This window comes from Vibrio hannami (assembly GCF_029589055.1).
Classification (GTDB): Bacteria; Pseudomonadota; Gammaproteobacteria; order Enterobacterales; family Vibrionaceae; genus Vibrio; species Vibrio hannami.
The window spans coordinates 1-115,343 of the sequence record NZ_JARQZP010000006.1 but is presented as its reverse complement, the minus strand read 5'-3'; the positions used below and the strand labels follow the sequence as shown (position 1 = coordinate 115,343).

Annotated in this window: 101 protein-coding genes, 5 tRNA genes, 6 rRNA genes, 3 pseudogenes and 3 riboswitches (1 of these 118 running past the window's edge); of the genes and pseudogenes, 72 read left to right on the top strand and 43 right to left on the bottom strand. The window is 44.0% G+C overall.

Annotated features, from left to right (window positions below; translation table 11 throughout):
• A protein-coding gene (gene ilvG / locus P7F88_RS11800; protein ID WP_277824966.1) for an acetolactate synthase 2 catalytic subunit crosses the window boundary here: on the bottom strand, window positions 1–1,430 show its 5' portion. 217 nt of this gene lie to the left of the window's left edge; 1,430 of the gene's 1,647 nt are visible here — the first part of the coding sequence; its start codon is at window positions 1,428–1,430; its stop codon lies beyond the left edge, outside the window.
• A 398-nt stretch (window positions 1,431–1,828) separates the two neighbouring features.
• On the opposite strand from ilvG, the gene P7F88_RS11795 reads away from it, so the two are divergent.
• The 3 genes from P7F88_RS11795 (at window position 1,829) to P7F88_RS11785 (ending at window position 5,236) form a co-directional block, all read left to right on the top strand.
• Window positions 1,829–3,358 carry a YifB family Mg chelatase-like AAA ATPase gene (locus P7F88_RS11795; protein ID WP_277824964.1) on the top strand — a complete coding sequence of 510 codons (1,530 nt, stop codon included), beginning with the start codon at window positions 1,829–1,831 and terminating at the stop codon, window positions 3,356–3,358.
• A 95-nt stretch (window positions 3,359–3,453) separates the two neighbouring features.
• On the top strand, window positions 3,454–4,326 hold the full coding sequence (locus P7F88_RS11790) for an acyltransferase (RefSeq protein ID WP_277824962.1): 873 nt from the start codon (window positions 3,454–3,456) through the stop codon (window positions 4,324–4,326).
• A gap of 7 nt (window positions 4,327–4,333) precedes the next feature.
• A complete protein-coding gene (locus P7F88_RS11785) occupies window positions 4,334–5,236 on the top strand; it encodes a DMT family transporter (RefSeq protein ID WP_277824960.1) in 903 nt (300 codons plus the stop codon).
• Between the two features lie 5 nt (window positions 5,237–5,241).
• Here P7F88_RS11785 and P7F88_RS11780 read toward each other — a convergent pair whose 3' ends face one another.
• The 4 genes from P7F88_RS11780 to P7F88_RS11765 all read right to left on the bottom strand — a co-directional run bounded on the left by P7F88_RS11780 (window position 5,242) and on the right by P7F88_RS11765 (window position 8,469).
• Entirely contained in the window at window positions 5,242–6,228 is a 987-nt protein-coding gene (locus tag P7F88_RS11780) for a serine/threonine protein kinase (protein WP_277824958.1), read from the bottom strand.
• Between the two features lie 70 nt (window positions 6,229–6,298).
• Window positions 6,299–7,717 (bottom strand): cytochrome c oxidase accessory protein CcoG, encoded by a 1,419-nt coding sequence (gene ccoG, locus P7F88_RS11775; protein ID WP_277824956.1) that lies wholly within the window; start codon window positions 7,715–7,717, stop codon window positions 6,299–6,301.
• A gap of 211 nt (window positions 7,718–7,928) precedes the next feature.
• Entirely contained in the window at window positions 7,929–8,195 is a 267-nt protein-coding gene (locus P7F88_RS11770; protein WP_277824954.1) for a YihD family protein, read from the bottom strand.
• Between the two features lie 106 nt (window positions 8,196–8,301).
• Window positions 8,302–8,469 (bottom strand): hypothetical protein, encoded by a 168-nt coding sequence (locus P7F88_RS11765; RefSeq protein WP_277824952.1) that lies wholly within the window; start codon window positions 8,467–8,469, stop codon window positions 8,302–8,304.
• A 305-nt stretch (window positions 8,470–8,774) separates the two neighbouring features.
• On the opposite strand from P7F88_RS11765, the gene P7F88_RS11760 reads away from it, so the two are divergent.
• Window positions 8,775–9,572: a sporulation protein gene (locus tag P7F88_RS11760; RefSeq protein WP_277824950.1), complete on the top strand. Its 798-nt coding sequence runs from the start codon at window positions 8,775–8,777 to the stop codon at window positions 9,570–9,572.
• A 73-nt stretch (window positions 9,573–9,645) separates the two neighbouring features.
• Window positions 9,646–10,302 (top strand): PAQR family membrane homeostasis protein TrhA, encoded by a 657-nt coding sequence (gene trhA / locus P7F88_RS11755; RefSeq protein WP_277824948.1) that lies wholly within the window; start codon window positions 9,646–9,648, stop codon window positions 10,300–10,302.
• Here the strand turns inward: trhA and P7F88_RS11750 are convergent.
• Genes P7F88_RS11750 through def form a run of 6 tightly spaced genes read right to left on the bottom strand, consistent with a single transcriptional unit; the run spans window position 10,299 to window position 16,578 of the window.
• Window positions 10,299–10,850: a DUF3157 family protein gene (locus P7F88_RS11750; protein WP_277824946.1), complete on the bottom strand. Its 552-nt coding sequence runs from the start codon at window positions 10,848–10,850 to the stop codon at window positions 10,299–10,301. The two genes, trhA and P7F88_RS11750, sit on opposite strands and share 4 nt — an antisense overlap.
• A 13-nt stretch (window positions 10,851–10,863) precedes the next feature.
• Complete coding sequence (locus P7F88_RS11745) at window positions 10,864–12,309, bottom strand: TrkH family potassium uptake protein (protein ID WP_277824944.1); 1,446 nt, start codon at window positions 12,307–12,309, stop codon at window positions 10,864–10,866.
• A 22-nt stretch (window positions 12,310–12,331) separates the two neighbouring features.
• On the bottom strand, window positions 12,332–13,708 hold the full coding sequence (trkA, locus tag P7F88_RS11740) for a Trk system potassium transporter TrkA (RefSeq protein ID WP_277824941.1): 1,377 nt from the start codon (window positions 13,706–13,708) through the stop codon (window positions 12,332–12,334).
• Window positions 13,709–13,764: 56 nt separating this feature from the next.
• Window positions 13,765–15,045: a 16S rRNA (cytosine(967)-C(5))-methyltransferase RsmB gene (rsmB, locus tag P7F88_RS11735; protein ID WP_277824939.1), complete on the bottom strand. Its 1,281-nt coding sequence runs from the start codon at window positions 15,043–15,045 to the stop codon at window positions 13,765–13,767.
• A 60-nt stretch (window positions 15,046–15,105) separates the two neighbouring features.
• Window positions 15,106–16,053: a methionyl-tRNA formyltransferase gene (gene fmt, locus P7F88_RS11730; protein WP_277824937.1), complete on the bottom strand. Its 948-nt coding sequence runs from the start codon at window positions 16,051–16,053 to the stop codon at window positions 15,106–15,108.
• A gap of 12 nt (window positions 16,054–16,065) precedes the next feature.
• Window positions 16,066–16,578: a peptide deformylase gene (def, locus tag P7F88_RS11725; RefSeq protein WP_277824935.1), complete on the bottom strand. Its 513-nt coding sequence runs from the start codon at window positions 16,576–16,578 to the stop codon at window positions 16,066–16,068.
• A gap of 258 nt (window positions 16,579–16,836) precedes the next feature.
• Between def and dprA the strand changes: the two genes are divergently transcribed.
• Genes dprA through P7F88_RS11710 form a run of 3 tightly spaced genes read left to right on the top strand, consistent with a single transcriptional unit; the run spans window position 16,837 to window position 19,017 of the window.
• Window positions 16,837–17,952 (top strand): DNA-processing protein DprA, encoded by a 1,116-nt coding sequence (gene dprA, locus P7F88_RS11720; RefSeq protein ID WP_277824933.1) that lies wholly within the window; start codon window positions 16,837–16,839, stop codon window positions 17,950–17,952.
• Window positions 17,953–17,954: 2 nt separating this feature from the next.
• The gene (locus P7F88_RS11715) at window positions 17,955–18,428 is read left to right on the top strand and encodes a DUF494 family protein (RefSeq protein WP_277824931.1); all 474 of its coding nucleotides are present in this window, start codon (window positions 17,955–17,957) and stop codon (window positions 18,426–18,428) included.
• Between the two features lie 25 nt (window positions 18,429–18,453).
• Window positions 18,454–19,017, top strand: a complete 564-nt coding sequence (locus tag P7F88_RS11710) for a DNA topoisomerase family protein (protein ID WP_277824929.1) — start codon at window positions 18,454–18,456, stop codon at window positions 19,015–19,017.
• A 153-nt stretch (window positions 19,018–19,170) separates the two neighbouring features.
• On the opposite strand, the gene P7F88_RS11705 is transcribed toward P7F88_RS11710, so the two are convergent.
• Both P7F88_RS11705 and purE read right to left on the bottom strand, forming a co-directional pair.
• Window positions 19,171–20,298, bottom strand: a complete 1,128-nt coding sequence (locus tag P7F88_RS11705; protein WP_277824927.1) for a 5-(carboxyamino)imidazole ribonucleotide synthase — start codon at window positions 20,296–20,298, stop codon at window positions 19,171–19,173.
• 5 nt (window positions 20,299–20,303) lie between these two features.
• On the bottom strand, window positions 20,304–20,789 hold the full coding sequence (gene purE, locus P7F88_RS11700; RefSeq protein ID WP_277824925.1) for a 5-(carboxyamino)imidazole ribonucleotide mutase: 486 nt from the start codon (window positions 20,787–20,789) through the stop codon (window positions 20,304–20,306).
• 184 nt (window positions 20,790–20,973) lie between these two features.
• Here purE and tsaC point away from each other — a divergent pair, with 184 nt between their 5' ends.
• From tsaC to P7F88_RS11680, 4 genes are all read left to right on the top strand, one after another.
• On the top strand, window positions 20,974–21,531 hold the full coding sequence (tsaC, locus tag P7F88_RS11695) for an L-threonylcarbamoyladenylate synthase type 1 TsaC (RefSeq protein WP_277824923.1): 558 nt from the start codon (window positions 20,974–20,976) through the stop codon (window positions 21,529–21,531).
• Window positions 21,532–21,533: 2 nt separating this feature from the next.
• Entirely contained in the window at window positions 21,534–22,436 is a 903-nt protein-coding gene (gene hemF, locus P7F88_RS11690; protein ID WP_277824921.1) for an oxygen-dependent coproporphyrinogen oxidase, read from the top strand.
• A gap of 76 nt (window positions 22,437–22,512) precedes the next feature.
• The gene (aroE, locus tag P7F88_RS11685) at window positions 22,513–23,346 is read left to right on the top strand and encodes a shikimate dehydrogenase (protein ID WP_277824919.1); all 834 of its coding nucleotides are present in this window, start codon (window positions 22,513–22,515) and stop codon (window positions 23,344–23,346) included.
• A complete protein-coding gene (locus P7F88_RS11680) occupies window positions 23,347–23,610 on the top strand; it encodes a DUF1488 family protein (RefSeq protein WP_277824917.1) in 264 nt (87 codons plus the stop codon). It begins immediately after the preceding gene.
• On the opposite strand, the gene P7F88_RS11675 is transcribed toward P7F88_RS11680, so the two are convergent.
• Window positions 23,603–24,157, bottom strand: a complete 555-nt coding sequence (locus P7F88_RS11675) for a gamma carbonic anhydrase family protein (RefSeq protein ID WP_277824915.1) — start codon at window positions 24,155–24,157, stop codon at window positions 23,603–23,605. The two genes, P7F88_RS11680 and P7F88_RS11675, sit on opposite strands and share 8 nt — an antisense overlap.
• Window positions 24,158–24,691: 534 nt before the next feature.
• On the opposite strand from P7F88_RS11675, the gene P7F88_RS11670 reads away from it, so the two are divergent.
• The 12 genes and pseudogenes from P7F88_RS11670 to thiH all read left to right on the top strand — a co-directional run bounded on the left by P7F88_RS11670 (window position 24,692) and on the right by thiH (window position 38,055).
• Window positions 24,692–26,243: ribosomal RNA gene (locus P7F88_RS11670) — 16S ribosomal RNA — on the top strand.
• A 121-nt stretch (window positions 26,244–26,364) separates the two neighbouring features.
• Window positions 26,365–26,440, top strand: a tRNA-Glu gene (locus tag P7F88_RS11665).
• 336 nt (window positions 26,441–26,776) lie between these two features.
• Window positions 26,777–29,667 (top strand): 23S ribosomal RNA (locus P7F88_RS11660).
• A 97-nt stretch (window positions 29,668–29,764) separates the two neighbouring features.
• Window positions 29,765–29,880 (top strand): 5S ribosomal RNA (gene rrf, locus P7F88_RS11655).
• The 16S, 23S and 5S rRNA genes sit together here with 2 tRNA genes alongside, the layout of an rRNA operon.
• Window positions 29,881–29,913: 33 nt before the next feature.
• A tRNA-Asp gene (locus P7F88_RS11650) sits at window positions 29,914–29,990 on the top strand.
• Between the two features lie 232 nt (window positions 29,991–30,222).
• Window positions 30,223–30,286, top strand: a riboswitch (Fluoride riboswitch).
• 82 nt (window positions 30,287–30,368) lie between these two features.
• The gene (locus tag P7F88_RS11645) at window positions 30,369–31,739 is read left to right on the top strand and encodes a voltage-gated chloride channel family protein (RefSeq protein ID WP_277824913.1); all 1,371 of its coding nucleotides are present in this window, start codon (window positions 30,369–30,371) and stop codon (window positions 31,737–31,739) included.
• Between the two features lie 84 nt (window positions 31,740–31,823).
• Window positions 31,824–31,935: riboswitch (TPP riboswitch) on the top strand.
• Window positions 31,936–32,054: 119 nt separating this feature from the next.
• Window positions 32,055–33,989, top strand: coding sequence for a phosphomethylpyrimidine synthase ThiC (thiC, locus tag P7F88_RS11640; protein WP_277824911.1), 1,935 nt, complete (start codon window positions 32,055–32,057; stop codon window positions 33,987–33,989).
• Window positions 33,989–35,143: pseudogene (gene thiE, locus P7F88_RS25675) on the top strand (thiamine phosphate synthase); the annotation flags it as partial. The gene thiC and the pseudogene thiE, both read left to right, overlap by 1 nt.
• 48 nt (window positions 35,144–35,191) lie before the next feature.
• Window positions 35,192–35,947: a HesA/MoeB/ThiF family protein gene (locus tag P7F88_RS25670; RefSeq protein WP_338405566.1), complete on the top strand. Its 756-nt coding sequence runs from the start codon at window positions 35,192–35,194 to the stop codon at window positions 35,945–35,947.
• A 9-nt stretch (window positions 35,948–35,956) separates the two neighbouring features.
• Window positions 35,957–36,160: a sulfur carrier protein ThiS gene (gene thiS / locus P7F88_RS11630; protein ID WP_277824908.1), complete on the top strand. Its 204-nt coding sequence runs from the start codon at window positions 35,957–35,959 to the stop codon at window positions 36,158–36,160.
• A 1-nt stretch (window position 36,161) separates the two neighbouring features.
• Window positions 36,162–36,926, top strand: coding sequence for a thiazole synthase (locus P7F88_RS11625; protein ID WP_277824906.1), 765 nt, complete (start codon window positions 36,162–36,164; stop codon window positions 36,924–36,926).
• Window position 36,927: 1 nt separating this feature from the next.
• Window positions 36,928–38,055 (top strand): 2-iminoacetate synthase ThiH, encoded by a 1,128-nt coding sequence (thiH, locus tag P7F88_RS11620; RefSeq protein WP_277824905.1) that lies wholly within the window; start codon window positions 36,928–36,930, stop codon window positions 38,053–38,055.
• A gap of 119 nt (window positions 38,056–38,174) precedes the next feature.
• On the opposite strand, the gene P7F88_RS11615 is transcribed toward thiH, so the two are convergent.
• Window positions 38,175–39,962: an aminopeptidase P family protein gene (locus tag P7F88_RS11615; RefSeq protein ID WP_277824902.1), complete on the bottom strand. Its 1,788-nt coding sequence runs from the start codon at window positions 39,960–39,962 to the stop codon at window positions 38,175–38,177.
• Window positions 39,963–40,020: 58 nt separating this feature from the next.
• Window positions 40,021–40,965: a LysR family transcriptional regulator gene (locus P7F88_RS11610; protein WP_277824900.1), complete on the bottom strand. Its 945-nt coding sequence runs from the start codon at window positions 40,963–40,965 to the stop codon at window positions 40,021–40,023.
• A gap of 102 nt (window positions 40,966–41,067) precedes the next feature.
• Between P7F88_RS11610 and P7F88_RS11605 the strand changes: the two genes are divergently transcribed.
• Window positions 41,068–42,246 carry a multidrug effflux MFS transporter gene (locus P7F88_RS11605; protein ID WP_277825763.1) on the top strand — a complete coding sequence of 393 codons (1,179 nt, stop codon included), beginning with the start codon at window positions 41,068–41,070 and terminating at the stop codon, window positions 42,244–42,246.
• A gap of 111 nt (window positions 42,247–42,357) precedes the next feature.
• A complete protein-coding gene (tsrA, locus tag P7F88_RS11600; RefSeq protein ID WP_277824898.1) occupies window positions 42,358–42,639 on the top strand; it encodes an H-NS-like global regulator TsrA in 282 nt (93 codons plus the stop codon).
• Between the two features lie 57 nt (window positions 42,640–42,696).
• On the opposite strand, the gene P7F88_RS11595 is transcribed toward tsrA, so the two are convergent.
• From P7F88_RS11595 to P7F88_RS11580, 4 genes are all read right to left on the bottom strand, one after another.
• Complete coding sequence (locus tag P7F88_RS11595) at window positions 42,697–43,158, bottom strand: DoxX family protein (RefSeq protein WP_277824896.1); 462 nt, start codon at window positions 43,156–43,158, stop codon at window positions 42,697–42,699.
• Between the two features lie 12 nt (window positions 43,159–43,170).
• The gene (locus P7F88_RS11590; RefSeq protein ID WP_277824894.1) at window positions 43,171–43,941 is read right to left on the bottom strand and encodes an HvfC/BufC N-terminal domain-containing protein; all 771 of its coding nucleotides are present in this window, start codon (window positions 43,939–43,941) and stop codon (window positions 43,171–43,173) included.
• The gene (bufB, locus tag P7F88_RS11585; RefSeq protein WP_277824892.1) at window positions 43,938–44,786 is read right to left on the bottom strand and encodes an MNIO family bufferin maturase; all 849 of its coding nucleotides are present in this window, start codon (window positions 44,784–44,786) and stop codon (window positions 43,938–43,940) included. The genes P7F88_RS11590 and bufB overlap by 4 nt, the downstream gene beginning before the upstream one ends.
• 80 nt (window positions 44,787–44,866) lie before the next feature.
• A complete protein-coding gene (locus P7F88_RS11580) occupies window positions 44,867–45,127 on the bottom strand; it encodes a BufA1 family periplasmic bufferin-type metallophore (RefSeq protein WP_277824890.1) in 261 nt (86 codons plus the stop codon).
• Between the two features lie 282 nt (window positions 45,128–45,409).
• Between P7F88_RS11580 and uvrD the strand changes: the two genes are divergently transcribed.
• The gene (gene uvrD / locus P7F88_RS11575) at window positions 45,410–47,584 is read left to right on the top strand and encodes a DNA helicase II (protein ID WP_277825761.1); all 2,175 of its coding nucleotides are present in this window, start codon (window positions 45,410–45,412) and stop codon (window positions 47,582–47,584) included.
• Window positions 47,585–48,411: 827 nt separating this feature from the next.
• Here the strand turns inward: uvrD and rarD are convergent.
• Window positions 48,412–49,326, bottom strand: coding sequence for an EamA family transporter RarD (gene rarD / locus P7F88_RS11570; protein WP_277824888.1), 915 nt, complete (start codon window positions 49,324–49,326; stop codon window positions 48,412–48,414).
• A gap of 154 nt (window positions 49,327–49,480) precedes the next feature.
• Here rarD and recQ point away from each other — a divergent pair, with 154 nt between their 5' ends.
• The 3 genes from recQ to P7F88_RS11555 all read left to right on the top strand — a co-directional run bounded on the left by recQ (window position 49,481) and on the right by P7F88_RS11555 (window position 52,595).
• Window positions 49,481–51,316 carry an ATP-dependent DNA helicase RecQ gene (recQ, locus tag P7F88_RS11565; RefSeq protein ID WP_277824886.1) on the top strand — a complete coding sequence of 612 codons (1,836 nt, stop codon included), beginning with the start codon at window positions 49,481–49,483 and terminating at the stop codon, window positions 51,314–51,316.
• Window positions 51,309–51,611, top strand: a complete 303-nt coding sequence (locus P7F88_RS11560; protein WP_277824884.1) for a DUF3630 family protein — start codon at window positions 51,309–51,311, stop codon at window positions 51,609–51,611. Before recQ ends, P7F88_RS11560 begins: the two co-directional genes overlap by 8 nt.
• A gap of 312 nt (window positions 51,612–51,923) precedes the next feature.
• Complete coding sequence (locus tag P7F88_RS11555; RefSeq protein ID WP_277824882.1) at window positions 51,924–52,595, top strand: 7-cyano-7-deazaguanine/7-aminomethyl-7-deazaguanine transporter; 672 nt, start codon at window positions 51,924–51,926, stop codon at window positions 52,593–52,595.
• 78 nt (window positions 52,596–52,673) lie between these two features.
• Here P7F88_RS11555 and gppA read toward each other — a convergent pair whose 3' ends face one another.
• A complete protein-coding gene (gene gppA, locus P7F88_RS11550; RefSeq protein WP_277824880.1) occupies window positions 52,674–54,167 on the bottom strand; it encodes a guanosine-5'-triphosphate,3'-diphosphate diphosphatase in 1,494 nt (497 codons plus the stop codon).
• 21 nt (window positions 54,168–54,188) lie between these two features.
• The gene (gene rhlB / locus P7F88_RS11545; protein ID WP_277824878.1) at window positions 54,189–55,484 is read right to left on the bottom strand and encodes an ATP-dependent RNA helicase RhlB; all 1,296 of its coding nucleotides are present in this window, start codon (window positions 55,482–55,484) and stop codon (window positions 54,189–54,191) included.
• Window positions 55,485–55,595: 111 nt separating this feature from the next.
• Between rhlB and trxA the strand changes: the two genes are divergently transcribed.
• From trxA to P7F88_RS11490, 12 genes and pseudogenes are all read left to right on the top strand, one after another.
• Window positions 55,596–55,922 (top strand): thioredoxin TrxA, encoded by a 327-nt coding sequence (gene trxA, locus P7F88_RS11540; RefSeq protein WP_277824876.1) that lies wholly within the window; start codon window positions 55,596–55,598, stop codon window positions 55,920–55,922.
• Window positions 55,923–56,135: 213 nt separating this feature from the next.
• Complete coding sequence (rho, locus tag P7F88_RS11535) at window positions 56,136–57,395, top strand: transcription termination factor Rho (RefSeq protein ID WP_277824874.1); 1,260 nt, start codon at window positions 56,136–56,138, stop codon at window positions 57,393–57,395.
• A gap of 150 nt (window positions 57,396–57,545) precedes the next feature.
• Window positions 57,546–59,031, top strand: a pseudogene (gene ubiD / locus P7F88_RS11530) (4-hydroxy-3-polyprenylbenzoate decarboxylase); the annotation flags it as partial.
• A gap of 2 nt (window positions 59,032–59,033) precedes the next feature.
• Entirely contained in the window at window positions 59,034–59,399 is a 366-nt protein-coding gene (locus P7F88_RS26445; RefSeq protein ID WP_422127984.1) for a UbiD family decarboxylase, read from the top strand.
• A 2-nt stretch (window positions 59,400–59,401) separates the two neighbouring features.
• A complete protein-coding gene (locus P7F88_RS11525) occupies window positions 59,402–59,686 on the top strand; it encodes a 2Fe-2S iron-sulfur cluster-binding protein (protein ID WP_277824870.1) in 285 nt (94 codons plus the stop codon).
• A gap of 9 nt (window positions 59,687–59,695) precedes the next feature.
• Window positions 59,696–60,406 carry an NAD(P)H-flavin reductase gene (gene fre, locus P7F88_RS11520; protein WP_277824868.1) on the top strand — a complete coding sequence of 237 codons (711 nt, stop codon included), beginning with the start codon at window positions 59,696–59,698 and terminating at the stop codon, window positions 60,404–60,406.
• Window positions 60,407–60,930: 524 nt separating this feature from the next.
• Window positions 60,931–62,482: ribosomal RNA gene (locus P7F88_RS11515) — 16S ribosomal RNA — on the top strand.
• A 72-nt stretch (window positions 62,483–62,554) separates the two neighbouring features.
• Window positions 62,555–62,634, top strand: a tRNA-Ile gene (locus P7F88_RS11510).
• A 25-nt stretch (window positions 62,635–62,659) separates the two neighbouring features.
• Window positions 62,660–62,735, top strand: a tRNA-Ala gene (locus P7F88_RS11505).
• Between the two features lie 334 nt (window positions 62,736–63,069).
• Window positions 63,070–65,960: ribosomal RNA gene (locus P7F88_RS11500) — 23S ribosomal RNA — on the top strand.
• 97 nt (window positions 65,961–66,057) lie between these two features.
• Window positions 66,058–66,173 (top strand): 5S ribosomal RNA (rrf, locus tag P7F88_RS11495).
• A gap of 12 nt (window positions 66,174–66,185) precedes the next feature.
• Window positions 66,186–66,276: transfer RNA gene (locus tag P7F88_RS11490), tRNA-Ser, on the top strand.
• 63 nt (window positions 66,277–66,339) lie between these two features.
• Here the strand turns inward: P7F88_RS11490 and P7F88_RS11485 are convergent.
• From P7F88_RS11485 to lptM, 7 genes are all read right to left on the bottom strand, one after another.
• On the bottom strand, window positions 66,340–68,820 hold the full coding sequence (locus tag P7F88_RS11485; RefSeq protein ID WP_277825759.1) for a bifunctional diguanylate cyclase/phosphodiesterase: 2,481 nt from the start codon (window positions 68,818–68,820) through the stop codon (window positions 66,340–66,342).
• Window positions 68,821–69,042: 222 nt separating this feature from the next.
• On the bottom strand, window positions 69,043–69,759 hold the full coding sequence (yigB, locus tag P7F88_RS11480) for a 5-amino-6-(5-phospho-D-ribitylamino)uracil phosphatase YigB (RefSeq protein ID WP_277824866.1): 717 nt from the start codon (window positions 69,757–69,759) through the stop codon (window positions 69,043–69,045).
• Window positions 69,760–69,769: 10 nt separating this feature from the next.
• Window positions 69,770–70,690 (bottom strand): tyrosine recombinase XerC, encoded by a 921-nt coding sequence (gene xerC, locus P7F88_RS11475; protein WP_277824864.1) that lies wholly within the window; start codon window positions 70,688–70,690, stop codon window positions 69,770–69,772.
• Entirely contained in the window at window positions 70,665–71,369 is a 705-nt protein-coding gene (locus P7F88_RS11470; protein ID WP_277824862.1) for a DUF484 family protein, read from the bottom strand. Before P7F88_RS11470 ends, xerC begins: the two co-directional genes overlap by 26 nt.
• Window positions 71,370–71,388: 19 nt before the next feature.
• Window positions 71,389–72,219, bottom strand: coding sequence for a diaminopimelate epimerase (dapF, locus tag P7F88_RS11465; RefSeq protein WP_277824860.1), 831 nt, complete (start codon window positions 72,217–72,219; stop codon window positions 71,389–71,391).
• 12 nt (window positions 72,220–72,231) lie between these two features.
• Window positions 72,232–73,485: a diaminopimelate decarboxylase gene (gene lysA, locus P7F88_RS11460; protein ID WP_277824858.1), complete on the bottom strand. Its 1,254-nt coding sequence runs from the start codon at window positions 73,483–73,485 to the stop codon at window positions 72,232–72,234.
• Between the two features lie 39 nt (window positions 73,486–73,524).
• On the bottom strand, window positions 73,525–73,644 hold the full coding sequence (lptM, locus tag P7F88_RS26440; RefSeq protein ID WP_422127836.1) for an LPS translocon maturation chaperone LptM: 120 nt from the start codon (window positions 73,642–73,644) through the stop codon (window positions 73,525–73,527).
• A 76-nt stretch (window positions 73,645–73,720) separates the two neighbouring features.
• Here lptM and cyaY point away from each other — a divergent pair, with 76 nt between their 5' ends.
• Window positions 73,721–74,035: an iron donor protein CyaY gene (gene cyaY / locus P7F88_RS11450; RefSeq protein ID WP_277824856.1), complete on the top strand. Its 315-nt coding sequence runs from the start codon at window positions 73,721–73,723 to the stop codon at window positions 74,033–74,035.
• 60 nt (window positions 74,036–74,095) lie between these two features.
• Here the strand turns inward: cyaY and P7F88_RS11445 are convergent, their stop codons facing one another.
• Window positions 74,096–76,627 carry a class I adenylate cyclase gene (locus P7F88_RS11445; protein ID WP_277824854.1) on the bottom strand — a complete coding sequence of 844 codons (2,532 nt, stop codon included), beginning with the start codon at window positions 76,625–76,627 and terminating at the stop codon, window positions 74,096–74,098.
• Between the two features lie 368 nt (window positions 76,628–76,995).
• Here P7F88_RS11445 and hemC point away from each other — a divergent pair, with 368 nt between their 5' ends.
• The 5 genes from hemC (at window position 76,996) to P7F88_RS11420 (ending at window position 82,427) form a co-directional block, all read left to right on the top strand.
• A complete protein-coding gene (gene hemC / locus P7F88_RS11440) occupies window positions 76,996–77,928 on the top strand; it encodes a hydroxymethylbilane synthase (protein ID WP_422127981.1) in 933 nt (310 codons plus the stop codon).
• 35 nt (window positions 77,929–77,963) lie between these two features.
• Window positions 77,964–78,725 (top strand): uroporphyrinogen-III synthase, encoded by a 762-nt coding sequence (locus tag P7F88_RS11435; RefSeq protein ID WP_277824849.1) that lies wholly within the window; start codon window positions 77,964–77,966, stop codon window positions 78,723–78,725.
• Complete coding sequence (locus P7F88_RS11430) at window positions 78,715–79,944, top strand: uroporphyrinogen-III C-methyltransferase (protein ID WP_277824847.1); 1,230 nt, start codon at window positions 78,715–78,717, stop codon at window positions 79,942–79,944. Before P7F88_RS11435 ends, P7F88_RS11430 begins: the two co-directional genes overlap by 11 nt.
• Complete coding sequence (locus P7F88_RS11425) at window positions 79,941–81,122, top strand: heme biosynthesis protein HemY (protein WP_277824845.1); 1,182 nt, start codon at window positions 79,941–79,943, stop codon at window positions 81,120–81,122. Before P7F88_RS11430 ends, P7F88_RS11425 begins: the two co-directional genes overlap by 4 nt.
• A 318-nt stretch (window positions 81,123–81,440) precedes the next feature.
• On the top strand, window positions 81,441–82,427 hold the full coding sequence (locus tag P7F88_RS11420; RefSeq protein WP_277824843.1) for a porin: 987 nt from the start codon (window positions 81,441–81,443) through the stop codon (window positions 82,425–82,427).
• Window positions 82,428–82,488: 61 nt separating this feature from the next.
• On the opposite strand, the gene P7F88_RS11415 is transcribed toward P7F88_RS11420, so the two are convergent.
• The 4 genes from P7F88_RS11415 to P7F88_RS11400 all read right to left on the bottom strand — a co-directional run bounded on the left by P7F88_RS11415 (window position 82,489) and on the right by P7F88_RS11400 (window position 86,116).
• Window positions 82,489–83,100, bottom strand: a complete 612-nt coding sequence (locus tag P7F88_RS11415) for a tRNA-uridine aminocarboxypropyltransferase (RefSeq protein ID WP_277824841.1) — start codon at window positions 83,098–83,100, stop codon at window positions 82,489–82,491.
• On the bottom strand, window positions 83,100–84,125 hold the full coding sequence (locus P7F88_RS11410; RefSeq protein ID WP_277824839.1) for a COG3650 family protein: 1,026 nt from the start codon (window positions 84,123–84,125) through the stop codon (window positions 83,100–83,102). Before P7F88_RS11410 ends, P7F88_RS11415 begins: the two co-directional genes overlap by 1 nt.
• A gap of 76 nt (window positions 84,126–84,201) precedes the next feature.
• Window positions 84,202–85,011: a Cof-type HAD-IIB family hydrolase gene (locus P7F88_RS11405; RefSeq protein WP_277824837.1), complete on the bottom strand. Its 810-nt coding sequence runs from the start codon at window positions 85,009–85,011 to the stop codon at window positions 84,202–84,204.
• Window positions 85,012–85,135: 124 nt separating this feature from the next.
• Entirely contained in the window at window positions 85,136–86,116 is a 981-nt protein-coding gene (locus P7F88_RS11400) for an alpha/beta fold hydrolase (RefSeq protein ID WP_277824835.1), read from the bottom strand.
• A 206-nt stretch (window positions 86,117–86,322) separates the two neighbouring features.
• Between P7F88_RS11400 and P7F88_RS11395 the strand changes: the two genes are divergently transcribed.
• The 9 genes from P7F88_RS11395 to P7F88_RS11355 all read left to right on the top strand — a co-directional run bounded on the left by P7F88_RS11395 (window position 86,323) and on the right by P7F88_RS11355 (window position 93,521).
• Window positions 86,323–87,549, top strand: coding sequence for an EAL and HDOD domain-containing protein (locus P7F88_RS11395; RefSeq protein ID WP_277824833.1), 1,227 nt, complete (start codon window positions 86,323–86,325; stop codon window positions 87,547–87,549).
• A 115-nt stretch (window positions 87,550–87,664) separates the two neighbouring features.
• On the top strand, window positions 87,665–88,000 hold the full coding sequence (locus tag P7F88_RS11390) for a metalloregulator ArsR/SmtB family transcription factor (RefSeq protein WP_277824831.1): 336 nt from the start codon (window positions 87,665–87,667) through the stop codon (window positions 87,998–88,000).
• Window positions 88,001–88,038: 38 nt separating this feature from the next.
• A complete protein-coding gene (locus tag P7F88_RS11385) occupies window positions 88,039–89,040 on the top strand; it encodes an ArsJ-associated glyceraldehyde-3-phosphate dehydrogenase (protein ID WP_277824829.1) in 1,002 nt (333 codons plus the stop codon).
• 11 nt (window positions 89,041–89,051) lie between these two features.
• Window positions 89,052–89,552: a phosphatase domain-containing putative toxin gene (locus tag P7F88_RS11380; RefSeq protein WP_277824827.1), complete on the top strand. Its 501-nt coding sequence runs from the start codon at window positions 89,052–89,054 to the stop codon at window positions 89,550–89,552.
• A 73-nt stretch (window positions 89,553–89,625) separates the two neighbouring features.
• The gene (arsJ, locus tag P7F88_RS11375; RefSeq protein WP_277824825.1) at window positions 89,626–90,846 is read left to right on the top strand and encodes an organoarsenical effux MFS transporter ArsJ; all 1,221 of its coding nucleotides are present in this window, start codon (window positions 89,626–89,628) and stop codon (window positions 90,844–90,846) included.
• A 135-nt stretch (window positions 90,847–90,981) separates the two neighbouring features.
• Window positions 90,982–91,998: an acyltransferase gene (locus tag P7F88_RS11370; RefSeq protein ID WP_277824823.1), complete on the top strand. Its 1,017-nt coding sequence runs from the start codon at window positions 90,982–90,984 to the stop codon at window positions 91,996–91,998.
• Between the two features lie 155 nt (window positions 91,999–92,153).
• On the top strand, window positions 92,154–92,519 hold the full coding sequence (locus tag P7F88_RS11365) for a DUF4145 domain-containing protein (RefSeq protein WP_277824821.1): 366 nt from the start codon (window positions 92,154–92,156) through the stop codon (window positions 92,517–92,519).
• Between the two features lie 171 nt (window positions 92,520–92,690).
• Window positions 92,691–93,230 carry a lysoplasmalogenase family protein gene (locus P7F88_RS11360; RefSeq protein ID WP_277824819.1) on the top strand — a complete coding sequence of 180 codons (540 nt, stop codon included), beginning with the start codon at window positions 92,691–92,693 and terminating at the stop codon, window positions 93,228–93,230.
• 51 nt (window positions 93,231–93,281) lie between these two features.
• Window positions 93,282–93,521 carry a YecH family metal-binding protein gene (locus P7F88_RS11355; RefSeq protein WP_277824817.1) on the top strand — a complete coding sequence of 80 codons (240 nt, stop codon included), beginning with the start codon at window positions 93,282–93,284 and terminating at the stop codon, window positions 93,519–93,521.
• Between the two features lie 51 nt (window positions 93,522–93,572).
• Here the strand turns inward: P7F88_RS11355 and P7F88_RS11350 are convergent, their stop codons facing one another.
• From P7F88_RS11350 to rsmD, 3 genes are all read right to left on the bottom strand, one after another.
• Entirely contained in the window at window positions 93,573–94,169 is a 597-nt protein-coding gene (locus tag P7F88_RS11350; protein WP_277825757.1) for a YhgN family NAAT transporter, read from the bottom strand.
• 116 nt (window positions 94,170–94,285) lie between these two features.
• Complete coding sequence (locus tag P7F88_RS11345; RefSeq protein WP_277824815.1) at window positions 94,286–94,552, bottom strand: DUF1145 domain-containing protein; 267 nt, start codon at window positions 94,550–94,552, stop codon at window positions 94,286–94,288.
• On the bottom strand, window positions 94,553–95,149 hold the full coding sequence (rsmD, locus tag P7F88_RS11340; protein WP_277824813.1) for a 16S rRNA (guanine(966)-N(2))-methyltransferase RsmD: 597 nt from the start codon (window positions 95,147–95,149) through the stop codon (window positions 94,553–94,555).
• 174 nt (window positions 95,150–95,323) lie between these two features.
• On the opposite strand from rsmD, the pseudogene ftsY reads away from it, so the two are divergent.
• The 6 genes and pseudogenes from ftsY (at window position 95,324) to glpG (ending at window position 100,825) form a co-directional block, all read left to right on the top strand.
• Window positions 95,324–96,599, top strand: a pseudogene (gene ftsY, locus P7F88_RS11335) (signal recognition particle-docking protein FtsY).
• Between the two features lie 44 nt (window positions 96,600–96,643).
• Window positions 96,644–97,318, top strand: coding sequence for a cell division ATP-binding protein FtsE (gene ftsE, locus P7F88_RS11330; RefSeq protein WP_277824811.1), 675 nt, complete (start codon window positions 96,644–96,646; stop codon window positions 97,316–97,318).
• A complete protein-coding gene (gene ftsX / locus P7F88_RS11325; RefSeq protein ID WP_277824808.1) occupies window positions 97,308–98,255 on the top strand; it encodes a permease-like cell division protein FtsX in 948 nt (315 codons plus the stop codon). The genes ftsE and ftsX overlap by 11 nt, the downstream gene beginning before the upstream one ends.
• 185 nt (window positions 98,256–98,440) lie before the next feature.
• The gene (gene rpoH, locus P7F88_RS11320) at window positions 98,441–99,298 is read left to right on the top strand and encodes an RNA polymerase sigma factor RpoH (RefSeq protein WP_277824806.1); all 858 of its coding nucleotides are present in this window, start codon (window positions 98,441–98,443) and stop codon (window positions 99,296–99,298) included.
• 378 nt (window positions 99,299–99,676) lie between these two features.
• Window positions 99,677–100,000 (top strand): thiosulfate sulfurtransferase GlpE, encoded by a 324-nt coding sequence (gene glpE / locus P7F88_RS11315; RefSeq protein ID WP_277824804.1) that lies wholly within the window; start codon window positions 99,677–99,679, stop codon window positions 99,998–100,000.
• A complete protein-coding gene (glpG, locus tag P7F88_RS11310) occupies window positions 100,001–100,825 on the top strand; it encodes a rhomboid family intramembrane serine protease GlpG (RefSeq protein ID WP_277824802.1) in 825 nt (274 codons plus the stop codon).
• A 54-nt stretch (window positions 100,826–100,879) separates the two neighbouring features.
• Here glpG and P7F88_RS11305 read toward each other — a convergent pair whose 3' ends face one another.
• Entirely contained in the window at window positions 100,880–101,290 is a 411-nt protein-coding gene (locus P7F88_RS11305; RefSeq protein ID WP_277824800.1) for a flagellar basal body-associated FliL family protein, read from the bottom strand.
• A gap of 144 nt (window positions 101,291–101,434) precedes the next feature.
• On the opposite strand from P7F88_RS11305, the gene P7F88_RS11300 reads away from it, so the two are divergent.
• Both P7F88_RS11300 and ubiA read left to right on the top strand, forming a co-directional pair.
• Window positions 101,435–101,974: a chorismate lyase gene (locus P7F88_RS11300; RefSeq protein WP_277824798.1), complete on the top strand. Its 540-nt coding sequence runs from the start codon at window positions 101,435–101,437 to the stop codon at window positions 101,972–101,974.
• Window positions 101,975–102,829, top strand: a complete 855-nt coding sequence (gene ubiA, locus P7F88_RS11295; RefSeq protein WP_277824796.1) for a 4-hydroxybenzoate octaprenyltransferase — start codon at window positions 101,975–101,977, stop codon at window positions 102,827–102,829.
• 53 nt (window positions 102,830–102,882) lie between these two features.
• Here ubiA and plsB read toward each other — a convergent pair whose 3' ends face one another.
• On the bottom strand, window positions 102,883–105,342 hold the full coding sequence (gene plsB, locus P7F88_RS11290) for a glycerol-3-phosphate 1-O-acyltransferase PlsB (protein ID WP_277824794.1): 2,460 nt from the start codon (window positions 105,340–105,342) through the stop codon (window positions 102,883–102,885).
• Between the two features lie 211 nt (window positions 105,343–105,553).
• Here plsB and P7F88_RS11285 point away from each other — a divergent pair, with 211 nt between their 5' ends.
• The 3 genes from P7F88_RS11285 (at window position 105,554) to P7F88_RS11275 (ending at window position 107,596) form a co-directional block, all read left to right on the top strand.
• A complete protein-coding gene (locus P7F88_RS11285) occupies window positions 105,554–105,931 on the top strand; it encodes a diacylglycerol kinase (protein WP_277824792.1) in 378 nt (125 codons plus the stop codon).
• A gap of 129 nt (window positions 105,932–106,060) precedes the next feature.
• Window positions 106,061–106,684 carry a transcriptional repressor LexA gene (lexA, locus tag P7F88_RS11280; RefSeq protein WP_277824790.1) on the top strand — a complete coding sequence of 208 codons (624 nt, stop codon included), beginning with the start codon at window positions 106,061–106,063 and terminating at the stop codon, window positions 106,682–106,684.
• Window positions 106,685–106,762: 78 nt separating this feature from the next.
• Window positions 106,763–107,596, top strand: a complete 834-nt coding sequence (locus tag P7F88_RS11275; protein WP_277824788.1) for a class I SAM-dependent methyltransferase — start codon at window positions 106,763–106,765, stop codon at window positions 107,594–107,596.
• Window positions 107,597–107,644: 48 nt separating this feature from the next.
• Here the strand turns inward: P7F88_RS11275 and sthA are convergent, their stop codons facing one another.
• Window positions 107,645–109,045: a Si-specific NAD(P)(+) transhydrogenase gene (gene sthA, locus P7F88_RS11270; RefSeq protein ID WP_277824786.1), complete on the bottom strand. Its 1,401-nt coding sequence runs from the start codon at window positions 109,043–109,045 to the stop codon at window positions 107,645–107,647.
• Between the two features lie 203 nt (window positions 109,046–109,248).
• Between sthA and fabR the strand changes: the two genes are divergently transcribed.
• Both fabR and P7F88_RS11260 read left to right on the top strand, forming a co-directional pair.
• A complete protein-coding gene (gene fabR / locus P7F88_RS11265) occupies window positions 109,249–109,887 on the top strand; it encodes an HTH-type transcriptional repressor FabR (RefSeq protein WP_277824784.1) in 639 nt (212 codons plus the stop codon).
• Window positions 109,888–109,889: 2 nt separating this feature from the next.
• On the top strand, window positions 109,890–110,264 hold the full coding sequence (locus P7F88_RS11260; protein WP_277824782.1) for a YijD family membrane protein: 375 nt from the start codon (window positions 109,890–109,892) through the stop codon (window positions 110,262–110,264).
• On the opposite strand, the gene trmA is transcribed toward P7F88_RS11260, so the two are convergent.
• Window positions 110,261–111,403: a tRNA (uridine(54)-C5)-methyltransferase TrmA gene (gene trmA / locus P7F88_RS11255; RefSeq protein WP_277824780.1), complete on the bottom strand. Its 1,143-nt coding sequence runs from the start codon at window positions 111,401–111,403 to the stop codon at window positions 110,261–110,263. The genes P7F88_RS11260 and trmA overlap by 4 nt on opposite strands.
• Before the next feature lie 170 nt (window positions 111,404–111,573).
• Window positions 111,574–111,789, top strand: a riboswitch (cobalamin riboswitch).
• A 37-nt stretch (window positions 111,790–111,826) separates the two neighbouring features.
• Between trmA and P7F88_RS11250 the strand changes: the two genes are divergently transcribed.
• Both P7F88_RS11250 and murI read left to right on the top strand, forming a co-directional pair.
• Window positions 111,827–113,644, top strand: coding sequence for a TonB-dependent receptor domain-containing protein (locus P7F88_RS11250; RefSeq protein ID WP_277824778.1), 1,818 nt, complete (start codon window positions 111,827–111,829; stop codon window positions 113,642–113,644).
• Between the two features lie 104 nt (window positions 113,645–113,748).
• On the top strand, window positions 113,749–114,555 hold the full coding sequence (gene murI / locus P7F88_RS11245; RefSeq protein WP_277824776.1) for a glutamate racemase: 807 nt from the start codon (window positions 113,749–113,751) through the stop codon (window positions 114,553–114,555).
• Here the strand turns inward: murI and P7F88_RS11240 are convergent.
• Window positions 114,524–114,982, bottom strand: coding sequence for an RNA recognition motif domain-containing protein (locus tag P7F88_RS11240; RefSeq protein WP_277824774.1), 459 nt, complete (start codon window positions 114,980–114,982; stop codon window positions 114,524–114,526). The two genes, murI and P7F88_RS11240, sit on opposite strands and share 32 nt — an antisense overlap.
• Window positions 114,983–115,343: the final 361 nt, after the last annotated feature.

The following is a 115,343-nucleotide window of genomic DNA, read 5'->3' as shown; positions in this document are numbered from 1 at the left end:
GTTTCACTATAACGACCATCGAAGAACAGAGACTGCCATTGACGAACCATACCAAGACGTTGGTTATTCAGAAGCACAATCTTCACAGGAACATTTCTGCGCTTAATGGTACCCAGCTCCTGAACATTCATCATGAATGAACCGTCACCAGTAATCAGGATAGATTCATCTTCAGGACGTGCTACTTTCGCACCTATAGCAGCAGGAAGACCAAAGCCCATGGTACCCAGGCCTGCTGATGTGATGTAGTTTTCCGGACGACGAGGCTGCGTATGCTGAGCTGCCCACATCTGGTGTTGACCAACGTCTGTCGAAATCATAGAGCTGTCAGGCATCATATCGGATAGCTGTTTCAGAAGAAGTGGAGCGTAGATTAACTCGCCCGGATGGTCATAACGCCACTTGAACTTGTTTCTTAGCTCTTCGGTGTGCATTAACCATAGTGCTAAATCCTGAGTTACTTCAAGCTGAGGAAGAATAACGTTGATATCACCTCGAACAGGTGCATGTGCATGTCTTAGTTTGTTAAACTCCGCAGCATCAATATCGATATGAATAACTTTTGCTTTTGGAGCAAAGGAATCCAGTTTGCCAGTCACACGGTCGTCGAAACGAGCGCCGACAACGATAAGAAGGTCAGACTCTTGAACAGTAAGGTTTGCGGCTTTGGTGCCATGCATACCAACCATACCCAGATAGTTTGGGTCATGACGCTCTATTGAACCTAGGCCTTTAAGGGTGCTTACTGAAGGCATTGGGTTATTTTTTAGAAAGCTGCGTACAGTATCGGTTGCTTTCGCAAGCTGAACACCACCACCAACGTATAGAACTGGTCGCTCTGCATCAGCTAAAAGCTCTTGTGCGGCATTTAGACAATCTGGTGTAGCAACTGGAATCGCTGGTGGTTCAAAGTAAGGAAGAGAGTGAACAGGAGCATCAGCAAGCTGAACATCTTTTGCTATGTCTACGATTACCGGACCTGGTCGGCCAGATTTAGCAACTTCAAACGCTTCGGCCAACGTTGGAGCAAGGTCATCGATATCGGTAATCAGGTAGCTGTGCTTAGTACATGCCAGAGACATACCTATTACGTCCATCTCCTGGAAAGCATCAGTACCAATTAATGGGCTTGCAACCTGACCTGTAATGGCAACAAGAGGAATCGAATCAAGGAAAGCATCAGCAAGACCAGTGACCAGGTTTGTTGCGCCTGGACCAGAGGTTGCAAGACAAACGGCAACATCCTGAGTCGCTCTTGCCATACCAATAGCTGCCATTGCGGCACCTTGCTCATGACGGCAGAGGATATGCTCGATACCACCATCGTAAAGGGCGTCATAGATTGGCATGATGGCACCGCCCGGATATCCGAATACGGTCTTTATTCCTTCCTGTTTTAAGGCTGCAACAACTAAATCAGAACCGTTCATTGATTGCCTCCTTGCGACGTTGTGTTTGCTTTATTACTGCACATGTTGTGTTCCTGTACTTCTCGTTTAGCCTTCGGCATGGCTAATTCCTTTAATTTAAATTACAAAAAACCCCCGGACTTTTCAGTGCGGGGGTTTTTGGAAATCTTTATTCAGTTTTTTCCGCTCACAAGCCCCCGCGCGGTTCTAATCAGGACCACGACAAGCACAATAATGAGAGTGTTAATTTTTGCGGAAAAATTCATTTATTCGGTAATTTTGTAACGTTGTATATGTTTGCACCACTAGTGGTAACATATTAAGCACTTTACTGACAAGAAAAAACTCAGTCTTTTTCATATTTATTCTTTTTTGAATCGCGATATATATCTATTTATGCTTTTTGATTAAGGAATTGTATGGGATTAGCAATTATTCATAGCAGGGCAAGCGTTGGTGTTGAAGCGCCACCTGTTCAGGTTGAAGTTCACATCAGTAACGGAATGCCTGGGTTCAGTCTGGTGGGCCTGGCTGAAACGACAGTAAAAGAATCGAAGGATCGAGTCCGGAGTGCCATCATCAATTCCAACTTTGAGTTTCCGGCGAAAAAAATCACGGTCAACTTAGCTCCAGCTGATCTTCCCAAAGAAGGTGGACGTTTTGATTTACCCATCGCTTTAGGGATTTTAGCTGCGTCAGAACAGTTACCTGTGGGGCTAATAGAATCACATGAGTTTGTTGGTGAACTGGCATTGTCCGGAGAGATAAGGACAGTTAAAGGTGTGCTTCCTGCTGCTATTGCGGCTATCAAATCCGAACGTAGTTTGATTGTTCCTGATGAAAATGGATCTCAGGCTGCGTTGGTTGGAAAAGGATTGCACAAGTCGGCTATGAGTTTACTGCAGGTCTGTGCATATTTATGTGGTCAGGAACAACTTACCTTAAGCGATAAGGTAAATAAACCAGCAGAAAACGCTAAAGAGCGAGACCTGCAGGATATTATTGGCCAGCAGCAAGGAAAACGCGCTTTAGAAATCGCTGCCGCTGGTTCTCATAATCTGCTTCTCGCAGGGCCTCCGGGTACAGGAAAAACCATGCTAGCTTCTCGGCTTTGTGACTTGCTGCCTGATATGACGGATGAAGAAGCACTGGAAACGGCATCAGTCGCATCTCTTACCCAGCAAGATATTAATCACGACAACTGGAAACAGAGACCATTCCGGTCACCACATCACTCTAGTTCGATGGCTGCATTGGTTGGTGGAGGATCAGTTCCGCGTCCGGGTGAGATATCTTTGGCCCATAATGGCTTGCTGTTCTTAGACGAACTACCCGAGTTCGAACGGCGGGTGCTTGATTCTCTGCGAGAACCTCTTGAGTCTGGTGAAATTATTATTTCCCGAGCAGCGGGTAAAACAAAGTTTCCCGCCAGATTTCAATTAGTCGGCGCTTTAAACCCAAGCCCTACAGGATATTATGAAGAAAATCAGGCTAGGGTCAGTCCACAAACCATTCTTCGTTATCTTGGACGAATCTCCGGTCCTTTTCTGGATAGGTTCGATATGAGCCTAGAAATTCCGGTATTACCCAAAGGGACGCTAGCAGAAGGCGGTGATAGGGGAGAGCCTACAACCGTTGTTAAGAAACGAGTTTTAAAGGCAAGGGAAAGAATGCTTAAAAGGGCGGGGAAGGTGAATGCCCTTCTAGGTAGCAGAGATATTGAACAGTATTGTCCACTAAAAAGGGAGGACGCTGACTTTCTGGAAAGTGCGCTCCATAAGCTTGGACTTTCGATTCGCGCTTACCACCGGATTATTAAAGTTGCCAGAACCATCGCTGATCTAGAAGGGGAGGATAACATTCAGAAAAGACATTTATCGGAAGCTTTGGTTTATCGTTCTATGGATCGGCTGCTTAGGCAATTGACTGCACAAGTTGTGAAAGTCTGACTTATCTGACCAATAAGGAACACGTTCCAATCAGATAACTTAACTGTATAATTAGGCGCTGATTTTTTACTCATGCTAAAGACAAAATACTGGTCATGCTAGGTTATTTGATTCTATTTATTACAAGTTCGTTAGTGATTATTAACTCTGCAGTATGTTCCTTGATTATCTGCTTTATCGCGTTGTTTAAAGTATTTTTTTCTGCTCAAGCAACAGCCATAGCAAATAAGGTCATGTGGTTATGGGCGACAATAAATGGGCTTATATTGAAGATATTTAATAGAGTCGAGTGGGATGTTAAAGGAATAGAATCACTGAAAAAAGATGGTTGGTATCTAATGATCTCAAATCATCTAAGCTGGACAGATATCGTTGTTCTTTGCTGTGTGTTTAAAGATGTCATTCCAATGCCTAAGTTCTTCCTAAAGCAGCAGCTTCTTTATGTGCCATTTATCGGTATGGCCTGCTGGGCTCTGGATATGCCATTTATGCGACGATATTCCCGTGAATACCTGATTCGTAATCCGGAAAAAAGAGGTGCAGACCTGGAAACAACGCGACGTTCATGTGCCAAATTTAAAAATACACCGACCACGGTTGTTAACTATGTTGAAGGTACTCGTTATACCCAGGACAAACTAGCCCGAAGTAAGTCTGTTTATAAACATCTTTTACAGCCTAAATCTGGCGGTATTGCTTATACCCTTGCTGCTATGGGGGATCAATTTGAGAATATTGTCGATGTAACCCTCGCTTATCCGCAAAACAGAGAAAATCCGTTTAAAGCATTGTTGATGGGTAAAATGAAAAAGATAGTCGTCCATGTAAATACTTACCCTGTTGATGAAAAAGTACTGGGGGACTATTTCAATGACAAGCCTTATAAGCGAGAATTCCAGCTTTGGCTAGGGGATATCTGGAAAGAGAAAGATATCCGCCTGGAACAGATTTACAATCAACACAGCTAATCTTTAAATGAATAATACGTTATCTAACCTGTTTCCTGCTGGCGTCAGGTACATGGTTCTTTCCGCTCTGGGCTTCGCCCTTATGTCTGCTTGTGTAAAATACGTTGGAAACTACGGTATCCCAGTATTTGAAATTGTTGCTGCAAGGGCATTGGTTTCTTTGATTATCAGTTATGCAGATGTGAAGCGTAAGCGTATATCAGTTTGGGGGAACAACAAGCCACTCTTGTTTGCTCGTGGTATGGCTGGTACTGCGGCACTAATGTGTGTTTACTACTCGGTAACGACGCTACCACTTGCTGAAGCGACGATATTTCAGTATATCCATCCAGTGTTTACCGCGGTTCTGGCGGTTATATTTTTGAAAGAACGAATTCAAATATCCACCATTATCTGTATTGCTCTCTGTTTGCTGGGTATATATTTCATGGTTAAGCCGGCTATGGCAGAGCAAGCAGCAAGTAACCTACCTTTGTTTAGTGTTTGTATGGCCATTCTGGGTGCATTTGGGAGCTCTGTTGCGTATGTCATTGTGAGAAAACTAAGCCAGACAGAGGACAGCTCGGTCATCATTCTGTATTTCCCAATGGTCGCTTTGCCAGTATCACTTCTGCTTATTGGCGATGACTTTGTCATGCCCGATCTCTACATTGCCGGGCTCTTGATATTGGTGGGTATTTTTACTCAGGTTGGTCAGCTAGGCTTAACAAAAGCCATGCGTACACAGGCTGCGGGGAAAGCGTCGGCATACTCTTATGTTCAGATTGTATTCTCTATCGTGATCGGCGTTGTTGTGTTTAACGAGATACCTTCTAACTGGACCTACCTTGGTGGTGCATTGATCGTAACAGGTGCATTGATCAATGTATTTGGTTCCAAGTTAAAGCTTGGCAGGCTAAAAGCCCGCTAAGTTGGCTACCACTGAGGCATTAAAGATAACGGCGCTTCCTGAAGTGCTGCTATCTGCTCTTTAAATCCTAGTACCTGGTTCTCCCAATACTTAGGATCGTTAAACCATGGGAATGCGAGTGGAAATGCAGGGTCTTCCCAACGCTTTGCCAACCATGCCATATAGTAAACCATTCTTAGACCACGTAGAGGCTCTATGAGTTTTAACTCGGATTGACTGAAGTCGCAGAACTCTTCATACCCCTCCAGAATGGTATCTAACTGAGTCAGCTTATCTTGTTTCTCGCCATTTAATAGCATCCATAAATCCTGAATTGCAGGGCCTGTTCTGGAGTCATCAAGGTCAACAAACATCGGACCATCTCGCCAAAGGATATTACCGGGATGGCAATCCCCGTGGAGACGAATAGGGGTAAAATCGCTATTCCAATGTTCTTCTATTGAGCCGATCAACATATCAAGATCGCTGAAAAAGGCATTTTCCAGATGCATAGGTATAAAGGAAGAGTTCTGAAGCAGCTTACGAGGTTGATATAGATACTCTTCCAATGAAATAGATGGTCTGTGTTGGAATGATGATTTTTGACCTACGCTATGGATTCTTCCCATAAAGCGTCCCACCCACTCCAATTGTTCAAAGTTATCGACTTCGAACTGGCGACCTCCAACACTTTCAAATAGCGCAAACAGGTAACCCTGGTATTCATGCAGCGTCTTACCGTTTATAAGTACGGGTGGTGCAACAGGAATTTCCTGATCAATTAACTCCAGAGTAAAGCCGTGCTCTTCCTGAATCTGTGCTTCGCTCCAGCGCTGAGGTCGGTAGAATTTAACAACGTAGCGTTTGCGCTCTTCATCGGTAAATTGATAAACCCTGTTTTCATAGCTGTTCAAAGCCAGAAGACCAGACTCAGCACGGATACCGATACTTTCCAGTGCATACCACATAAAGTCAGGAGTTAGAGCATCAAAATTGAAAGCGCTGTTATTCATTCTATTTTCCGTCAAATAAAAAGGGCCCGAAAGCGAGCCCTGATATTTCGAAGTTAACTGATGAAAGAGGTTAAAGTTTTTTTACGAACCTGCTTTCAACTTCGATGGTAAAGTTTTCACTGTCGGTGAGTATAAACCGAATTGTTGCAACAGGAGAGATAAGTTTTTCAGGATCAACTCCCAGACTTATAGGCAGGTTAAGCACTTCTCCCGGATCAACCTGAACGGTCTGCTTTCCGTACCACTTTACATCCGCTAATCCATAAACATCCAGATTATACTCCTGAACCTGTTGAGTTTTGTTTATCACTTTCAGGTTGTAAGTATTCTCCACCAATCCATTGCTATTTATTTTAAAGAGCTGGTTTCTGTCTCTAATGACACTCAAACCGACAGGCTCAACACTAATGGTTTGTAGCACAAAGAGCGCACACATAAGCAACATAACGGCACCATAGCCGATTAATTTTGGTCGCATTACCTTAGTGTGAACACCTGAAAGCTTATGCTCTGTGGTATAGCTGATTAGGTTCGGCTCATAGTTCATGCGGTCCATGGTTTGGTTACAAACGTCAACACAAGCGCCACAGTTAATACATTCGTACTGAAGACCATCTCGAATATCGATACCTGTCGGGCAAACCTGAACACACAGATCACAATCAATACAATCTCCTAATCCCATTTTTGCAGGATCTGCTTTTCTGGAGCGTGGACCTCTGTTTTCACCGCGTTTCGTGTCGTAACCAACAATGTAGGTATCTTTATCGAACATTGCTGATTGGAAGCGGGCATATGGGCACATATGTAGACAAACAATCGATCGCATCCAGCCAGCATTAGCATAGGTACAGGCTGCAAAGAAGATGACCCAGAACCCGGACCAGAAGCCGGTATTAAAGGTGACAAAATCGATAACCAGATCTTTAACTGGAACAAAATAGCCAACAAAGGTAAGACCGGTGACAAGTGCAATAAATATCCAGGCGACGTGTTTGGCGGTTTTTCGCATAAGCAGATTGCTGGTTAGCTTGCCACTATCTTGTTTTCTTCGTTTGTTCGCTGACCCTTCTAGCTTTTCTTCAAACCATATATACATAAAGGTCCAGACAGTTTGAGGGCAGAAGTAACCGCACCAAACCCTCCCTAAGAATGTGGTAATGAAGAACAAGCCAAACGCAGCGATCATAAAGAGTAGAGCTAGAAGGGTAAGATCCTGCGGGTATAGTGTGGTTCCAAAGAAGTTAAATTGCTGGCTGCCTATATCCAGTAGGATAGCTTGCCTGTCTCCATATGGAATCCAGGGTGTCAGGCCGAATAACAACAACAGAAACCATGAGCCATATCGCCTTAGTTTCTGAAATGTACCTTTACTTTCCCTTACATAGATTCGGTTACCTGGATTAAATCTATCTTTTTGACCCTTGTGAGTTTTGGGGTTAAAGGTTTTGGGAGTCACATCTTTAATATCTATTTTATCCTGACTCATGAAATTTCCTTTTTGGGCTTTAGCCTAACCAAACGGCATAAGGCTGATGACATTACTTACTTTGTATTTATTGTGTATTAGCGGCAGATTATATATCTGTTAACATTTCCTTTTCTTTAAGATGGTCAAATTTAACAAATTTTAAAAACAAAAAAAGCGATGCTGTATGAGCATCGCCTTCCTTCAAACTTTTTATTAGGTAAGTAACCCGTTACTTTATAATTCCGCGTGCTTTTAACAGTGCAGTTTTAAAGTCATCTTCCTGATCTTTAGCAAGTCCAGGAATCATTTCATCTTTGTCGCTATTACGCATTTTGAGGTGATAGATCAGTACATCATCAGTAAGATCTTCCAGCTTTCCATCGTATCCGGCTTCTTTTGTTAATTTAACGATAAACTCAAGCAGATTTAGGTCTGAATCTTTCTGCCATTCAGGATGGATAAGTTCAATAAGTTCGTTTACGCGGTGACATTTCATAACTTTACTCCATATATAGATGTTTTTATGGGAGTTAAGTTAACAGATCATAAGGGATGAGAAAACAAGGAAAGAAAAAGCGCAGTGGGTAAGACTGCGCTTTTTATTATGCCGCTTTTGTAACATTTTCATCTGGTCGCTTCTGCATAGCAACTCGTTTAACCAGTGAGTTTGCTGGTGTATTCTGTTTTGCTACCGGAGCTGCCGCTGTGCTACAACGACGACGAGACGCGCTGGTTATGTTGCGCGCAAACCTGACTGCTGTTGGGTGCATTTGTTTACCTAACTGTCAGGCACATCCATTGCCAAATTAATGGCCCGATTATCTATGAGAAAAATCTCTTCTGGCAGCTGCCAATCCAATAAATAATCAGGTGTAACGATACTAAGCCGAATTGAACAAAGTATCACCACAAGCTTATCACTAAGCCTAAGATTGATCGAGGGTCTCTGTAAAAAATGTTTCTTTTTTCATCACTAAAATGGAATGAAATAGAGAGTTATGATTAGGACTTTTGTCCAGATTGTGATTAATATGGATCTAGTTCGTTTTTGGCTGGTGGTAAAGGAGTAACTAGAATGTCTTTTTTGAAAAAAACCTTAGCTAGCTTTGGAATTGGATCAGCGAGGGTCGATTCTATATTACAGCAGGAATATCTTGTGCCTGGTGAAAAAGCCAAGATAAAGATAGAAGTTTATGGCGGATCTACTGCACAGGAAGTTGATAATATCGAACTAAAAATGTGTTGCCGCTATATCGCAGAAGAGCCAGCAAAAAACAATGATGATCGCCATGATGGGAGAATGCGCCGAGTTCCCAGAAACTATGTCTTAAGTGAGTGGAAGCTCCCTTACGCATTTACAGTTGAGCCAGGTGAGCAGCGAGACTTTGATATTGATTTAGATGTACCCTGGAATACACCGATAACGCTTGGAGATGCAAAAGTCTGGTTAGAGACAGGGTTGGATATATCAATGGCTATTGACCCTACCGATAAAGACATTCTGACCATTCGCCCTGATTCATTGATGGATGGTGTGCTTACAGAGCTTGAAGAGCAGGGACTTAGAATTCGTCAGGTTGAGTGTGAAGAAACAAAAGGGTTTGCTTTACCTTTCGTTCAGGAGTTCGAGTTTGTTCCGACTACCGGCCCTTATCACGGACGTTGGAGAGAGCTTGAGATTGTTGCGCACAGAAGTGAAGAGTCTCTGGAGCTCTGGTTTGAGATTGACAGGCATAAATCTGGTATTGGAGGTATGCTGTCTTCCTTGCTTGGTACAGGAAAGCTCAAACGGAGTCTTACTATACCTGCACATACCCCTTCGCAAGAAGCAGGTAAAATGGTTGTTGAGTATTTAGAATCTACTAGCAATTAATACTAAATTTCAGCTTACACGTGTAAACTGAATGTGTCATGCTTCAGGCTCTGTTAGTCGATAGGGCCTGATCATGCCGAAGCTAAAACATAATGGTGAATACAGTGTGTGGGAAGAGGTGGCAAATAGCCTGTCACATGCACTTGGAATTGTACTAGGTATCGTAGGGTTAGTGTTGCTGTTGGTTAAAGCCAACAGTGCGCATGCAGATACACTTACAATTACCAGTATGAGTATCTATGGTGCCAGTGTGATTATTCTCTTTCTGGCTTCAACTCTCTATCATGCCATTCCGCATCAAAAAGCTAAGCGGGCGCTGAAAACTTTTGACCACTGTGCCATTTATCTATTGATAGCAGGTAGTTATACACCATTCCTTCTGGTCAGCCTACGTACACCATTAGCCATTGGTTTGATGATAGTCATCTGGACTATAGCGTTAATTGGAATCCTGTTTAAAGTGGCCTTCGTTTATCGATTCGAGAAGTTATCATTGATTAGCTACCTGACGATGGGATGGCTTTCACTAATAGTTATCTATCAGTTGGCTACTCATCTAAATGTAGGTGGTTTAACGCTATTGGCTGCTGGTGGGATTATCTATTCGCTTGGGGTTATATTCTATGTATCTAAACGCATCCCCTTTAATCATGCAATCTGGCATGGTTTTGTGTTAGCAGGATGTGTCTGTCACTTTTTCGCGATCTATTACTTTGTCGAACCAGTTTAACGTGACTCGACGTCAGTTACTGTTGCTTTAATAACGTATTGCTTATGTTCTGGTAAGGATATCTTAATAGTTCGGCCTTCTTTTGCTGATTGAGGTCGAAGGTAGGTATCCGCCATGCGTTTTATTGATTTCCACACTGCCACCTCATCTCTATATAACTCATTGCTCTGAACATCATAAATTGTCAGCTCTATTTCAACTGAAATAATATCCTGAGCTCCCTGATTGGTAACAGACGTTGGCAAGCTTAAGGTACCAGAGTTATAAGAAGGTTTTCCTATCAGGATATCTACGCCGGAGCTGGCTAACTGCAATGTGTCTTTTTGGCTACCCGGTTCTATTATTACGCCATCCGCAATCTTATTTTGAACTACTGGGATAGAGTTAATTTTTACACTTACTGCAGGATCATTGCTTTTTTCTGTTACATATTGCCAGGTGAAATCATCGTTGATTTGTATCTGTCTGCCATCTTTAAGAAAAACCACTTCGCTGCTGAAAACAGAAAAAGAGCTTAGTAAAAATAGTAACGGAATGATTTTTTTCATGTATAGCCTCTGTTTAACTTTTCCAGAATGGAGGGAAGAAGAGTACCAATATCGTCAGAATTTCCAGCCTTCCCATCAACATACCAAAACTCAGTATCCACTTTGCGGTATCCGGTAGGGTAGCAAAGTTGCCCGTAGGTCCAATAACCTCGCCCATTCCCGGGCCAACATTAGCAACTGCAGTCACTGCTCCCGATATACTGGTCACCGGATCTAGTCCCATGGCAGCCAAACTGGCAGCAATAAGTATGATGGTTACAAAAAAGGTGATAGCAAAAGCTACGACAGAACGGACTATATCATCGTTCACTGGGCGGTTATTATAACGTTGAACGAATACTCCTGACGGATGTATTAAACGCATCATCTGTTTGTCTAATAAGGTCATTGCGATCTGGAATCGAAATATCTTTATCCCGCCCGCAGTTGAACCAGAACAAGCTCCTGTAAGCATCAAGAAAGCAAACAATACCGTTGGTAGCGCGCCCCAGGCGGTGAAGTCATCCAGTCCGTATCCAGTGGTCGTCACTACAGAAACGATATTGAACATTGATACACGTATAGCGTCCGCAAAGCTATATCCGTTGTGGTATTGAAGCCAGGCTGTAACTACTAGGCTACTAGCAAGGAACAGGTAAGTAAATCCACGAACTTGAGCATCGTATATAAGTGCACTTAGAGTCTTCTTCTTCATTGCAGTAACAAACAATAAAAAAGGAAGCCCACCAAGAAACATAAATATGGTACCTACCCAGTGTGCGCCATTTGAAAAATGATTCATTGAGCCATCAGAAGTTGAGTAACCACCCGTGGAAAGGGTTGTAAAGGCGTGGTTAAGGGCATCAAAGGTACTCATACCGGTAATCAGATAGCCAATGAAGCAGACTGCAGTTAAGGATAGATAGACGATTACGATATTTTTAGCGACAGTTTTCGCTCTTGGCGCACTTTTATCTGACCAGTCTGAAGATTCGGTCTGGAATAGCCTCATACCACCTACGTTTAGCATAGGTAAGATTGCAACGGCCATTACTATAAATCCGATACCACCAAGCCATTGTAGGGTTGAGCGCCATAGCAAGATGCTTGGTGCCATATTGTCCAGGCCGCTCAGAACTGTGGAACCAGTAGTGGTAATGCCAGACATGGTTTCAAAGTAGGCGTCTGTAAAGCTGATATGGTTGATAAAAACAAAGGGTAGTGCTGCAAATGCACTAGCAATTGTCCATACCAGGGTGGTGATTAGGAACATATCCCGAACACTTAATCGGAAGCGCCTGGTGCGTCCAACACTCAGACAGATAAATGCCGCTGAATGAGTAATCAATACGGATTTACCGAACTCCAGAAAACCACCAGTTCCGGTGAAAAAAGAAACTAGGGTCGGCACATACATAAAGAGCGCTATCTTGGATAGCACAAGACCGATCACAAACAGTATTGGACGTGAGTTAACCATAACGTAGTTTTACAACCGGTTTTTATAGGAAGAACGGGCTAGGCTGGAATAGCGCTTCTACATCAGGGATAAATTTCTTATCTACCAGGAACATTACAACATGATCATCCTGTTCGATAATTGTATTGTCATGAGCGATAAGTACTTCATCCCCGCGAACAATTGCGCCGATTGTTGTACCTGGTGGAAGTTTGAGATCACCAATAGCGCGACCTACAACTTTGGATGTTGATTCATCACCATGAGCGATAGCTTCAATGGCTTCTGCTGCACCGCGTCTTAAAGAGGATACGTTTACGATATCTGCACGTCTTACGTGTGTAAGCAATGCAGAGATTGTTGCCTGTTGAGGTGAAATAGCGACATCAATTGCACCACCCTGGACCAGATCTACGTAGGCGCTTCTCTGAATAAGCACCATGGTCTTTTTAGCACCAAGACGTTTTGCCAGCATAGCTGACATGATGTTGGTTTCATCCTCGTTGGTCAGAGCGATAAATACATCGACCTGATCAATATTTTCTTCAGTTAACAGCTCCTGATCGGCAGCATCACCACAGAATACGATGGTTTGTTCCAGCTCTTCAGATAGTTTTTCTGCGCGGCTGTAACTACGCTCAATTAGTTTTACGCTGTGTTCGGTTTCAAGACGTTTTGCCAGTGAGGAGCCTATATTACCGCCACCAACAATCATGATTCGTCGATAAGGCTTTTCAAGACGCTGTAGCTCACTCATTACTGAGCGAATGTGGTTACTTGCTGCTACAAAGAAAACCTCGTCATCCGCTTCAATGATGGTTGTACCCTGTGGCCTGATTGGTCTGCCCTGACGGAAGATAGCCGCTACTCGTGTATCGATGTGTGGCATATGCTCACGAAGGGTAGAAAGTGCATTACCTACTAATGGGCCACCATAATAGGCTTTAACCGCTACCAGACTTACTTTTCTGTCAGCAAAGCTAACAACCTGGAGAGCACCAGGGTACTGGATCAGCCTTTCAATGTAGCTGGTAACCAGTTCTTCCGGTGCTATAAGGTGATCAACTGGAACCGCTCCTGAGTGGAAAAGTGACTCTTTCTCTTTGAGGTACTCCGGAGAGCGAATACGAGCAACCCGGTTTGGTGTATTGAATATAGTAAACGCAATCTGACAAGCTGCCATATTGGTCTCGTCCGAGTTGGTTACAGCTACCAGCATATCTGCATCCTGAGCTCCGGCTTCATGCAGAGTATCTGGATGGCTAGCAAAGCCGTTAACAACCCTCAAATCATACTTATCCTGGAGTTCACGCAGGCGGTCTCCGTCTTTATCAACAACAGTGATGTCGTTGTTTTCACCAACCAGGTTTTCTGCCAATGTACCACCGACCTGACCAGCACCAAGGATAATGATTTTCATGACGTTGTTATCTCTTCAATTTACATTCAAACCCATAACGGGTAGATAATCAGTACTTAGATTTCTTTTCTCAAAACGGCGTAGTAGAAGCCATCCATATCTTCATCACCCGGTAAGATCTGTCTTCCCGGATTTTCTGGATCAGAATCCACCAGTTGCGCATTTTCAGTACGTGCCAGAAACGCTTTAACTTGTTCACTGTTTTCCTGTGGAGTAATTGAACAGGTTGCGTAAACCATTGTGCCACCAGCTTTAAGCTGTTGCCACATTGCGTCAATTATTTCACTTTGTAGTTGGGCAAGCGCCGCAATATCGTCAGATCGACGTAGCCACTTAATATCGGGGTGTCTTCTGATTACACCAGTTGCCGAACATGGAGCATCAAGCAGGATTCGATCGAACTGCTCGCCTTTCCACCACTCGTCAGGCGTACGAGCATCGCCACATAGTACTTCGGCCTTAAGGTTTAAACGTTTCAGATTCTCATAAACACGCTTAAGTCGGTTGTTGTCGCTATCAATTGCCACAACTTTGCAATCATTGGTGCGCTCTAGAATATGGACGGTTTTACCACCGGGTGCAGCGCAACAATCCAGAATCAACTCGCCATCTTCAGGTTTAAGGTAGTCAACAGAAAGCTGTGCTGCCGCATCCTGAACGGAAACCCAACCTTTTTCAAAGCCAGGTAAATCTTTTACATCACAAGGGCGATCCAGTTTCAGTGCATCGCTAGCTTCAGAATGCTTAGTTGCACCGATACCTTCTTTTTCCAATAGGGAAAGATATTCGTCACGGGTGTTATGTTGGCTGTTTACTCGCAACCACATTGGAGCCTTAAGGTTATTAGCTTCAACGATAGATTCCCACTTATCAGGGTAGGCTGACTTCAGAATTTTCAGTAACCAACCAGGATGACCGTATTTACCAGCGTCATGGCTAACAGCAAAGGCTTCAAGCTCTTCCTGATTTCTCTGAAAGTTGCGCAGTACACCATTAAGCAGGCCGCTTAGTCTTGGTTCTCTTAGTGCTTTTGTCGCTTCGACGGTTTCACTTAATGCAGCGTGAGCCGGAATTCTCATATAGCTAAGCTGGTAAATACCGACAAGAATTAAATGGTGCAAAACACGCTTTTTACCCTTAAGGGGCTTATCCATCAGTTTACCAGCGATGGACTCTAATCTCGGAAGGTACCTAAGTGCGCCATAACACATCTCCTGTAAAAGAGCGTGGTCGCGAGGTTTGATGGTTTGCTGTGCCGCTGGTAATGCTGAAGAAAGTGACTGGCCCTGATCGACCACCTGAAAAAGAACTTTAGCGGCTGCTGCGCGAACATTCATGCTGGAAACCTGATTTCTGTTTATGTGAAAGTGAAAATCCCCGTCAGACGGGGATACTAATTAAGCCAGAATGCTTCCTACTTCAAACCAGCTACTTTTCGAGTTTAATACATCTTGTACTGGCATCGCCTTTTTACCCGGAATCTGGATACTTTCAAGTACCAGAGTGCCTTTTCCTGTGGCAACATAGATTCCAGTTTTGTCTGCTTTTAGCACAGTACCGGCAGGCTTGTCTGTTGTTGACTCTTCAACACGAGCATTCCATACCTTGATATTGTTTTCTGCAACAGAGAAATAGCTCATTGGCCATGGGTTGAACGCTCTGATGCAGCGTTCGATAAATTCAGCGTTCTCAGACCAGTCAATCTTAGCTTCTTCTTTAGAGAGCTTATTGGCGTAGTTTGCTAACTCATCATCTTGCTTTTCAGGAACTGCTTTTCCTTCGGCAATATCTGCAAGGCAATCTACCAATGCTTCAGGTCCAAGTTCAGCTAGCTTTTCATACATTGAAGCACTGGTGTCTGTTGGTTCGATTGGCAAGGTCGCAATCTTCAGCATATCGCCAGTATCAAGGCCGATATCCATCTGCATGATAGTAACGCCAGTCTCTTTGTCTCCTGCCCAGATAGAACGCTGAATAGGAGCAGCACCGCGCCAGCGTGGCAGAATCGAGCCATGAACGTTAATACAACCTAGTTTAGGTGTATCAAGAACCTGTTGAGGCAAAAGCAACCCGTAAGCCACAACAACCATGATGTCTGCATTCAGGTCAGCAAGTTGCTGCTTTGCTTCATCAGACTTAAAGTTTTCCGGTTGATAAACAGGGATATTGTTTTCAAGAGCAATATTTTTTACAGGGCTGGCAGTAAGTTTTTTACCGCGGCCGGCTGGTCGGTCTGGCTGAGTGTATACAGCGATAACCTCATGTTCCGAAGACAACAACGCCGCCAGATGACGGGCGGCGAAGTCAGGAGTACCAGCGAAGACAATACGTAGTGACTGACTCAAGGTAACCTCTTTTTATTTATTACGTTCGTTAAAGCGTTTGATTTTCTCAAGCTTATCTTTAATGCGCTTGCGCTTTAGTGGAGAAAGGTAGTCTACAAACAGCTTGCCTTCCAGGTGATCCAGTTCGTGCTGAACACAGATAGCAAGCAAGTCTTCAGCATCAAAGCTAAACTCATTGCCATCTCTGTCCAGAGCTTTCACTGTTACTTCATGCGCACGAGGAACAAGAGCTCTTGCACCTGGAACAGATAGGCAGCCTTCTTCGATGCCATCTTCACCACGCTTTTCAAGGATTTCTGGGTTGATAAGCACCATTGGCTCATCACGAGTTTCAGAAATATCAATAACAACGATACGCTGGTGGAAATCAACTTGTGTTGCAGCAAGGCCGATGCCTTCTTCTGCGTACATAGTCTCTATCATGTCATCGACAAATTGTTGAATCTCAGGAGTCACTTCTTCTACAGGTTTTGCAACTGTGCGAAGGCGATCATCTGGAAAGGTTAATACTTGTAATACAGACATATTATCTCGAAAAATGAACCGTTATTTTGCTGCTAACTGTGTACTGAATGGTCTCAGCGCACTCTGATGGCCTAATTCTAGTCATTTTGACGATTAAATGACAGCAGTTAATTGATGGTAACTATTTCAACTTCATTGGAGAGCATGAGAAAAGGACTGAGCAAGTGCAGATAGGCTCTCATTGGGCTGACTGAATATAGATATGAAGTCGGTGAGCTCTGAAAATAGGCAAACCGAAACTTACAGTGGCAGTCCAGTATGAAAAGCAAATATGAAAAAGAGCTGATAGCGTGGTTAACCCTTAGCTTTACGCCGGGGTTAGGCGGTAAGAAACTGACTCGGCTGCTAGGTTTCGATGCACCCCTAAATATAGTGAGCTATTCCTCCGATAGGTTATCTGGGTTAGGACTTAAACCAGAGCAAATCCAGTATATAAAGGGTGGTTCTACTAACGAAATTAAAGAAAGCCTTAGATGGTTAGATAAAGACATTAACCACCATATAGTGACACTTCAAAGTGAAGCCTATCCACCTTTACTGAAAGAGATAAGCGCTTATCCTCCAGTCCTGTTTGTAAAAGGTAATCTGAACTTACTTCAGGAGCCTCAAGTTGCCATTGTCGGAAGCAGAAATGCCAGTATTGATGGACTGAACTGTGCCCGGGCATTTGCAAAAGATTTGGCTAACAAGGGACTGACAATTACCAGCGGTTTAGCGCTTGGTGTCGATGGTTATGCTCATGACGGAGCGCTTAGTTGTGATGGTGACACAATAGCCGTATTGGGCTCGGGGTTAGATAATATCTATCCGGTAAGGCACAGAAAACTGGCAGAGAGAATAATAGAGAAGGGTGGAGCGATAGTATCTGAGTTTAGGCCAAATGCACTAGCAAGGCCGGAGCACTTCCCTCGGAGAAACCGAATTATTAGTGGGTTATCTCTTGGTGTTCTGGTGGTTGAAGCTGCTGAAAGAAGCGGTTCACTGATAACGGCCAGATATGCTTTGGAGCAAGGTAGAGAGGTTTTTGCTCTCCCAGGTTCAATCAATAGCCCGGGAGCCAGAGGCTGTAACCTATTAATTAAGCAGGGTGCCTGCTTAGTCCAGTCGTCGAACGATATTTTTATTGAGTTGGAAAATGCGCTTTCGTGGTCAATAAATCAACAAAAAGATCTGTTTGAGCACGAAGAGGAAAATGAGCAATTGCCATTTCCTGAACTCTTAGCTAACGTAGGAGTAGAAGCAGTACCTATTGATATTCTGGCAGAGAGGACCAATATCCCAGTGCAAGAAGTCATGATGCAGCTTCTGGAGCTCGAGCTTCAAGGGCATGTTGCCGCTGTATCCGGCGGTTATATTCGAACGAGGAGGGGTTAGCTATGATGGACATTCTGATGTATTTGTTCGAAACCTACATTCATAGTGATGTAGAGTTGATGGTAGACCAGGACGAGCTTGAAGAAGAGCTTTTACGAGCAGGTTTTCACCAGGAAGAGATATATAAGGCTCTTGACTGGCTAGAAGATTTGGCTGCACTGCAACAGAGTGATGCGCAGTCTGCAATTACAATGAGTGCAGCGACATCGACTCGTGTTTACACCACTAAAGAGATGCAAAAGCTGGACGTTAAAAGTCGCGGCTTTTTACTGTTCTTAGAACAGGTCAATGTTTTGACAACAGAAACCCGAGAGATGGTTATTGATCGAGTGATGGGGCTGGAAACGTCAGAACTGTTACTTGATGATCTTAAGTGGGTAATTCTAATGGTTCTGTTTAATGTGCCGGGCAATGAGAATGCTTACACATTAATGGAAGAGCTGCTATACACTTCAGAAACAGGGGTGTTGCACTAAACGTAAATCACGTAACTGAGATTTAATGAGCGGAAAAATAGATCATTCGTTGTTTGAAGCGCATGAACACGCGCTGGAACATGAACCTTGCCCTGAATGTGGTGGAGAGCTCACTCTTCGCCACGGAAAACACGGCCCTTTTCTTGGCTGTGCCAATTACCCAACCTGTGAATATATAAAACCACTGCACCAGAATGATGGCCATATCGTCAAAGAGCTGGGAGTTCCTTGTCCCGAGTGTCAGAGTGAGCTGGTACTAAGACAAGGCCGATACGGCATGTTTATCGGTTGTAGTAATTACCCTGAGTGCCATCATATTGAGTCGATGGAACATCAAGTGGAAGAGTCTGAACCAGAGCAGGTTGCATGTCCTGAATGTGGTTCCGGACATCTGGTGGAGAGAAAGTCTCGCTATGGCAAAGTATTCTATGCTTGTGACAACTACCCGAAATGCAAGTTTGCGGTTAATCAGAAACCGGTTGTGGGTAAGTGTGAGAAGTGTGGATTCCCGGTATTAGTAGAAAAAACATTGGCGAGTGGAATTCGATATCAGTGTGCAGATAGAAAGTGCCACCATACCCAAGAATAGTCTTTCGATAAAATTGTAGAGTAGTTGACTGGTTTTGGTGGAGCAAACATACATGGGCATGGACGCCCATGTTTAAGCGCATAGGGATATCTTGACCGGACTGGCGAACCAGCGGTTTGCGTAATCAAATCCAATCAATTGCTCTGAACCAGCTTAGAAATTATCAACACTTTCCTTCAGAGCAGGATAAGCTTCTTCATCCAGAGTGTCAGCCAGTTTGGTCAGCTCAACTTTAAGCTGCTCCATAGAAGCTGCTGTGACATTAATGTGCCCCATTTTTCTTCCCGGACGCTTATCTTTGCCATACCAGTGAATATGACAAGACTTTTGAGCAAGAACCTCGGAAGGAACAGAGTCTTCACCAAGAATATTAACCATTGAGGTAGGGCGAATCATCTCAGTGCCGCCAAGAGGCAAACCACATACTGCTCGCAGATGGTTTTCAAACTGACATACTTCTGCACCTTGTTGAGTCCAGTGGCCTGAGTTATGAACTCGCGGAGCGATCTCATTCACCAGAAGCTTGCTGTTAACATCAAAGAACTCAAGCGCAAGAACGCCAACATAATCCAGCTCTTCAGCAACGGCAGTAAACATAGCCTTTGCTTGTGCCTGAAGTTCATTGTCGATAACAGCGGTTGAAAGCGTTAATACACCATTGGTATGAACGTTTTCTGCCAGAGGATAAACCGCAACTTCACCATTTTTTCCACGGGCACCAACCAATGAAACCTCGCGATTAAACGGCACAAACTCTTCCGCAACAATAGCCTGATTATCGGTTTCAGCGATGCATTCAGCCATCTCAGTCCAGATAGAAGCCATCTGATCTTTATCTTTCAGGCGCCACTGACCTTTGCCGTCGTAGCCACCCAGAGTACTTTTCAGAACCATCGGAATGCCAACGTGTTCAACCGCAGCCTGAAAATCTTCATAACTGTTGATTACGTGGTATTTAGCGTTTGCGACTCCCGCTTTATCAAGAAGAGCCTTTTCAAGACGACGGTCACCGCCAGCTTTGATCGCTTCAGTCGTTGGTAAGAACTTTCCGCTAGCTTCACAAATAGCCAGAATATCAAGTGGGATATGCTCAAACTCAGCGGTAATAACATCCGCTTGTTCTATTGCATTTTCTAAACCCTGACCAAGCACCTCAAGCGTTAGCGGATGTACTGTGTTTTTACTACGGACGTCATAGGCAGAAATTTTGATGTTTAGCGGTGCACCAGCAAGAGACATCATTCTTGCTAACTGACCAGCACCTAAAACCAGAACATGCATTGGTATTAGTCCTCTGCCGGATTTGGATTTGCCAGAACAGTTTCTGTTTGCTCAGTACGGAAGGCTTCAACCTTTGCCATCACTTCTTCATCGTGAGTACCGATGATCTGAGCTGCCAGGATACCAGCATTCGCTGCACCTGCTTCACCAATTGCCAAAGTACCTACCGCGATACCTTTCGGCATCTGAACAATAGAAAGCAAAGAATCCATACCTTTTAATGCTCTAGACTGAACAGGTACACCAAGAACCGGAAGGCTGGTGAATGCTGCTGTCATGCCAGGAAGGTGAGCTGCACCACCTGCTCCCGCGATAATTACCTTGATACCACGCTCTTTTGCGCCGTTAGCATAGTCAGCCAGAAGCTGAGGAGTTCTGTGCGCAGAAACTACTTTGGTTTCGTATGGCACACCAAACTGATCCAGCATATCTGCTGCCAGTTTCATTGTTGGCCAATCTGACTTAGAACCCATGATAATTCCGACTTTCATCCTATACTCCTGATGTAGAGATTAATTGAGTGCAATTTGCGCGCATTATAAGGGGATTTTTGTGTAAGGAAAACGTTTGCGTGATTTTATTTCCTGACAATTTACATATTGTAAAAAAATAGGCTTAGTCAGTTAAAATGAGAATTAGTACACTATTCGCATTAGTTATGGATAGAAACAGATTATGAGCAGTTTAGAACAAGCGGTTTTCGCCCTGAAAAGTGGTGAAGTTATCGCTTATCCCACAGAAGGTGTGTTTGGCGTTGGTTGTGATCCGGATAGCCCCGAGGCGATTCAAAAGCTACTTGATATAAAGCAGCGACCAGTCGAAAAAGGTTTAATTCTTATCGCAGCCAGTTACGAGCAGGTATTGCCGTATATAGATGAAACGCAGTTGAGTCAGGAACAGTTAGAAGAAATTCACTCTAACTGGCCGGGTCCTGTCACCTGGGTTATTCCTGTTAGCAAAAAAGTTACTGCCTATGTTTCTGGTCAGTTTAGCTCTGTGGCGGTGCGTGTCACTGACCACCCGCTGGTTCAGGAGCTGTGTTTAGCGTATGGCAAACCGATTACTTCTACCAGTGCTAACCTTACTGGGCAGCCACCATGTATGACTACAGAAGAGGTTGTTGATCAACTGGGTGATACGGGCGTTGTTGTGCTAGAAGGTAAAACTGGAGGAAGGGACAAGCCTTCAGAGATCAGAGATGCCAAAACAGGAAAAGTATTAAGACAAGGATAAGCATGAGCGTTGATAAGAGTGCGGTTAAAGAGTTTCTTTTAGGTCTTCAGGACAGTATTTGCGAGCAGATTGAAAAAGAAGATGAAAAGGCTAAGTTTGTAGAAGATGCATGGGAGCGTGAAGCCGGCGGTGGTGGTCGTACCCGAGTGCTACGAGGTGGAGAGGTTTTCGAGCAGGGTGGCGTGAACTTTTCACATGTCTTTGGTGATAAGATGCCAGCATCCGCAACGGCGCACAGACCAGAGCTTGCAGGCAGAAAATTCGAAGCTATGGGCGTTTCTCTGGTTATCCATCCTAACAATCCATATGTACCAACCTCTCATGCTAACCTTCGATTCTTTATCGCTGAAAAAGAAGGCGAAGCACCTATTTGGTGGTTTGGTGGCGGCTTTGATCTTACCCCTTTCTATCCATTTGAAGAAGACTGCCAGTACTGGCACGATACCGCTAAATCTATCTGTCAGCCATTTGGTGAAGAAGTTTATTCAGAGCACAAGGCGTGGTGTGATAAGTATTTCTTTTTGCCGCACAGAAATGAAACTCGCGGCGTAGGAGGACTTTTCTTTGATGACCTAAATCAGTGGGAATTTGAAAAGTGCTTCTCTTATATTAAAGCGGTCGGTGAAGGGTATACACAGGCTTATCTTCCTATTGTGTCTAAACGCAAGAATACCGCGTTTGGTGAAAGAGAGCGGGATTTCCAACTCTATCGTCGTGGCCGTTATGTCGAGTTTAACCTCGTTTATGACAGGGGCACTCTGTTTGGTTTACAAAGTGGTGGGAGAACGGAATCTATATTGATGTCTATGCCACCGCTTGTACGCTGGGAATATGATTATCAGCCTGAACCCAATAGTCCGGAAGAAAAACTCTATAAAGAATTTCTAGAGCCAAGAGAGTGGTAACTTGGCTTACAGTGCTGTAAATGATAGGGTCAAGTTAGTTGACCCTTTTTAGTTTATAGAAGTTGCAGGCAAGGAAATGGCTGGTACCCCTGATAAATATCTCGTATTCGGTAACCCGATCTCTCAAAGTAAATCCCCGTTTATTCATACACTGTTTGCCAGACAAACAATGCAAAACCTGGAGTACACCTCCCAACAACCAGATGTTGGAGAGTTTCAGCAGGCAGCAAAAGCTTTCTTTGGAAATGGCGGTAAAGGATGCAATATCACCGCCCCTTTCAAAGAGGACGCTTATCAGTTTGCTGACAGGCTCACAGAGCGAGCTCAGTTGGCCGGCGCAGTAAATACGCTTAAGAAGCTGGATGACGGTGAAATTATCGGGGATAACACTGATGGCGAAGGATTTGTCCAGAATCTTCTTCAATATCAGGTTCCGATAGAAGGTTCTCGTATTTTACTTATTGGTGCTGGTGGCGCGGCGAGAGGAGTTATCAGACAACTTCTTGAGTACAAACCGCAAGAACTTGTAATTGCTAATCGAACCTTTGATAAAGCTAAGACTCTTGAAGAGATCTTTAAGCCATTTGGTAATGTAAAAGCAGCTACTCTGGAAAGCGTAAATGAACCATACGATCTGGTTATTAATTCAACGTCAGCAAGTCTGTATAAGCAGCTACCAGATGTTAACCCAATAATCTTCTCTAAAGATTGTATAGCGTATGACATGGCTTATGGAGCGGGTATGACGACCTTTAACCAGTGGGCTCGGGAGAATGGTGCTCTTCAGGCATATGATGGTCTGGGTATGTTGGTGGGACAAGCAGCGGAAAGCTTTATGTTGTGGCGTGGCTTACGACCTGGAACAAAGCAGATACTTCGTGAGCTAAGAAAGAACCTGGAAGGGCAGTAAATGAACCAGTCTATTTTGTTCCCCGACATTCAGGAATGGAAAGAAGAATCTCAGGTAGTCATCTTTCCTGCTCAACAATCAGGCGCTTTGATTGAGTGTTTAGTCTCAAAGCCCAAACTTGCAGAGTTGTCTGGTAGGGATATTGTCTCAGGAGAAGATGCGCTTTCTGCATTTACTGATCTTAGATTCGATCTAGAAGAGATAGCGGAAGAGTTAATAGAAGATGAAATGTTTAACTCTTCCGGTCAGATAGAAATTATTTAACTTCTACGGCTTCGACATCATTTAAGTAGTCGTTTTTTGTTTCGACATAGTTGTTGGCAGATTTAGTAAGAAACGCCAGTTCTTGCTCTTTTAGAGGACGAGCTTGCTTTACTGGGCTGCCGACATATAGATAACCGCTTTCAAGCACCTTGTTCGGTGGAACTAAGCTTCCGGCGCCAATCATTACATCTTCTTCAATAACTGCACCATCAAGAACAATAGAAGACATCCCGACAAGAACTCTATCTTTAATAGTGCAGCCATGCAGCATGACTTTATGGCCGATAGTCACGTCATTGCCAATAATAAGAGGATAGCCATCTGGATTTTGTTCATTCTTGTGGGTAACGTGAAGAACGCTTCCATCCTGAACATTAGTTCTTTTACCTATGCGGATATGATTAACATCGCCTCTGGCTGAAACAAAAGGCCAGATGCTGACGTCTTTTTCTAAAGTGATGTCTCCAACTAAAACGGAAGTTTCATCTATATAAACGCCTTCTCCTATTACAGGACTAATTCCTTTATAGCTTTTTATTGTACTCATAACATTCCCTCAAATAGTGTCTGACAAGCATAAAACCATATAGGTAGTTATTAAAACTAGCCTTTAGTGGATAAAAATTATACGAACGGTAAAAAAAGTGAAATAAATACAAAAAAGGGCTTGCCAATGTGACACAGGTCTCTATAATGCGCCCTCACTGACACGGCGGACTCCTAACGGAAACGCTGAAATCAGTTGGACGAATCACCCGAAAGAGTGACTAGCAAAAAAGATTTTAAAAAGTGTTTGACACTGACGATTATCTCGCTAGAATGCACGTCCGCTTTGAGAGAAAGCCTTTCAAAGTACTGCTCTTTAACAATATAAACCTATCAATCTGTGTGGGCACTCGTTGATGATAATCACTAAGTTTGTTTTTGTTTTTTAAAAGCAAAGGCAAATAGCGAAACTTCGGTTTCAACTTGATTTCAATGATACAGAGTGACCAAACGAAGTAACGTATAGTTACATCGGCACAGTCAATTCAAACATTACTATGTAATGAACAGTATTCATTGAGTCGAACAAAATCTTAAATTGAAGAGTTTGATCATGGCTCAGATTGAACGCTGGCGGCAGGCCTAACACATGCAAGTCGAGCGGAAACGACAACATTGACTCTTCGGACGATTTGTTGGGCGTCGAGCGGCGGACGGGTGAGTAATGCTTAGGAATTTGCCCAGTCGAGGGGGATAACTATTGGAAACGATAGCTAATACCGCATACGCCCTAAGGGGGAAAGGAGGGGATCTTCGGACCTTTCGCGATTGGATAAGCCTAAGTGAGATTAGCTAGTTGGTGAGGTAAGAGCTCACCAAGGCGACGATCTCTAGCTGGTCTGAGAGGATGATCAGCCACACTGGAACTGAGACACGGTCCAGACTCCTACGGGAGGCAGCAGTGGGGAATATTGCACAATGGGCGCAAGCCTGATGCAGCCATGCCGCGTGTGTGAAGAAGGCCTTCGGGTTGTAAAGCACTTTCAGCAGTGAGGAAGGTGGTGAGCTTAATACGTTCATCATTTGACGTTAGCTGCAGAAGAAGCACCGGCTAACTCCGTGCCAGCAGCCGCGGTAATACGGAGGGTGCGAGCGTTAATCGGAATTACTGGGCGTAAAGCGCATGCAGGTGGTTAATTAAGTCAGATGTGAAAGCCCGGGGCTCAACCTCGGAAGGCCATTTGAAACTGGTTAACTAGAGTACTGTAGAGGGGGGTAGAATTTCAGGTGTAGCGGTGAAATGCGTAGAGATCTGAAGGAATACCGGTGGCGAAGGCGGCCCCCTGGACAGATACTGACACTCAGATGCGAAAGCGTGGGGAGCAAACAGGATTAGATACCCTGGTAGTCCACGCCGTAAACGATGTCTACTTGGAGGTTGTTCCCTTGAGGAGTGGCTTTCGGAGCTAACGCGTTAAGTAGACCGCCTGGGGAGTACGGTCGCAAGATTAAAACTCAAATGAATTGACGGGGGCCCGCACAAGCGGTGGAGCATGTGGTTTAATTCGATGCAACGCGAAGAACCTTACCTACTCTTGACATCCAGAGAAGCCAGCGGAGACGCAGGTGTGCCTTCGGGAGCTCTGAGACAGGTGCTGCATGGCTGTCGTCAGCTCGTGTTGTGAAATGTTGGGTTAAGTCCCGCAACGAGCGCAACCCTTATCCTTAATTGCCAGCACTTCGGGTGGGAACTTTGGGGAGACTGCCGGTGATAAACCGGAGGAAGGTGGGGACGACGTCAAGTCATCATGGCCCTTACGAGTAGGGCTACACACGTGCTACAATGGCGCATACAGAGGGCGGCTAACTTGCGAGAGTAAGCGAATCCCAAAAAGTGCGTCGTAGTCCGGATTGGAGTCTGCAACTCGACTCCATGAAGTCGGAATCGCTAGTAATCGTAGATCAGAATGCTACGGTGAATACGTTCCCGGGCCTTGTACACACCGCCCGTCACACCATGGGAGTGGGCTGCAAAAGAAGTAGGTAGTTTAACCTTCGGGGGGACGCTTACCACTTTGTGGTTCATGACTGGGGTGAAGTCGTAACAAGGTAGCCCTAGGGGAACCTGGGGCTGGATCACCTCCTTAACGATAAGATTGTTGTTGATTAGTGTCCACACAGATTGATGGTTTATGTAGTTTAGAGTATGAAGGTGCCCAACACCTTCGCGATTTGGTTCTGCTTTTTAAAGTGGAAATCAAAAGCAGTGTCCCGTTCGTCTAGAGGCCTAGGACACCGCCCTTTCACGGCGGTAACAGGGGTTCGACTCCCCTACGGGATACCATCTTTAAGTGTTTTCACTGAAAATATTTAAAAATGGTTTCTTTCTTTAGATAGAAAGAAAATCTTTGCTCTTTAACAATTTGGAAAGCTGACGAATAACAACAATCCCCATATCAATTGATATGCGTTGTTATTCAATTAAAAGTTCTCAAATCCTATGTCTTTTAAAGATGTAGGTACCAACACACATTCAAGTGTTCTTGGGAACAACATTTTATGTTGTTCATATTTGAGTCCGGCAAAATCGTGTCTGCATCATGTTTAAATAATTGCAGACAACTTTGGTTGTTTGATTAAACAATCTTAAAGGTTTCTTCGAAACTCTTTGGGGTTGTATGGTTAAGTGACTAAGCGTACACGGTGGATGCCTTGGCAGTCAGAGGCGATGAAAGGCGTATTAACTTGCGATAAGCGCAGATGAGGTAGTAAAAACCACTTGAGTCTGCGATTCCTGAATGGGGAAACCCAATTGCATAAGCAATTATCATTAACTGAATACATAGGTTAATGAGGCGAACCGGGGGAACTGAAACATCTAAGTACCCCGAGGAAAAGAAATCAACCGAGATTCCGAAAGTAGCGGCGAGCGAAATTGGACTAGCCCTTAAGCGTTTAATGGTTCAGGTGAACAAGCTGGAAAGCTTGGCGATACAGGGTGATAGCCCCGTAACCGACAAACCCTTTTACGTGAAATCGAGTAAGGCGGGACACGTGATATCCTGTCTGAATATGGGGGGACCATCCTCCAAGGCTAAATACTACTGACTGACCGATAGTGAACCAGTACCGTGAGGGAAAGGCGAAAAGAACCCCTGTGAGGGGAGTGAAATAGAACCTGAAACCGTGTACGTACAAGCAGTAGGAGCCTCCTTGTGGGGTGACTGCGTACCTTTTGTATAATGGGTCAGCGACTTATATTCAGTGGCAAGGTTAACCGTTTAGGGGAGCCGTAGGGAAACCGAGTCTTAACTGGGCGCTCAGTCTCTGGATATAGACCCGAAACCAGGTGATCTAGCCATGGGCAGGTTGAAGGTTGAGTAACATCAACTGGAGGACCGAACCGACTAATGTTGAAAAATTAGCGGATGACTTGTGGCTAGGGGTGAAAGGCCAATCAAACCTGGAGATAGCTGGTTCTCCCCGAAAGCTATTTAGGTAGCGCCTCGGACGAATACTACTGGGGGTAGAGCACTGTTAAGGCTAGGGGGTCATCCCGACTTACCAACCCTTTGCAAACTCCGAATACCAGTAAGTACTATCCGGGAGACACACGGCGGGTGCTAACGTCCGTCGTGGAGAGGGAAACAACCCAGACCGCCAGCTAAGGTCCCAAATTATTACTAAGTGGGAAACGATGTGGGAAGGCTAAAACAGCTAGGATGTTGGCTTAGAAGCAGCCATCATTTAAAGAAAGCGTAATAGCTCACTAGTCGAGTCGGCCTGCGCGGAAGATGTAACGGGGCTAAGTAATAAACCGAAGCTGCGGCTGCTAGCATTTGCTAGCGGGGTAGGGGAGCGTTCTGTAAGCCGTTGAAGGTGGTCTGTAAGGGCTGCTGGAGGTATCAGAAGTGCGAATGCTGACATGAGTAACGATAAAGGGGGTGAAAAACCTCCTCGCCGGAAGACCAAGGGTTCCTGTCCAACGTTAATCGGGGCAGGGTAAGTCGACCCCTAAGGCGAGGCCGAAAGGCGTAGTCGATGGGAAACGGGTTAATATTCCCGTACTTCTTACAATTGCGATGGGGGGACGGAGAAGGCTAGGTGGGCCTGGCGACGGTTGTCCAGGTTCAAGTGCGTAGGCTTGAGAGTTAGGTAAATCCGGCTCTCTTTAAGGCTGAGACACGATGTCGAGCACCTACGGGTGTGAAGTCATTGATGCCATGCTTCCAGGAAAAGCCTCTAAGCTTCAGATTGTAAGGAATCGTACCCCAAACCGACACAGGTGGTCGGGTAGAGAATACCAAGGCGCTTGAGAGAACTCGGGTGAAGGAACTAGGCAAAATGGTACCGTAACTTCGGGAGAAGGTACGCTCTCGACGGTGAAGAGATTTACTCTTGGAGCTATTGAGAGTCGCAGATACCAGGTGGCTGCAACTGTTTATTAAAAACACAGCACTGTGCAAAATCGTAAGATGACGTATACGGTGTGACGCCTGCCCGGTGCCGGAAGGTTAATTGATGGGGTTAGACCTTGTGTCGAAGCTCTTGATCGAAGCCCCGGTAAACGGCGGCCGTAACTATAACGGTCCTAAGGTAGCGAAATTCCTTGTCGGGTAAGTTCCGACCTGCACGAATGGCGTAATGATGGCCACGCTGTCTCCACCCGAGACTCAGTGAAATTGAAATCGCTGTGAAGATGCAGTGTACCCGCGGCTAGACGGAAAGACCCCGTGAACCTTTACTACAGCTTGGCACTGAACATTGAGCCTACATGTGTAGGATAGGTGGGAGGCTTTGAAACACTGTCGCCAGATAGTGTGGAGCCATCCTTGAAATACCACCCTTGTATGTTTGATGTTCTAACTTAGCCCCGTTATCCGGGGTGAGGACAGTGCCTGGTGGGTAGTTTGACTGGGGCGGTCTCCTCCCAAAGCGTAACGGAGGAGCACGAAGGTGGGCTAATCACGGTTGGACATCGTGAGGTTAGTGCAATGGCATAAGCCCGCTTGACTGCGAGAATGACAATTCGAGCAGGTGCGAAAGCAGGTCATAGTGATCCGGTGGTTCTGAATGGAAGGGCCATCGCTCAACGGATAAAAGGTACTCCGGGGATAACAGGCTGATACCGCCCAAGAGTTCATATCGACGGCGGTGTTTGGCACCTCGATGTCGGCTCATCACATCCTGGGGCTGAAGTCGGTCCCAAGGGTATGGCTGTTCGCCATTTAAAGTGGTACGCGAGCTGGGTTTAGAACGTCGTGAGACAGTTCGGTCCCTATCTGCCGTGGGCGTTGGAGAATTGAAAGGGGCTGCTCCTAGTACGAGAGGACCGGAGTGGACGAACCTCTGGTGTTCGGGTTGTCATGCCAATGGCATTGCCCGGTAGCTAAGTTCGGAATCGATAACCGCTGAAAGCATCTAAGCGGGAAGCGAGCCTTGAGATGAGTTCTCCCTGGCGCTTAAAGCGTCCTAAAGGGTTGTCGTAGACTACGACGTTGATAGGCAGGGTGTGTAAGCGTTGTGAGGCGTTGAGCTAACCTGTACTAATTGCCCGTGAGGCTTAACCATACAACACCCAAAGGGTTTTGTGGGCTCAGAGCCAAGAATATTGAATGTGTAACTACAGAACTAGAATTAACATCAGTTTTCCGAATTAAAGAATTTGCTTGGCGACCATAGCGTTGTGGACCCACCTGATTCCATGCCGAACTCAGAAGTGAAACGCAATAGCGCCGATGGTAGTGTGGGGCTTCCCCATGTGAGAGTAGGACATCGCCAGGCTTTAAATTTAGACTCTTATAGTCTAACCAGTGCGGAGCGGTAGTTCAGTTGGTTAGAATACCGGCCTGTCACGCCGGGGGTCGCGGGTTCGAGTCCCGTCCGCTCCGCCACTTATTTCAACCCGATGCGAAAGCGTCGGGTTTTTTAATGTCTGAAATTTACGCCCTTCGGTCTTACGAGTCCCGCAGGGAGGCCTGTCCGATGTCCGCCATTTCTTTAAAAGTGACACATGTAACGTTTTAAATCTTTACAAAAGAACAGCTGTAATAATCCTGCCAGAAATATCAAACACATATTGAGAATTTTGACTAACAATAGTAGCATTGGCAGCTACTAACCAAATAGTTAGTGGGTGATGGAGTTCCACCTTTAACCGCTCATATGAGATGATGACTCCTACTGTAGTGGATAGATCCATCTATGGTAGGGAGGTAAACGTCTATCATAATGGCTATCCTGATTTATCCATTTAATGAAGATAGTTGAGTATGTCTCATCCACTAAGTTCGAATCCTAGAATCTTTTTTCAAATCATACGCTGGACAGCGTTGATCACTCCTGTTGCTATAATTGTTGGTGCACTTAATGCCTTTTTTCTCTGGTTGCTAAGCTTAGCTACAGACACTCGAAATGAAAACATGTGGCTAATCTACCTATTACCTTTAGCTGGTATAGTAATTGTCTATTTCTACAGAAACTTAGGCAAAAACTCCGAAGGTGGTAACAACCTGATCATGGATGAAATCCATGAACCTGGTGCTGGTATACCTACTCGGATGGGGCCACTCGTTCTGATTACAACGGTCATTACCCATTTATTTGGAGGCTCAGCTGGCCGGGAAGGTACTGCAGTACAGATAGGAGGCGCTGCTACACACGCTCTGGCGCGTTTTTTCAAGCTAAGTGAATCAGATACCCGCCTTATCTTGATAGCTGGTGTTGCTGCTGGATTTGGAGCCGTATTTGGCACCCCGTTGACCGGTGCCATATTTGCACTAGAAGTTATAGCAATTGGTCGACTTCGCTACGATGCAATTGTTCCTGCTCTATTCGCTGCGATCCTTGCAGACTTTGTTTGTTCATCATTAGGTGCGCACCATACTCATTACCGCATAGACTTTTTGGAAAACATCACCGTAATGGAGCACGCAGTAAAGGTGGATTTGTGGTTGTGTGCAAAAATACTTCTAGCATCAGTTGGATTTGGTCTTGCTGGGTATCTCTTTGGTGAGCTTACTCATGCCTTCAAAGACATCTTTAAGGCAACCTTAACGAATCCGTACCTTATTGTTGTGATCGGAGGATTAATCGTTATCGCCGTGGTTAAGATTACCGGAAACTATGACTACATAGGGTTAGGGGTTTACGCTAACCAGGAAGGAGGAGTTAGCATACTGAGTGCGTTTCATGAGGGAGGAGCCGAGTGGTACAGCTGGCTTGCAAAACTGCTTCTTACCGCTATTACCCTTTCTGCGGGTTTCAAGGGTGGTGAAGTTACGCCTTTATTTTTTGTTGGCGCTACTCTTGGAAATACGCTCGCCTGGGTAATGGGAGCTCCGGTCGATTTATTTGCGGCTCTTGGCTTTTTGGCTGTATTCGCCGCAGCAACTAATACGCCTTTGGCTTGCACTATTATGGGCATAGAGTTATTTGGTGCTAATCACATGCTCTATTTTGCGATCGCTTGTTATACAGCTTATTACTTTAGCGGGCATACTGGCATTTATTCTTCTCAACGTATCGCCATGCCAAAGCTATTTGATTTAGAAGGACAGCCTCAGTACAAAGGCAGGCTCGGAGAGTTAAGGGAAACTCACTCGTCACTTCTAAAGGCCTTGGTTAAGAAGCTTTCTAAGTAACAACTGATTAAACCCCACGGGTGGACAAATTCTTTTATATTGTTATGGACTTGTTGTTCATCCTTAACGGTTTTATACTTCTATTCTAACTTGTCGGAGTGCTTAGTTCTTTATAGAGCATAGCTGAGACCGCATTGCGGGATCCGTTGAACCTGATCAGGCTAATACCTGCGAAGGGAACAAGAGAAGATAGTTGTATTGTCCGTTCACACACTTATCTTACATGGTTAGTGGGCACTTACATTTGTGCGTGCTGCCTTTCCTCTTGTAGCACCAATCCGCCAAGCATTTTTTATTCATACAAAGGAAAATGCTATGACGAATCGCAAACAATCAAGACTGGATGCGAAAAACTTCATCGATACGCTATCGGTGCAACCTTATCCTAAATCTACCAAAGTATACGTAGAGGGTGGTCGCCCTGATATTCGTGTGTCTATGCGAGAAATCGCACTTTCTGATAGCTTTATTGGGGGCAGCAAAGATAACCCTATCTTCGCGCCAAACGAACCGATTCGTGTCTATGATACTTCTGGGTTTTATACCGAACCTGAGTACACCATCGATATTTACAATGGCCTGCCTAGGATACGTCAGGCATGGATTGATGAGCGTGCAGATACAGAGCTTCTTAACGATGTTAGCTCGGTATACACCAAACAGCGTCTAGAAGATGAAACCTTAGACGAACTGCGTTACGGCAATTTACCACCTATTCGACGAGCGATCGAAGGCAAGTGTGTGACCCAAATGCACTATGCTCGCCAAGGCATCATTACGCCTGAGATGGAATACATTGCTATTCGCGAGAACATGGGCCGAACTCAATATGCTGATGAGCAACTTAATCGTCAGCATCCTGGCCAAAGCTTTGGTGCTAACCTACCTAAAGAGATAACAGCTGAATTTGTTCGTCAGGAAGTAGCGGAAGGGCGTGCGATTATCCCGCTCAACGTCAATCACCCTGAAGCAGAACCAATGATCATTGGTAGAAATTTCCTAGTAAAAGTAAACGCTAATATCGGTAACTCATCGGTAACTTCATCGATCGAGGAAGAGGTTGAAAAACTGGTTTGGGGTACTCGCTGGGGCAGCGATACCGTGATGGACTTGTCTACTGGTCGTAATATTCACGAAACTCGTGAGTGGATTTTACGCAATAGCCCGGTTCCGATAGGCACAGTTCCAATGTACCAAGCGCTAGAAAAGGTGAATGGTATTGCAGAGAATCTAACCTGGGAAGTGATGCGCGATACCTTGATTGAGCAAGCAGAGCAGGGTGTCGATTACTTTACTATTCACGCAGGCTTGCGCCTTCACCATGTGCCAATGACTGCTAATCGTGTTACTGGCATTGTGTCTCGTGGTGGTTCCATTATTGCAAAATGGTGCTTGGCTCATCACCAGGAAAGCTTTCTCTATGATAACTTCCGAGAGATCTGTCAAATCTGTTCTCAATATGATGTTTCACTATCTCTCGGTGATGGTTTACGCCCGGGCTCAATTGCTGATGCTAATGATGAAGCCCAGTTTGCCGAACTAAGAACCTTAGGTGAGCTAACCAAGATTGCTTGGGAGTATGACGTACAGGTGATCATCGAAGGTCCGGGTCACATTCCAATGCATATGATCAAAGAGAACATGCATGAGCAACTGAAACATTGTCACGAAGCGCCGTTCTACACTCTAGGTCCGTTGACTACTGACATTGCACCAGGTTATGACCATATCACTTCTGGGATCGGCGCTGCACTGATAGGTTGGTATGGCTGTGCCATGCTTTGTTATGTTACGCCAAAAGAGCATCTTGGCTTACCAGATAAAGATGACGTTAAGGTTGGGCTCATTACCTACAAACTTGCTGCTCATGCAGCGGACTTAGCCAAAGGTCACCCGAGCGCTCAGGTTCGGGACAATGCTCTGTCTAAGGCACGCTTCGAGTTCCGCTGGGAAGACCAGTTTAACCTATCGCTTGACCCCGATACTGCTCGCGCCTACCACGATGAAACACTTCCCCAGGAGTCTGGTAAGGTTGCTCACTTTTGTTCGATGTGCGGCCCCAAGTTCTGCTCGATGAAGATCTCTCATGAGGTACGGGATTATGCTAAAGGGTTTGAGCAAAACTCGTCTCACCCCATCAAAGTAAAACTACTCGAAGATCCATTAGAGGGCATGAAGCAAAAGTCCATTGAGTTTACTGCTCAAGGCTCTCAACTATATAAACTTGCTGAAGAGGTTAGTGACTCGTAATGAATCAGCTCTTAATCCCTACTCAATATCAACACCTGACCCAGGTGATACACTCAAACTTAGCGACTGCTGCTGAGGCGGACTTTGATATCACAGCTATCGATTTAGGTATTAGCCCAACTCATCTGTTCCAAATTAAGATAGACGATAAATCTCAAGAGTACGACTATGATCCTGTTAAAGTGGGTCCAGAAGGTGGTGCTATTGCATGTATCTATACAAAAGATAACGCTCAGGCAACGAGGTTAATTGACCAGTACCCAGGTCAGGTTGTAATGCTTGGTTTGGGGCGTGAAGCTCATGGTTTTGACTGCTGGCAACACTTAGGTGAACGTCGAGCAATCCAATACTCTATCGGACAGTGTAGTACATCTTCAGAGCTACACTTTGGCTGGCTTTTAACTGCTTTGGTTCTAGATTTCCCTTTAGAAGACGCTTTGATGGTTGCTCGAGCCATGACGCAAGACGGTGTTTCACGTGAAACATGGCCTGATGCTGACTACCATTTTCCAGTGCCGGTACTTAACGATAAGCCATTGGGTATCTTTACTAACAGGCTTAACCAGGATGATTTTGCGCCAGTTGAGCCCGACAAGCTTGGGTTGTATCCAGTTGTAGATAGTGTTGTGTGGATCGAGCGTCTATTGAAGTTAGGCATTACCACACTGCAACTGCGCATCAAAAACCCGAATCAACCAGACCTAGAACAACAAATTGAGCGAGCAGCTTTTTTGGGACGAGAGCACAAGGCCCAACTGTTTATAAACGATTACTGGCAGTTTGCGATCAAACATCAAGCTTATGGAGTGCACCTAGGGCAAGAAGATCTATCAGTGGCTGACCTTGAACAGATCCAACAGGCAGGTCTGCGTATTGGTCTTTCAACCCATGGTTATTACGAGTTGCTACGTATCAGACGACTAAAGCCAAGCTACATCGCATTGGGCCATATTTTCCCGACTACCACCAAGCAGATGCCATCAAAGCCTCAAGGTTTGGTTCGTCTCGCTCATTACCAAAAAGCGCTGGGTGATACGCCAACGGTCGCAATTGGTGGCATCGATATGTCCAATGCAAAACAAGTTTATGCATGCGGTGTGACTAGCTTGGCCGTGGTTCGAGCCATCACTTTGTCGCGGGATCCGAAAAAAGTGATAGATGACTTTAACCAAACCATCTTTAACCAGGCGGAGAAAAATATCATGTTAAGTGACCATGAATTTATTCGTTATCAGCGCCAAATTGCTTTAGCTGAAGTAGGCGAGTGTGGGCAGTTAACACTTGGAAAAGCCAAAGTGCTAATAGTTGGCGCGGGCGGTTTAGGTAACCCTGTCGCTATGTACCTGGCAGCAGCCGGTGTTGGCAGTTTAGCGATTGCCGATGGCGATGGTATTGAAGTGAGTAACCTACAACGTCAGGTTGCTTTCAAAGATAGCCAAGTTGGTGACAATAAAGCACAGAGCTTAGTCGGTGCCATCAAAGCGACCAACCCACTGATCCAGGCGCGTGCAGTCAAATCGATGCTTAAAGGTGATCAGCTTAAGCTCGAAGTCATGATGGCAGATCTGGTGCTAGATTGTTGTGACAACTTTGCTACCCGTTTTGAAGTCAATCAAGCTTGTGTAGAGAGCTATACACCCTTGGTTTCTGCTTCTGCCATCGGGTGGAAAGGGCAGCTCGCACTGTTTCCAAATTCAGGAAGCAATGCCTGTTATCAATGTCTGGTTCCTGAATCTCCGCCACAACAACTTAGTTGCAGCACTATGGGTGTCGTAGGACCAGTCGTTGCGACACTAGGTGCTTGCCAGGCTCTTGCTGCGATCAAGTTTCTACTCAATATACGCATAGAAAACCAGGCCATCACACTCCACCTGTTCGATGGACTAACGATGAACTGGCAACAGCTCACGTTTGAAAAAAATAACGCTTGCCCGGTGTGCGGTGCAAACAACGATTAAGAGATTCCTATGATAAAAATTACTATTAACGACAAACAACGCAGTGTCGAAGCCAGCACCACATTAGATACCATTATTGCATCTGTGCTAGAGGATACTATGGGCTATGCTGCAGCTATAAACCAGTCGATCATTCCTAAGCAAGAGTGGGCGGCAACCCAGCTCAATGATGGCGATTCAATTACTCTTTTCCAAGCGATAGCAGGAGGCTGATATGTTAACCATAGCTAACCATACTTTTTCTTCTCGTCTATTCACGGGGACTGGCAAGTTTGCTGACAGTGCGCTGATGGCGGATTCACTCGCTGTGTCTGGCTCGGAGCTTGCGACCATGGCGCTAAAGCGTGTCGACCTTGATACCCAGCAAGATGACATCCTATCGCCCCTAATTGAAAACAACATCAAACTGCTACCTAACACCTCCGGTGCAAAAACGGCACGAGAAGCAATATTTGCTGCCGAACTAGCAAGAGAGGCATTAGGCACAAGTTGGCTTAAACTGGAAATCCATCCGGACCCCAAGTACTTAATGCCTGACCCAATTGAGACCCTAAAAGCGGCAGAAGAGCTAGTAGAAAAGGGCTTTATTGTGTTGCCTTATTGTCATGCTGACCCGGTGTTGTGTAAGCGCCTTGAGGAAGTAGGCTGTGCAGGGGTAATGCCACTTGGAGCGCCTATTGGTTCTAACCAGGGGTTGGTGTCTGAAGAGTTTTTAAAGATCATTATTGAGCAAGCGAACGTGCCTGTAGTCGTGGATGCAGGCATCGGTGCACCATCTCATGCCGCATTTGCTATGGAGTTAGGTGCTGATGCTGTGTTGGTCAACACCGCAATTGCCTCTGCTGCGGATCCGGTTGCAATGGCGAAAGCGTTCAAGATGGCTGTCGAGAGTGGCCGCATAGCTTATGAAGCTGGCCTTGCAGGTCGAGTGACTCAGGCTATTGCTTCCAGTCCATTGACTGCATTCTTGGAGAGTTAAGATGGCCTTTAGTGTTCAGTTCGAAAAGCTCAACTGGGATCAGATCAAGCTGGCTATCTACTCGAAAAATTCCGTCGATGTTGAACGTGCCTTGTCAAAAACTAAGCGTAATCTAGATGATTTTATGGCGCTGATATCTCCAGCTGCTGAATCATACTTAGAGCAGATGGCACAGCTATCATATGCAGCGACTAGAAAACGCTTTGGTCATACGGTTTCTATGTATGTGCCACTCTATCTCTCCAACCTTTGTTCTAATCAATGTACCTATTGTGGTTTTTCTATGGAACATCGAATCAAGCGAAAGACTTTAGACTCGCAAGAGATAGAACAAGAGATTAATGCAATCAAAGCGATGCGGTTTGATAGCGTTTTGCTGGTAACAGGAGAGCACGAAACCAAAGTGGGCATGAACTACTTCAGACAAGTGCTGCCACAAGTTCGCAAGCAATTTAACTATTTGGCCATGGAAGTCCAGCCCCTAGAGCAAGATGAGTATGCTGAGTTGAAAAGTTTAGGGCTCGATGCTGTGATGGTATATCAGGAGACCTATCATCCTTCTACTTATGCTAAGCATCATCTTCGCGGTAACAAGATGGATTTTGAATACCGCCTCAATACAGCTGATAGATTGGCGCAAGCGGGTATTGATAAGATTGGGGTCGGTGCTCTGATTGGGCTAGAAGATTGGCGTACCGATAGCTTCTATGTTGCTGCTCACCTGGATTACCTAGAACGTACTTACTGGAAAACTCGTTACTCAATTTCCTTTCCTCGCATCCGTCCTTGCGAAGGTAGCATTGAACCAAAATCGGTGATGTCGGATAAGCAACTGGTTCAGCTTATCTGCGCCTATCGTTTGTTGAATGGCGAGGTTGAGCTATCACTTTCTACCAGAGAGTCTAAATCCTTCCGTGATAATGTTATGCCTCTGGGTATTACCACGATTTCGGCAGCATCTAAAACTCAGCCTGGGGGATATGCTGATGACAAGCAAGTGGAGCTGGAACAATTTGCCATTAGCGATGAGCGATCGGCAGACGCAGTTGCTAAAGCAGTAAAATCAAAAGGGCTTGAAGTGGTTTGGCGTGATTGGCACCCGGCGTATTCCGGCGGTTTCGTTCAATAGTTTTAAATGTTGAAAGGTAACTCTATTGTGTTTCACGTGAAACATAAAAGACAGCCACTCGAGGAGTGGCTTTCACATATTTGTAATTTGCTCGCTTAGTAAACGCTAGTCTATGCGTCTTAGTAGGTTAGTGGAGCGGTTGCTTGCTCTAACCACTGAAGTGCATCACCTGCAACCAGCGGGCTTACTTCTGCCCAAACTTTTTGATGGTACTCATTTAGCCACTCAAGTTCTGGGCGATTAAGCATGTCGACGCTGATACAGCGCTTGTCGATAGGGCAACGAGTCAATGATTCGAAACCAAGTACAGACATATCACCATTGGTTGCATACTCTTTAACCAACTCAAGGTTCTCGATTCTGATACCAAACTCGTCTGCTCGGTAATAACCAGGCTCGTTAGATAGCACCATACCTTCTTCTAAAGCAACTGTGTTAACAGCGGGAGCTATTCTTTGAGGACCTTCGTGAACACTTAGAAAGTGACCCACACCATGACCTGTACCATGGTCATAGTTGTAACCTTGTGACCAAAGTGGTGCGCGTGCAAGAACATCTAACTGATGGCCAGTCGTGCCTTTCGGGAAGCGAGCTTTTGACAAAGCAATATGGCCCTTCAGTACAAGAGTGAATTGTTGTTTCATCTCTTCGGTCGGGTTACCGATAGCAATCGTGCGAGTGATATCCGTGGTACCGTCTAGGTACTGGCCGCCTGAATCGACCAGATAAAGCGTGTTTAGCTCAAGCTTGCCTGGTTCAGGTTGGTTGTTGTGATTGTAGTGACACATTGCTGCGTTACCACCTGCTGCTGAGATAGTATCGAAGCTGAGGTCAATAAGGGTTTCATCTTCACGACGGAAGATTTCCAGTTTATCGGAAAGTAACGCTTCGTCATGCAAATTACCCGAAGCAACCTCGCTATCTAACCAGGTTAGAAAGTTAACCATCGCTGCGCCATCACGTACGTGACAATCGGTCATGCCTTTGACTTCGGTAGCATTCTTGGCTGCCTTTGGAAGAAGACATGGATCGGCGGCTTCAATAATCTCTGCTCCACTGTTTTGTAACTGAAGAGTGAACCACGCATTGCTTGTTGCTGGATCAACGATAACCTTCTTGCGATTTAACGAGGCTAGTTGAGCTTTTAGCTCTTTAGGTGGAAATACCGTCACACCTTGACCAACATGAGCTGCAAATTCTGCCGGCAGACGAGCGACATCGATAAAGAAGCTAACTTCACCTTGTGCATTGATAATCGCATGAGAAAGTGCAACTGGTAGGCGAGAGACATCAAGACCACGCACATTCAACAACCAACATATACTATCAAGTTGAGTAAGTAGCGCTGCATCTGCACGCTGTTTAGTGATCTCTTCACCAATTAGCAGGCGCTTCTCTTGGCTAGATTGACCGCTACGCTCAACACACATCAGGCTCACTTTGCTTAGTTTAGGTTCTGGGCGATCATCCCAAACTGAATCAACAGGGTTTGCTTGGCAGATAACGATTTCAGCGTGAAGTGCCAGTGTCTCTTTGGCACCTTTTAGCCATTTTGACGAATGCATATTGGCGTCGATTCCGACTCTCGAGCCTTTAGGAAGATTATTAACAATCCATTCTAGTGGTGGATTCTCAATTAGATGCTGGTATTCAAACACATCACCTGGTACTTGTTTAGTTACTTGAACCGTATAGCGACCGTCAACAAAGATGGCTGATTTTTCTTTGCTGATGACTGCTGCTCCGGCTGAACCAGTAAAGCCCGTTGCCCATAACAAACGTTCGTTGTGCTCGGGGATATATTCTCCGAGAAACTCATCTTCATGAGGGATGATAATGGCATCCAGGTTACTTTCTTCTAACCAGGTTCTGAGTCGCTCGACGCGCTCGGTTATCTTGTTGGTCATGATGTTCCTTTTAATAGTTATTAGTCTTACGTTAGCAGTGACTATTGAAATAAGAATACTACGAATTTAGGTGGTGTGTCTTTTCCTTAATAATTTGTCTTAACCAGGTCAAGGCAGGGTCTCGCTCTCTATCCTTGTGCCAAAAAAGAGTATATGCCATAGGGGGAAACTCAAGTGGTAAGGGAAGAATAGCGAGTTCATATTGTTCCGCCATCAAGTTAGTAAAATGACTCGGTGCGGTAAAAACAAAGTCAGTATAAGAACACAGATTAGCTGCACTATTAAAGTCAGGGACAGTAATTGCTATATCCCGGTTTAATCCTTTCTCTGCAAGTTTATAATCCAAAAGCCAACGATCATTGCCATCACAACGCACTTGTAGATGGCGCAAACTAAGATAAGCATCGAGGTTCCAGGGTTTTTCCATGCAAGGATGATCCCTGCGTACCACACATTTTTGATTGTCGCGATATATTTCTTGTTCACAAATATCATCTGGGGGAAGCATGGTTAAAAGAGCATCTTGAAATTCAATATCTTTTCCTGTGATCCCCATGTCTAATTGGCCGCCTTGTATATCCTTAAAGGTGTTTTGTTTCCAGTTATGTGTGCTGATTGTAAGCTGCGGCGCTTGTTGAAAAATGGCGGGCAAAAAATGAGGTAGAACTAAAGGGTAGACACTTTCGACTAGAGCAATATTAAAACACAGCTGGGTAGTAAAAGGCTTGAACTCTTCGGGTTCGCTTATTGCTATTAACTGACTAACAAGGCTATCTAGCTTTGGCTTAATCGCGAGTGTTTTTGGTGTTGGAGAAATCCCATGTGATGTTCTAATGAACAAGGGATCATCAAACTGAATCCTAAGTTTTGCTAATGACTTGCTTACTGAAGATTGACTTAAGCATAATCGAGAAGCCGCTCTTGTCACACTGAGTTCCTCTGCCAGAACTTTGTAGCAGACGAGTAGGTTTAGATCGATTCGGGACAATTTCTCAAGATTCATATGAATTTCTCAATTGGAATATCATTCATGATTATATGCCATTTCTGTTCATATCAGGAAGGTATTAAAATTGTCTCGTATTCAATTAATGGCAGTAACAGCATGACATCAACTTCTAAGTTACAAATATCTATGACGGTACTTTTGGTCCTCTTTAGTCCACTTGCGATAGATATTTATTTGCCGGCAATACCGATTATTGCGAACTCGTTTCACGTGGAACACGCTTTAGCACAAGATACAATTTCCTGGTTTCTATTTTCAATGGGCCTAGGACAGCTTTTTGCGGGGCCTTTAGCTGATCGATATGGACGAAAAGCGGTAGCGGTTAGCGGTATTATCCTATATGGAACCAGTTCTTACCTGGCAGCCACGTCAGCAAGTATCGAATGGCTTCTATTTGCAAGGTTGCTTCAAGGACTTGGAGCGTGTGCTACATCAGTTGCTGCTTTTGCGACTGTTAGAGACATTTTTGGTGAAAACAAAAGTGGCCAGATGATTAGCTATTTAAACGGTGCGATTTGCTTTATCCCTGCATTGGCACCAATCTTAGGAAGCTACCTTACGCAGTCTTTTGGTTGGAGAAGCAATTTCACCTTTATGGCTCTATTTGCGTTAGTTGTTGGTTTTATCGTAATCACGCAAATGAAAGAAACTAATAAGAGTGTATCTAGTGGACCAATCTTTAGCCTGGATCGATATAGAAGTATTTTGTCTTCGGGTACTTTTCTATTTCATGCGTCTCTATGCATGTTAGCGATGGCTGTTATTTTGGCATATGTAAGCGCAGCTCCGATCGTGCTGATGGAAAAGTTCGGATTGAGTATGAACGAGTTTACGTATTGGTTTGGCGCAAATGCACTTATCAACATTATAGCTGCTTTTACTGCTCCAAAAATAATGCAGAAAAAGGGTAGCCACTTTAGCTTGATCTCAGGAATATCTCTGATTGCAGTTGCGGGTTTATTGATGTTAGCTGCGGTTGGCTTTGAACAGCCTTTGGCGTTTATGGGGCCTGTATTTCTCTCTTCTATTGGTTTTGCGATGATACTGGGATCCGCAGCAGGAAAAGCTCTTGCACCGTTTGGTAACAAAGCGGGAACTGCGGCAGCACTACTTGGGTTGATTCAAATGAGTGGTGCTGGTTTATTTGTAGGAACAAGCCAAAGATTGGGGGTAGAACCGCAGCAAAATATCGCACTACACATGATAGTTATTGCTCCGGCTTTATTGATGCTATTTAGTTCCAAAGGAAGAAACTGGCATAAACAGTATTCTTAAGTAATAAAAAAGCTGACGTGAATAATATAAATACTGTTTTCCTGACTTAAGAAAGAGGTGTATATTTAGATTTCTTTGTATTACTAATCTTCCTTGGATGTATTTCGCTAAATGGCATTGACAACTTATGAAATGGCTCGAGTTTTAGAGCAGCTAGAAGACTCGCCTGAAAAGGTAATGTTTGGCAAGTTACTGAGTGAGCTGGGAAACCAAAGTGAGGAGCGAATTCGTAGCGCAGCGAAACAGGTTCCGCTGCATATGCTTCGAGATATTGTCTACCAATTTCAGCAAGTTATTGAATCACGTAAAGGTGAACAAGTTCAGGTTCTGGCTGAAGAGCTTGCTAAAGATGGTATATCAGTAGATGAGTTAAAAGCTTTTCTTAGTAAATAAAACTTGCTTCAGATTGAATCCAAATTTGTATAGTCTGCCAGTAAGTTAACGGTTTTATTATTTGGTTATTAATTTTCTCTGAATTATATTGTCTAGGGAAATGTATCCTGCACCCCAAACGATGATATTTAATATCATTAATCCCCAAAGTTGATGGTCATAAAATCCTTTTTCCCAAAGAACAGGATAGGAAACAACAGCAACGATATTAAATAGAAACAAGGCTAATGCCGTTGGTCTTGTTAATAGCCCAAATGCTATAAAAATGGGTAAAATCAGCTCTGCAGCCGTTCCTAAATAAGCGGCTAGTTCCCAGCTAATAATGGGTACCTGGTACTCGAGTTCGAAAAGGTACAAGGTGCTGTCCCAGGATGAAACTTTGGTCAGTCCTGATTTAAAGAATACCCATGCAACCCAGAGTCGCAAGAATAGTAAAAATATTGGAACAAAAACTTTCTGGATGCTAGATATTGCGCGCTCGTAGCGATGGAAGTAAGAACTAATAGTTGAGCTATTCATGACATATCCTTGTTAACTTTCAGAAAGGGTAAATCCTGCCAAAATGTCAAAGTTGGCGATTTCTTGTAATGCGCTTAAGTGTTCTGGTGCGATTTGAGAGAGGTATTGACCACTGTTAATTGAACCAATTAACCGATATGCATTTGTGGACAAAGCACAATATTCAAGTTGGTTTTGTCGATGAGAAAAGACCAAAACACTCTCGGATTTATCGATCTCAATTCCTTCAAGCTTTCCAGACATAACACCATCATAAATTGAAAGAACCGCAAACTTAGAGTCTATGGCTGAAACGCCAGTCCTAAGGTGAAGCTTAACCCTATCTTGTTGAGTATTTGTAAGAGTAGATAGCTCATCTAATGATTGCATGAGCGGTCTTGGGGATGCTTTTGATAACTCTCTATTCGATGAGTCAAAAGCAAACTCCAGGCGAGCGATATCAGGTAGATAAGGCAAGGGGGTGGATACAGATTCTACAAGTTTTATGGTCCGATCAAAGCCTGCACCATACCCAGATACATCACCTTCTAGTAGCGGGTTGCTAAGTATATGTTTACGGGCGAGACCACTAAAACATTCCTCACCAACAAGTGCTTTGGTTACTGGATAAGTTGCCTCGAGAACTTCGGACAGGCCTATAACGAAGTTGTTTCTATAAACTTGTAATCGTTCATCAGGGGTAAATACATCAGAATCGATTAAACAAGGATTATTGAAAGGGGACTCACCATAATGAAGTTCATTAGCGAATCGGCTTTGTAATTCGGCAAGGTTAATACTCATGATGCGTCCTTAAGATCGATAGCTAGTCCAGACAGAATACGATCTGCCTTTCGAGCTTCTTCCATTAGGACTTCCGGCTTAGGAATATCAAGATCCCACTCTATTAATGTTGGCCTTGAACCATTTACTTGAATCCACTCTGAATAGAGTTGCCAAACTTGAGGTGTAACTGGCTGATTATGTGTGTCGATCCAGATTTCACCTTTAGGGTGATCTTTTACGGTAAACCCTGCCAGATGAACCTCTTTTACTACCCTGGAATCGATGCCTTTTAAGTACTCATCGCAGTTGAAACCATGATTGAAGGAAGATACGTAAACGTTGTTTAGGTCTAGTAATAGGTGACAGTCAGTCCGACGTTGTACTTCAGATAAAAACTCCCACTCTGGAATAGTGGAATGTGAGAACTTTAGATAACTCGATGGGTTTTCGATCAAGATGGTGCGCTTTAAGTATTCTTGAGCGACTATCACATTTCTTGAAAAGATATCCAATGCCTCTTCGGTGTACGGTAAGGGCAATAGGTCATTGAAGTAGTGGCCTTTATTTTCACTCCAGCTTAAATGGTCAGAGACTAAATACGGATCTACTTCATCGAACAAGCCTTTTATTTGTTTTAGGTGCTCCGTACTGATTCCTTCAGCCGATCCAAGGGAAAGTGCAACACCATGACAGCTAATGTCGTAGGCTTCTCTGATTAGTTGTAGTTGCTTGCGCTCAATGCTGTTTGGAAGTAGGTAGTTCTCACTGTGAACTTCTAACCAGCTTAACTCTGGTTTGGTTTCCAAAAAGTGATTCATATGAGGAGTTCTAAGACCAACGCCAATATCTTTATTTAGTCGCATAGCATTTCCTTTGAGGGCTGATGTACAGCTCAAAAAGCATTTGGATCATGGGTGTCCAAATGCTTTTTGAACTAAAGAGATTAGCTAGATGAGGTGCTTCCACCAGCAAGACGATCGCAAAGTCCTTTAGGAACTACGATGAAAGCGTCCTTCTGAAAATCTTCTTTTGAAGTACCAGCGCAAGAGCTTGTCTTAGTTGCGCAGTCGTTTTTACCCGCTTTAGCAACGCCGTAGCACTTTTCTTTATCTGCAGCGATTGCCTGAGTTGTTGTTAGGGCAGTAGCACCGATAGCAAGAAGGCTAGAAACAGCAGCAGTTACAGCAATGTTTGACTTTTTCATTCTAAATTCCTCGAAGTTATTTCCTTTGGGTTTTATGGGCTCAGTCGCGTTTTATTGATGTTGAGCATATCTGCAACTGGCTTGTTGATAAGGACTCGATTAGGAGAGAAAACTTTCAATTAAATTCATGTTTTTTGGAATTAATTGTGAGGAAAATTATTAACTAATTGTATTTTAGAGCTATTTCCACTGGTTGTTTCTGGTTTTAGGAGAGTGAGTTTATCGTGAGTTGGGGTATAATGGCCGAACATGTATAAATAAACAGTGATATGGTTTGGTGAACTGATGGACGCATCTCTACTTCTTGATGGCCTTAACGATAAACAGCGGGAGGCTGTGGCTTCTCCTCTAGAAAACATGCTTGTATTGGCCGGTGCAGGTAGTGGTAAGACGCGAGTTTTGGTTCATCGAATTGCGTGGCTAATGTCGATAGAACAGGCATCCCCGTTTTCAATCATGTCCGTTACGTTTACCAACAAAGCAGCTGCTGAGATGCGAGGCAGGATTGAAGAGCTAATGATGGGAAGTGCATCTGGGATGTGGAATGGTACTTTTCATGGAATTTGCCACCGCATTCTAAGAGCTCATTATCTAGACGCTAAACTACCAGAAGACTTCCAAATCATTGATTCTGAAGATCAGCAACGACTGCTAAGACGACTGATTAAAGCGCAGAATCTGGATGAGAAGCAGTGGCCAGCCCGACAAGCAGCATGGTGGATTAATGGTAAAAAGGACGAAGGACTTAGGCCTAACCATATCGATGCCTACAATGATCCCGTGACCAAAACCTGGCTGCAGATCTATAAAGCGTATCAAGAAGCTTGCGACAGAGCCGGGCTGGTGGATTTCGCGGAGATACTGCTAAGGGCTCATGAGCTTCTTAGGGATAATAAATTTATCCGTGAACATTACCAGGCTCGATTTAAACACATCCTTGTTGATGAGTTTCAGGATACTAACAACATTCAATACGCATGGCTAAGAATGATGGCTGGCCCGGAATGTAAAGTGATGATTGTTGGTGATGATGATCAGTCCATCTATGGCTGGCGTGGTGCGAAGATTGAAAATATCCACCGATTTACCGAAGAGTTTCCTTCCGTTAATACTATTCGTCTGGAACAGAACTACCGTTCAACCAAAACCATACTGAACGCTGCCAACGAGTTGATCTCAAACAACACTGAGCGTCTTGGTAAAGATCTCTGGACAGATGGCGCGGAAGGCGAACCAATCTCAGTCTATTCAGCCTACAACGAGTTAGATGAGGCTCGCTTTGCAGTAAATAAAATTAAGGAATGGCAGGACAAAGGTGGAGTCTTAACTGATACCGCGCTGCTATACCGAAACAACGCACAGTCACGTGTTCTGGAAGAAGCGCTAATACAAGCAGGCCTTCCTTACCGAATCTATGGTGGTATGCGGTTCTTCGAACGTCAGGAAATTAAAGATGCGTTGAGTTACCTGAGATTAATGGCAAACCGAAATGATGACTCGTCTTTTGAGCGTATCGTTAATACTCCAACCCGAGGGCTGGGTGACAAAACGCTGGAGACGATTCGTTTTGCTGCGCGAGATCGTGGCGCAACTATGTGGGAAGCGAGTGTTGCATTGGTTGAAGAGAAGGTTCTTGCTGGCCGTGCTGCAGGGGCGATGAGCCGCTTTATCGAGCTGATTAACGCTCTAGAAGATGACACGACAGAGATGTCGCTGCATGAACAAACCGACCATGTGATCAAGGCGTCTGGTTTGTTTGCAATGTACGAACAGGAAAAGGGTGAGAAGTCTAAAGCACGTATAGAGAACTTAGAGGAACTCGTTACCGCAACAAGACAGTTTGAAAAGCCAGAGGAAGCTGAGGAGATGACACTGCTATCAGCGTTCTTATCTCATGCAGCTTTGGAAGCAGGAGAAGGCCAGGCTGATGAGTTCGATGATGCTGTTCAGCTTATGACGCTTCACAGTGCGAAAGGCCTGGAATTTCCTTTGGTATTTATGGTCGGTGTCGAAGAAGGTATGTTCCCAAGTCAGATGTCGGCTGAAGAAGCTGGGCGTTTAGAAGAAGAACGTCGTCTTTGTTATGTTGGTATGACCCGGGCAATGGAAAAGCTTTATATAACCTATGCCGAAATGCGCCGTCTGTATGGTCAGGACAAATATCATAAGCCATCCAGGTTTATCAGAGAACTACCGGAAGAGTGCCTTGAAGAAGTCAGGATGAAGGCACAGGTTAGTCGACCTGCAACCACAGGTAGGTTTAGCCAGGCCAGTGTGAAACAGAGCTTCAACGAAACAGGGTTTAATCTGGGGCAGCGTGTTAAACATCCTAAGTTTGGAGAAGGCACCATTATTAACTTCGAAGGTAGCGGGCCGCAGAGTCGCGTTCAGGTTGCTTTCAATGGTGAAGGTATTAAGTGGCTGGTTACTCAGTATGCAAAACTGGAGACCATGTAGGTCTCAGTTTCTTTTTAAGGCACATATAAGAAAAGCCCCGATACTTGCGTATCGGGGCCATAGTCTTACTCGCAGCAATCCGGCTACTAAAAGTGCTCCATGCATCTAATCCATGATAGTGTGCTGTTTCCTTCAGCTTAATCCTTTCGTCGCCTTCCTAGCGGTGTCCTTGATCTTATCCTGATCAGCTAACAATCCTCGTTAGCGCGCATCACTTGTTCCCTGAGCGGTGTCCCTTACATCTTCCTGATGTTAAGTCCTTGCCTCATCCAGAGGTGTCCATTGCATATCCTTGCTAGCAACCATCCTAGTTACTATCGATTCCATTCAATGTCCGTTTCGCTTTCCTTTGCCGATTACTCATCCTGAATAACCGAATCTTCTTCCTGAAGATTACCAATCCGTGGTGCTTTCCATTCCTTATCAGCTCCCTGCCGACAAGTTAAATATTACTCTTTATAGGTAATTCAGCAAGGAGGTGAAATGGACTACAACTGAGTGAGAATAGAGCAATAATGATTAAGGTGAATTAAAACAATGGGTTATTGATGGTTCGTAAATATGGCTTATGGGTTAAAGATACTATTGCTTACGTCTCTGTAAGAGATCTCGCACAAACAAAAGAGTAGATATCGTAACGAAGTGTAATAATTTATTAACAAGTGGCAGTGCATAACTATGCATTGTGGTGGATTTATGAACGTTTTGCTGAGTATTTATGTAAAAGTAGGGCTATGGAAGGGGTGGTAATATTTGTAAGTGTTATAAATTTAACATTCCGTTTCAGTGGTTTAGCCCGGTAATACCGGGCCTGGAAGGAAAATAGATTACTGAGCTATAGCTGCTTTACGTTTTCGGGCGCTTACCTTAATTCCATCGAAACTAAACAGAAGCAAAGCCGCCCAAATAAAGGCAAATGTGATGGCTTTATCGTGATTGAAGGGTTCTCCGTAAATCGTAACGGCAAGGATAAACATCAAACTTGGACCAATGTACTGGAAAAATCCCAAGGTGGAGAGCATAAGCCTTGTCGCTGCTGCATTAAAACAGAGCAATGGAGCTGTAGTAACAATACCCGCACTAAGCAAAAGAACATTAAGAGTGGTTGAGTTGTTAAACAGATCTGAAGTGGCGGTGTTCGCTATAGCGAACAAGTATATAGCCGCGCCGGGTATCAATACCATGGTTTCAATAAAAAGCCCTACCTGAGCATTCAGGTTCACTTTTTTTCGTAATAACCCGTATAACCCAAATGATGTCGCGAGCGCTAATGCAACATATGGAACCGATCCAAAGGCGATCACCTGGATCATTACACCTATAAACGCCAGCGTCACGGCAACCCATTGCAGTTTTCTAAGCCTTTCACCTAGAAAGATCATTCCCAGCAATACATTAAACAGCGGGTTTATGTAGTAACCCAGACTGGCATCCAGCATATGATCTGAGTTAACCGACCAGATAAATAGGAGCCAGTTACCTCCTACCAATAAAGCCGTGGCAGTGAGTATAAGAAGCTTCTTTTTATCCTTTAATACATCGATGACGGTATTCCATTGGCGACTGACCTGGATTAATCCGGCAAGAACAAAGAAAGACCAGATAATTCGGTGAGATAATATCTCCAGAGCGGGAACTTCTGTTAAAGCCTTAAAGTAGATTGGGGCAATTCCCCACATGGTGTACGCACCAAGCGCAAAAAATACGCCCTGACGTGCTCGCTGTTGTTGTTCTGTGGTCATTATGGTTTATGGCTATTGGTATGATTTTATTGTGAAGTTGTCCAGTATAAGAGTTATTCAGTTATCCTGCGAACAAATTACGGTTTAATTCGAATTTAAAGACCACTACAATGGCGAGCCAACTTACGGCTATTCTCAACTTTCCGGAAACAAAATGACATCAACTCTTCTGGCTGAAAACTCGGATTCATCACTACTGAACGCAAAAGGTGTTCTGGAGGATGTATTCGGTTATCAAGACTTTAGGGAAGGGCAGGAAGAGGTCATTGAGTCTGCTTTAGATGGTCAGGATAGCCTGGTCATAATGCCCACAGGTCGTGGTAAATCTCTTTGTTATCAGATTCCTGCATTGATCCATGAAGGGATCACTTTGGTGATCTCTCCTTTGATCTCCTTGATGAAAGATCAAGTTGATCAACTTAAAGCGAACGGTGTTGCTGCTGAATGTGTTAACTCATCTATGCCAAGAGAAGAGTTAATAGCGGTTTATAACCGAATGAATCAGGGAAAGCTAAAGCTTATCTATGTTTCACCTGAGCGGGTACTTACTAACGACTTTCTTGAGCGCCTCAGTTATCTGAACCTTTCTATGATAGCGGTAGATGAAGCGCATTGTATCTCTCAGTGGGGGCATGACTTTCGCCCTGAGTATGCTGCACTAGGTCAGTTGAAGGCTCAATTCCCTTATGTGCCTGTAATGGCGCTGACAGCAACTGCTGATGATGCAACCCGTAAGGATATCGTATCGCGCCTCCAACTCAATGATCCGCATATCTACCTTGGTAGCTTTGACAGGCCAAATATCCGATACAACCTGATAGAAAAGCATAAGCCAGTATCTCAGGTGATTCGTTTCCTTGCAGATCAACGCGGGCAGTGCGGCATTATCTACTGTGGTAGCAGAAAGAAAGTTGAAATGCTGACGGAAAAGCTTTGCAACAACCATATCCGTGCTGCTGGCTATCATGCAGGTATGGATGCTGACGAACGCGCCTATGTTCAGGAAGCCTTCCAGCGCGATGATATCCAGATAGTTGTTGCAACAGTCGCTTTTGGTATGGGTATTAACAAGCCAAACGTTCGGTTTGTTGTTCATTTTGATATCCCAAGAAATATCGAATCTTACTATCAGGAAACTGGTCGAGCGGGGAGGGATGGATTACCGGCTGAAGCGATGATGCTTTACGATCCGGCCGATATTGGCTGGTTGCGTAGAATGCTCGACGAGAAGGAAGATGGGCCGCAAAAGCAAGTTGAAAGCCATAAGCTCAATGCCATGAGCGCATTTGCTGAGGCCCAAACCTGCCGCAGACAAGTTCTGCTTAATTATTTTGGTGAGTATCGCCATGAGCCATGCGGGAACTGCGATATTTGCCTGGACCCGCCAAAACACTTTGATGCGACGGAAGCAGCTCAAAAGGCGCTTTCTTGTGTATACCGGGTAAATCAGGGCTTTGGCATGGGCTACGTGGTTGAAGTACTTCGCGGCATGCAGAATATTCGTGTAAGAGAAAATGGCCACGATAAGCTTTCTACTTATGGGATTGGCAGAGAACACAGTCATGACTACTGGATCAGTATCATGCGTCAGCTTATCCACAAAGGGCTGCTGTTCCAGAACATCACTCGTAGCTCAACACTACAGTTAACGGAAGAAGCGCGGCCACTGCTTCGTGGAGAGCGTACCTTAGAACTAGCCGTTCCTCGCTTGGACACCGCTGCTCGTTCTGCCAAGTCAGAAAAACTAACAAGCAAGAATTACGATAAACCGTTATTTGCTAAATTGCGTAAGCTAAGAAAGTCGATTGCAGATGATAATGACATACCACCATACGTTGTTTTCAGTGATGCAACTCTAATTGATATGGCTGAGATATTACCAACCTCCTACGGTGAAATGCTTGCGGTAAATGGTGTAGGACAGGTTAAGCTAGACAGATACGCCGATCCTTTCTTAGACCTGATACAGGAGCACATCACTAATGGCTGATTTTGGGCTGGTGGAATATATACAAGAAGAGGGCAAATTAATCCTCTCTTCGCCTTCATTTGATTTTGACTCTTATCCTGCTCTGGGAGAAAAACTGGTTTCCACACTTTCTGCCACTATTGTAGAAAAGCAGACTGACGCAGATATCCACTCATGGCTGATTGACTTCGAAGGCTGCAAGTTAATGCTCAAGGCGGAGCATTACAGCGAGTCAATCTGGCTGGAAGCTCTAGCTCCTATTGAGAATAAAGAAGAGCTGGAGTACTTAGCAAAGTTGTTTAGAGCCGGGTTCTAAACATAGTTTTTAGTGCTTGGTATGAAGCTTGGGATGCTCCGGAGTAAAACCTATTTTTCATGGAAGAAAAATTAGGCGTACAGGGATGTATTTACAGCGTTTTTACGTAAGTACACCCTTACCTTTGTTGCGTATGGCTGCCATTCTAAAAAATATCCCTTCATTAAAACGTTTGCTATTTTTTAACCTATTGCAGCCAAAACTGATTAATGTATAATCGCCGCCCGCTCTTAATGAGCATATAAATTTGTTAACCAGAGCATTTGCTCACTTGGGTTCCCTCTACCCCAAGCAAAACCAAAAAGGTACAATATGAGTAACTTTACCCCTGCGCAAATGCGCAAAGCACTATCTGTCCTTGTTCTGTTTCATTTGGTAATTATTGCGTCAAGCAACTACCTTGTTCAGATTCCATTTACTATCTTTGGTATGCACACGACCTGGGGCGCATTCACTTTTCCGTTTATCTTTCTTGCTACCGATCTGACAGTTCGTATCTTTGGCGCTAAGTTAGCGAGAAAAATCATCTTCCTTGTAATGCTTCCAGCACTGGCTGCTTCTTACATCTTGTCAGTTATGTTCTATGAAGGTCAGTTTCAGGGACTGGCTCCGCTAGGCGAATTCAACCTGTTTGTCGCGCGTATCGCTATTGCTAGCTTTATGGCTTACCTGCTAGGGCAGATCCTGGATGTGCAGGTATTTAACCGCCTTCGTCAGCTGAAACAGTGGTGGGTAGCACCAACTTGTTCGACGCTTTTTGGTAATGCATTAGATACGTTGGCATTCTTTGCGATTGCTTTCTATCAGAGTCCTGATCCATTTATGGCTGAACACTGGACAGAAATCGCGCTGGTGGATTACGGCTTTAAACTGGTTATCAGCTTAGGACTGTTTGTTCCAATGTACGGTGTATTGCTGAACTACCTTGTTAAGAAACTGACGGCAGTTAACCCAGAGCTAAATATTGCTGGTGTAAACGCTTAAGCATTAAGAAATTCAGATAAAGAAAAAGCTTGTCCTCAAATAGAGTGACAAGCTTTTTTGTATTTGGATGTAGGTAAACTATTTCGCTTCAATAACCAGAGGCCAGCCCATATCGCTTTGACGGTTTGCTTCAATTTCCAGTTCTGCATAGGTCAGGGGATTCTTATCCAGCCATTGCTTTTGAATGCTAAGCGTTAGCGCATTACCATTAGCGGTTAACTCAAATTCTGGCTGCAGGCTAACATCTCTTCGATGAGAGAGAAGCACAGATAGGCGTAACAATCGAAGAAGTCGCATACTGCTTTCAGCAGAAACAGCGTGTTGCTCCGGTATTGAACTGAGTTGTTCTCGGTAACGACGTGCCAGTTCTGCTAACAGATGCTTTTGTGCCCTGGTAAAGCCCGGAAGATCAAGACTATTAAGAAGGTAGGCGCTATGCTCACCTCCCTTTTTAAAGTCGATAGAAAGACCTATCTCATGAAGTTTTGTCACTGTTTCTAACAGATAAGCAGCTTGTGGTTCAGCAATCCACGTTTGACTACCGCATTGCTCAAGAAGAGTAAGTGCTAACTTGGATACCTGTTCACCATAGAGCTTATCTATCTGATAACGACTCTGAACACTGTTAATCGTTCTGCTACGAATATCGCTCTGACGCATTTCCGGCATCATCTCATAGACCATACCTTCGCGAAGCGCGCCGCCAGCAAGAGTCATTGAATCGATTTCCAGAAGCTCGAAGATCGCGATAAGAATAGAGAGACCGCTTGGGAACACTAAAGCGCGTTCAAGCGTCAGTCCTTCAATTTCTAACTCTTCCAGGTGATCAGAAAGCATAGCTTGCTTTTGTAGTCTCTTAAGCTTGGAGTGAGTGATTACTTCATCCATGCCCTGAGCCAACATAATTTCCTGTAGTGCTTGTACGGTGCCGCTGGCACCTACACACACATCCCATCCAATAGAAGTGTACTCTTCCAGAATCGGCTGAAGTGTCTCTTTAGCTTTATCTATAGCAACGTCAAAGTTCTTCTGAGAAAGCTGGCGATCTTTAAAGTACTTCTCAAGCCAGGTAACACAGCCCATCTTCAGGCTAGTTAATGCCTTTGCTTCGAAACCTTCACCGATAATCAGCTCTGTACTCGCTCCGCCGATATCAACAACAAGACGTTTGCCAATACCACCAGATGTATGAGCAACACCCTTATATATAGTGGCAGCTTCCTCTTCACCTGAAATGATGTTGATATCATACCCAAGGATTTGGTTCGCCTTCTCTATAAAGGTTGATACATTAGTTGCGGTACGAAGCGTTGCCGTACCAACGATACGAATGTTCTCTTTAGGAATATCCTGAAGCCTTTCAGCGAAAAGACTCAAGCAGTCCCACCCCCTTTGCATGGCTTCTGTGCTTAGAGCATTTTGCTCATCAAGCCCTGCCGCTAAGCGAACTTTACGCTTAATCTTTGCAAGTGTCTGAACGCTGCCATCTATGTGACGCACAACGAGCATATGAAAGCTATTCGACCCGAGATCGATAGCAGCGTACAACGGAGAAGATACTGCCTGATTCATTCTATTCCTTTAAACTCTTTCCTACTTTCTTGGCTGGCGCGGGCGTGAGTTACGCTTATTACGGTTGCCTTTGTATGAACCACCAGTATTCGTTCTGCGGTTTTGTGAGTTACGAGAACGCATACGAAGCGGTGCAGGCAGATCTTCGATCAATGCGCTTGGGTCATATTCAGATACCGGAATAGTGTGCTCAATGTACTCTTCAATCGCCGTAAGGTTGATTGCGTAATCTTCACAAGCAAAGCTGATAGAGTGACCGCTGGCACCAGCACGGCCTGTACGACCAATACGGTGAACGTAATCTTCACAATCATCAGGAAGGTCATAGTTATAAACGTGTGTAACAGCTGGGATATGAAGGCCACGAGCAGCAACATCAGTTGCAACCAGAATATCTACTTCACCACGGGTAAATTGCTCAAGAATCTTTTCACGTTTCTTCTGTGGTACATCACCAGTCAGAAGGCCAACACGGTGTCCGTCTGCAGCAAGGTGTCCCCAAATAGATTCACACTTGAACTTGGTGTTAGCAAAAATAATCGCTCTGTCTGGCCACTCTTCTTCTATAAGAGTTTGCAGAAGTGACATCTTGTGTTCATTAGAAGGATAGAAAAGCTCTTCCTGAATACGGTGACCGGTTTTTTGTTCTGGCTCTACAACAACATGCTCTGGATTATGCATATGTTCAAATGCTAACTCTTGTACACGGTAAGAAAGTGTCGCAGAGAAAAGCATGTTCAGACGGTCTTTAGGTTCCGGCATACGGCGGAACAAGAAGCGGATATCTTTAATGAAGCCAAGATCGAACATACGATCTGCTTCATCAAGTACCACAGCCTGAATGCTATTTAGATTAAAGACGCGCTGTTTATAGAAGTCGATGATACGGCCAGTTGTACCGATAAGAACATCAACGCCTTTTTCCAGCTTAGCCAGTTGCTTGTCGTAGCTCTCGCCACCATAAGCAAGGGCTGCTTTTAGGCCAGTAGATGCAATTAGCGGCTCAGCATCGTTATAGATCTGAATCGCCAGTTCTCGCGTTGGAGCCATAATAATTGCTCTTGGCTGAGTAACTTTACGGTCTTCAATTGCATCAGTTTTAAGTAAATGGTTAAAAGTAGCAGTAAGAAACGCTAACGTTTTACCAGTGCCTGTTTGGGCCTGGCCTGCGATATCTTGGCCGGTGAGCAGTACCGGCAACGCCAATGCTTGGATAGGGGTACAATATTCAAACCCTTTTTTCTCCAATCCTTCAATAACTTGCGGATGTAAATCCAAGTCGGCGAATTTTTGCTCTGTGATATGCGTCTTTTTCATCGCTATAGAATATCAGGTAAGGGTTGCATTACGAAGTTAATTCAGGCTCAATAGGAAATCTATTTTCTGGTTATCATCCAACCAGTAGCATAATTAAAATTGGAGTGGAAGATGAGTGATAAGATGTTGCAGCTATCAGATGAAAGTTTTGAAAGCGATGTTATTAAAGCTGCAGGCCCTGTATTAGTTGATTTTTGGGCAGAATGGTGTGGTCCTTGTAAGATGATTGCTCCTATTCTTGACGAAATCGCTGAAGAATATGAAGGCAAACTCACTATCGGTAAACTAAATATCGACCAAAATGCTGGAACGCCACCAAAGTTTGGAATTCGTGGTATCCCAACACTGCTTCTATTTAAAGACGGCGGTGTGGCAGCAACTAAGGTTGGTGCGCTGTCTAAGTCTCAACTAAAAGAGTTTTTAGACGCTAACCTGTAATTCAGGTTAGATATTGTAAGCGATAAACCGTGCATCTTAACAAATGCGCGGTTTTGTTTTTTACAAAGCTAGACTACGCTTACTTTTAGTGCTAGTTTATCGCACGTTAAATAAACAAATGTTCATTTCTTGGTCAATCCTGTGGCCGAAAAACAATCTTAACTAACACATACAGATCCTATTTTGACTACTAAAGCTAAAGTAACCACCACTATGAATCTGACTGAATTGAAGAACAAGCCTGTTTCTGAGCTTGTTAAACTTGGTGAAAGCCTCGGTCTAGAAAACCTTGCTCGTCTTAGAAAGCAAGACATCATCTTCTCTATCTTGAAAGCTCACGCTAAAAGCGGCGAGGACATTTTTGGCGATGGTGTTCTGGAAATCCTTCAAGACGGTTTCGGCTTCCTTCGCAGTGCGGATAGTTCCTACCTTGCTGGTCCAGATGACATCTATGTCTCTCCTAGCCAAATTCGTCGCTTTAACCTACGTACCGGTGATTCAATTGCTGGTAAGATTCGTCCGCCAAAAGACGGTGAACGTTACTTTGCGCTTCTGAAAGTTAACACGGTTAACGATGATAAGCCTGATAACGCACGAAATAAGATCTTGTTTGAGAACTTAACTCCTCTGCACGCTAATGAGCGTATGACTATGGAGCGTGGTAACGGTTCTACAGAAGATATTACAGCGCGTGTTCTTGACCTTGCATCACCGATTGGTAAAGGTCAGCGTGGCTTGATTGTTGCTCCGCCAAAAGCGGGTAAGACAATGCTTCTTCAGAACATTGCACAGAGCATTGCATACAACCACCCTGAGTGTGAGCTAATGGTTCTTCTTATCGACGAACGTCCGGAAGAAGTAACAGAGATGCAGCGCCTGGTTAAAGGTGAAGTTGTTGCTTCTACTTTCGATGAGCCAGCTTCTCGTCACGTTCAGGTTGCTGAAATGGTAATCGAAAAGGCAAAACGTCTTGTAGAACACAAGAAAGACGTTGTTATCCTGCTTGATTCTATTACTCGTCTAGCTCGTGCATACAACACCGTTGTTCCATCATCAGGTAAAGTTCTTACCGGTGGTGTTGATGCTAACGCACTTCACCGTCCTAAGCGTTTCTTCGGTGCGGCTCGTAACGTAGAAGAGGGTGGTAGCCTGACCATTCTGGCAACTGCGCTTGTTGATACTGGTTCTAAGATGGATGAAGTAATCTACGAAGAATTTAAAGGTACAGGTAACATGGAAATTCACCTGAACCGTAAGATTGCCGAGAAGCGTGTCTTCCCTGCAATCGACTTCAACCGTTCAGGTACTCGTCGTGAAGAGCTTCTAACCAAGACTGAAGAACTACAGAAAATGTGGATCCTTCGTAAGATTGTTCATCCAATGGGTGAGATCGATGCAATGGAGTTCCTAATCGACAAGCTAGCTATGACGAAGACTAACGATGAGTTCTTCGATGCAATGCGTAGACAGTAGTCTTTAAGCACTTAAAGCAAATTTCGAAAACGTCATTCTGATTAACAGAGTGGCGTTTTTTTATGTCCTAAGTTTTTACATATCGAGCGAGCCGAAAAGGTTATTAATTTGTTATAATCGGTTTAATTTCAATTTGCCGAACAAAAGGTTATGAACTTTAAGGACTTGCGCGACTTTATCGACCACCTGGAAAAGGAAGGCTTATTAAAGCGTATATCTCACCCTGTCGACCCGCACTATGAAATGACAGAAATCAGTGATCGCACCTTAAGAGCTGGTGGTCCTGCTTTGTTATTTGAAAACCCTATTGGGTATGACCTTCCTGTATTGAGCAACCTTTTTGGTACCGCGGAGCGGGTTGCTATCGGAATGGGACGACAACAAGTTTCGGAGCTTAGAGAAGTTGGAAAACTTCTGGCCTATTTAAAAGAGCCTGAACCGCCAAAAGGCTTTAAAGATGCATTGGATAAAATTCCGGTCTTTAAGCAAGTCCTCAATATGCCAACTAAGAAACTTAGAAAGGCACCTTGTCAGCAGATAGTCTGGAGTGGCGACGAAGTCGATCTGGATAAGATTCCAGTGATGAGTTGTTGGTCTGAGGATGTCGCACCACTTCTTACCTGGGGACTGACAATTACCAAAGGGCCAAACAAAAGCCGTCAGAACCTTGGTATTTATCGCCAGCAAAAAATCGGCAAGAACAAAATTATTATGCGCTGGCTCGCTCATCGAGGTGGTGCGCTTGATCTTCAGGATTGGATGGAAACCCATCCTGGCGAACCATTTCCGGTTTCTGTCGCATTTGGTGCTGATCCGGCAACCATTCTTGGTGCCGTTACACCTGTACCGGATACCCTATCTGAATATGCTTTCGCTGGATTGCTCAGAGGCAGTAAAACGGAAGTTGTGAAATCAATCAGTAATGATCTTGAAGTGCCTGCCGGAGCTGAAATTGTTCTGGAAGGTTATATCGATCCTGAAGAGTTCGCAGAAGAAGGGCCTTATGGGGATCACACTGGTTATTACAATGAAGTAGAGCTGCACAGGGTATTTACCATTACCCATGTAACTATGCGTGAAAACCCGATCTATCACAGCACTTATACAGGGCGTCCGCCAGATGAACCTGCGGTGTTAGGTGTGGCATTAAACGAAGTATTCGTTCCTATTCTACAAAAGCAGTTTCCAGAGATTGTCGATTTTTATCTGCCGCCAGAAGGGTGCTCTTACCGAATGGCTGTAGTTACGATGAAAAAGCAATATCCCGGCCATGCCAAAAGGGTCATGATGGGAGTGTGGTCTTTCCTTAGACAATTTATGTACACCAAGTATGTCATTGTGTGTGATGAAAGTGTCGATGCTCGTAACTGGGATCAGGTTATCAAGGCGATGTGTGAAAACATGGAACCAGTGCGTGACACATTGATGATAGGAAATACACCAATTGATTCTCTGGACTTTGCTTCACCTGTTGTCGGGCTGGGTTCTAAAATGGGGATGGATGCCACGATAAAATGGGATGCTGAAAAAGCAACAGCCCCGGAATTGCATGATCATGATAGTGTCGAGATTACCGAGCAGCACTTGAGCCAGCTAAAGGACGCGTTCCCCGAGATTATTGATATTGCTCTGCCATCAGTGACTGCTGGTCGATTCGCTGTTTTATCTATTAATAAAACCGAATCTAAACAAGGTACAACAGTATTGAGTGGAGTCTGGAAGTTCCTGGAACAGTTCACTGATGCTAAGTTTGTTGTCCTATGTGATGAAGACGTTAATGTTCATGATTGGAACGATGTTATCTGGGCAATAACAACGCGTATGGATCCGTCGCGTGATACAGTTCAGATTAAAGCAGAAAACGGTCGATGTTCTAAGCTTGGTTTAGATGCAACCAATAAGTTGCCGGAAGAGGTTACCCGAGAATGGGGTAAGCCAATTAAGAAAGATCCGGAGTTAGTCGCGAAAGTAGACTCTGTGTGGGATGACCTAGGTATATTTTAGCTATGTCCCAACAGTTAAAGACAACAAAAGTAATTTTGAGCCCAAATGATATCGAGTTTGAGGTTCAGGAAGGGCAGACGGTGCTGGAAGCTGCGCTCAACAATAATATTAATTTTCCACACCGCTGTCAGGTTGGCGCATGTGCTGCGTGCCTGTGCCGAAAAACAGAAGGGGAAGTTTCATACCACCTCGAACCTATGCTTACAGAAAGGGAAAAAGAGGAGGGTTGGATTTTCCCTTGTCAGGCTTATGCCGAAACTAACCTAAAACTTACCTTTGAAGAGTAAGAGGATAAAATGACAATAAATTGTAAAGTAAAGTCTATTGAGCCCTTAGCATGCAATACATTTAAAATTCTATTGCACCCAGAGCAACCAGTGACATTTAAAGCGGGACAGTATTTGATGGTAGAGATGGGTGAAAAGGACAAAAGACCTTTTTCTATAGCAAGCAGTCCTTGCCGACATGAAGGCGAACTGGAATTGCACATTGGTGCCGCAGAAGAAAATGCCTACGCATCGGAAGTTGTAGAGAGGATGAGAGAAGCCCTAGGTAAAAATGAGGATATTGTGATTGATGCACCTCATGGCGATGCATGGTTGAAAGATAGTAATCGGCCATTACTTCTGATTGCTGGTGGCACAGGGTTTAGTTATGTTCGCTCAATTCTGGATCACTGCGTAAGTCAGGCAATACCGAATCCTATCTACTTATACTGGGGCGCCAAATCAGATTGCCAGCTCTATGCTCTGGATGAGATGAACCAAATAGCTTCAAGTCATAGAAACATCGAATTTGTGCCTGTTGTAGAGTCAGCTCCTAAAGAGTGGGGTGGTAAGGTAGGTAATGTTTTAAATGCGGTTAAAGGTGATTTTGATACGTTAGCCGACTTTGATATCTATATAGCGGGGCGATTTGAAATGGCTGGAGCTGCTCGTGAGCAGCTGAGTCAGGAGAAAGATGCCAAACGCGATCACATGTATGCGGACGCTTACTCGTTTATTTAAGCTATATTGTTACATACTTGTAAGTAAAAGGAGGGTTTTTATACCCTCCTTTGCTTATTTTGGCTTATTAATAGCCAGTTAAATAAAAAAATCAATTTTCTTTAAAAAAAGGGTTGCGTCACAAAATTATCCCCCTATAATGCGCAACTCCCAACGGCGAGGCCTTACAGGTTAAGGGATTCGACGAAAGGGAATGAAAGTTTGGTCATGAGAAATTAATTGAAAAAAGTGTTTGACACTGACAGTTATCTCGCTAAAATGGCCGCCCACTTCAACGGAAAAGCTGAAAGGCTTAAAACTGAAAGTTTTAGTTGAAGTTGCTCTTTAACAATTTAAACCTATCAATCTGTGTGGGCACTCGTTGATGATAATCAAAACTGATTCTTCGGAATCACAATGATTTCAATGATACAGAGTGACCAAACGAAGTAACTTATAGTTACATCGGCACAGTCAATTCAAACATTACTTAGCTATTTATTAGCAAAAGAATGTTCAGTATTCATTGAGTCGACCAAAATCTTAAATTGAAGAGTTTGATCATGGCTCAGATTGAACGCTGGCGGCAGGCCTAACACATGCAAGTCGAGCGGAAACGACAACATTGACTCTTCGGATGATTTGTTGGGCGTCGAGCGGCGGACGGGTGAGTAATGCTTAGGAATTTGCCCAGTCGAGGGGGATAACCATTGGAAACGATGGCTAATACCGCATACGCCCTACGGGGGAAAGGAGGGGATCTTCGGACCTTTCGCGATTGGATAAGCCTAAGTGAGATTAGCTAGTTGGTGAGGTAAGAGCTCACCAAGGCGACGATCTCTAGCTGGTCTGAGAGGATGATCAGCCACACTGGAACTGAGACACGGTCCAGACTCCTACGGGAGGCAGCAGTGGGGAATATTGCACAATGGGCGCAAGCCTGATGCAGCCATGCCGCGTGTGTGAAGAAGGCCTTCGGGTTGTAAAGCACTTTCAGCAGTGAGGAAGGTGGTGAGCTTAATACGTTCATCATTTGACGTTAGCTGCAGAAGAAGCACCGGCTAACTCCGTGCCAGCAGCCGCGGTAATACGGAGGGTGCGAGCGTTAATCGGAATTACTGGGCGTAAAGCGCATGCAGGTGGTTAATTAAGTCAGATGTGAAAGCCCGGGGCTCAACCTCGGAAGGCCATTTGAAACTGGTTAACTAGAGTACTGTAGAGGGGGGTAGAATTTCAGGTGTAGCGGTGAAATGCGTAGAGATCTGAAGGAATACCGGTGGCGAAGGCGGCCCCCTGGACAGATACTGACACTCAGATGCGAAAGCGTGGGGAGCAAACAGGATTAGATACCCTGGTAGTCCACGCCGTAAACGATGTCTACTTGGAGGTTGTTCCCTTGAGGAGTGGCTTTCGGAGCTAACGCGTTAAGTAGACCGCCTGGGGAGTACGGTCGCAAGATTAAAACTCAAATGAATTGACGGGGGCCCGCACAAGCGGTGGAGCATGTGGTTTAATTCGATGCAACGCGAAGAACCTTACCTACTCTTGACATCCAGAGAAGCCAGCGGAGACGCAGGTGTGCCTTCGGGAGCTCTGAGACAGGTGCTGCATGGCTGTCGTCAGCTCGTGTTGTGAAATGTTGGGTTAAGTCCCGCAACGAGCGCAACCCTTATCCTTAATTGCCAGCACTTCGGGTGGGAACTTTGGGGAGACTGCCGGTGATAAACCGGAGGAAGGTGGGGACGACGTCAAGTCATCATGGCCCTTACGAGTAGGGCTACACACGTGCTACAATGGCGCATACAGAGGGCGGCTAACTTGCGAGAGTAAGCGAATCCCAAAAAGTGCGTCGTAGTCCGGATTGGAGTCTGCAACTCGACTCCATGAAGTCGGAATCGCTAGTAATCGTAGATCAGAATGCTACGGTGAATACGTTCCCGGGCCTTGTACACACCGCCCGTCACACCATGGGAGTGGGCTGCAAAAGAAGTAGGTAGTTTAACCTTCGGGGGGACGCTTACCACTTTGTGGTTCATGACTGGGGTGAAGTCGTAACAAGGTAGCCCTAGGGGAACCTGGGGCTGGATCACCTCCTTAACGATAAGATTGTTGTTGATTAGTGTCCACACAGATTGATTAGGTTTATGAAAGTTTAAAGAATGCAAACGTGGGCTCTGTAGCTTCAGGCGGTTAGAGCGTTCGCCTGATAAGCGTAGAGGTCGGTGGTTCGAGTCCACTCAGACCCACCAATTTTTCTTCATAGAAAATACAGATGGGGCTATAGCTCAGCTGGGAGAGCGCCTGCCTTGCACGCAGGAGGTCTGCGGTTCGATCCCGCATAGCTCCACCATCTTTAAGTGTTTTCACTGAGAATATTTAAAAATGGTTCTATCTTTATAGAAAGTCTTTGCTCTTTAACAATTTGGAAAGCTGACGAATAACAACAATCCCCATATCAATTGATATGCGTTGTTATTCAATTAAAAGTTCTCAAATCCTATGTCTTTTAAAGATGTAGGTACCAACACACATTCAAGTGTTCTTGGGAATCTTACATTTTAAGTAAGTATTCATATTTGAGTCCGGCAAAATCGTGTCTGCATCATGTTTAAATAATTGCAGACAACTTTGGTTGTTTGATTAAACAATCTTAAAGGTTTCTTCGAAACTCTTTGGGGTTGTATGGTTAAGTGACTAAGCGTACACGGTGGATGCCTTGGCAGTCAGAGGCGATGAAAGGCGTATTAACTTGCGATAAGCGCAGATGAGGTAGTAAAAACCACTTGAGTCTGCGATTCCTGAATGGGGAAACCCAATTGCATAAGCAATTATCATTAACTGAATACATAGGTTAATGAGGCGAACCGGGGGAACTGAAACATCTAAGTACCCCGAGGAAAAGAAATCAACCGAGATTCCGAAAGTAGCGGCGAGCGAAATTGGACTAGCCCTTAAGCGTTTAATGGTTCAGGTGAACAAGCTGGAAAGCTTGGCGATACAGGGTGATAGCCCCGTAACCGACAAACCCTTTTACGTGAAATCGAGTAAGGCGGGACACGTGATATCCTGTCTGAATATGGGGGGACCATCCTCCAAGGCTAAATACTACTGACTGACCGATAGTGAACCAGTACCGTGAGGGAAAGGCGAAAAGAACCCCTGTGAGGGGAGTGAAATAGAACCTGAAACCGTGTACGTACAAGCAGTAGGAGCCTCCTTGTGGGGTGACTGCGTACCTTTTGTATAATGGGTCAGCGACTTATATTCAGTGGCAAGGTTAACCGTTTAGGGGAGCCGTAGGGAAACCGAGTCTTAACTGGGCGCTCAGTCTCTGGATATAGACCCGAAACCAGGTGATCTAGCCATGGGCAGGTTGAAGGTTGAGTAACATCAACTGGAGGACCGAACCGACTAATGTTGAAAAATTAGCGGATGACTTGTGGCTAGGGGTGAAAGGCCAATCAAACCTGGAGATAGCTGGTTCTCCCCGAAAGCTATTTAGGTAGCGCCTCGGACGAATACTACTGGGGGTAGAGCACTGTTAAGGCTAGGGGGTCATCCCGACTTACCAACCCTTTGCAAACTCCGAATACCAGTAAGTACTATCCGGGAGACACACGGCGGGTGCTAACGTCCGTCGTGGAGAGGGAAACAACCCAGACCGCCAGCTAAGGTCCCAAATTATTACTAAGTGGGAAACGATGTGGGAAGGCTAAAACAGCTAGGATGTTGGCTTAGAAGCAGCCATCATTTAAAGAAAGCGTAATAGCTCACTAGTCGAGTCGGCCTGCGCGGAAGATGTAACGGGGCTAAGTAATAAACCGAAGCTGCGGCTGCTAGCATTTGCTAGCGGGGTAGGGGAGCGTTCTGTAAGCCGTTGAAGGTGGTCTGTAAGGGCTGCTGGAGGTATCAGAAGTGCGAATGCTGACATGAGTAACGATAAAGGGGGTGAAAAACCTCCTCGCCGGAAGACCAAGGGTTCCTGTCCAACGTTAATCGGGGCAGGGTAAGTCGACCCCTAAGGCGAGGCCGAAAGGCGTAGTCGATGGGAAACGGGTTAATATTCCCGTACTTCTTACAATTGCGATGGGGGGACGGAGAAGGCTAGGTGGGCCTGGCGACGGTTGTCCAGGTTCAAGTGCGTAGGCTTGAGAGTTAGGTAAATCCGGCTCTCTTTAAGGCTGAGACACGATGTCGAGCACCTACGGGTGTGAAGTCATTGATGCCATGCTTCCAGGAAAAGCCTCTAAGCTTCAGATTGTAAGGAATCGTACCCCAAACCGACACAGGTGGTCGGGTAGAGAATACCAAGGCGCTTGAGAGAACTCGGGTGAAGGAACTAGGCAAAATGGTACCGTAACTTCGGGAGAAGGTACGCTCTCGACGGTGAAGAGATTTACTCTTGGAGCTATTGAGAGTCGCAGATACCAGGTGGCTGCAACTGTTTATTAAAAACACAGCACTGTGCAAAATCGTAAGATGACGTATACGGTGTGACGCCTGCCCGGTGCCGGAAGGTTAATTGATGGGGTTAGACCTTGTGTCGAAGCTCTTGATCGAAGCCCCGGTAAACGGCGGCCGTAACTATAACGGTCCTAAGGTAGCGAAATTCCTTGTCGGGTAAGTTCCGACCTGCACGAATGGCGTAATGATGGCCACGCTGTCTCCACCCGAGACTCAGTGAAATTGAAATCGCTGTGAAGATGCAGTGTACCCGCGGCTAGACGGAAAGACCCCGTGAACCTTTACTACAGCTTGGCACTGAACATTGAGCCTACATGTGTAGGATAGGTGGGAGGCTTTGAAACACTGTCGCCAGATAGTGTGGAGCCATCCTTGAAATACCACCCTTGTATGTTTGATGTTCTAACTTAGCCCCGTTATCCGGGGTGAGGACAGTGCCTGGTGGGTAGTTTGACTGGGGCGGTCTCCTCCCAAAGCGTAACGGAGGAGCACGAAGGTGGGCTAATCACGGTTGGACATCGTGAGGTTAGTGCAATGGCATAAGCCCGCTTGACTGCGAGAATGACAATTCGAGCAGGTGCGAAAGCAGGTCATAGTGATCCGGTGGTTCTGAATGGAAGGGCCATCGCTCAACGGATAAAAGGTACTCCGGGGATAACAGGCTGATACCGCCCAAGAGTTCATATCGACGGCGGTGTTTGGCACCTCGATGTCGGCTCATCACATCCTGGGGCTGAAGTCGGTCCCAAGGGTATGGCTGTTCGCCATTTAAAGTGGTACGCGAGCTGGGTTTAGAACGTCGTGAGACAGTTCGGTCCCTATCTGCCGTGGGCGTTGGAGAATTGAAAGGGGCTGCTCCTAGTACGAGAGGACCGGAGTGGACGAACCTCTGGTGTTCGGGTTGTCATGCCAATGGCATTGCCCGGTAGCTAAGTTCGGAATCGATAACCGCTGAAAGCATCTAAGCGGGAAGCGAGCCTTGAGATGAGTTCTCCCTGGCGCTTAAAGCGTCCTAAAGGGTTGTCGTAGACTACGACGTTGATAGGCAGGGTGTGTAAGCGTTGTGAGGCGTTGAGCTAACCTGTACTAATTGCCCGTGAGGCTTAACCATACAACACCCAAAGGGTTTTGTGGGCTCAGAGCCAAGAATATTGAATGTGTAACTACAGAACTAGAATTAACATCAGTTTTCCGAATTAAAGAATTTGCTTGGCGACCATAGCGTTGTGGACCCACCTGATTCCATGCCGAACTCAGAAGTGAAACGCAATAGCGCCGATGGTAGTGTGGGGCTTCCCCATGTGAGAGTAGGACATCGCCAGGCTTTAAAATTTGCGGAGAGATGGCTGAGTGGTTGAAAGCACCGGTCTTGAAAACCGGCATACGTTAATAGCGTATCTAGGGTTCAAATCCCTATCTCTCCGCCACTATTAAGAAAGCCCGCTGAGAAATCAGCGGGCTTTTTGCATACTGCCTAATAGCAACATCATCTACAAAGGTTTGGGTTCACCAAAGTAGTAGCCTTGTAGATAATCAAATCCTAGATCCTCAGCTATCATCGCTATTTCCTGGCTGTGAACGAATTCAGCAACCGTTTTAGCGCCGAACACGGAGCATAGGTTAACTAATGCTTTGGTCACATCTCTCTGCTTTTTATCCTTATCTATGTTCTTTATTAAGCTGCCATCAAGTTTAATGATTTGCGGCTCTAGCTTAATAATCTCATCGATGTTCGAATAACCTGAGCCAAAGTCATCGATAATAATCTTAGCGCCAAGAGACTGTAAGTGATTACACACTTCTCTGACGCGTGCATAATCCTTTATCTCTTCTGTCTCCAAAACTTCTAGACCAACTCTTTCGGGGCTATCCAGAGACAAAATATGCTCTTCAAGCAGGCATATGGTTTTTTCGCTTACCAAATCCTGAGGATTAAGGTTTAGGGAGAAATTACCCGACCTGTTTCGCATAAGATCAAATGTATTTGAGATCATCTGCCGGCTGAGTCTGGTGTATAGATGAGTACCCTCAATAATAGGCAGGAATAAACCTGGAGAAATAATTTGCTCACCCTCGCGGATGCGAACCAGGCACTCTTGTGAGTATTGATTATGAGAACCAGATTTGACTATTGGTTGCGCGTAGGTTCGGACCTGATTTTGTAGTATCGCTCTACTGACGACTGACAACCAATTTAACTGAGACTGGCGCTCGTCTACTTTGAGCTGAAGCTCTTTAGCATTGCAGACATGGCGATTATGTTGCTTTGCCCAGCGACGAGCTTCTATCGACTTTATAAGAAGCTCATCAGGCGACAACATAGGATAGTCTTTAGCGCTTATAATACCCGCGTTGACGGATATAGATATATGATCCATCTCAGGAAGACCGATAGGCCTGAAGTTGATCTGTTCAAGCTGTTCGACAAACTCATAGAATCCACGCTGGACGGTTTCCGCATCGTTGTTTGAGTCAATAATTAAAGCCCATTCACCTATACCAATGCTATATAGCTCTTTATTTGGAAAACGCAGTTTGGACTGCTTGCGACCGTAATGGCTTATATCCATCAAAAGCTGGTCACCAATGCGATAACCATACTTCTCGTTGATTTGAGTGAAGTTCATTAACTTCATCGTCACGAGATGCTCATTGAGCTTTAGCTTGCTGAGTTGTTCTTTCAGGGCAATACGATTAGGTAGAGAGGTTCGATGATCTAATCGGTAACTTTCCGTTAGTCTGAGAGCTTGATCTTTGAGTCTCTGTTCCATGCTCTTCTGCATACTGTCTACATCAGATATAGCATTGTGAATGAGCGAAAATAACGGAGTTACTCGATCTCTTTTAGTGTTAATCTTTGGTTTGAACTCATCACGCTTAGATTCACCCTCTCGCAGTGCAAGGTAAGTAAGGCTATGGTGAAGTATCTTCTGTTGTCCTGAACAGCAAAACTCACCACTGAAGTAGCTTCCGACTGTTTTCGCTACCTTCTCAAATTGAAGCAACTCCTTTTCACCTTCAGCGTAATTTATACGAGAAGAACAGTTATAGACAAAAAGCGCGTCCGGAGAGTCCTGAGCCAATTGTTCGGCCTCTAACTGTACCTGTTCTAATGTCAGGGATGGATGATTAAAGCAGAACCTAACCTTGTCTCCAACCTCTAGATTGCCACTAAACTCGATATTGTCCCCAGTTACGTTCTCGGGAATACAAATATCTTGATTAATTCTTTCGCCACGCATTAACGGGAAGCTTTTAAGCTCGTAAAGCGAGAGCATTTTTCCATCCCCAAGATAATGTCGATACAGATCGGAACACCTTCGGTGATCCAGGCTTAATACCTTGCTTCCTTCTACCTGGGTTACTTCGAAAGTCCTTCCAACCGGGTTCCACTCGATAAAGCCGCTATGCCATGCGTGAAGGTCTTTACCATGCAAGGCAATAGCAGTAAGCGCGTTTGTTGCTATCTCTTCATTGAGAAGCACCCAGGAGCCATATTCGTTAACCTGAGAGATACCTCCTGCTAAGGAGATGGTTAGCGCACCCGAGTTAAAGCTGGAGAAAAGCTCACAATCTTTTGAATCAATGCCGTCTGCAAAGCTGATGATGGCTTTGGAGTCTTCATTGAGAAATAGGTTTTTGCAAAGGTTCCAGTTTTCGCCGGCTTCATTAAGCTCTTCTGGAACTTTAAGTAGCGTTGAAGTCGTGGTGGTGTCAGTAAACTCAGAGAGTATGACAAGGGTATCGTTACCTAATATTTTTGCATCATGGATATAGTTGCATGTGCTATGACCTAAGACTTCGACATTGTCTATGAACTCTCTTAGGGTCGCACTTATTTCTAACGCGACTTCTGCACTTTGAGTTGAGCATATCTGTGCGAGATAGTGGTATTGGGGATGTGTTCTGACGTTTTTAAGTTCGCCAACAAGCTCTCGCTTACTAGCAACAATAAACGAATAGTTCTTCATCAAATTAGTTAATACCTAATATTTTTATATGGATTAAACCTAGCCTTCTATTGGTTATAAATGAATCTAGCGCTAACTGCCTGTTTATTAGTCTAACTATGTTACGTAGATCAGGTTTTAACTATTTGATAGATTGGTAAATTATGTAAGATTGGGATTTATGTGCTACGCCTTTCAGGGAAGAATGAGGGCTTGAATGAATTTTTATTCATAAAGTTATTATCAGGTAAGAAATAATAATTGCTCGAGATGACTGATTTCTATGTCTGGAAGTGCGCGGGCTTTTTTAGTGTTTTTAATGTTCTTATCACTATAGTTCGACCAACACGCCTGAAAGCCAGCAACCTTGGAGCCCATTACATCGGTGTTGAGATGATCTCCAACGTGCAGAATATTTTCTCTTGCTGTTTTTAAATAAATTGCACTTGAATCGAACATATCAGAAAAAGGCTTAGAGCGGCCATCAGGACCGGCTTTGTAGACTTTTTGAAAGTAGCAGCCAATACCAATTATGTCGGGATCTACATTACCGTTAGTAATTGCGATAAGAGGAAACTTTTCAGAAAGTTGAGCCATTACTTTATGAGTAATATCTGGAACATCTACCTGATTTCTTAACCATAGTGCGTGCTCAATACCTTCTGCTGAGGCTGTTCTAGCTGCTTCACTGGTATAACCAAGACGACTAAGACCCACTTCAATTTGAGTCTGTCTCCATAGAGTTACGTCATGGCAAATGTCAGGGTTTTCGAGCGCTATCTCTCTCTTTATCTGTTGCCATTGAGTAATTGGAACAGAAGAGGATATAGGGTGCTGGGTATACAGCCAATTAACCATTTCTCGCTCGACGTTTTCGATAACAGGGCGGTTATCATACAAGGTATCGTCCAGATCGAATGTAAGTGCTTTAACTGGCTTTAGGTTTCTGTATATCAGCATGGAAACTATCCTACTTCTTCTTTTTTGCTCTTGGGTGGGCTTTGTCGTATTCCTGAGCCAGATGCTGGAAGTTGAGATGAGTATAGACCTGAGTAGTCGAAATATTCTCATGCCCTAGCATTTCTTGTACTGCTCTAAGGTTGCCGCTTGACTCTAATATATGGGTTGCAAATGAGTGCCGGAGCTTGTGAGGGCTTATATGGCTAGCCACTCCTTGCTTGAGTCCCCATTCTTCCATTCGCTTTTGTATGCTTCTGTGAGAGATTCGCCGTCCTAGCCTGGAAATAAATAGAGCCGACTCTTCTTGTTTTAACAAAGCAGGCCTGTGTTTCAGCCATTTAGCAACCCACTCTTTAGCCAGGCCGCTATAGGGCACCTTTCGCTCTTTATTTCCTTTACCGATAACCCGTATCTCGTCAGAGCTAAATTGGATATCTTTGACCTCAAGGCTGACAAGTTCAGCCAGACGCAGCCCGGTACCATACATCAGTTCCATGATAGCCCGGTCACGAACCGCTAAAGGATCGCTTTCATCTACTTCCAGCAGTTGGCCTACTTCATCTACATCCAGGTTTTTGGGGAGACTTTTACTCTTTCTTGGAGCAGAAATCCCCTTAGCAGGATTGGCTGACAGCTGACCTCTAAGTATGAGGAAATCGAAAAAGCTTCGAAGTGAAGAAAGACGAGTCGCAATACTATTGTGCTTAAGGCCTTGCCTTACGCCCTTGCTTACCGCCTGCCTCACCCACTTAGCATCAACATCTTTCCAATGCATCAGACCTTGTTCATGTAAATCTATTGCAGTGGATTCTAGTTGCTGTCGATAGTTCTTTATCGTAAGAGGGCTCAGGCCACGCTCGCTTCTTAGGTATTCAAAAAAGCGAGCCAGGGGTTCTGATAGGTTATCAGGCAGTTGTTTGTTCAGCGACATCGCTATCGTTCTCACTAGCCCACTTCGTGCTTGAAATAAGGTGCGAAACAACCAGAGCAAGGTGACGGAGGAACAGAGTGTCCATATTCGGTTGGAAATGGCCACCATCTTCTGATGAAAAAGCGATTATCCCTAAAGGCTTATGTTTGTTCAGAGAAAGTACAACATAAGAGCCAAGTTCAGGAACATTCTGATCGCCAAAAAGAAGTTCACGATCTGCTTTTCTTAAGCGTCCCAGGTAGGCATCCTTCCCGTTGAAGTGATTAGTAGCAAACCTGTGCCAGTCATCATATCTCAAGTAGTAGTTGCTATCGGCACAGTCAATTAGTCTGACATATCCCTTTAATCCGAGCGCTCTTGCTTTGTCGTCAATGCACTGAATCAGATCATCGATTGTAGAGCTTTTGAGTACAGCTTCTTGAAGTTGCATAAACTCATAGAATGTCTTGTCGTTTTCGGCTGCTAAAGACATTAGCTGAGTTATTTCTTCTTCAAGATCCTGTATTTTTTCTCTCTGCCTGCGCAGTTGAATTTCTACCAGAGAAATTGCACCTTGCTCCTGATGAGGTAAGGATAGCTTATCTACCAATCCCGGGCGGCTTTTAAAAAAGTCGGGATAGTCTCTAAGGTACTCTTCGACTATTTCCGCTGTCAGAGCGCCTGGTTCTACTTGAGACACAACATGTCCTCTCTAATTACTAGCAACTTATTTGGCCGTCGAACACATGTGCGACAGGTCCTGTCATATAAAGCGGGTGTCCTGGGCCTTCCCAACGGATAGTTAAATCTCCACCAGGCAGATGAACGGCGACTTCACTGTCAAGGTTACCCTGAACAATACCTACAGCTACTGCGCCACAAGCACCACTTCCGCAAGCCTGAGTTTCTCCTGCGCCACGTTCGTATACACGAAGACGAATATCGTTGCGGTTGACTATCTGCATAAATCCAGCATTAACTCGCTCGGGAAAGCGCTCATGTGATTCCAGCAGCGGACCTAAAGTATCTACGTCTGTTGTATCAACGTCGTCTACAGTCGTCACAACATGAGGATTTCCCATGCTGACGGCGCCACAGAAAAGCGTATGTTCTTCGGCGCGAAGAATGTAAGTTTTTTCTGTTTGCTTAGCTTTAAATGGAATTTTCGAAGGCGTAAATTCTGGTTCGCCCATATTAACGGTAACCAGATTATCGTCTTCTACTTTCAGTACCATTTTGCCTTTTTTGGTACTTACATTAATGCTGAACTTGTTTGTAAGTCCCTTCATTCGCACGAATTTGGCGAAACAGCGAGCACCATTGCCACACTGTTCAACCTCACTACCATCAGCATTAAAAATACGGTAGTGAAAATCAGTTTCTGGATCATAGGGAGCTTCGACCACCAAAAGCTGATCAAAGCCGATTCCCGTATGTCTATCGGCAAGGCGTCGAATTAAATCCGGAGAAAAAAATATGTTCTGGGTAATGCAGTCAACAACCATAAAGTCATTACCCAGTCCGTGCATTTTAGAAAAATGGAAATGCATAATGTATCTGTGTTACTCCGGTAGCAGGTGTTCTAGTTGCCATAGGTCAGTGATTTTCTCACGTTCTCTGATTAGGTGCACTTTGTCGCCATCTACCATGACTTCAGCGGCTCTTGCTCGAGCATTGTAGTTTGAAGACATAGAGAAGCTGTAAGCACCAGCAGAACGAACCGCAAGTAAATCATCCTGTTCGAGAATCAGTTCACGATCTTTACCTAAGAAGTCGCCTGTTTCGCAAACCGGGCCAACGATATCGTAGGTATGCGATTCGCCTTCTCGTGGTTTTAGAGGAACGATATCTTGCCATGCAGAGTAAAGAGCAGGGCGCATAAGATCATTCATTGCAGCATCAACAATGGCGAAGTTTTTAAACTCGGTATGCTTCAGGAACTCAACTTTAGTCAGCAAAACACCAGCGTTAGCAGCAATAGCACGGCCTGGTTCAAAGATCAGTTCGATTTCAGGATGATTCTTTAGACGTGCAAGCAGCGCTTTCGCGTAATCAGAAGGTTGTGGTGGCAACTCATCTTTATAGATAACACCCAAACCACCCCCAACATCAAGGTGATTGATATGTATTCCGTCTTCGATTAGTTCATCGATCAGTGTGAGCAGGCGATCCGTTGCATCGATGAAAGGTTCGATTTCGGTAAGCTGAGAACCGATATGACAATCGATACCATGTACATCGATAAACTCAAGGCTGTCAGCATAAGCGTAGACTTCTTTAGCTCGCTCAAACGCAATACCGAATTTATTGTCTCTTAAACCAGTTGAGATATAAGGGTGGGTTTTGGCATCAACATCAGGATTAATACGCAGCGAAATAGGAGCCTTAACTTTGAGCTCTGAAGCCACTTTATTCAGGCGATCCAGCTCTGGTTCTGACTCAACATTGAAGCACTTTATATTCAGCTCTAGTGCGCGCTTCATTTCCGCTTCTGTTTTACCTACACCAGAAAATACGATTTTGGATGCTTCCCCACCTGCTGCCAGAACTCTTTCCAGTTCGCCACCAGATACGATGTCGAAGCCTGATCCTAGTCTTGCAAGAGCATTTAACACACCGATATTTCCGTTAGCTTTCACCGCATAACAAACCAGGTGAGGGTGTTCACCTACTGATTTATCAAATGCGTTCCAGTGACGCTCTAAAGTGGCTCTGGAATAGACGTAAAGTGGTGTGCCGTACTGGCTAGCTATATCAGCGAGTGGGACATTTTCAGCCCATAGCTGGCCATCATCCTGATAATTAAAATAATCCAATGTTGTGTTCCCTGCTTATTTCTTACGATTTGTGCTTTGTTAGGATTGCGTTGTTTTTGTCTGGTTTCCATCTTCTGGCATATAAAGAGGTCCGGTGTTACCGCAACCCGCTAAGCCAAGAAGTGATGTCAGACAAAGTGCTGCTAGTATCTTTTTCATAGTACATATCGTGATTATTGATTCAATGCCCCCTATAATCGCACTACCGATAAGAAAAGCAATAGGATAGAGCAGGATGAATGCAACTGAATTTCATGAATTGGCTGATGAAGAGTTAAGTCAAATTGAAGATGCAATAGATGAATCTGGCGCAGACATTGATTTTGAAAGAACGGGAAATGTTTTGACGTTGGAATTTGAGGATAGAAGTCAGATAGTTATCAACAAACAGGAGCCAATGAGCGAAATTTGGCTGGCTTCAAAATCTGGCGGTTTTCATTTTTCTTATCAGGATCAGAAATGGATTTGCTCCAAAACCGGAAGTGAGTTTTTTGAAAAAGTAAAAGAAGAATGCGTTAAACACGCTCAGGAAGAGATTGATTGGGAGTAATCAGTTTCTGAAAGTAAAAAGGAGCGACTCACCGCTCCTTTTCTGAATTCTGATTGTCGGTTAAGCGTTTACCGCTTTAGGGGACTTTACCGGCGCACCCCCGTCATTTCGGTAAGGTACAATATATTCGCTGCCATCATCGCACTTCACAATCTGATAGTACTGAGGCAGATTAAAGTTGATAAGGTGATTCTCTGTTTCATCTTCACTGGAAGAAGTATAGAAGCGGTTAACACTCGCGATCATGGAGTCTTTGTCACCGTTAAACTGGTGATAAACCTCTACTTCGTTTTCTTCATCTAGAACGTAAATGTTGAAACCAACTTCGGTGTCCTCAAAGAAGAACTGAACCAGACCTTCACTTGCGAAGCCATCAACAACCTCTGGCATATGATAATCCTGCTCTTTGTCCAGCATAGAGAGAGGAGAGCCCTGCAGTTTGTTGATAGAAATGCTCTTATAGAAGTCGACAGAGTTTTCCAGTTTTTGTACAGATACGCCACGCCTTTCAAAGAACAAGCCGAACATTTCGTTCGCTACTTTGATGGCTTTGAAGCGTCTGCGTTTCTGCTGCTCAACAGGTTTTAGCCTTAGCTCAATGCATTCTGCAAGTAACTGATAAACACAGTTGCGCATAATTCCACGCATGTTTTTGCTGTAACAGAACACATCGACAGATTCTGGTGGAAGAGCGTCTTGATGCATTTTACCCAAAATAGTTTTCAGTGCATCCAGAATGGCAGTTTCACCAGTAAAGTGAAGCGTTCTGACTTCATGCCATGAGTTTCTGTAAACCAGATCAACGCTGCCAACCAGGTTTTTGCTTTCATCACCAAAGCTGAAGATATCGGTATTTCTGACATCTATCTTGGTTGTCTTTGGATTCATATCCAGTTCAGCAGTCGGGTCGTCTTCAAAGTTGATAAACATCGCTAGCTGACTGATTTCACACGGACTGCCTAAAGCTTGCATCGTCGGGCGACGCTTACGTAGTGAGAAGGTGTTTCTTAGGTCGCTCACCATCTGATAGAACTTATCGATATCCAGGTCTGCGTCACGAACAACCGAATGAAGTCGGGTTGATTCCGTAATAAGGCCATTGAAAAACGACCAGGCAACCAGTTTACTCAGGTACTCGTTGTGCTCTAGATAAGGCTGACCAATGATCTCTTTGGCAACTAAAGGTTGCTTGTAGAGATACCATCCGGCTTTGTTTGTTCTGCCTTCTCTGACCTGGATAAAGCTGAGGTTTTCCTCGTGTAGGTCAGGGGATATCTGAGGATTTAATAGCGTTACCTTACCAGGAAGCACCTCAAAAGCTGCATATAATTTACGGGCAAGGATGCTGATGTCTTGCGGGCTGATCGATGAGGTGATGTCATTTCTGCGAGCAAACTGAATAAGATTGCGGTAACTGAGCATCAAGGCATCTAAAAGACCGTGGTGAACCACTTTTACCTGCTTCACTTTCCAGTTACGTCGGTTATCCAGTTCTTCTATCACTGGTGTATCCCAGCCCCACGCATTAGTCATCTCAGAGAGAGCCTTACGACGCCACTCGACAGAGCCACTTCCCGGTTCACGAGAAAGCTTTTCATGAGTTTTCAGATAGAAGCATCGACGCACAAGGTCTAATCGCTTGTGGTCTTTAATTCTCTCAAGGTAGCGAGTTACCTTCTCAAGCATCAAGTAGTAGGAATCCATGCTATACAGATCGGGATCGTACGCAAAGAAACGTCGTTTATAATCGATGCTTAAAAGCTGTGTATGCGGATATTCCCAGGAGTATGCTTCGAGAAGAATGGCTTTGAGTACCGATTTGTATGGAGAGTCGATACTTTTATAAAGTTGCCACAAGTTTGAACCGAAATACTCTTCTGCAGGGATTCGATTTAGCTCACCAAAATCAATCCACTCACTACAATCTATGTCTCCGTTACTACATAACCGAGACACGTATTCGTCGTAACATTCTTCCATCTCTGGCGGGACAATATGCCACAACAACCTTTGACCAGCCATTCGAACCGCAGAACGGTAAAACTCATCTAAAAGTAGAAGGTGCTGAGAAGAGCCGCAGTTGTCACCAGTCATCTCTTCTGACTGGTTGCTACGAAAACGCTCTTCGTCCATTAAGAAGAAGTTTGCCTCAACACCATAACCTTTCGCCCACTCTGTAATCATCATGCACTTATTGCTCAGGTGTGCACGAGCATTACTGTCCATAGATGGCGACACACATACCCAGATATCCAGATCGCTCGAAGTACTTTGCCCGATAGATGAGGTACTGCCCATTGTGTAAAGCGCTAAAACTTGAGGCTCTTCAGCTGTTACAGGCATTTCTTCAACATTCTGAGTCATTAGTTCGATAAACTGCTGTTGTACGTCATTTGGCTCAAAGCCGAAAATGCCATGAGGTACAGGTTTATCGTAATATCCGGGAAGAGATGGGTGATTATAGTGGAAGAGGGCAGGAATATAGTTGAATACTTGTTGGCTTTGAACATCCATAAGTGCCAGCGCGCGATCAATTCGCTGCTGATTAAGTATATCGAGTCTACTTATAATTTTATGGGTATAAGCCTGCAAGAGGTATTCCTTGATTGATAGTTTTTCGTTCTGATTTCGTTTGAATTTTATTCTTTATAGGCAACAAAACGTGATCAATTTAACACTTTTGGCCATCTGAGTAAAGAAAATACGATCCGCTTCAATACTTTCAACAGAATGAAACATTAGCATCAAAATGGGATGAAAGTCTCTACTTTTTTCATGGGTACCTAATACTAGTGTAGTCCACAACTGCGACTTACATCACAGTATTTTTATCTAATGATGAAAATCATGTTTCTTTTTATCACTACTAATAACAACTAATGATTCCTGTGCGGTTAGAGTGGTAGGATAGCTTCAAATCTATAACAAGTACTGGAAGTTGTTTCGCTATGTCCGAAAGTATTACCAATCAACCTATTCGTATCGCTACCCGTAAAAGTCCACTAGCCCTTTGGCAAGCCCACTATGTAAAAGATGCCCTGATTGCAGCTCATCCCGGTTTGGAAGTTGAGCTGGTTACAATGGTAACCAAGGGCGATGTTATTCTGGATACTCCTTTAGCCAAAGTTGGCGGAAAAGGTCTTTTTGTAAAAGAGCTTGAAGTTGCCATGTTAGAAGGCAGAGCAGATCTTGCTGTGCACTCAATGAAAGATGTACCGGTAGATTTTCCTGAAGGATTGGGTTTGGTAACTATATGTGAGCGTGAAGACCCTCGTGACGCTTTTGTATCTAACACATACAACAATCTTGATGAATTGCCTGAAGGTGCGGTAGTGGGAACCTGTAGCTTACGACGTCAATGTCAGCTAAAAGAAGCAAGACCCGATCTACAGATTAAAGAACTTCGTGGCAATGTAGGCACCAGGCTGGGTAAGCTTGATGCTGGTGAGTACGACGCAATCATTCTCGCGGCGGCAGGCCTTAAACGACTTGAACTCGAAGAGCGTATCCGAAGCTTTATCGAACCAGAACAATCTTTACCAGCTGTCGGCCAGGGCGCAGTAGGCATTGAATGCCGACTTGATGACGAAAGACTTATCAAGCTGCTTGAACCGTTAAACGATGCAGATACGGCAGATCGGGTACGCTGTGAAAGAGCAATGAATCTGACGCTTGAAGGTGGTTGCCAGGTGCCTATCGGTAGTTACTCTTTATTAGATGGCGATGAAATCTGGCTACGTGCGTTGGTGGGTGAGTCGGATGGCAGCAAGATTGTTCGTGGTGAAATCCGCGGAAGTAGAAAAGATGCCGAGTCATTAGGTGTAGAGCTGGCAAACGAGCTGCTTGAAGATGGTGCAAAAGAAATTCTTGAAAGGCTTTACAGCGAACATTAAGAGTGCCAGCTAAAAAATGAGGTGAGTTTGACGTAATGAATGCGGTAATAGTCACGCGGCCAAGTCCTGAAGGTGAAGCCTTATGTGAATCGCTTGAAGGTGTTGGCATTCAGGCATTTCACTTACCTCTTATTTCTTTTATTAAAGGAGCAGAAGCAGAAGGGTTGCCCTCTTTGCTTAAAAGCTCTGACATAGTTATTGCTGTTAGCAAGCCCGCAGTTGAATGGGCGCACAGAATTTTGTGTCAATATGAACAAGATTGGCCGGAAAAATTGCGGTATCTTGCAATTGGTCAAAAAACCGCCGACGAACTCAGCAAATGTACCCAACAGGAAGTACACTACCCTGAGGTAAGCGATAGCGAGCATTTCCTTAAACTGCCTTTATTAGAACGAGTCCATGATAAGAAAGTTCTGATACTAAGAGGGAATGGTGGACGTGAGCTTATTCGTGACAAACTATCTGGCAGAGGCGCAATAGTTAATTATTGTGAAGTGTACCAGCGTCAAACACTCGTTTTTAATGGACACTCTGAGATAGAAAAGTGGCAAAGGAATAACATTGACTCTATTGTCGTAACCAGTGCGGATCAGCTAACCATCTTAATGAAAGCTGTTCCAGAGAATTATCATCATTGGCTTTGTACCAGAACGTTACTGGTTCCCAGCTATCGAATTGCAGAGATTGCTTCTGAATTCGGTTTTGCTAGCGTGAAAGTAACAGGGAGCGCCTCCAACTCTGAACTGTTAACAACAATACAGTCGTTTTCAACAACAGGACTTACGCATGACAAATAAGAAAAATGAGAATTTGGAACCTGAAAACAAACAAGACTCTCAACCCGAAGAAAAAAATGATGCTGTCGTAGAGGCTCCGCAAGAAGAGAGCAAATCTGAGCCTGAAGTTGAGAAAACTCCAGAACCAGAAACAGCGTCGGCAGAGGAAAAAACAGAATCCCAACCAGCGCCACAACCGCAGCAGAAGCAGGGCAATAAGGGTACCAAACTAGCAACCTTAGCTATCGTACTGTCGCTCTTTATCGGTGGTGGTGTCGCGTATATGACCAACCAGCAAGCTCAACAGTATAAAGCTCAGGTTGAAGCGCTAAAGTCTCAGGTTAACCAGTTAAGTGCGCAACTGGATAAGAAGCTTTCAGATACAACTGCAAGCGTTTCTTCAAAAGTAGGCACTCTTGAGGCCCAGACAGAGACTCTGTTTAATCAACAGAATGAAAGCATCAAAAGTTTGCAGGTTGCTATTTCCGATATCAAAGGACGTCGTCCTAATGACTGGCTGCTTGCTGAGGCTGACTACCTGGTAAAACTGGCAGGCAGAAAGCTGTTTTTAGATAAAGATGTAGAAAGCGCGACCTTATTAATGGAAAGTGCGGATCAGAGAATATCGGCACTAAACGATCCTAGCCTGGTACCGCTTCGTAAAGAAATGACCAAGGATATTGTTGCGCTTAAAGCTGTACCGTTGATTGATAGGGAAGGGTTAGCCATTCGCCTGTCGACACTGCAGCAACAGGTTGACGATCTGCCATTAGCAAATGCTATTTTGCCAGAGGCACCTGAAGTTGAAGCCGCAGAGGTGTCAGAAGATATCAATGACTGGCAAGAAAACTTGATGACTTCCCTTAAGGACTTCTCTGAGCAGTTTATTACTTTCCGTACCCGAGACGGCAATGTGATTCCTCTTCTTTCTCCGAAGCAGCACTACTATCTGAAAGAGAACATTAAAGGCAAGATCGAGAGCGCAATCAGGGCGATTTATACCGAGAATACTGAAGTATACCAATCCTCTCTGAAGCTTGCAGACGACTGGTCTACACAGTTCTTCAAGCTTGATGATCCTTCTGTTGTTCAGTTTAACAAAGCGCTTAGCGAGTTGAGCAAGAAAGATATCCAGGTTAATTATCCGGTTAAATTAACTTCTCAGAAGGCACTTTCTGACGTTATCAATGAAAGGCTACGCAGAGAAGTGACCAGTATGACCATGGAGGAGAAAAAATGATTCGATCTATTTTCCTCTTTGTAGTTCTGGGACTTGGCTTGTTTGTCGGAACGCAGTTTTCCGGGCAGCAGGGATATGTGTTGATCTCTATTGCTAACAAAACCATAGAGATGAGTGTTACTACTCTGGTTGTGTTTGTAGTTGCTTTGCTTGCCGCTCTGTTCGGACTTGAATATCTGATAAAGAAACTGCTTCACGCTTCATCGACCACATGGAACTGGTTCAGTGTCAGAAAGATGCGCCGTGCACGCAGATACACTAACGAAGGTATTGTGAAGCTTCTGGAAGGTGACTGGAAAGGCGCGGAGAAGAAGGTTACCCGTTGGGCAAATCACCACGATATGCCGCTGCTGTGTTACCTGATTGCTTCTGAGGCTGCTCAGGAGATGGGAGATAATAGCAAGCGGGAAAGATATCTTGAGCTGGCGCATCAGCAGGATAACTCTGAGCTTGCAGTGCAACTCACCAAGGCAAGACAGTACAATCGAAATGGTCAGTATGAGTCTGCGATTAGTGTTCTTTCTGAACTTAAAGAAACTTATCCAAATAACACGATGGTATTGAGCTTGCTTAAGACTTGTTATGTAAAGCTGGGTGAGTGGAAGCCGCTTCTGGATATGTTGCATAAGCTTGAGAAAGCCGGCCTTGTCGATGCGCAGGAGCGTGAGGAGCTATTCCTTGATGGCCAGTGTGGTTTAATGGAACAACTTGCTCAAGCGAAGGGCAGTGAAGGTTTGTTGTCGCACTGGAACTCTGCACTAAGCAAGAAAGAGAGACAAAACACCAGGCTGGTATTGTGCCTTTCAAATCAGCTTATGCTACGCAAGGCTGACTCAGAAGCCTTTATCATAATCAGAGAGACGCTTAAGAAGAATAAAGATGACGCTCTAGTCGCTATTTTACCAGAGCTTAACCTTCCTGATTTGCATCCGGTGACGGTATTGCTAGAGGGCATCATTAAGAAAGAGCCAGAAAACGCTGTAGCTTACAGTGCTCTTGCTCAGCTTAGCGTAAGGGCCGAGAAGTGGTCTGATGCGCAGGCGCAGTTTGAGAAGGCTCTTTCTATTCGAGCTGATGTTTCTGATTACGCTTACCTGGCGGATGTGCTTGAGAAACAGGATATGACTCAAGCAGCAAACGATGTTTCAAGAAGGGCTTTAACACTAGTTAGTACCTAATACTATTCTGTATATTTAATATAAAAATGGTCAGCTTATGCTGGCCATTTTTATATGTATTCCGTTCTATTTACACATTAATTTACACTTCAATACTTATTTTTCTTTGAAAATTATACTCCGATCATGAATTAATATTTTGTAATTATTTCCGGCTTTAAATTCATTAATTGAATAAATAATATCCTTTCTCGCAGCAGGATTGATTAAATAATCTTCTCATTATTGTTGATTTAAATAAAAAGAATGCTGTTCGAATAAATAACATAATTAATTATTTGCAAATAAGCAGTTAAATTTTTACAAAAGGGTATTAATATGAAATTGAAGCCAATTGCACTAGCTATCCCAATGGTATTGGCAGCAGGTTCTCTATCAGCAGCAGAAATCTATAACAGTGGTGCCAATAGCGTAGAGCTAAGTGGTTGGGCTAAAGCGTCTGGTAACGTTCTTGACGGCGAAAAGCTAACTGGTGAAAAACTGAACTCTGATCTTCACGTTGTTACTGATGCAGAGCTTAGCATTAAAGCAACACATATTGTCGATGAAGAGTCTAAAGTAATTGGTAGCTTTGTTGTTAAAACCGGCAACTCTACAGATACAAATGCTGAGTTTGGTGATATCAAATTTGAATACGATCACACTACTGTAGGTAATATCTCCCTAGGTGACACTGGTAACTCTTTCGGCGCTGTTGAAAAAGCAGGTGCTGGTGAAGGTGGTTCTAACATCTACGCAATTGGCCAGGGTGGTGTAGACGGACGTGGTATCCGTTATAAGAAGTCTGTTGGTGATTTCAGCTTCTCTGCAAACTACGAGACTGACTCTGATTCAAATGCTGATTCAAACTACGCTTACTCGGGCGAATATAAAACAGATATTTTCTCTGTAGCGGCTTCTTACGGCAGCGATGGTGAAGATGCAAGCTCTGTAGGTGTTGGTGCAGACGTTAAGATTGGCGACCTGACTCTAGGTGGCACTTTCATTTCGTTCGAACAAGCTGGCTCTATTAAAGCTAACGACAGCCTTGATATCGATCTAGCAGGTATCGACAACGAAGGTGATGCATACGGCGTTAAAGCTGAATATGTAATCAATGCTGTTAAACTATTTGCTTCTTACCAGAAGATTGATGGTGAAGCTGCGGGTGCAGATGTAGAAGCGACAACAATGTATGCAGGTGTTGCTTATGACTTTACTGACAGCATTCTTGCTTACGCAACTTATCAAACTGGTGAACTAGAGCACGGTGCACTGTCTTCTGAAGCTGATAACTTTGTATTCGGTGCTAAATACTCTTTCTAATATAATTTAATTAGAATGATGTAAAATATAAATAGACCTATCGTTAGATAGGTCTATTTAATTAATGGCTGTATCTATATTTATGTCCACTTTTATCCGCATTGAATACGGATATATAATAATTAAAAAATCGATCTAAATAGTTTTCTTTATTTTTAGCAAATGAACTTATAAGGTGACTTCCAACTTCATAAGTACATAAGTTTCCATCTTCCTGATTTTTCCTTAGCTTATATTCTGACTTTAAAGTTCTCTCAAGGTGAACAGATGCTAATTCTTTTAACCAGGGGCTCTTATTTATCATCTTTTTGGCTTCCTGCCAGGTGCCATCCAGTATAATAAAAAGATACGGTGGATCCTGTAGTGCGTCTTTTTGAGTTAAAGAAGAAAGAGAAACACTCTTATCTGAAGGGTAGAGCACCACAGGCTGATAATCCCCGCTGTTGATCATCTCTATCAATGAGGCTGGTGGGTTTACTCTGTCCCAGATATGTACACTGCTATTGGTGAGCGCACGGTGCAGAAGCTTACCTGTATTGGTATCCCGGTTTAGCTCATTAGGATGGGTCAATAAGGCAAGATGCCATGATGTTGTTACTTTGGGTATCTCGGAGCAGATACACTGAAAGCGGAAGCCGCACTCAGGGCATACTTCCGATTTGTGGTTACTCACTAGTTTGAACTTCCTTCAGAATACAGGACTAAGCCACCATCAGCGATGGGGTACTTGTTGCCATTGATAATCTCTTCTTTAGCTTCCAGCTTTCCGTCGCTCAAAGTAAACAGACGTTCTGATATCAGCCTTTGTCCCTGATATCTTGTCATGATGACTTGAACCTGTTTTGGATTCACCTGCTGCCAGAATCCCCTCTCAATTGTGCTTCCGACGGTACCTTCCGAAGAGTAGGTGATAGTGGCAGAGTGATCTTCTTTCATCGTAAGAGAGATAGAAAATCCACCATTTTTTGTGCTGGTAGCCGAGTAGTTACCACTCCAGTTTAGAGTGGTATCCATATTCGAAAGGCTTGCGCAACCATCAAGTTTTCGATTAGTTAGTTTATTGGTTGCCTTCCAGCCATACAGGGTATCACTCATCGTGTCGGCACATAGGGTTTTGGTGAGTTGCAGTTCACCCTTGTCGCTAGAGTACTCTCTTTTGTCTGAAGTGAGCTTCTTGTTGGTAAGATTAAATGTTGAGTCACTCTCTGGCGTTTGATAGAGCATATGCTGTTTCTCGATGGTTAACGCCCAAAATGGCTCGTTACCAAAAGCTCTCGTATTTACCGGTTTGGTGTAGCAACGGTTAGGGTTTTCGGCTGTAACTATATTGATGTTTGAGACAATAAATTGTGCTTCTAGATCATGGCTTGGTGTATTTTGAATGGTTGGCACCAGATGTCCGATTAACTCTGCGTACAGAGGCTGATAATTGTCTGGTGAAACCTTATCCATGGCTTGGAGTAATTCTGGTCTTGCCTGAATCCAGTATTGTTGCGAGCTTCCACATGGGGTGAACGTGCGGCTATCCGGACCTATAACTAGAGAGCCTCTGGTGATAAATGTCTGAGGCACGGCAGTCTCTGTTGAAACTAATGTCACTTCTTGCTTCCCCGGTAGTTGGTTATCAGTACCAGGTGAACTACAGGCCTGAAGGAAAAGCAAGGTAGATAATGGAATGAGAGCATTGGAGGCTTTCATCGGTTTAATCCTTAAGAAACAAAAATGGTAGCCGCAAAAGACTACCATTGAAATTAGGGGGAATGCTATTGGATGATTAGATCAGGTGATCTTTCAGATAATGAGCAACAGCATCCTCAGCGTTAGTTCCGATAACCTCGTTATCAGGCAGGGCATCAAAAACCTTTTGATGAGCACTGCCCATCACCAGACCTTTACCAGCCATAGATAGCATCTCAACGTCGTTCATACCGTCGCCAAAAGCGATACAATCTTCCAGCTTATAACCGATAGATTCAGCTACTGCTTTTAGTGCTTCACCTTTTGATACTTCCGCAGCCATAATCTCAAGGCAGAAAGGGGTAGAGAATGAAGCATTTACTTTCTCACCAAACTGCTGGTTGATTTCATCTTCAAATTTCGCCAGGTGCTCATGGTCCGGATAAACGAAGAAGATTTTTGCAATACCTGTAGTCGGTGCTTTATCTACATTGAATACACCGTAAGCAAATCCAGAATCTTTATGGAATTTTTTTAGGAACTCATCTTCCTGATTGATAAACCACTCGTCATCTTGATAGATGTTAATTCGGATGTTCGGATCTTTTTTGATTATGTCTATGATTGGCTGAACAATATCGCTATCAACATTTTTGCTGTACAGCAGGTTGTCGTCGAGGTCATGAACGCGTGCGCCGTTGGAGGTAATCATAAATGCAGGAATGCCTACCTGCTCTCTGATGCCTGCTACATCCACATGGTGACGACCCGTTGCAAAAATAAAGGTTTTCCCTTTGTTGTGAAGTTCAACCAGTGTTTTTTTGCTGAATTCGTTGAGCTGGTGGTTGGGCGCTAAAAGCGTGCCGTCAAGATCGGATGCAACTATATGGTATTTCGCTACGGTCATGAGTTCCTCATAAAAAAGTCTGACTGAGTTTATTATTCTGCAATAGCTGGTAGTTTATGAAAAAAACGACCAAAAAAAGAGGGTAAACCTATTTTTCCCCTTTTTAGAACAGACGAACAGTTAACTAGAATTTATCAAAGAAAGAGAAAACCTTTGTTAGGGCAATGTTCCGACAGTTATCCTTTTCGAACAATATCTCATGCCTCGCTCCCTGGATAATTTCCATTTGCGCAGAATGGTTGGTGGTTCTGAGTTTCTGGAAGAAGGTGTTTTGAGCTTGATTAGAAACGATAGCTTCTTCTGAACCTTGTAACAGCAGAAGTGGAATCGTCAATTTTTCTGTATCCCTGATGCATCTCTTAGCGGCGGTAAGCCCCTGCCATATCCATCGTGAGCTGGCTCCACCCACTTGCAGCTCAGGTTTGTCGTTATATAGCTTTCGGAACCACTGGTAACGGGTCTCGCTGTGTGAAAGAGGGTTGTCCTCGAATGGCTTTGATTCATACTGTTTGTGACTGGTGCCGTAGTACGGTTTTGACTGAAACGTCTCTTTCAACTTCATAAAACATACGCTAATTGGTTTCAGGTACCAGGCTATGTTTACGCCGTACATTGGGGCGCTCAGAGCAAGGGCGTCAAATTTGTGCGCTTGTAGTGACTGAAAGTAACGAGTGGCAACCGCTCCTCCCATAGAGTGCGCGACAACAAAACGTTTTTGGTATTTTTCTAGCTGAAAATGTTCTACAACCAGTTCCATATCATCTACATAATCGGAAAACTCATCTACGTGTCCTGCATCGATATCAGAAAGTAAGCGATCTGAAAGCCCCTGACCGCGATGATCAAAGGAATAAACATCGTAACCGTTGCGGTAAAAGTCGTAAAAAAGCTCCTGATACTTCCAAACCGTTTCCACTCTTCCATTTACGATGACGACAGCTTTTGAGTGAGAAGGTGACGTCAGGGATATCCAGTAGAGGTTTTTACGGTCTTTCCCTTGAAGATGACCTTCTGTCCGGGATTGCCATAAAGCCTGAATGTCATTCTCTATGTCTTTCTTGAAAGATAGCTCTGAAGAAATTGAGTAATAAGAATTTTTGGTCATTGTGAGGAAATCTTGGCTTTTTAGAACGATAATTATAGTTAACGCCATACAAGCCTATGGAATGCTGTGTAAGGCTGTAGCGTTAACGTGACAAATTTCACGTAAGTATATAATAGTGTGAAATTAAATTCATAAAACTATATTCACTGTATCTATTGAACGTTACGATTTAAGTGTCTTGAAGTATTTAGGGAAAGAATAATTCGATGTATACGTATGTAGCTCGTCAGCCGATTTTAAATAAGAGTAAGCAAACGATAGGGTATGAATTACTGTTTAGAGATGGTGAGCAGAATGCATTCCCCAGCAGTGTTGGAGAAAACCGCGCCACATATAGGCTGGTGGTAGAAAACTTCCTATCGATGGGTAGAAGCCACTCCGTTCACTCTTCTCGCAGTTTTATCAATTTCACTTACGATTCTATAGTCCATGAACTCCCGCTTATACTACCAAAAGATCAAGTAGTTATAGAGATACTTGAGACGTGTGAGCCGACTCCGGAGCTATTAAAGGAAATCTTAAAGTTGAATCGTTCAGGCTATATGATTGCGCTGGATGACTTCACCTTTGATCACAAATGGGATGAGTTCCTGCCTTATATTCATATCATTAAGATTGATGTGCTGAGGCATGGTATCGATGATGCCTGTGACTATGTTATTGAGCAGAAAGAGAGAGGTATTACAGCTTCGTTTCTTGCCGAGAAGGTAGAGAATCAGGATGAGTTTGAGGCTGCTGTCGAAGCTGGTTTCCGCTATTTTCAGGGCTACTTTTTTAGCAAGCCGGAACTTGTGCAGCAAAAATACGTTAGTCCCGAGCAGGTATTGGCCCTGGAGCTAATAAAAGAGGTAATGCAGCCGGAAGTAGACTATAAGCGGGTAGAGCAGATTATTTCTAAGGATCTATCCCTGTCATATAAGCTATTACGCTTTGTTAATACCATGTCGCCACGAATTGACAAGCCGATTGAGTCTTTCAGGCAAGCATTGGTATATCTTGGGCAAGAAAAATTGAAGGTATTTGTTTCTCTGGCGGCAGCATCTTATGTTTCTGGTAATAAGCCTGTTGAACTCTATAGCTTATCGATGCAAAGAGCTCAGTTTTGTTTGCTGATGTCACGTGTCAGTCAGTTCCAGGGTTATCGCAATCAGGCATTTATTATCGGATTGTTCTCTATGTTGGATGCTTTGATGGATACTCCTCTTGAACAGATGATCGATGACTTACCTCTTTCAGACAACGCAAAGCAGGCACTATTGAGCAGAGAAGGAACGCTTGGGTGTTTATTAAAACTGCAAGAGTGTTATGAGAAAGGAGACTGGTTGGGTTTAGAAGATATTTGTAATGAGCTTGATCTCGAACTGGCCGATGTTAGCCCGATTCTGGTAGAAGCGCAGAAATGGAGCCAGCAGATGCTGGAGATGTCTAAGTAAGCCAGGATACCCCGGCAACAAATATTAAAGTTTGATGACAATAAGCGCGTGTCGGTTGACGCGCGTTTTTTTTATCATAATATATTCGCATATCCGTATATATGAGTTGAGAATAATGCTACCTAATCAGTTTTTCAAAATACTTTCCGACGAAACGCGTATGCGTTGCTTGCTTTTGATCGCAAGAGAAGAAGGCTTGTGTGTATGTGAACTGACGGAAGCACTCAACGAAAGCCAGCCTAAAATTTCCCGTCACCTTGCTCAGCTTCGCCAATCAGGCGTTTTAATAGACGAGCGAAAAGGCCAGTGGGTGATGTATCGGGTGTCAGATAGCCTGCCGGGTTGGTTAGCAAAGATCATCGATGGTTTGAAGAGTTCAAACTGTCTGAAAGAGCAATATCAACAGGATATTGAAAGATTAAATGCTATGGGCGGGCGCCCTTGCGTTTAACTGGTTCTACAAAGAATTTTATATCAGAGGGTTAACAAATGCCTATTAAAGTTGGAATTAACGGTTTTGGTCGAATTGGTCGCCTTGCTCTGCGCGCTTCATTTGATTGGGAAGAACTAGAATTTGTTCAAATCAATGACGTTGCAGGTGACACAAATACACTGGCTCACCTGCTTGAGTTTGATTCGGTTCAGGGTCGTTGGCACCACGAAGTGAAAGCTGATGGCGAAGAGATGGTTATCAACGGTCAGCGCATCAAGACAACTCAAGAGCGTGATATCGATGCAGTCGATTGGTCTGGTTGTGATGTGGTGATTGAATGTACTGGTGTTCATCGCAAAACTTCATTCCTGAACAAGTACCTGGCTCAGGGCGTTAAGCGTGTGGTTGTTTCTGCTCCAGTGAAGGAAGAAGGCATTGCAAACATCGTTGTTGGCGTTAATGACGAAATCTTTGACCCAGCCGTGCATCAGATTGTTACAGCAGCATCATGCACCACCAACTGTATTGCCCCTGTGGTAAAAGTGATCCACGAGAAGCTTGGCATTGAGCAATCTTCTTTCACTACGATTCACGATCTGACAAACACTCAGACTATTCTTGATGCGCCGCACAAAGATCTACGTCGTGCTCGTGCTTGTGGTATGAGCCTAATCCCGACAACAACGGGTAGTGCAACGGCTATCGTTGAAATCTTCCCTGAACTGAAAGGCAAGATAAACGGCCACGCGGTTCGTGTTCCTTTGGCGAATGCTTCCCTGACAGACATCATCTTTGATGTTAAACGCGATACAACGGCGGAAGAAGTTAACGCACTTCTGAAAGAAGCTTCGGAAGGTGAGCTAAAAGGCATCCTTGGCTTTGAAGAGCGCCCTCTTGTTTCTATCGATTACAAGGGCGATCAGCGTTCTACTATTGTAGATGCGATGTCGACTATGGTTGTTGGCTCTCGCATGGTGAAGATCTATGCCTGGTATGACAACGAAATGGGCTATGCAACTCGTACTGCAGAGCTGGTTCGTAAAGTTGGTCTGGCATAAGGGGAAAGAACATGACTCATCCAACGTGGGAATTAAATATTCTTGATGATAAAGCGGCTCTGATTCTGACTCCTTGTCCGGGCACTAAAGAAGCAAGCCTGGAAGACTCTTTAAAGCAGTTGAAAGAGCAGGGTACGGTAGCGATTGTTACCGCTCTTGATAAAGAAGAGATGGAAAAAGTAGGTGTAGCAGCTCTGCCTGAAATGACTGAGCAAATGGGCATGACCTGGTTTAATCAACCTATCGAAGATGATCAGGCACCCGGTGCAGAGTTTGATGCGCGCTGGGAAGTGATTAGTCCTAAAGTTCAGGAAATGCTGGAGCAGGGTGGCAAGGTTGTACTTCACTGCCTTGGTGGTTCAGGTCGAACAGGCCTGCTTGCTGCGCACATTTTATTAGAGCAGGGCTGGGATCTTGAGTCTATCAAGCGTGAAGTCAAAGCACTTCGCCCAGGGGCTTTTACTAAGCAGCCTCAGATAGACTACATCGAAAAAGTAGCAGCTAAATTCTAGTTCTATGAGCTTTTGGATCATGGTGATCCAAAAGCTCTAATAGCTGAACATCTAAACTCAAAGCGGTAAAAATATGCTTTCCAATCTAAGTAAAAGTGTTCGCCAATATATGCTGGTGACGTTTAACTACTGGAACTTCACTATCACGGATGGCGCATTGAGAATGCTGGTGGTGCTCTACTTCCATGACCTTGGATACGGCACGCTGGCAATTGCATCTCTTTTCCTTTTCTATGAATTTTTTGGTGTGGTAACTAACCTGATTGGCGGTTGGTTGGGCGCTCGTCTTGGTTTAAACAGAACCATGAACATTGGTCTGGCGATGCAGATCTTTGCGTTAGTTATGCTGGCCGTGCCGGGAGCATGGTTAACGATTCCGTGGGTAATGGCGGCGCAGGCTGTTTCGGGTATTGCGAAAGACCTGAATAAGATGAGCGCTAAGAGTGCAATTAAGACGCTTGTGCCGGATGAACAGCAAGGCGCATTGTATAAGTGGGTGGCAATTCTTACCGGCTCTAAAAATGCGCTGAAAGGTGCTGGCTTCTTTATAGGTGGTCTGCTTCTGTCGCTGGTTGGGTTTAAGTATGCCGTGCTTATTATGGCGGGTGTACTGGCGATAGTTCTTACCGGAAGCTTGCTGTGGCTGGAAAGTAATATGGGTAAGGCCAAAGCCAAGCCTAAGTTTAAGCATATTTTTTCTAAGTCTCAGAGCATCAATATCCTTTCAGCAGCGCGGATGTTCCTGTTTGGAGCCCGTGATGTCTGGTTTGTTGTTGCCTTGCCTGTCTACCTTGGTTCTGTGTTTGGCTGGGACCACACGTGGGTTGGTGGATTTCTAGCATTGTGGGTAATTGCTTACGGTTTTGTTCAGGGCATTGCTCCGAAAATTACTGGCAAAGCGGAAGGCAAGGTTCCTGATGGTTCAGCTGCCACTTACTGGGCTGCAATTCTTGCAGGAGTTACTGGACTGATTGCTTACGGAGTTCAGATTGGATGGCAACCAGATCTGGTTATCATTGTTGGTTTGCTGATATTTGGTGCCGTGTTTGCCGTTAACTCTTCGTTGCACTCCTACCTGATAGTTAGTTACGCAAAGGGTGATGGCGTATCTCTGGATGTTGGTTTCTACTATATGGCTAACGCGATGGGACGCTTGATTGGTACCATTTTGTCTGGCTGGGTATTCCAGATAGCTGGTCTTGCAGCTTGCTTGTGGGTATCTTTTGCATTCCTTGCAATTACGGTATTTATCTCCATCTACTTGCCTAAAGTTAACCAACCAAAACTCGCTTAATTGCATATCCCTACTAAATAGATAAAGCTGGTATCTGCCAGTTTTATTTGCCTTATCTATCAATAGACTAAAAACACTTCCTTGTCCGAATTTCGTGTTATAGTTTTTGAACATTCGACTTCTATAGCCAGTAAAATGAGAAAGCACGTTTTCTTCTTTGATGTCCTTCGTTGTGTTGCCGCAGTTGCTGTTATAGCCATACATGTATTTGGACCGTATCGACACGAATTTGGCAATATGCCTTTATTCCAGTGGTCAGCAGCAATCACGTTGAATAGTTTTAGCCGTTGGGCTGTACCCGTGTTCATTCTTATCACTGGAGCGTTAATGCTTAGCGATCAGCGCCCTTTCGATGCAGGCTACTATATTAAGAAACGCCTTGGTAAAGTACTCCTGCCTTTTGTTGTCTGGTCCTTATTCTATTGCTATTTGTCTGGTTGGAGTGATGCTGGTTACAGTACCGAAGTATCATTAGAAGTACTTAAACAGAGCCCGAACGAGGCGACCTATTACCATTTAGGGTTCTTCTATTACTTCATCCCTCTCTATTTTGTGATCCCTTTTCTTCAGGTGTTAGTAAAAAAGGTTGATAACGCTGCTTTATACGCATTGCTACTGGTATGGCTAATTACAACAACTCTTTTCTTGTTTAGAGTTGATGGCATATGGAGTCACAATATATGGCTTTATAGTGGGTACTTACTTTTAGGCTACATACTTTATCAAAAGCTAACTCTTAATACGGTGAATATGGGTTTTATAGTGGTTGCTGGTGTGGTTGGATTAGGCAGTACTGCTCTCATGGTCATCCAGGGAAGCATAGAAGCTGGCGAGTACACCTTTGGAAGGTGGCTCTCCTATAAAACTCTGAATACTGTAGCGGCAGCATCCATGATTTTTATGCTGGGTCGTTACTATGGAGAAGGGCTCTCAGATAAAGTAAGGCAGGTGGTAGGTTTTATTAGTAAGCACAGCCTGGGTATCTATATCCTTCATCCGATTTTTCTTTGGCCAATGATAAACTTCCGATGGTATGAGGGAACAAACCCTCTATGGTTTATTCCCTTGTGGGTTGTTTTAAGCGGTAGTGCTGCGTTGCTAACAAGCTGGTTATTCTCATTGTCACCGAAAAGTCGCTGGTTGCTACCATAGATGATAATGCAGCCGTTCCAGTAATCATTATTTTGTTTTGACTTGATGATTAACTTTCTAATATATATAGAGTTAGTAAGAGAAATTCAGCTTTTTGCCTATACTTAAAAAAGAGAGTGGGGTTGAAGTATTTCTGGCTTAGGATGGTAAGAGATATGTCTGACATAGAAAGGGTTGTCGTAAGAACCCGCCGATTGGAAAAACTGTTAAGGGTGCAATACCATGCGGATGGTAAAGGGCTGCATCAGTTAATCACGAGTAGTGAGGAAAGGCTGCCTCACGATGTCATTAGCAAACTGCGTTATGTTGCGACGATCAGAAACAAAATCGTGCATGAAGAAAACTATGAACTAGAAGATAGTAAGGCGTTTTTTTCTGTGTGTGATGATTGCGAGCAAGAGCTAACACCAAGAGCGAGCCGTTTTATCTGGCGTGTTGCTATTGCAGTAATGATACTGTTTACGCTTGTAGCAATGGGCTTTTACTATGTTCATTGGGATAAACTTGCGCCACACCTTTAATTTGAAAAGCTCGCTTTAACTAACACTAAAGAGGAGTTCACATAAGAATTCCTCCCTCAGATCGAATATTTCGGATCGTATACTGGACTATTCCTGTTCAACTCATAAACTATCCCGATTGTTTATGGGGATACCTCATGTGGTACTGACTTGCTGCGGAATTTTCAGGTCTTGTTTAAGCTTATCACCTTATCTGTTTTACTGGTTACTCTCGGCTTGTTTAGCGAAATGCAACCTCAAGCATTGTGGATTGCTGCTGGGTTGGCATTGTCAATTTCCGGTAGCTTGCTAGTTACATTACAAAAAATCGGAAATCGCCCCTCGTTCGCCTTTACTTTGCTGACATTCGTTTGTTACAGCAAATCCTTCTGGTTGCAGTTGAATGGTGACCTTTCCTGGTGGCTTCCTGCATTGTTGTTTGCTTCTGCCGTAATTGTTTTTTTCTTAATGCTTCCACGGCTTGATTCAGTAGTATTCCCTGTTTTAATGATGGGATTGGTTTTGGTGCAATTATGCTGGGCTGCGACGCAGCTTTACATCAGTGAGCCGAGTGTATCGAGCAATTTAGCATGTGCTGCAGCCTACTTATTTGCAATGTCGGCATTGATAGATGTAAGCATGAATAATCAGAATGGAAATGGTTTAAGAGGCCTTATTGTTTCGGGAGGCAATATTGCAGCACATGGCCTATTGGTCTTTTCCGTATTATAAATAGAGATTAACTAAAGCCAGGATAATTGGCGGTTTAAGTAGGAGTTGTTTATGTCACAAAATCCCCACGGTCATGATGTTCTAGATTTGCTATCAGAAACACCAATGACAAAAGAAGAGTTAAAAGCAAAGCTGGAAGAAAAACTGGGCTCTGAGCTAGTTTTTAGGACCTGTAAGTTTGATGCAATTGCGTTTGATGAGCTGTTTGAGTTCTTTGTCCAGCGCGGAAAGATTGTTGAATCAGATGGTGTGTATAGTACGGTTAAAGCAAAAATCTGTACTCATAGTTAAAAAAATAGCCAGCGAATTCGCTGGCTATCTTCTTCTAAACCGGTGAGTGGTTTACTGAGCCATATGCTCAAAGTAACCGAAAATTCCGTTAAGGAACATCTGCACAGAAATCATTAGTAGCAACATACCCATCAGGCGTTCTATTGCTGCCAGACCTTTTGGCCCCACAAGCTTTTCAAATAGCTCACCAAACATCAGGATAATTGCCGATGCCAGCCAGGCAATCACGATAGCGCCAGTCCATTCGATCATTCGGTCTGGCTCCTGGTGAGCAATCAGGATAAGTGTCGCCAGGATGGATGGGCCTGCCAGCATAGGAATGGCGAGAGGCACAATAAGTGGTTCTTCACCAGCAGCCAAACCCAGTGACGAGTCTTGAGATGGGAAGATCATCTTCAGAGAGATAAGGAAAAGTATGATTGCGCCGGAAATAGAAATCGCTTCTTTTTTCAGAGCAAGAAAGTTAAGAATACCTTCCCCAAGATAGAGGAAAAGAATCATCACAAACAGAGCAATTAATAGCTCACGAGCTAAAACTACTCTGCGTCTTTTCTTTTCTACATGGCGTAAAACCGAAGAAAAAATGGGTAGGTTACCCATCGGATCCATAATCAGAAATAACATTACAGATACGGAAATCAGATCCATCACTTAACTCTCATCTACCGGAAATCGAATGGGCGCAACTATATCACCGAATAGTTCTAGTAGCTTGTGTTTAGCGGAAATATATTTTCATTATTCAGGTGGCTTATGTATTCCGATTAACGCATGTGTTTTTGGCGGATTTCCAGTAGCGAAAAAATCCCAAAAATCAGGATCGACCATTTCTCCCAGCCCGAGATTTTCACCTTATCACCAAAGGCTCCGATAAAGATCATCATCTGAACGGCATGCATCATAAACAGGAACGCAGTCATTATATATAGAGCAATAGCTGCCTTACCCGGGAATGGCATAAATAAGTTCATAATTAAGATAAACCAAACGAAGGCGATAGATGCTTTCGCCAGAAAAATAAGTACTTTCATTTATGCGTTCCTTTCAAATAGTCGATAGCTGACTTGTCCTGCGGTTTTTTCTCTGTGCAGATGCCAGTTTTCTGGGATACATTCCAGTTGCAGTTCTGTTTCGGTTTCAACGTAAATCATAGCATTTTCTGTTAGCCAGCCATTGCTTTCTAACAGTTGTATGACTTCGTCCAATAAGCCTTTACGGAATGGCGGATCAATAAAGACAACATCATATGGAGAACCCGAATTCTTGAGAAAGGCTAAGGCATCCGTATTTATGGCCTCGATGTTTTCTGCTTTTAACAGTGAAACATTAGACGCAAGCTGCTTATGAGCATCAGGGTTTAGCTCAAGCATGGTCACTTTTTCTGCTTGTCTTGAAGCGGATTCGAAGCCAAGGCCACCGGAACCAGAAAACAAATCAAGACATTTGGAGTGTGGGATATCTTGCGCTAGCCAGTTAAAAAGCGTCTCTTTTACTCGATCAGTAGTGGGTCTAAGACCTTCAGCATCTTTCACTGGAAGCTTTCTTCCTCGCCATAGCCCTGCAATGATGCGCACATGGCCTGTTGAAGTCTTGTTTTGTGAGGTGTTTTGTCGACGACGTCTTACCATAGATTTTTTGACCGCAAATAAAGTGTTACTATAACAAATTCGCTCGCATTGGCTTGACTGAGCGAAGTTGAACAATTAAATAATTGGCAAAGTGTACCAATCAAACAACAAAACTTTCACTACTTTGTTGATTAATCATTATCTAGAACAGATTAAGATTCAGGAATCCTCCAGATGACGGAAAAGAAAAAGCGCGGATTACTATCAGTGGCTCGGATTTGGTGATGAAGAGCAGGCGCCAAAGGAAACAGTAGAGCAGGAAGAGCTTAGTGAAGATACTGAGCAGCTTGCAGAACAAGAAGTTGAAGACTCGGAAACTGAATCAGCAGGGGTTGTCGCGGAAGAAAGTTCTGAAAAGGATCTCGATCCTGAAGAAGAACCAGTAGAAGATGAAGAGCAGCAGCAAGGTGTTCAGGAAGACGAAGTTTCAGAGCTTGAAACTGAAATAACGGAAGAACCTGAGACAGAAGAGCCAGAGCAGGAAGAAACGGTTACTCAGCCGAAAGTTGTCGAGCAGGAAAAGCCAACAGAAAGCTTTTTTGCCCGTTTAAAGCGCAGCCTTGCAAGAACAAAGATGAATATAGGCGCGGGCTTTTTTGGCCTGTTCAAAGGCAAGAAGATCGATGATGAGCTGTTTGAAGAGTTGGAAGAACAACTGCTGATCGCTGATGTGGGCATGGATACCACAGTAAAAATTATCGATAACCTGACAGAAAAAGCATCTCGCCATGAGCTAAAAGATGGCGAAGCTCTGTATGGTTTATTAAAAGATGAAATGGCAGAGATTCTTTCTCATGTAGAACAGCCATTAGAGGTCGACACAACTAAAACACCATATGTAATCCTAATGGTGGGTGTAAACGGTGTAGGTAAAACAACCACTATTGGTAAGTTGGCGAAGCAGTTCCAGAATGAAGGCAAAAAAGTCATGCTGGCAGCTGGTGATACCTTCCGCGCAGCTGCAGTTGAACAGTTGCAGGTGTGGGGCGAAAGAAATGACGTTCCAGTTATCGCTCAACATACCGGTGCTGATAGTGCTTCGGTGATTTACGATGCGATTGAGGCAGCTAAAGCTCGTGGTGTCGATGTTGTTATCGCTGATACTGCAGGTCGCTTGCAGAACAAGAGTAACCTGATGGAAGAGTTGCGTAAGATCGTTCGCGTTATGAAGAAAATTGATAACTCTGCACCACACGAGATCATGCTAACTCTTGATGCAGGTACTGGTCAGAATGCAATTAGTCAGGCGAAACTGTTTAGCGATGTGGCTCCTATAACGGGTATTACCCTAACTAAGCTGGACGGTACAGCGAAAGGTGGCGTTATCTTTGCGATTGCTGACCAGTTCCAGATTCCAATACGTTATATCGGCGTTGGTGAAGGTATTGATGACCTTCGTAAATTTAATACTACAGACTTTATTGAAGCGCTATTTAGCCGAGAAGACTGAGACCAATAAGTGGTCCTGATATAACCGAGTCAGAGGACGAACGGGTGATAAAATTTCAGCAGGTTAGTAAAGCTTATCGTGGTGGCCGGCAGGCTCTGCAGAAAGTTGATTTCCATTTGCGTAAAGGTGAAATGGCATTTCTGAGTGGCCACTCAGGTGCTGGTAAAAGTACCTTACTAAAGCTCATTTGCGCGATGGAACGCCCTTCTGACGGTACAATCAGCTTTAATGGCCATGATATTACTAACATCCCTGCCAAGGATATTCCGTATCTACGCAGACACTTAGGAATCGTGTTTCAGGATCATAGGTTGCTCACCGATCGTTCGGTATTCGACAATGTTGCTTTGCCGATGCGAATTGAGTCTGCATCCGAGAACGATATTAAGCGCCGTGTTTCAGCTGCTTTAGACAAAACGGGTTTACTGGATAAGGCAAAGTGTCTTCCAAGTCAGCTATCTGGTGGTGAGCAACAGCGTGTAGGTATCGCGAGAGCGGTCGTTAACAGGCCAACCTTACTTATCGCCGACGAGCCAACAGGTAACCTGGACTCAGAGCTATCTACCCGGGTTCTTAATTTATTTGAAGAGTTTAACCGGGTAGGGGTATCGGTTCTTCTAGCTACTCACGACATTGGCTTGATTCAAAGTCGCCCTCTGTATCGTCGTCTGGACTTAAATCAAGGCTTTTTAAGTGAGGTTGAAGGTTATGGCCAATAACGTGAGAAAGAAAAAAGCGGTAACCAGTCGAGACAGCTTTCTGAAAATTCACTTCAATCAGGCAAAAAAGGCATTTCTTGCTCTTTGGGAGCGTCCGTTAGGCAACTTGCTGACCCTCGCAGTTATTTCAATGGCTCTATCTCTTCCTGCGAGTATTTATCTTGTCGGTAAAAACATTGCCCAGGTGGCAGACGATGTAGCAACTCCTTCTCAAATCAGTGTGTTTCTTCATGAAGACACTGCTGAAGCAAGAATTATGGTGCTGAAAGATGAAGTGGAAAACTGGGAAGGCGTGAAGACAGTCGAGTACATATCGTCGCAGCAAGGGTTAAGCGATCTTAGCTCTCACTCTGGTTTTGAGCAGGCTTTGTCTCTGTTAAGTGATTATGCTTTGCCAGCGGTATTGGTTGTTGAGCCTGCTGTTGAAACAAACGAAGAGATAAGAGCGATAGCGCAGCGCATCCAGGAAGATGAAGCAGTGAGTGACGTAAGGCTTGATGAAGACTGGTTATCTCGTATGGATGCAATTCATAAGCTTTCTGTCACAGTGGTACTGACCCTTTCTGTTCTAATGTGTGCTGCTGTATTTTTGATTGTTGGAAATACTATTCGATTCACCATTCTTGCGCATAAAGAAGAGATACAGGTCATGAAGCTGATAGGCGCAACCGATAGCTTTATTCTTCGCCCTTATCTTTATTACGGTATGTGGTTTGGTTTTATCGGAGCGGTAACTGCCTGGGTACTTACTGCGGTTATTACTATTTTGCTTAATGGCGCTGTGGAAGAGTTAGCGTCGCTGTACGATAGTCGATTCAGGCTTATTGGTTTGAATATAGATGAATCAGTACTATTGTTGATGCTAGGTCTGTTTCTTGGTTTTATTGCTGCGAAGCTTTCAGCAAGAAGCCATTTAAAAGAAATTGAACCTGTTTAAGTTAGTTTTGTCATATAAAAGGCGAAAAGACGTCATACATGTCTGGTAGAAGTTAAGAATATACTTGTATAGCGTTTATATCTGTGGATAATGAATCCCCCTTCTTGAAAATTGATTAAGCTCAATTTTGATAAGAAGCGCTGTAATAATAGCTTTCTCAGTTAGAGAAACGAGTGAGGAATTGAATGGCAAACCAAGCGTATCCAATGGCTTTAGTTACACAAGATAGCTTAGATAGCTATATTAGCTCTGTGAACAGCTACCCAATGCTGACACCAGATGAAGAGCGTGAACTGGCTGAGAGATTACATTACAAAGGTGAAATTGATGCTGCGAAAGGGTTGATCCTTTCTCATCTTCGATTCGTTGTTCATGTTGCACGTGGTTACTCTGGCTATGGTCTTCCAATGGCAGACCTGGTGCAGGAAGGTAATATCGGCCTGATGAAGGCGGTAAAACGCTTCAACCCTGAAGTGGGTGTTCGTCTGGTTTCTTTTGCAGTTCACTGGATTAAAGCTGAAATCCACGAGTACGTTTTGAGAAACTGGCGTATCGTTAAGATCGCTACGACAAAAGCTCAGCGTAAGCTTTTCTTCAACCTGCGTAAGTCTAAAAAGCGTTTAGGCTGGTTTAATAATGGTGAGGTTGAAACCGTTGCTCGCGAACTGGGGGTAGAGCCTTCAGAAGTGAGAGAAATGGAATCACGTCTTGCAGCGCAAGACGCAGCATTTGAACTGCCAACAGATGACGATGACTCAGGTGCAAGCATGTCTGCTCCGGTGTTATATCTGGAAGACAAAAACTCAGACATCGCAGAATCCATTGAAGCTGATAACTGGGAAGCACATACCAATACCCGCCTATCTCACGCATTGGCTACATTGGACGAAAGAAGTCAGCACATTGTACGCTCTCGCTGGTTAGATGATCAAAAATCAACGCTACAGGAACTGGCTCAGACATATGGTGTTTCTGCTGAACGTATTCGTCAGCTGGAAAAAAATGCGATGAAGAAGCTGAAAGCGGCGGTTGGTGAATTTTAAGCATTCATAAACTTAATAAATTTTTGAAAACCGGGATCGAAAGATCCCGGTTTTTTTGTTTTTGTCGATCTATTAATTGATCGTAGACTGTGAATAACTCTGTGAGAAAAATGAAAGCTTACTGTAAGAAAGCGGGGTGCAATATGGGCTATTCAGGTTTTTTCCGTTGGGGATAAAAGTAGACATACACACAGAATAAGAAAGATCATCACTATATATTGTGGATCTTTTCTGACAAAAACACTTTATCAACGTAATCCACAGGTTTATGCACAGATGGCTATTTTTTACACTTAAGTGGATAACCCTATGTTTCATATGTCCATATCCTTGCTGGGATAAGTTACAATGGTCACAAAGACAATAAGGAAGTGACTAATGAGCAGTTTCAAGAATATAGATGTGCTATCGGCTTATAAGCTTCAGCAGGAAAAGCAGGCTGTACTTGTTGATATACGAGATCCGGGATCTTACACCATTGCTAGTCCACAAGGGTCATATCATCTGACCAACGATACTATGGTTGAGTTTATGAATCATGTAGAGTTCGAAACTCCGGTGCTGGTTATTTGCTATCACGGCGTAAGTAGTCAGGGAGCTGCTCAATATCTGATTAATCAGGGATTTGAAGAAGTATACAGTGTTGATGGTGGCTTCGAGGCATGGAAGAGAGAAGGCTTGCCAGTAGAGAAGAGTGAGTAAATGATTCGGTTAATTGTGTTGGATAATCCAAGATTGGCTCAAGCCTTCATAGATTATATGGCATCTCGCAATATCCAGGTGGATATGATGCCAGAAGGGGGAGGTAGCTTCGCTCTATGGCTAAGAAAGGCGGAAGATCAGTTAGAAACTGAAGCAGAACTTAAGCACTTCTTAGCTAACCCAAATGACAGAAAGTATCATGCCGCATCATGGGATATGGCCGAAACTCGCAAGAGTAAGTTTAAATACCATACTCCGAGTATGTTAGAAATGGTTAAAGCAAAGGCTGGTCCGTTTACTTTGTTGATAATGTTTACTGGCATTGTTGTCTTTGCTCTACAACAGATTGGGCTTGGCAGGCAAGTATTCAGCTATATGCATTTCCCGGCAGTCGCGGAACAGCATTGGCAACTCTGGCGCTGGTTTTCTCATGCACTACTTCATTTTTCAGTGATGCATATCGTTTTTAATATGCTTTGGTGGTGGCAGCTTGGTGGTGATATCGAACAGAGATTGGGTAGCGGAAAATTATTGCAGATTTTTGCGTTCTCAGCATTGCTATCGGGAGCGGGGCAGTTTTGGGTCGAAGGCGCTAACTTTGGCGGGCTATCCGGTGTTGTGTACGCCTTGCTAGGTTATATCTGGGTGTTAGGAACGCGCGTGCCGGAAAAAGGATTGATACTGCCTAAATCTATAGTGGGCTTTATGCTTGTTTGGTTAGTTTTGGGTTATGTTCAACCCTATATGGCGATAGCCAACACAGCGCACCTGGTAGGTTTGCTGAGTGGTGTTGCATTTGGATTTAAAGATAGCCGTTCAAAATAATGAAGTCTTATGAGTGGCGACCAGATTTGTCGCCACTTGAAGCAGAATTTATTCTTACTGTGCCAGGTACTCAGAAAAAAGCACTTTAGCAATAATGGTACGCCCTGTTTCTGCCAGCAATAGACCATTTAGCAAATCGAGTAACTCGGTTTCCAGTGCTGCCTTTCCTGCCAACGATTTTACTTTTTCTTCCTGCTGCTTACCGATGTGTTCAATAATCGCGTCTCTGATTAGAGGTTCGTGCAATTCTAGGTCGGCAATATAACTACTATCTGCGACCATTAAGTCGACACTTACTCGTAAGTAGACAATTGTTTTTCCTTGAGTGTACACATTCGTTGTAATGTGTGGAGACAAGGCGTAGTACTGAAGAACCGGAGTGGCCTTTTCTTCCTCCGCTGCTGCCGGGAACGAAAAAGAACTGACTAAGGTTAGTAAAAGTAATGAAAAAAATGATCTGGTCATATTTATGAATTCTTTATTTTTATTCCGATAACTGAAGCGGTTTTGTCTGTTAAAATGGCTCAAGTACGCTTGTATTGTGATGTTCATTTCACCTAAACTTCACTCACTAGTTTATAACAATAATGCTAACTATAAAAAACAAATATGCCCGAGCAGATCTCGTTGTACATTAACGCTCTAAAAAATGTTGAATGGAAAGATATTGATTCTTTTGAACTATCTTCAGAAATTATCCTCGACTGGTTACAGGAGGAGGGGTCGCTGTCTCGTCGGTTAGCGCAAAAGTGTCACGACTTAACAGTAAACCTACTCTGCAATCGGGTGATTTCCTCTGAGCAACTAAACCTTCAGGAGATATCATTACTTAGTGAAGAAGAGTGTATTCTGCGTGAAGTAATCTTGAACGGTGATGATGAAGAGTGGGTTATCGGACGAACTCTTATGCCACTATCATCACTTGAAGACCAGCAGTACGATTTGAGTAAGCTTGGAGAGATCCCTCTGGGATTGACAGTTTTTCGTGCTGAAGAAGTTTCTCGCGACAAATTACAGGCTGGTTGGGCAGAAACTTCGTATGGTAAGTTGTTGGCGAGACGCTCGCGTTTATGGATGAATGGTAAACCTCTTTTAGTTGCAGAACTGTTTTTGCCAAACTCTCCAGTGTACGCGAAGGAGAATGTATAAATGAGTTTAGTAAAAGCCAGAGCCTATTGGCAGTTGATGCGAATGGATAAGCCAATAGGATCGCTATTGCTTCTCTGGCCGACTATGTGGTCATTAATACTTGCCGCTGGTGGTATGCCAAATTGGGAGGTGTTATTTGTTTTTGTTGCTGGCGTAGTACTTATGCGCTCTGCTGGGTGTGTTATTAATGACTTTGCTGACCGAAATATTGATGGCAAGGTTAAGCGTACTAAAAACAGACCAATACCCTCAGGGATGGTGACAGCAACAGAAGCGATAGTGCTTTTTCTATTGTTGGCTGCCGTATCCTTTATTCTCGTTTTAACCATGAACTCCCTGACGGTAAAACTCTCTTTTGTGGGTATAGTGTTAGCATTTATCTATCCATTTATGAAGCGCTACACTCATCTTCCACAACTGTTTTTAGCATTGGCTTTTAGCTGGGCAATACCGATGGCTTGGGCTGCTCAAGCCAACGAAATTTCCCCTTATGTCTGGCTACTGTTTTTGATAAATGCGCTATGGACTATCGCCTACGATACAGAATACGCAATGGTTGATCGTGATGACGACCTAAGAATCGGCGTAAAATCGACCGCGATATTATTTGGCCGTTTTGATAAAGCCATCATTGGTGGGCTACAGTTGCTTACCGTTGTATTGCTAATAGTACTGGGCTACCTATTGCAACTAAATCATTGGTTCTACTGGAGTGTACTAGGTGCAGGCGCTCTTTTTGTTTTTCAACAGAACCTTATCAGGGAAAGAGAGCGGGAGAAGTGTTTTCAGGCGTTTTTAAACAACAATCATGTTGGTTTACTTATTACGCTAGGAATGTTTCTCAGCACTCTATAATCGCGCTAAAACAGGCAATAAAAAAGGTTCTGAATTTCAGAACCTTTTTTCGTTTATGCTTTGTCTTGTAGTTGTTCTTCTTCTGGAATTTCCTCTGTAGGAATTAAACTTTCCTGAATCGTTAACTTCACTTCAGTGGTCAGCAGTTCCGATAGCATATCGGCAAGAGTCTGTGTTTTCTCTATATCGCACTTACCATCAATGTCGATATATTCCTCTTCTTTTAATGTGCTGAACAAAGAGGAGAAAACACCTTTATCAAAGAACTCTGGTGCGTTGATGCCGTGCAGTCGTCCAAGACGTTGTGCCACTTCCTGGCTTCTCTGTTCAAGTTCGGCTCTGTCTACCGCTGGATCGAATACCAACTGATTAATTGCGATAGCATAGCGTTGCAGCGTTTCGGCGATACTTCTTGATAACAGCATCAACGATTGAATCTTGATTTGATTTATAGATAGTGTGTCGCCTTTCAGGGTGATTAGCTCTTGCCTTGCTAACTCATTTATCAAAGCGTTCACTACAGCTTCAAGTTCGTCCGCTTCATATTTCAGGAATAGCTCTTTCTTGAGGAAAGGATATAGCTGAGCAACGGATTTTTGTACCTGATCTCTGGTCACACTCATATGGCGCACAACCATAAGGGCGATATGAGACGGGATAGCAAACAAGTGCACAATGTTATTACGGTAATAAGTCATCAACATTGCCTGGTTTCGATCCAAAGAGATGATCTCACCAATGGTGTCGCGCTCAGTAATAAACTTGTTCAGAGATAGAGCATGTTCAACAAGTTCACTTGCAGATTTGTTTGGTACGGTACTGGTTTCAGAGTAAGGAACGTTACGCAGTAGTTGCAGATATGAATCTATCTGTGCAATCAGAGTCTCTTTCGCTAGAGCACGCTGACGTGATGCAAGCAGTGCGGTAGCACTTAAAGTCAGAGCGTTAGTTGCAGCTGCATCGTTAATGTGGGTCATCATCTTATTGGCAAGTTGGTTGACAACAGGTGTCATCCACTGTGGCCTTGGTGCCTCAAGAGGATTAATATCTTTTGTCCAATCAGGAACATGAGTGTTCAGGAAGTTGTTCAATGGGATAGGCTCACCAAAGTTCACATAACCCTGTCCAAAGTTTCTTAGCTTACGGATAGTCTTAATTACCTGGCCAGCGTTTTCCTTCTCTTTACGCTTGCCACGCAGCTCTTTCGCGTAAGTTGATACTTCCATTACGTGTTCGTAACCGATGTAAACAGGAACCAGAGTAACAGGACGATTCAGGCCTCGTAACATCGCTTGAATAGTCATCGCCAACATGCCAGTTTTAGCTGGAAGAAGTCGGCCAGTACGTGAGCGACCCCCTTCACTGAAGTATTCAACGGAATAACCTTTTGCAAACAGTTCTGCTAAGTATTCACGGAATACAGTGGAGTATAGTTTGTTGCCTTTGAAGCTTCTTCGAATGAAGAACGCACCACCTCTTCGGAATATAGGCCCAGCAGGGAAGAAATTCAGGTTGATACCCGCTGCAATATGAGGAGGAACCATCCCTTCATGATAAAGCACATAAGATAGTAGTAAGTAGTCCATATGGCTTCGGTGGCAAGGTACGTAAACAATCTCGTGACCTTCTTGTGCCAGGCGTCTTACTGTCGATGCATTGTTTATATTTAGCCCCTGGTATAGCTTATTCCACAGCCAACCTAAGAAGCGATCACCCTTCTTAACCAGAGAGTATGAGAAATCTGCTGCTATTTCATCAAGGATAGAGTGAGCTTCTTTTCTAGCCTTCTCTATGCTGATTCCTTTGCTTTTAGACTCATCTTCAATGACTTTCTGGATTACCTGAGAGTTTAGCAATCTTTCAAATAGCTGTTCGCGATTAGGAAGGTTTGGTCCGGATGCTGCAAGTTTCTGACGAGAGAAGTGAATTCGAGCAACTCTCGCAAGCTTTTGAGCGATGGTTTTGTCTGTACCATGAGAATCTGCCATATAACGCAGGGATACAACGGCACTGAAACGGATCATGCAATCTCTACCTGAGAATAGCATCGCCATTGCTTTTTGAGGGCCATTCATTGCCTGAAGATAAGGTGTTTCTTTTTCTTCTTTACCCGGCTTACGTCCCCAGAGAACCGAAGTCGGAATAACCTGAACGTCTAGCTCTTTGTCTAGTTCATGCATCTCAAGCAACTCAGAAAATAGTTCTACTGAAGCGCTTGGGATGTGCTTATCATCCTGAAGTAGCGTTGGTCTTGAGCTGATATAAACATAACGGCCAAGTGTTTTACCGTTTATCTCCAGTGGAGATAATGGATCCGGCAGTCCAAGAGCTAATGCCTGTTTCCTCATGCTATGTAGGTCTACATTTGAGCGGAATGGCATTGCATAAATCAGTGGCTTGTCTAAATCAATGCCCAGATCTTCTATAGGGTTTGATGGTATGGCTTTGCTTCTGACCAATGCGGAGATAGGGAGCTTTACGATTGAACGTGGGATAATTCGTCCGGAAGACATCTTTAGCTGACCTCAAAAAAATTGAAAAAAACTGAGCGTATGATTGATCAAAACTCTAGTGCTAGGTTGACCAGAAATACCGCTCAACTTATTAAAGTGCTAATGCGGTGCAAGGATATCAGAAACTGGTCAAACCTTTTATTAATTCAAGGCAATTTCACAACAATAAGCATAAAAAATGATATTTCACATATATCGACAGGATGAATAGATGAAGAACCCAGAGAAGAAAGGATTCAAACGGTTAATAAATGCCAGCATATACTCTAGTCAAGGGTTAGCGGCTGCGTTTAAAAATGAAGCCGCATTCAGGCAAGAAGTGCTGGCCGCAATAGTCATGCTACCGTTAGCATTCTGGTTGGATATAGATTCGACACATCGGATGTTAATGGTGAGCTCTGTTTTGTTGGTAATGATTGTTGAACTTCTAAATACTGCCGTTGAATCTGTAGTGGACAGAATTGGACCAGAATTTCATGAGTTGGCTGGCAGAGCTAAAGATACAGGTTCTGCGGCAGTGCTGATCGCAATGTTACTCGCTGGATATGTTTGGTGTGAAGCTCTCTATTCGGCTTATTTGATTGGTTAAAGATACAACTTTGGTTGTTGTTCCACATGAAACACCTGTGACTCAGTGGGAAGTTTTTAAATAGATGCTTTGCAAGCTACTATTTACTGTATATACTCACAGTTAACTGTATAAAAAGACAGGTGACTTATGAAGCCGTTAACCGCGCGCCAACAGCAGGTTTTTGACCTGATTAAAGAAAAAATTGATGATACCGGAATGCCACCAACAAGAGCGGAAATTGCTCGAGAACTTGGCTTTCGTTCTGCTAATGCAGCGGAAGAACACTTAAAGGCTCTTGCGAAGAAGCAGGCTATCGAGATTATCCCGGGAGCCTCTCGTGGTATTCGAATTCTGCTTCAGGATCAAGCCAGCAATGACGATGAGGGTTTGCCTTTAATTGGTCAGGTAGCGGCTGGTGAGCCTATTCTTGCTCAGGAGCATGTAGAAGCGCATTACCAGGTTGATCCTAGTATGTTCCGACCACAAGCTGATTTTCTGCTCCGTGTAAACGGTGAGAGTATGAAGGATATCGGCATCATGGACGGCGATTTATTGGCGGTTCATAAGACACAAGATGTACGCGATGGTCAGGTTGTCGTTGCGCGTGTTGATGATGATGTGACAGTAAAACGATTGGAGCGCAAAGGCGCTACCGTTCTTCTGCATGCTGAAAATGAAGAGTTCAACACCATTGAAGTTGATCTGACGTCTCAGCATATGGCGATTGAAGGCATTGCGGTTGGTATCATTCGTAACAGCGATTGGATGTAATTTGACTTAAGTCATGATAATAATTTGCGAATGTAATTGATATTCATTATCATCTTTCTTGTTGAGAGGAAGATGATAATGAACTATAGCAAGTTAAGCTTTTCGTCGAGCAAACCGATAAAACAGCCTGAATACGATATACCTGCTAGTCTGCTCGAGCCGATGTGGTTGAGAAGCAGGGAAAGCCTAGTGGAAGATGGTCTCGTTTTCGATCCTATTGCTGCTAAAGCGTACAAGCAATGTTACCTTTCTCCTGAATGCCTTTCTGGCGATATTGACCAAAAACAACTTCTTCATGCCACGTTAACTAAGCTGTGTGATCTTAGAGTACAAGCTTTTCTAAAAAAGAGCCCAAACGGTTGGATTATTAATGTCGGTGCCAGATTAGATACTCGTTTCTATCGATTGGACAATGGGCTTTGTCAGTGGGTTGAACTCGATACGAATGAAAACCTGTTATGGCGTGAAAAACTCTTTCATCACAATGAACGCTATCAACTTAAATGTGGTTCCGTGAGTTCTGTTGATTGGCTTGATGATATATCCATTCCTGAAAATGCTCCTGTTCTGATTGTTTGCGAGCAAGCCTTGCTAGATTCCAAGGAACAACAAGTAGCTCACTTTATTCAATCTCTCGGGCGTCATTTTTCTCAAGCTCAAGCATGTATTGTTGTGGCTGGCGATCAAACGGCGTCAAAGCTAGGGAAAAAGCTGGGGTGCGCTGAATATAAGCACGGTTTATCTGCGCCACAACAAAACTTAGTGGGCTGGCTTCCATGGTTAAAGTGGATTAAGCAATATTCTCCATTGGATTATGAGTGTGGCCGCTGGAAATTGTGGCATAAATTAATCAGAAAACTTTCTCCAATAAAAAGTAGGCTAACACCTACAGTTATTGAGTTTAGCTGGTAAGCGTGCCGAGCATTTGAGTAGGCATGCTCAGCACGATGTTAAGTCAGACTAAAATAGCCGATTCAGGCCATTTAACGCAGCTACGCGATATCCTTCTGCCATGGTTGGATAATTGAATGTTGTGTTTACAAAATACTCAATGGTATTGGCTTCACCTTTCTGTTCCATGATAGCCTGCCCGATATGAATAATTTCAGCTGCACGCTCTCCAAAACAATGTATTCCCAGTATTTCTTTTGTTTCCCGATGAAATAGTATTTTCAGGCTACCGATATCTTTTCCTGCAATCTGAGCACGTGCCAGGTGTTTAAACGAGGCGCGACCAACTTCATAGGGGACTCGTGCTGCTGTCAGCTCTTGTTCAGTTTTGCCCACCGAGCTGATCTCAGGAATGGTATAGATACCAGTAGGGATATCTTCTATCAGGTGAGTATTCATATTGCCTTGAGCTATATGCTGAGCCAGAAAGCGTCCTTGATCGTACGCAGCACTTGCCAAACTTGGGTAGCCGATGACATCACCGACAGCGTAAATATTTTCAATCTCAGTCTGGTAATGCTCATCTACTTTAAGCTGCCCTCGCGAGTCCGGAGCTAATCCAACTGCTTCAAGATTTAACTTATCCGTATTACCGGTTCTGCCATTAGCATATAAGATGCAATCTGCGCGCATTTTTTTGCCAGATTGAAGGTGAACGATGACACCATCTTTAGTCCCTTCGATCTTTTCATAAGTTTCGTCATTTCGAATAATCACGCCACTATTCCAAAAATGGTAGGAGAGGGCGTCTGAAATTTCGTTATCCAGGAAGGAAAGCAATCTGTCGCGTGTGTTGATCAGATCAGTTTTAACACCTAATCCGCGAAAGACGGAGGCATATTCACACCCGATAACTCCGGCACCATAAATAATAATGTGCCTCGGGTCGTGCTGTAGTGAAAGGATAGAGTCGCTATCGTAGATGCGTTCATGGTTAAAGTCGACGTCTGCTGGTTGATAAGGGCGTGAGCCTGTGGCGATAACAAACTTATCAGCAGTATAGATATCTACTATGCCGTCGGGCTTAGACACAGCAACAGTATTACTATCAACAAATTTCGCTTCACCAAAGATTAGTGAGCATTCATTACGATCATAAAATCCCTGTCGTAAACGAGTCTGTTTATCGATTACTGTTTTTGCATGATTAAGGATATTTGAGAATGTAGAGTGAAGGCTGGTGTTGTTATGGCAAAACAGGGGGTTGTTATTGAACTCTATGATACGACTGACGGCATGCCTTAGCGCTTTTGATGGTATGGTTCCCCAATGGGTACACCCCCCACCAACACTGGCTTCCTTTTCAATTATTGCAACATTTAATCCCGCTTTGGTTAAGCCCATAGCGGCACCTTCGCCACCGGGACCACTGCCAATTACGATAGCATCATAGTGATTGGGCTTCGCCATTACTTCCATCCTTAGTTTTTTATTAACATTTGTTTATCGAGATTTTAACCTCTTAATTTGTCAGGTAAATGATCTTCATATAAGAGAGTGGTAATGATCACGGACTTATGAGAACTCACTTGAGTTGTGAAGACGCGATTTTCTACTTGCACAAAATCGCGCTATAGTAATGACCTAGTGTAAAATTGCTTGTGATAAAAAATTTGAAAGAAAATAAACTAGGAATACGAGCACAGCAGAAGGAGAAAACTCGCCGCGCTCTGATCGATGCCGCTTTTAGTCAGTTAAGTGCCGATCGTAGTTTCTCAAACCTGAGTTTGAGAGAAGTTGCGCGAGAAGCTGGAATTGCACCGACGTCGTTTTATCGTCACTTTAAGGATATGGATGAGTTAGGTTTGACTATGGTTGATGAAGGAGGGTTATTACTTCGTCAGTTAATGCGTCAGGCTCGCCAAAGGATTGTTAAAGAAGGCAGTGTGATAAGGACGTCGGTAGAAACCTTTATGGAGTTTATCGAAAGCAGTCCGAACGTTTTTCGTTTATTGTTACGAGAACGTTCAGGGACTTCCGCTGAGTTTCGCGCAGCCGTTGTGCGTGAAATGCAGCACTTCTCGGCCGAGCTTACTGAATACCTGATTAGTACAGGGATGACGAGAGAAGAAGCCATTGTTCAGGCAGAAGCATCAGTAATATTAGTATTTAGTTCTGGTGCAGAAGCCTTAGATTTGAGTAAGCATGAAAGAGAAGAGTTAACCGAGCGCTTGGTGATGCAACTACGAATGACAGCTAAAGGCGCTTACTGGTATAGAAAAGAACGTGAACGGCAAAAAAACAGGATATAACTATGTCGAATGAGTCTACCCAAACCTCTGCTAGATCAGAGAGAAAAACGCTAATCCTGGCAGCAATCGCTGGCATGTGTAGTAACGCGTTATTGTCTTCAATTACACTTTCAGAAGTGTCATTCTCTGTTTTTCCACTAATCGCTTTAGTATTGTCACTACAGATGCTTTACGATGGTTACCTTAAAAGTCCGGTGGCAGAAGATATCCCACTGATTGGATTAGCGTGTTTCTTTGTTGGTGCATTTGGCCACTCTGCATTTGTAAAAGCGCAATTCCCAGAGGTTGGTTCTAACTTCTTCTCGATTATTGTCACCATGTTGCTTCTAGCATGGGTTGGCAAGAAGTTAGGGTATGTCAAAAAAGAACATGCTTAAAATAAGAAACGAGCCTCGCGGCTCGTTTTTTTAACTTCTTTTTCTAGCAGAACACCAGCTTCCATATGGTGGGTATATGGGAATTGATCGAATAAAGCGAATCGCTTGATATCATGTGTTTCTTTCAAAATATCCAGATTGTCTTTCAGCGTTTCTGGGTTACACGAAATATAAAGAATACGTTCGTAGCCTTGAACCATTTTGCAGGTATCAACGTCCATACCTGCACGAGGAGGGTCTACAAAAATGGTATTACAGTTATAACTTTTTAGATCGATGTTCTGTTGTTTTAAACGACGGAACTCTCTTTTACCTTCCATCGCTTCTGTAAACTCTTCTGCGGACATGCGAATGATCTGAACATTTTCTATCTTATTCGCTGCGATATTATACTGAGCTGAATCTACCGATGGTTTGGCAAGTTCGGTTGCTAACACACGATCGAAGTTTTGAGCTAAAGCCAGCGAGAAATTACCGTTACCACAATATAGTTCTAACAAGTCACCGTTACTTTCACTTGTACAGTCGACTGCCCACTCCAGCATCTTCTGAGCAACTTCACCATTAGGCTGTGTAAAGCTATTTTCTACCTGCTGATAGATATAACTATCACCGTTAACACATAGTTTTTCAACGACGTAATCGCGATCAAGAACTATCTTCATCTTACGGGCACGACCGATGATGTTTACATTAAAGCCTTCAGCTTCGAGTGTCTGCTTCAGTTTTTTTGCTTCAGTGGTCCATAGTTCGTCGAGTTGTCGATGGTAAAGAAGAGAAACTAGAACTTCATCACTAAGAGTGGAAAGGAAATCGACCTGAAATAATTTCTTACGAAGCGAGTCATTACCTTTAGCTAGTTCAATTATGCGTGGCATTAGGTCATTGATTAACTTACTAGCTGCAGGGAACTGGTCAACCCTGTACTTTTCTCGTGTCTCCTGGTTGAACATGATGTAGTAAAGCTCTTCGCCTTCATGCCAAACACGAAACTCTGCACGCATGCGATAGTTCTTGATTGGGGACTCGTATACCTCTAACTCTGGAACACCATAACTTGAAAATAGCTCATTCATACGGAGCTTTTTTTCGTCCAGTTGTTCTTGATAACGCTGAGGGGTCATTTCAGGAATTGCCATTTTATTGCCTTTCACATTCGCACAGAGAGCGCAGATTTTATTCAATAGTAGGAGCTTGTCCAGTTTTGTGTGGGGAAAAATGACGTTTAAGTCTATATCTGCATGTATTATGACAATAAATTATTACGATTGGGTAATTATCTATCTAGACGTCTAGTCTACTAATAGATAGTATTTCCGAGATTGCTGGTTGAGGTGCTTATTATATGGCACCTGTATAACAGGGAATCCGGTGAGAGTCCGGAACTGACGCGCAGCGGTAATAGAGAACGAACATCTTGGGTTAAAAGCCACACACTGTTTTTCGAAATGGGAAGTGAGATGCTAGGTAATACGAAAGTGTTGAGCTCTTAAGTCCGAATATCTGACAGCAAAGTAAGTATCAAAATACTTGGAAAATTCTACGCGATTTAGGGAATAACAATGCGAAAATCATCTTTAGCGATAGCAGTGGCATCGCTTCTTTCTTATAGCTCTTTTTCACACGCTCAAGAAAGCTCTTCAGATATTGAAACTATGGTGGTTACGGCCAATAGAGTAGAGCAATCGTTGAGTGATGTTATTGCTTCTACAGATATTGTGACCAAAGCAGATATTGAAGCTACTCAGGCAGTTTCATTTGCAGATGTATTAAAACGATTACCGGGTGTTCAGGTCGTAACAAATGGTTATGGTAAGACAACAGATGTGTATATCCGAGGTACTGCGTCAAAGCATGCGCTTGTCTTAATTAACGGTGTCCGTATCGGTAGTGCAACTTTGGGATCAGCTAGTTTTAGTCAGATACCGTTAACCGGTATAGAAAGAGTAGAGCTTATCAGAGGGCCACGTGCTGCAATTTATGGTTCAGATGCTATTGGCGGGGTCATAAATATTGTGACCAACTATCAAGGTGAAGACATAAAAGAGGTATCAGCTGGGATTGGTAGTGACAATTATTACTCTGGTAAGATTTCAGCAGCTGGAAAGCTGGGTGACTCGAGTTGGGGAAAAGCGGTATTGAACTACCAGGAGAATCAGGGCTTCTCTGCCAGAAAAGAACCATATGAGGCTGATGATGATGGCTTTGAGGCAAGGAATATTGTTGCTGAAGTTGGTACTCAATTAAATGACCAATGGGCGGTCAGCTTACAAGGTTACTACCACGATGGTGAAAGTGAATATGATGACCAGTATGGCGGTAGTAACGCAATAGCTGATACAAGTTCTTACAACGTAGCAGCTAAAACAAAATATAGTAGAGACGCCTTCGCTAGTGAGCTTACTATTGCACGAAATAAAGATAGCTCGACAGATTCAACCGACGAGTCTCCTGGTAGCGAAATTAAAACCAATCGTACAGTAGTAACATGGCAAAATATCCAACATCTTACGGATGAACTTGTGCTAGCTGGTGGTATTGATTGGTATCGAGAAGAAGTAAGCAATGAAGGTGGTAGCTATGATCAAGATAGCCGAGATAACACAGCATTGTTTATTACTTCTGTATATCAGGCTGATAAGTTTGGAGCTGAAGCAAGTGTTCGCAGTGACGACAATGATAGCTATGGAAGAGAAAATACCTGGCAATTAGGGTTATCTTATCGCTTTGCCGATAGCATAGCGGCCTCTTTGTCTGGTGGTACAGCATATAAAGCTCCATCTTTTAATGATCTCTATTACCCTAACTCGGGAAACCCGGATTTGACGCCGGAAGAAGCAAAGAATATTGAAGCGTCTCTTTATGGTGATCTAGAGTTGTTTAGCTGGAGCGTTTTGGGTTATCAAAATAACATCGACAACCTTATTGATTGGGCACCAGTTGATGATGCAGGGTTTATCTGGAAGCCAAGCAATATCAATAAAGCTGAAATTAAAGGTATTGAGTCACAAATCAACTTTAATACCGGAGATCTATACCACACGGTAAGCTATGACTATACCGATGCAAAAGATCAGAAAACGGGCAAGTATCTTACTCGTAGAGCTAAACATAACGCTAAGTGGAATCTATCGTACGAGCTACAGAAGTGGCAGTTTGATGTGTCTACGCGTTATCGTGGAACCAGTTATGAAGATGAAAGTAACACTGAAAAGCTAGATGCGTTTACCGTAGTTGACTTTTCTACAACTTATTACTTTTCTGATGATCTAAAAGTTGGAGCTAGAATCGTTAACCTGTTTGATAAAGAGTATGAGACGAAATCTTCTTACAACAGTGAAGAGAGATCATACTACGCTAATCTGAGCTATCAGTTCTAAATCAGGCATATCATTTTACAACCGCCTTCGGGCGGTTTTCTTTTTCTTGCTAATGGCTGCTCCAGGAGTATGATTGCGGCCAAGTATTCTTAGTTATCTCAGTTATGTCCTTAGCAACACAAAAGCCTTTTCGAGTTCTTGTTTTCGATTCTGGTGTGGGTGGTCTGTCCGTTTATAAAGAGATACGTAAGCTGCTTCCTGATATTGAATACATATACCTATTCGATAACGAAGCCTATCCCTATGGTGAATTGGAGAAGGAGACTTTAATCCATCGAGTGAAGATGCTGGTAGAAGAGGTTGTAAAGCGAGAGCTGATAGACATAGTCGTCATAGCCTGCAATACGGCAAGTACCATTGTTTTACCGAAACTCCGTGAAGTACTAGATGTCCCAGTTGTAGGTGTTGTTCCTGCAATTAAGCCAGCGAGTCTAATTGCTCATAAGGCAGTTGGCCTTATCGCGACTCCCGCTACAGTAAAGAGAGAATACACATATCAGTTAATCGAGAGCTTCGCTTCATCAAAAGAAGTTAAGCTATTGGGCTCCACCAGATTAGTCAATATGGCTGAAGAAAAGCTTTGTGGTATCCAGATAGACCTTGAGGAGCTGGAGGAGATACTTTCTCCTCTTAAACATAAAGTAGACGTCGCTGTACTTGGTTGTACTCATTTCCCATTACTAAAAGAAGAGATAGATAAAGTCTTTGGTGGGGAAGTAATACTGATAGACTCAGGAGAAGCGATTGCAAGAAGGGTTAAATCTTTATTGCCTGGAACAGTAAATGGCTACAAAAAGGGAAGGTATAAAATTTATAGTAGTGCAGCTTTAGGAGATAAAACTGCACTAGATAGTGCGGTCGGGAAGTTAAACTTTTCCCCTATTGAGACGCTTCCGATTCAGGATGTTTAGGATCATTCGCAATACGCACCTTTAATGTACGCTGCATATAGTCATTGTCATTTAAAGCGTTGATAGCGGTTTCTGTATCAGCGCTAGCCATAACAACAAAGCCAAACCCCCTCCTTTTACCGGTGCGTTTATCTTTCATTAATCTAACAGCGAAAACTTCGCCATGCTCCGCGAATAGCTGTCGGACATTAGACTCATTAGCTTTATAAGGTAGATTTCCAACATAGAGTGTTTTAGTAGAAGGTTTGCCGTTGTCTAGTTCATTCGAAGAAGATCCTGAAAGAGCAAAAATGAACGAAGCCGCAGCTACACCAATAACAAAAGAAATAGAAGGTAAAAAAGGTTGCTCTGGTGAAATCATATAGAAGATAGCCGCACCAAGAACAGCTAAAGCAACCAGCAGAATAGTAGATTTTTTAGAGTTCATAGAAGAATACAACTTTTATAGTCAAATTAAGGATTAACGTTATTAACATAACGGACACATGAATCTTACTTTTATCCACATATGAATGCCAACGTATTGGTGTGACCTCCTTCAAATGTTGATATTTTATCCAATAAACAACGTATTGTTTGTTTTTTCGGCTCTTGATAAAAAAGTTTAAAAAAGATCTTGCACTAAAAAGATCCTCCCTATAATGCCGCATCACCGACACGGAGTGAGGCGCAAGTCACACTTTGGTGAAGGGGAAAAGAGAAAAGAATTTTTAAAAAACTTCTTGACTCAAACAAAAGGAAGCGTAGAATACGCATCCCTAACTGAGCCGGAAACGGCAAAGTAAATT

Coding starts and splice junctions, on each gene's coding strand:
- P7F88_RS11795 (WP_277824964.1), top strand. CDS start 1,829: ATGGGATTAGCAATTATTCATAGCAGGGCAAGCGTTGGTGTTGAAGCG.
- P7F88_RS11790 (WP_277824962.1), top strand. CDS start 3,454: ATGCTAGGTTATTTGATTCTATTTATTACAAGTTCGTTAGTGATTATT.
- P7F88_RS11785 (WP_277824960.1), top strand. CDS start 4,334: ATGAATAATACGTTATCTAACCTGTTTCCTGCTGGCGTCAGGTACATG.
- P7F88_RS11780 (WP_277824958.1), bottom strand. CDS start 6,228: ATGAATAACAGCGCTTTCAATTTTGATGCTCTAACTCCTGACTTTATG.
- ccoG (WP_277824956.1), bottom strand. CDS start 7,717: ATGAGTCAGGATAAAATAGATATTAAAGATGTGACTCCCAAAACCTTT.
- P7F88_RS11770 (WP_277824954.1), bottom strand. CDS start 8,195: ATGAAATGTCACCGCGTAAACGAACTTATTGAACTTATCCATCCTGAA.
- P7F88_RS11765 (WP_277824952.1), bottom strand. CDS start 8,469: ATGCACCCAACAGCAGTCAGGTTTGCGCGCAACATAACCAGCGCGTCT.
- P7F88_RS11760 (WP_277824950.1), top strand. CDS start 8,775: ATGTCTTTTTTGAAAAAAACCTTAGCTAGCTTTGGAATTGGATCAGCG.
- trhA (WP_277824948.1), top strand. CDS start 9,646: ATGCCGAAGCTAAAACATAATGGTGAATACAGTGTGTGGGAAGAGGTG.
- P7F88_RS11750 (WP_277824946.1), bottom strand. CDS start 10,850: ATGAAAAAAATCATTCCGTTACTATTTTTACTAAGCTCTTTTTCTGTT.
- P7F88_RS11745 (WP_277824944.1), bottom strand. CDS start 12,309: ATGGTTAACTCACGTCCAATACTGTTTGTGATCGGTCTTGTGCTATCC.
- trkA (WP_277824941.1), bottom strand. CDS start 13,708: ATGAAAATCATTATCCTTGGTGCTGGTCAGGTCGGTGGTACATTGGCA.
- rsmB (WP_277824939.1), bottom strand. CDS start 15,045: ATGAATGTTCGCGCAGCAGCCGCTAAAGTTCTTTTTCAGGTGGTCGAT.
- def (WP_277824935.1), bottom strand. CDS start 16,578: ATGTCTGTATTACAAGTATTAACCTTTCCAGATGATCGCCTTCGCACA.
- dprA (WP_277824933.1), top strand. CDS start 16,837: ATGAAAAGCAAATATGAAAAAGAGCTGATAGCGTGGTTAACCCTTAGC.
- P7F88_RS11715 (WP_277824931.1), top strand. CDS start 17,955: ATGATGGACATTCTGATGTATTTGTTCGAAACCTACATTCATAGTGAT.
- P7F88_RS11710 (WP_277824929.1), top strand. CDS start 18,454: ATGAGCGGAAAAATAGATCATTCGTTGTTTGAAGCGCATGAACACGCG.
- P7F88_RS11705 (WP_277824927.1), bottom strand. CDS start 20,298: ATGCATGTTCTGGTTTTAGGTGCTGGTCAGTTAGCAAGAATGATGTCT.
- purE (WP_277824925.1), bottom strand. CDS start 20,789: ATGAAAGTCGGAATTATCATGGGTTCTAAGTCAGATTGGCCAACAATG.
- tsaC (WP_277824923.1), top strand. CDS start 20,974: ATGAGCAGTTTAGAACAAGCGGTTTTCGCCCTGAAAAGTGGTGAAGTT.
- hemF (WP_277824921.1), top strand. CDS start 21,534: ATGAGCGTTGATAAGAGTGCGGTTAAAGAGTTTCTTTTAGGTCTTCAG.
- aroE (WP_277824919.1), top strand. CDS start 22,513: ATGGCTGGTACCCCTGATAAATATCTCGTATTCGGTAACCCGATCTCT.
- P7F88_RS11680 (WP_277824917.1), top strand. CDS start 23,347: ATGAACCAGTCTATTTTGTTCCCCGACATTCAGGAATGGAAAGAAGAA.
- P7F88_RS11675 (WP_277824915.1), bottom strand. CDS start 24,157: ATGAGTACAATAAAAAGCTATAAAGGAATTAGTCCTGTAATAGGAGAA.
- P7F88_RS11645 (WP_277824913.1), top strand. CDS start 30,369: ATGTCTCATCCACTAAGTTCGAATCCTAGAATCTTTTTTCAAATCATA.
- thiC (WP_277824911.1), top strand. CDS start 32,055: ATGACGAATCGCAAACAATCAAGACTGGATGCGAAAAACTTCATCGAT.
- P7F88_RS25670 (WP_338405566.1), top strand. CDS start 35,192: ATGTTAAGTGACCATGAATTTATTCGTTATCAGCGCCAAATTGCTTTA.
- thiS (WP_277824908.1), top strand. CDS start 35,957: ATGATAAAAATTACTATTAACGACAAACAACGCAGTGTCGAAGCCAGC.
- P7F88_RS11625 (WP_277824906.1), top strand. CDS start 36,162: ATGTTAACCATAGCTAACCATACTTTTTCTTCTCGTCTATTCACGGGG.
- thiH (WP_277824905.1), top strand. CDS start 36,928: ATGGCCTTTAGTGTTCAGTTCGAAAAGCTCAACTGGGATCAGATCAAG.
- P7F88_RS11615 (WP_277824902.1), bottom strand. CDS start 39,962: ATGACCAACAAGATAACCGAGCGCGTCGAGCGACTCAGAACCTGGTTA.
- P7F88_RS11610 (WP_277824900.1), bottom strand. CDS start 40,965: ATGAATCTTGAGAAATTGTCCCGAATCGATCTAAACCTACTCGTCTGC.
- P7F88_RS11605 (WP_277825763.1), top strand. CDS start 41,068: ATGACATCAACTTCTAAGTTACAAATATCTATGACGGTACTTTTGGTC.
- tsrA (WP_277824898.1), top strand. CDS start 42,358: ATGGCATTGACAACTTATGAAATGGCTCGAGTTTTAGAGCAGCTAGAA.
- P7F88_RS11595 (WP_277824896.1), bottom strand. CDS start 43,158: ATGAATAGCTCAACTATTAGTTCTTACTTCCATCGCTACGAGCGCGCA.
- P7F88_RS11590 (WP_277824894.1), bottom strand. CDS start 43,941: ATGAGTATTAACCTTGCCGAATTACAAAGCCGATTCGCTAATGAACTT.
- bufB (WP_277824892.1), bottom strand. CDS start 44,786: ATGCGACTAAATAAAGATATTGGCGTTGGTCTTAGAACTCCTCATATG.
- P7F88_RS11580 (WP_277824890.1), bottom strand. CDS start 45,127: ATGAAAAAGTCAAACATTGCTGTAACTGCTGCTGTTTCTAGCCTTCTT.
- rarD (WP_277824888.1), bottom strand. CDS start 49,326: ATGACCACAGAACAACAACAGCGAGCACGTCAGGGCGTATTTTTTGCG.
- recQ (WP_277824886.1), top strand. CDS start 49,481: ATGACATCAACTCTTCTGGCTGAAAACTCGGATTCATCACTACTGAAC.
- P7F88_RS11560 (WP_277824884.1), top strand. CDS start 51,309: ATGGCTGATTTTGGGCTGGTGGAATATATACAAGAAGAGGGCAAATTA.
- P7F88_RS11555 (WP_277824882.1), top strand. CDS start 51,924: ATGAGTAACTTTACCCCTGCGCAAATGCGCAAAGCACTATCTGTCCTT.
- gppA (WP_277824880.1), bottom strand. CDS start 54,167: ATGAATCAGGCAGTATCTTCTCCGTTGTACGCTGCTATCGATCTCGGG.
- rhlB (WP_277824878.1), bottom strand. CDS start 55,484: ATGAAAAAGACGCATATCACAGAGCAAAAATTCGCCGACTTGGATTTA.
- trxA (WP_277824876.1), top strand. CDS start 55,596: ATGAGTGATAAGATGTTGCAGCTATCAGATGAAAGTTTTGAAAGCGAT.
- rho (WP_277824874.1), top strand. CDS start 56,136: ATGAATCTGACTGAATTGAAGAACAAGCCTGTTTCTGAGCTTGTTAAA.
- P7F88_RS11525 (WP_277824870.1), top strand. CDS start 59,402: ATGTCCCAACAGTTAAAGACAACAAAAGTAATTTTGAGCCCAAATGAT.
- fre (WP_277824868.1), top strand. CDS start 59,696: ATGACAATAAATTGTAAAGTAAAGTCTATTGAGCCCTTAGCATGCAAT.
- P7F88_RS11485 (WP_277825759.1), bottom strand. CDS start 68,820: ATGAAGAACTATTCGTTTATTGTTGCTAGTAAGCGAGAGCTTGTTGGC.
- yigB (WP_277824866.1), bottom strand. CDS start 69,759: ATGCTGATATACAGAAACCTAAAGCCAGTTAAAGCACTTACATTCGAT.
- xerC (WP_277824864.1), bottom strand. CDS start 70,690: ATGTCGCTGAACAAACAACTGCCTGATAACCTATCAGAACCCCTGGCT.
- dapF (WP_277824860.1), bottom strand. CDS start 72,219: ATGCATTTCCATTTTTCTAAAATGCACGGACTGGGTAATGACTTTATG.
- lptM (WP_422127836.1), bottom strand. CDS start 73,644: ATGAAAAAGATACTAGCAGCACTTTGTCTGACATCACTTCTTGGCTTA.
- cyaY (WP_277824856.1), top strand. CDS start 73,721: ATGAATGCAACTGAATTTCATGAATTGGCTGATGAAGAGTTAAGTCAA.
- P7F88_RS11435 (WP_277824849.1), top strand. CDS start 77,964: ATGAATGCGGTAATAGTCACGCGGCCAAGTCCTGAAGGTGAAGCCTTA.
- P7F88_RS11430 (WP_277824847.1), top strand. CDS start 78,715: ATGACAAATAAGAAAAATGAGAATTTGGAACCTGAAAACAAACAAGAC.
- P7F88_RS11425 (WP_277824845.1), top strand. CDS start 79,941: ATGATTCGATCTATTTTCCTCTTTGTAGTTCTGGGACTTGGCTTGTTT.
- P7F88_RS11420 (WP_277824843.1), top strand. CDS start 81,441: ATGAAATTGAAGCCAATTGCACTAGCTATCCCAATGGTATTGGCAGCA.
- P7F88_RS11410 (WP_277824839.1), bottom strand. CDS start 84,125: ATGAAAGCCTCCAATGCTCTCATTCCATTATCTACCTTGCTTTTCCTT.
- P7F88_RS11405 (WP_277824837.1), bottom strand. CDS start 85,011: ATGACCGTAGCGAAATACCATATAGTTGCATCCGATCTTGACGGCACG.
- P7F88_RS11400 (WP_277824835.1), bottom strand. CDS start 86,116: ATGACCAAAAATTCTTATTACTCAATTTCTTCAGAGCTATCTTTCAAG.
- P7F88_RS11395 (WP_277824833.1), top strand. CDS start 86,323: ATGTATACGTATGTAGCTCGTCAGCCGATTTTAAATAAGAGTAAGCAA.
- P7F88_RS11390 (WP_277824831.1), top strand. CDS start 87,665: ATGCTACCTAATCAGTTTTTCAAAATACTTTCCGACGAAACGCGTATG.
- P7F88_RS11385 (WP_277824829.1), top strand. CDS start 88,039: ATGCCTATTAAAGTTGGAATTAACGGTTTTGGTCGAATTGGTCGCCTT.
- P7F88_RS11380 (WP_277824827.1), top strand. CDS start 89,052: ATGACTCATCCAACGTGGGAATTAAATATTCTTGATGATAAAGCGGCT.
- arsJ (WP_277824825.1), top strand. CDS start 89,626: ATGCTTTCCAATCTAAGTAAAAGTGTTCGCCAATATATGCTGGTGACG.
- P7F88_RS11370 (WP_277824823.1), top strand. CDS start 90,982: ATGAGAAAGCACGTTTTCTTCTTTGATGTCCTTCGTTGTGTTGCCGCA.
- P7F88_RS11365 (WP_277824821.1), top strand. CDS start 92,154: ATGTCTGACATAGAAAGGGTTGTCGTAAGAACCCGCCGATTGGAAAAA.
- P7F88_RS11355 (WP_277824817.1), top strand. CDS start 93,282: ATGTCACAAAATCCCCACGGTCATGATGTTCTAGATTTGCTATCAGAA.
- P7F88_RS11350 (WP_277825757.1), bottom strand. CDS start 94,169: ATGGATCTGATTTCCGTATCTGTAATGTTATTTCTGATTATGGATCCG.
- P7F88_RS11345 (WP_277824815.1), bottom strand. CDS start 94,552: ATGAAAGTACTTATTTTTCTGGCGAAAGCATCTATCGCCTTCGTTTGG.
- rsmD (WP_277824813.1), bottom strand. CDS start 95,149: ATGGTAAGACGTCGTCGACAAAACACCTCACAAAACAAGACTTCAACA.
- ftsX (WP_277824808.1), top strand. CDS start 97,308: ATGGCCAATAACGTGAGAAAGAAAAAAGCGGTAACCAGTCGAGACAGC.
- rpoH (WP_277824806.1), top strand. CDS start 98,441: ATGGCAAACCAAGCGTATCCAATGGCTTTAGTTACACAAGATAGCTTA.
- glpE (WP_277824804.1), top strand. CDS start 99,677: ATGAGCAGTTTCAAGAATATAGATGTGCTATCGGCTTATAAGCTTCAG.
- glpG (WP_277824802.1), top strand. CDS start 100,001: ATGATTCGGTTAATTGTGTTGGATAATCCAAGATTGGCTCAAGCCTTC.
- P7F88_RS11305 (WP_277824800.1), bottom strand. CDS start 101,290: ATGACCAGATCATTTTTTTCATTACTTTTACTAACCTTAGTCAGTTCT.
- P7F88_RS11300 (WP_277824798.1), top strand. CDS start 101,435: ATGCCCGAGCAGATCTCGTTGTACATTAACGCTCTAAAAAATGTTGAA.
- ubiA (WP_277824796.1), top strand. CDS start 101,975: ATGAGTTTAGTAAAAGCCAGAGCCTATTGGCAGTTGATGCGAATGGAT.
- plsB (WP_277824794.1), bottom strand. CDS start 105,342: ATGTCTTCCGGACGAATTATCCCACGTTCAATCGTAAAGCTCCCTATC.
- P7F88_RS11285 (WP_277824792.1), top strand. CDS start 105,554: ATGAAGAACCCAGAGAAGAAAGGATTCAAACGGTTAATAAATGCCAGC.
- lexA (WP_277824790.1), top strand. CDS start 106,061: ATGAAGCCGTTAACCGCGCGCCAACAGCAGGTTTTTGACCTGATTAAA.
- P7F88_RS11275 (WP_277824788.1), top strand. CDS start 106,763: ATGAACTATAGCAAGTTAAGCTTTTCGTCGAGCAAACCGATAAAACAG.
- sthA (WP_277824786.1), bottom strand. CDS start 109,045: ATGGCGAAGCCCAATCACTATGATGCTATCGTAATTGGCAGTGGTCCC.
- P7F88_RS11260 (WP_277824782.1), top strand. CDS start 109,890: ATGTCGAATGAGTCTACCCAAACCTCTGCTAGATCAGAGAGAAAAACG.
- trmA (WP_277824780.1), bottom strand. CDS start 111,403: ATGGCAATTCCTGAAATGACCCCTCAGCGTTATCAAGAACAACTGGAC.
- P7F88_RS11250 (WP_277824778.1), top strand. CDS start 111,827: ATGCGAAAATCATCTTTAGCGATAGCAGTGGCATCGCTTCTTTCTTAT.
- murI (WP_277824776.1), top strand. CDS start 113,749: ATGTCCTTAGCAACACAAAAGCCTTTTCGAGTTCTTGTTTTCGATTCT.
- P7F88_RS11240 (WP_277824774.1), bottom strand. CDS start 114,982: ATGAACTCTAAAAAATCTACTATTCTGCTGGTTGCTTTAGCTGTTCTT.